At 74.7% G+C, this 109,299-nt stretch carries 89 protein-coding genes, 1 pseudogene and 1 riboswitch; of the genes and pseudogenes, 65 read left to right on the top strand and 25 right to left on the bottom strand.

Annotated features, from left to right (window positions below; translation table 11 throughout):
* Nucleotides 1–312: 312 nt before the first annotated feature.
* The 4 genes from IE271_RS25820 to nusB all read left to right on the top strand — a co-directional run bounded on the left by IE271_RS25820 (nucleotide 313) and on the right by nusB (nucleotide 3,546).
* Complete coding sequence (locus IE271_RS25820) at nucleotides 313–1,263, top strand: Pro-rich N-terminal domain-containing protein (protein ID WP_190192827.1); 951 nt, start codon at nucleotides 313–315, stop codon at nucleotides 1,261–1,263.
* Nucleotides 1,264–1,387: 124 nt separating this feature from the next.
* A complete protein-coding gene (locus IE271_RS25825; protein WP_190192828.1) occupies nucleotides 1,388–2,497 on the top strand; it encodes an aminopeptidase P family protein in 1,110 nt (369 codons plus the stop codon).
* A 45-nt stretch (nucleotides 2,498–2,542) separates the two neighbouring features.
* Nucleotides 2,543–3,109, top strand: a complete 567-nt coding sequence (gene efp / locus IE271_RS25830; RefSeq protein WP_190192829.1) for an elongation factor P — start codon at nucleotides 2,543–2,545, stop codon at nucleotides 3,107–3,109.
* Nucleotides 3,110–3,111: 2 nt separating this feature from the next.
* Nucleotides 3,112–3,546: a transcription antitermination factor NusB gene (gene nusB / locus IE271_RS25835; RefSeq protein ID WP_190192830.1), complete on the top strand. Its 435-nt coding sequence runs from the start codon at nucleotides 3,112–3,114 to the stop codon at nucleotides 3,544–3,546.
* Between the two features lie 258 nt (nucleotides 3,547–3,804).
* Here nusB and bldD read toward each other — a convergent pair whose 3' ends face one another.
* A complete protein-coding gene (gene bldD, locus IE271_RS25840; RefSeq protein WP_190192831.1) occupies nucleotides 3,805–4,305 on the bottom strand; it encodes a transcriptional regulator BldD in 501 nt (166 codons plus the stop codon).
* 253 nt (nucleotides 4,306–4,558) lie between these two features.
* Between bldD and pyrR the strand changes: the two genes are divergently transcribed.
* From pyrR to IE271_RS25910, 14 genes are all read left to right on the top strand, one after another.
* On the top strand, nucleotides 4,559–5,125 hold the full coding sequence (pyrR, locus tag IE271_RS25845; protein ID WP_190192832.1) for a bifunctional pyr operon transcriptional regulator/uracil phosphoribosyltransferase PyrR: 567 nt from the start codon (nucleotides 4,559–4,561) through the stop codon (nucleotides 5,123–5,125).
* Between the two features lie 127 nt (nucleotides 5,126–5,252).
* Complete coding sequence (locus tag IE271_RS25850; RefSeq protein WP_190192833.1) at nucleotides 5,253–6,284, top strand: aspartate carbamoyltransferase catalytic subunit; 1,032 nt, start codon at nucleotides 5,253–5,255, stop codon at nucleotides 6,282–6,284.
* A 5-nt stretch (nucleotides 6,285–6,289) separates the two neighbouring features.
* Complete coding sequence (locus IE271_RS25855; RefSeq protein WP_190192834.1) at nucleotides 6,290–7,576, top strand: dihydroorotase; 1,287 nt, start codon at nucleotides 6,290–6,292, stop codon at nucleotides 7,574–7,576.
* The gene (locus IE271_RS25860; protein ID WP_190192835.1) at nucleotides 7,573–8,136 is read left to right on the top strand and encodes a PH-like domain-containing protein; all 564 of its coding nucleotides are present in this window, start codon (nucleotides 7,573–7,575) and stop codon (nucleotides 8,134–8,136) included. The genes IE271_RS25855 and IE271_RS25860 overlap by 4 nt, the downstream gene beginning before the upstream one ends.
* The gene (gene carA / locus IE271_RS25865) at nucleotides 8,133–9,275 is read left to right on the top strand and encodes a glutamine-hydrolyzing carbamoyl-phosphate synthase small subunit (RefSeq protein ID WP_190192836.1); all 1,143 of its coding nucleotides are present in this window, start codon (nucleotides 8,133–8,135) and stop codon (nucleotides 9,273–9,275) included. Before IE271_RS25860 ends, carA begins: the two co-directional genes overlap by 4 nt.
* A complete protein-coding gene (carB, locus tag IE271_RS25870) occupies nucleotides 9,268–12,576 on the top strand; it encodes a carbamoyl-phosphate synthase large subunit (RefSeq protein ID WP_190192837.1) in 3,309 nt (1,102 codons plus the stop codon). Before carA ends, carB begins: the two co-directional genes overlap by 8 nt.
* Before the next feature lie 62 nt (nucleotides 12,577–12,638).
* The gene (locus IE271_RS25875) at nucleotides 12,639–13,754 is read left to right on the top strand and encodes a quinone-dependent dihydroorotate dehydrogenase (RefSeq protein WP_190192838.1); all 1,116 of its coding nucleotides are present in this window, start codon (nucleotides 12,639–12,641) and stop codon (nucleotides 13,752–13,754) included.
* A complete protein-coding gene (gene pyrF, locus IE271_RS25880) occupies nucleotides 13,751–14,593 on the top strand; it encodes an orotidine-5'-phosphate decarboxylase (protein WP_190192839.1) in 843 nt (280 codons plus the stop codon). The genes IE271_RS25875 and pyrF overlap by 4 nt, the downstream gene beginning before the upstream one ends.
* Before the next feature lie 288 nt (nucleotides 14,594–14,881).
* Nucleotides 14,882–15,205: an integration host factor gene (locus IE271_RS25885; protein WP_016638838.1), complete on the top strand. Its 324-nt coding sequence runs from the start codon at nucleotides 14,882–14,884 to the stop codon at nucleotides 15,203–15,205.
* 59 nt (nucleotides 15,206–15,264) lie between these two features.
* On the top strand, nucleotides 15,265–15,858 hold the full coding sequence (gene gmk / locus IE271_RS25890) for a guanylate kinase (protein ID WP_190192840.1): 594 nt from the start codon (nucleotides 15,265–15,267) through the stop codon (nucleotides 15,856–15,858).
* 40 nt (nucleotides 15,859–15,898) lie between these two features.
* Complete coding sequence (gene rpoZ, locus IE271_RS25895) at nucleotides 15,899–16,171, top strand: DNA-directed RNA polymerase subunit omega (RefSeq protein ID WP_030610454.1); 273 nt, start codon at nucleotides 15,899–15,901, stop codon at nucleotides 16,169–16,171.
* Nucleotides 16,172–16,338: 167 nt separating this feature from the next.
* The gene (coaBC, locus tag IE271_RS25900) at nucleotides 16,339–17,541 is read left to right on the top strand and encodes a bifunctional phosphopantothenoylcysteine decarboxylase/phosphopantothenate--cysteine ligase CoaBC (RefSeq protein ID WP_190192841.1); all 1,203 of its coding nucleotides are present in this window, start codon (nucleotides 16,339–16,341) and stop codon (nucleotides 17,539–17,541) included.
* A 251-nt stretch (nucleotides 17,542–17,792) separates the two neighbouring features.
* Complete coding sequence (metK, locus tag IE271_RS25905) at nucleotides 17,793–19,001, top strand: methionine adenosyltransferase (RefSeq protein ID WP_190192842.1); 1,209 nt, start codon at nucleotides 17,793–17,795, stop codon at nucleotides 18,999–19,001.
* Between the two features lie 108 nt (nucleotides 19,002–19,109).
* The gene (locus IE271_RS25910) at nucleotides 19,110–21,257 is read left to right on the top strand and encodes a primosomal protein N' (RefSeq protein ID WP_190192843.1); all 2,148 of its coding nucleotides are present in this window, start codon (nucleotides 19,110–19,112) and stop codon (nucleotides 21,255–21,257) included.
* 143 nt (nucleotides 21,258–21,400) lie between these two features.
* Here the strand turns inward: IE271_RS25910 and IE271_RS25915 are convergent, their stop codons facing one another.
* Nucleotides 21,401–21,940, bottom strand: coding sequence for a hypothetical protein (locus tag IE271_RS25915; RefSeq protein WP_190192844.1), 540 nt, complete (start codon nucleotides 21,938–21,940; stop codon nucleotides 21,401–21,403).
* A 322-nt stretch (nucleotides 21,941–22,262) separates the two neighbouring features.
* Here IE271_RS25915 and fmt point away from each other — a divergent pair, with 322 nt between their 5' ends.
* The 10 genes from fmt (at nucleotide 22,263) to IE271_RS25965 (ending at nucleotide 34,458) form a co-directional block, all read left to right on the top strand.
* Nucleotides 22,263–23,201, top strand: a complete 939-nt coding sequence (gene fmt, locus IE271_RS25920) for a methionyl-tRNA formyltransferase (RefSeq protein WP_190192845.1) — start codon at nucleotides 22,263–22,265, stop codon at nucleotides 23,199–23,201.
* A gap of 131 nt (nucleotides 23,202–23,332) precedes the next feature.
* Nucleotides 23,333–24,763, top strand: coding sequence for an RsmB/NOP family class I SAM-dependent RNA methyltransferase (locus IE271_RS25925; protein WP_190192846.1), 1,431 nt, complete (start codon nucleotides 23,333–23,335; stop codon nucleotides 24,761–24,763).
* A 362-nt stretch (nucleotides 24,764–25,125) separates the two neighbouring features.
* Nucleotides 25,126–25,812, top strand: coding sequence for a ribulose-phosphate 3-epimerase (gene rpe / locus IE271_RS25930; RefSeq protein WP_190192847.1), 687 nt, complete (start codon nucleotides 25,126–25,128; stop codon nucleotides 25,810–25,812).
* A 78-nt stretch (nucleotides 25,813–25,890) separates the two neighbouring features.
* Nucleotides 25,891–26,934 carry a sugar-binding transcriptional regulator gene (locus IE271_RS25935; protein WP_190192848.1) on the top strand — a complete coding sequence of 348 codons (1,044 nt, stop codon included), beginning with the start codon at nucleotides 25,891–25,893 and terminating at the stop codon, nucleotides 26,932–26,934.
* A gap of 377 nt (nucleotides 26,935–27,311) precedes the next feature.
* Complete coding sequence (locus tag IE271_RS25940; RefSeq protein WP_190192849.1) at nucleotides 27,312–27,665, top strand: barstar family protein; 354 nt, start codon at nucleotides 27,312–27,314, stop codon at nucleotides 27,663–27,665.
* A gap of 108 nt (nucleotides 27,666–27,773) precedes the next feature.
* The gene (locus IE271_RS25945) at nucleotides 27,774–29,216 is read left to right on the top strand and encodes a GuaB1 family IMP dehydrogenase-related protein (RefSeq protein ID WP_190192850.1); all 1,443 of its coding nucleotides are present in this window, start codon (nucleotides 27,774–27,776) and stop codon (nucleotides 29,214–29,216) included.
* A 481-nt stretch (nucleotides 29,217–29,697) separates the two neighbouring features.
* Nucleotides 29,698–30,150, top strand: coding sequence for an Lrp/AsnC family transcriptional regulator (locus IE271_RS25950; RefSeq protein WP_190192851.1), 453 nt, complete (start codon nucleotides 29,698–29,700; stop codon nucleotides 30,148–30,150).
* A 228-nt stretch (nucleotides 30,151–30,378) separates the two neighbouring features.
* Complete coding sequence (locus IE271_RS25955) at nucleotides 30,379–31,611, top strand: MFS transporter (RefSeq protein WP_190192852.1); 1,233 nt, start codon at nucleotides 30,379–30,381, stop codon at nucleotides 31,609–31,611.
* A 304-nt stretch (nucleotides 31,612–31,915) separates the two neighbouring features.
* Entirely contained in the window at nucleotides 31,916–32,704 is a 789-nt protein-coding gene (locus tag IE271_RS25960) for a carbon-nitrogen hydrolase family protein (protein ID WP_190192853.1), read from the top strand.
* Nucleotides 32,705–32,760: 56 nt separating this feature from the next.
* Entirely contained in the window at nucleotides 32,761–34,458 is a 1,698-nt protein-coding gene (locus IE271_RS25965) for a flavin monoamine oxidase family protein (protein ID WP_190192854.1), read from the top strand.
* A gap of 117 nt (nucleotides 34,459–34,575) precedes the next feature.
* Here IE271_RS25965 and IE271_RS25970 read toward each other — a convergent pair whose 3' ends face one another.
* On the bottom strand, nucleotides 34,576–35,289 hold the full coding sequence (locus IE271_RS25970; RefSeq protein ID WP_190192855.1) for a DUF5995 family protein: 714 nt from the start codon (nucleotides 35,287–35,289) through the stop codon (nucleotides 34,576–34,578).
* A gap of 269 nt (nucleotides 35,290–35,558) precedes the next feature.
* On the opposite strand from IE271_RS25970, the gene IE271_RS25975 reads away from it, so the two are divergent.
* Nucleotides 35,559–36,686, top strand: a complete 1,128-nt coding sequence (locus tag IE271_RS25975; RefSeq protein WP_190192856.1) for a glycoside hydrolase family 6 protein — start codon at nucleotides 35,559–35,561, stop codon at nucleotides 36,684–36,686.
* A gap of 42 nt (nucleotides 36,687–36,728) precedes the next feature.
* On the opposite strand, the gene IE271_RS25980 is transcribed toward IE271_RS25975, so the two are convergent.
* Entirely contained in the window at nucleotides 36,729–38,144 is a 1,416-nt protein-coding gene (locus tag IE271_RS25980; RefSeq protein WP_190192857.1) for a uracil-xanthine permease family protein, read from the bottom strand.
* Between the two features lie 239 nt (nucleotides 38,145–38,383).
* Here IE271_RS25980 and IE271_RS25985 point away from each other — a divergent pair, with 239 nt between their 5' ends.
* Entirely contained in the window at nucleotides 38,384–38,836 is a 453-nt protein-coding gene (locus IE271_RS25985) for an acyl-CoA thioesterase (RefSeq protein WP_190192858.1), read from the top strand.
* Here the strand turns inward: IE271_RS25985 and IE271_RS25990 are convergent.
* Nucleotides 38,802–40,016, bottom strand: coding sequence for an MFS transporter (locus tag IE271_RS25990; protein ID WP_190192859.1), 1,215 nt, complete (start codon nucleotides 40,014–40,016; stop codon nucleotides 38,802–38,804). The two genes, IE271_RS25985 and IE271_RS25990, sit on opposite strands and share 35 nt — an antisense overlap.
* A 136-nt stretch (nucleotides 40,017–40,152) precedes the next feature.
* On the opposite strand from IE271_RS25990, the gene IE271_RS25995 reads away from it, so the two are divergent.
* The 10 genes from IE271_RS25995 (at nucleotide 40,153) to IE271_RS26040 (ending at nucleotide 49,489) form a co-directional block, all read left to right on the top strand.
* Nucleotides 40,153–41,376 (top strand): ROK family transcriptional regulator, encoded by a 1,224-nt coding sequence (locus tag IE271_RS25995; RefSeq protein ID WP_190192860.1) that lies wholly within the window; start codon nucleotides 40,153–40,155, stop codon nucleotides 41,374–41,376.
* 352 nt (nucleotides 41,377–41,728) lie between these two features.
* A riboswitch (FMN riboswitch) is annotated at nucleotides 41,729–41,859 on the top strand.
* Between the two features lie 149 nt (nucleotides 41,860–42,008).
* Nucleotides 42,009–42,611, top strand: coding sequence for a riboflavin synthase (locus IE271_RS26000; RefSeq protein WP_190192861.1), 603 nt, complete (start codon nucleotides 42,009–42,011; stop codon nucleotides 42,609–42,611).
* Nucleotides 42,608–43,252, top strand: a complete 645-nt coding sequence (locus IE271_RS26005) for a nicotinamide mononucleotide transporter family protein (protein WP_190192862.1) — start codon at nucleotides 42,608–42,610, stop codon at nucleotides 43,250–43,252. Before IE271_RS26000 ends, IE271_RS26005 begins: the two co-directional genes overlap by 4 nt.
* A complete protein-coding gene (locus IE271_RS26010; protein ID WP_190192863.1) occupies nucleotides 43,249–44,547 on the top strand; it encodes a bifunctional 3,4-dihydroxy-2-butanone-4-phosphate synthase/GTP cyclohydrolase II in 1,299 nt (432 codons plus the stop codon). Before IE271_RS26005 ends, IE271_RS26010 begins: the two co-directional genes overlap by 4 nt.
* A gap of 69 nt (nucleotides 44,548–44,616) precedes the next feature.
* Entirely contained in the window at nucleotides 44,617–45,123 is a 507-nt protein-coding gene (ribH, locus tag IE271_RS26015) for a 6,7-dimethyl-8-ribityllumazine synthase (protein ID WP_190192864.1), read from the top strand.
* A gap of 13 nt (nucleotides 45,124–45,136) precedes the next feature.
* Entirely contained in the window at nucleotides 45,137–45,409 is a 273-nt protein-coding gene (locus tag IE271_RS26020) for a phosphoribosyl-ATP diphosphatase (protein ID WP_190192865.1), read from the top strand.
* 69 nt (nucleotides 45,410–45,478) lie between these two features.
* A complete protein-coding gene (gene hisG, locus IE271_RS26025) occupies nucleotides 45,479–46,327 on the top strand; it encodes an ATP phosphoribosyltransferase (protein WP_190192866.1) in 849 nt (282 codons plus the stop codon).
* Nucleotides 46,328–46,347: 20 nt separating this feature from the next.
* On the top strand, nucleotides 46,348–46,803 hold the full coding sequence (locus IE271_RS26030; protein WP_190192867.1) for a PH domain-containing protein: 456 nt from the start codon (nucleotides 46,348–46,350) through the stop codon (nucleotides 46,801–46,803).
* Nucleotides 46,804–47,033: 230 nt separating this feature from the next.
* Entirely contained in the window at nucleotides 47,034–48,383 is a 1,350-nt protein-coding gene (locus IE271_RS26035; RefSeq protein WP_190192868.1) for a hemolysin family protein, read from the top strand.
* Complete coding sequence (locus IE271_RS26040; protein WP_229919567.1) at nucleotides 48,380–49,489, top strand: hemolysin family protein; 1,110 nt, start codon at nucleotides 48,380–48,382, stop codon at nucleotides 49,487–49,489. Before IE271_RS26035 ends, IE271_RS26040 begins: the two co-directional genes overlap by 4 nt.
* Nucleotides 49,490–49,572: 83 nt before the next feature.
* On the opposite strand, the gene IE271_RS26045 is transcribed toward IE271_RS26040, so the two are convergent.
* A complete protein-coding gene (locus IE271_RS26045; protein ID WP_190192869.1) occupies nucleotides 49,573–51,429 on the bottom strand; it encodes an AAA family ATPase in 1,857 nt (618 codons plus the stop codon).
* A 449-nt stretch (nucleotides 51,430–51,878) separates the two neighbouring features.
* A complete protein-coding gene (locus tag IE271_RS26050; RefSeq protein ID WP_190192870.1) occupies nucleotides 51,879–52,517 on the bottom strand; it encodes a uridine kinase family protein in 639 nt (212 codons plus the stop codon).
* 343 nt (nucleotides 52,518–52,860) lie between these two features.
* Here IE271_RS26050 and IE271_RS26055 point away from each other — a divergent pair, with 343 nt between their 5' ends.
* The gene (locus tag IE271_RS26055; protein ID WP_190192871.1) at nucleotides 52,861–54,228 is read left to right on the top strand and encodes a C39 family peptidase; all 1,368 of its coding nucleotides are present in this window, start codon (nucleotides 52,861–52,863) and stop codon (nucleotides 54,226–54,228) included.
* A gap of 55 nt (nucleotides 54,229–54,283) precedes the next feature.
* On the opposite strand, the gene IE271_RS26060 is transcribed toward IE271_RS26055, so the two are convergent.
* Complete coding sequence (locus IE271_RS26060; RefSeq protein ID WP_190192872.1) at nucleotides 54,284–55,822, bottom strand: M1 family metallopeptidase; 1,539 nt, start codon at nucleotides 55,820–55,822, stop codon at nucleotides 54,284–54,286.
* A 181-nt stretch (nucleotides 55,823–56,003) separates the two neighbouring features.
* Between IE271_RS26060 and IE271_RS26065 the strand changes: the two genes are divergently transcribed.
* The gene (locus IE271_RS26065) at nucleotides 56,004–56,150 is read left to right on the top strand and encodes an SCO1431 family membrane protein (RefSeq protein WP_190192873.1); all 147 of its coding nucleotides are present in this window, start codon (nucleotides 56,004–56,006) and stop codon (nucleotides 56,148–56,150) included.
* 143 nt (nucleotides 56,151–56,293) lie between these two features.
* Entirely contained in the window at nucleotides 56,294–56,998 is a 705-nt protein-coding gene (locus IE271_RS26070; protein ID WP_190192874.1) for a TetR/AcrR family transcriptional regulator, read from the top strand.
* 194 nt (nucleotides 56,999–57,192) lie between these two features.
* Here IE271_RS26070 and IE271_RS26075 read toward each other — a convergent pair whose 3' ends face one another.
* Nucleotides 57,193–58,446, bottom strand: coding sequence for a glycoside hydrolase family 18 protein (locus IE271_RS26075; RefSeq protein WP_190192875.1), 1,254 nt, complete (start codon nucleotides 58,444–58,446; stop codon nucleotides 57,193–57,195).
* 334 nt (nucleotides 58,447–58,780) lie between these two features.
* On the opposite strand from IE271_RS26075, the gene IE271_RS26080 reads away from it, so the two are divergent.
* Complete coding sequence (locus tag IE271_RS26080) at nucleotides 58,781–59,956, top strand: acyl-CoA dehydrogenase family protein (RefSeq protein WP_190192876.1); 1,176 nt, start codon at nucleotides 58,781–58,783, stop codon at nucleotides 59,954–59,956.
* Between the two features lie 605 nt (nucleotides 59,957–60,561).
* Here IE271_RS26080 and IE271_RS26085 read toward each other — a convergent pair.
* Entirely contained in the window at nucleotides 60,562–61,002 is a 441-nt protein-coding gene (locus IE271_RS26085; RefSeq protein ID WP_190192877.1) for a hypothetical protein, read from the bottom strand.
* Between the two features lie 266 nt (nucleotides 61,003–61,268).
* Between IE271_RS26085 and IE271_RS26090 the strand changes: the two genes are divergently transcribed.
* The 4 genes from IE271_RS26090 (at nucleotide 61,269) to fxsA (ending at nucleotide 65,753) form a co-directional block, all read left to right on the top strand.
* A complete protein-coding gene (locus tag IE271_RS26090; RefSeq protein WP_005485572.1) occupies nucleotides 61,269–61,709 on the top strand; it encodes an Lrp/AsnC family transcriptional regulator in 441 nt (146 codons plus the stop codon).
* A gap of 235 nt (nucleotides 61,710–61,944) precedes the next feature.
* Nucleotides 61,945–63,561 carry an amidohydrolase gene (locus IE271_RS26095; RefSeq protein WP_190192878.1) on the top strand — a complete coding sequence of 539 codons (1,617 nt, stop codon included), beginning with the start codon at nucleotides 61,945–61,947 and terminating at the stop codon, nucleotides 63,559–63,561.
* A 585-nt stretch (nucleotides 63,562–64,146) separates the two neighbouring features.
* Nucleotides 64,147–65,109, top strand: coding sequence for a polyprenol monophosphomannose synthase (locus tag IE271_RS26100; protein WP_229919569.1), 963 nt, complete (start codon nucleotides 64,147–64,149; stop codon nucleotides 65,107–65,109).
* A 47-nt stretch (nucleotides 65,110–65,156) separates the two neighbouring features.
* Entirely contained in the window at nucleotides 65,157–65,753 is a 597-nt protein-coding gene (gene fxsA / locus IE271_RS26105; RefSeq protein ID WP_190192879.1) for an FxsA family membrane protein, read from the top strand.
* Between the two features lie 362 nt (nucleotides 65,754–66,115).
* Here the strand turns inward: fxsA and IE271_RS26110 are convergent, their stop codons facing one another.
* From IE271_RS26110 to yczE, 4 genes are all read right to left on the bottom strand, one after another.
* A complete protein-coding gene (locus IE271_RS26110) occupies nucleotides 66,116–66,490 on the bottom strand; it encodes an RNA polymerase-binding protein RbpA (RefSeq protein WP_189292218.1) in 375 nt (124 codons plus the stop codon).
* Nucleotides 66,491–66,745: 255 nt separating this feature from the next.
* Nucleotides 66,746–68,131, bottom strand: coding sequence for an MFS transporter (locus IE271_RS26115; protein WP_190192880.1), 1,386 nt, complete (start codon nucleotides 68,129–68,131; stop codon nucleotides 66,746–66,748).
* Nucleotides 68,132–68,171: 40 nt separating this feature from the next.
* Complete coding sequence (locus IE271_RS26120; protein WP_373308837.1) at nucleotides 68,172–68,933, bottom strand: glycerophosphodiester phosphodiesterase family protein; 762 nt, start codon at nucleotides 68,931–68,933, stop codon at nucleotides 68,172–68,174.
* A gap of 8 nt (nucleotides 68,934–68,941) precedes the next feature.
* Complete coding sequence (gene yczE, locus IE271_RS26125; protein ID WP_190192908.1) at nucleotides 68,942–69,583, bottom strand: membrane protein YczE; 642 nt, start codon at nucleotides 69,581–69,583, stop codon at nucleotides 68,942–68,944.
* 236 nt (nucleotides 69,584–69,819) lie between these two features.
* On the opposite strand from yczE, the gene IE271_RS26130 reads away from it, so the two are divergent.
* Nucleotides 69,820–71,319: an SCO1417 family PLP biosynthesis transcription factor gene (locus IE271_RS26130; protein WP_190192882.1), complete on the top strand. Its 1,500-nt coding sequence runs from the start codon at nucleotides 69,820–69,822 to the stop codon at nucleotides 71,317–71,319.
* A gap of 352 nt (nucleotides 71,320–71,671) precedes the next feature.
* Here the strand turns inward: IE271_RS26130 and IE271_RS26135 are convergent, their stop codons facing one another.
* Nucleotides 71,672–73,453 carry a hypothetical protein gene (locus tag IE271_RS26135; protein WP_190192883.1) on the bottom strand — a complete coding sequence of 594 codons (1,782 nt, stop codon included), beginning with the start codon at nucleotides 73,451–73,453 and terminating at the stop codon, nucleotides 71,672–71,674.
* Between the two features lie 57 nt (nucleotides 73,454–73,510).
* The gene (locus tag IE271_RS26140) at nucleotides 73,511–73,705 is read right to left on the bottom strand and encodes a hypothetical protein (RefSeq protein ID WP_190192884.1); all 195 of its coding nucleotides are present in this window, start codon (nucleotides 73,703–73,705) and stop codon (nucleotides 73,511–73,513) included.
* 295 nt (nucleotides 73,706–74,000) lie between these two features.
* Between IE271_RS26140 and IE271_RS26145 the strand changes: the two genes are divergently transcribed.
* The 4 genes and pseudogenes from IE271_RS26145 to IE271_RS26160 form a co-directional block, all read left to right on the top strand.
* The gene (locus tag IE271_RS26145) at nucleotides 74,001–74,393 is read left to right on the top strand and encodes an ankyrin repeat domain-containing protein (RefSeq protein ID WP_190192885.1); all 393 of its coding nucleotides are present in this window, start codon (nucleotides 74,001–74,003) and stop codon (nucleotides 74,391–74,393) included.
* Between the two features lie 301 nt (nucleotides 74,394–74,694).
* Nucleotides 74,695–76,113: a HEAT repeat domain-containing protein gene (locus IE271_RS26150; protein WP_190192886.1), complete on the top strand. Its 1,419-nt coding sequence runs from the start codon at nucleotides 74,695–74,697 to the stop codon at nucleotides 76,111–76,113.
* A gap of 395 nt (nucleotides 76,114–76,508) precedes the next feature.
* Entirely contained in the window at nucleotides 76,509–77,633 is a 1,125-nt protein-coding gene (locus IE271_RS26155) for a glycosyltransferase family 4 protein (RefSeq protein ID WP_190192887.1), read from the top strand.
* 52 nt (nucleotides 77,634–77,685) lie between these two features.
* Nucleotides 77,686–78,000 (top strand): annotated as a pseudogene (locus tag IE271_RS26160) (glycosyltransferase); the annotation flags it as partial.
* Between the two features lie 375 nt (nucleotides 78,001–78,375).
* On the opposite strand, the gene IE271_RS26165 reads toward IE271_RS26160, so the two are convergent.
* The 3 genes from IE271_RS26165 to IE271_RS26175 form a co-directional block, all read right to left on the bottom strand.
* The gene (locus tag IE271_RS26165) at nucleotides 78,376–79,245 is read right to left on the bottom strand and encodes a 5-oxoprolinase subunit C family protein (protein WP_190192888.1); all 870 of its coding nucleotides are present in this window, start codon (nucleotides 79,243–79,245) and stop codon (nucleotides 78,376–78,378) included.
* Between the two features lie 484 nt (nucleotides 79,246–79,729).
* On the bottom strand, nucleotides 79,730–80,545 hold the full coding sequence (locus tag IE271_RS26170) for a putative hydro-lyase (protein ID WP_190192909.1): 816 nt from the start codon (nucleotides 80,543–80,545) through the stop codon (nucleotides 79,730–79,732).
* A gap of 59 nt (nucleotides 80,546–80,604) precedes the next feature.
* Nucleotides 80,605–81,924: an MFS transporter gene (locus tag IE271_RS26175; protein ID WP_190192889.1), complete on the bottom strand. Its 1,320-nt coding sequence runs from the start codon at nucleotides 81,922–81,924 to the stop codon at nucleotides 80,605–80,607.
* Between the two features lie 301 nt (nucleotides 81,925–82,225).
* Here IE271_RS26175 and IE271_RS26180 point away from each other — a divergent pair, with 301 nt between their 5' ends.
* The 4 genes from IE271_RS26180 (at nucleotide 82,226) to IE271_RS26195 (ending at nucleotide 90,383) form a co-directional block, all read left to right on the top strand.
* The gene (locus IE271_RS26180; protein ID WP_190192890.1) at nucleotides 82,226–82,930 is read left to right on the top strand and encodes a GntR family transcriptional regulator; all 705 of its coding nucleotides are present in this window, start codon (nucleotides 82,226–82,228) and stop codon (nucleotides 82,928–82,930) included.
* Between the two features lie 153 nt (nucleotides 82,931–83,083).
* Nucleotides 83,084–84,610 carry a hypothetical protein gene (locus IE271_RS26185; protein WP_190192891.1) on the top strand — a complete coding sequence of 509 codons (1,527 nt, stop codon included), beginning with the start codon at nucleotides 83,084–83,086 and terminating at the stop codon, nucleotides 84,608–84,610.
* Between the two features lie 133 nt (nucleotides 84,611–84,743).
* Nucleotides 84,744–85,634, top strand: coding sequence for a hypothetical protein (locus IE271_RS26190; protein WP_190192892.1), 891 nt, complete (start codon nucleotides 84,744–84,746; stop codon nucleotides 85,632–85,634).
* A gap of 93 nt (nucleotides 85,635–85,727) precedes the next feature.
* Nucleotides 85,728–90,383, top strand: coding sequence for a hypothetical protein (locus tag IE271_RS26195; protein ID WP_190192893.1), 4,656 nt, complete (start codon nucleotides 85,728–85,730; stop codon nucleotides 90,381–90,383).
* A gap of 181 nt (nucleotides 90,384–90,564) precedes the next feature.
* On the opposite strand, the gene IE271_RS26200 is transcribed toward IE271_RS26195, so the two are convergent.
* The gene (locus IE271_RS26200; RefSeq protein ID WP_190192894.1) at nucleotides 90,565–91,071 is read right to left on the bottom strand and encodes a hypothetical protein; all 507 of its coding nucleotides are present in this window, start codon (nucleotides 91,069–91,071) and stop codon (nucleotides 90,565–90,567) included.
* Nucleotides 91,072–91,487: 416 nt separating this feature from the next.
* Between IE271_RS26200 and IE271_RS26205 the strand changes: the two genes are divergently transcribed.
* The 4 genes from IE271_RS26205 (at nucleotide 91,488) to IE271_RS26220 (ending at nucleotide 95,984) form a co-directional block, all read left to right on the top strand.
* Nucleotides 91,488–94,367 (top strand): sensor histidine kinase, encoded by a 2,880-nt coding sequence (locus tag IE271_RS26205; protein WP_190192895.1) that lies wholly within the window; start codon nucleotides 91,488–91,490, stop codon nucleotides 94,365–94,367.
* On the top strand, nucleotides 94,364–94,804 hold the full coding sequence (locus tag IE271_RS26210) for a roadblock/LC7 domain-containing protein (protein WP_190192896.1): 441 nt from the start codon (nucleotides 94,364–94,366) through the stop codon (nucleotides 94,802–94,804). Before IE271_RS26205 ends, IE271_RS26210 begins: the two co-directional genes overlap by 4 nt.
* A 9-nt stretch (nucleotides 94,805–94,813) precedes the next feature.
* On the top strand, nucleotides 94,814–95,209 hold the full coding sequence (locus IE271_RS26215) for a DUF742 domain-containing protein (protein WP_190192897.1): 396 nt from the start codon (nucleotides 94,814–94,816) through the stop codon (nucleotides 95,207–95,209).
* Between the two features lie 172 nt (nucleotides 95,210–95,381).
* Nucleotides 95,382–95,984, top strand: coding sequence for a GTP-binding protein (locus IE271_RS26220; RefSeq protein WP_190192898.1), 603 nt, complete (start codon nucleotides 95,382–95,384; stop codon nucleotides 95,982–95,984).
* A gap of 187 nt (nucleotides 95,985–96,171) precedes the next feature.
* Here the strand turns inward: IE271_RS26220 and glpK are convergent, their stop codons facing one another.
* Nucleotides 96,172–97,692 carry a glycerol kinase GlpK gene (gene glpK / locus IE271_RS26225; protein ID WP_190192899.1) on the bottom strand — a complete coding sequence of 507 codons (1,521 nt, stop codon included), beginning with the start codon at nucleotides 97,690–97,692 and terminating at the stop codon, nucleotides 96,172–96,174.
* Nucleotides 97,693–97,708: 16 nt separating this feature from the next.
* The gene (locus IE271_RS26230; protein ID WP_190192900.1) at nucleotides 97,709–98,458 is read right to left on the bottom strand and encodes an MIP/aquaporin family protein; all 750 of its coding nucleotides are present in this window, start codon (nucleotides 98,456–98,458) and stop codon (nucleotides 97,709–97,711) included.
* Between the two features lie 717 nt (nucleotides 98,459–99,175).
* On the opposite strand from IE271_RS26230, the gene IE271_RS26235 reads away from it, so the two are divergent.
* Nucleotides 99,176–99,985, top strand: coding sequence for a M15 family metallopeptidase (locus IE271_RS26235; protein ID WP_190192901.1), 810 nt, complete (start codon nucleotides 99,176–99,178; stop codon nucleotides 99,983–99,985).
* A gap of 62 nt (nucleotides 99,986–100,047) precedes the next feature.
* A complete protein-coding gene (locus tag IE271_RS26240) occupies nucleotides 100,048–100,581 on the top strand; it encodes an NUDIX domain-containing protein (RefSeq protein ID WP_190192902.1) in 534 nt (177 codons plus the stop codon).
* 61 nt (nucleotides 100,582–100,642) lie between these two features.
* On the opposite strand, the gene IE271_RS26245 is transcribed toward IE271_RS26240, so the two are convergent.
* Nucleotides 100,643–103,003 carry a glycoside hydrolase family 31 protein gene (locus IE271_RS26245; RefSeq protein WP_190192903.1) on the bottom strand — a complete coding sequence of 787 codons (2,361 nt, stop codon included), beginning with the start codon at nucleotides 103,001–103,003 and terminating at the stop codon, nucleotides 100,643–100,645.
* A 214-nt stretch (nucleotides 103,004–103,217) separates the two neighbouring features.
* On the opposite strand from IE271_RS26245, the gene IE271_RS26250 reads away from it, so the two are divergent.
* Complete coding sequence (locus tag IE271_RS26250; RefSeq protein ID WP_190192904.1) at nucleotides 103,218–105,185, top strand: acetoacetate--CoA ligase; 1,968 nt, start codon at nucleotides 103,218–103,220, stop codon at nucleotides 105,183–105,185.
* Nucleotides 105,186–105,534: 349 nt separating this feature from the next.
* A complete protein-coding gene (locus IE271_RS26255) occupies nucleotides 105,535–106,428 on the top strand; it encodes a DUF8829 domain-containing protein (protein WP_190192905.1) in 894 nt (297 codons plus the stop codon).
* A 156-nt stretch (nucleotides 106,429–106,584) separates the two neighbouring features.
* On the opposite strand, the gene ptsP is transcribed toward IE271_RS26255, so the two are convergent.
* Together ptsP and IE271_RS26265 are read right to left on the bottom strand one after the other, a co-directional pair.
* Entirely contained in the window at nucleotides 106,585–108,255 is a 1,671-nt protein-coding gene (gene ptsP, locus IE271_RS26260) for a phosphoenolpyruvate--protein phosphotransferase (RefSeq protein WP_190192906.1), read from the bottom strand.
* 81 nt (nucleotides 108,256–108,336) lie between these two features.
* On the bottom strand, nucleotides 108,337–108,786 hold the full coding sequence (locus IE271_RS26265; RefSeq protein WP_190192907.1) for a PTS sugar transporter subunit IIA: 450 nt from the start codon (nucleotides 108,784–108,786) through the stop codon (nucleotides 108,337–108,339).
* Nucleotides 108,787–109,299: the final 513 nt, after the last annotated feature.

Raw genomic sequence — 109,299 nt, forward strand, 5'->3', positions numbered from 1 at the left:
CGGCGACCTGCTCCGCTTCATCGTGCTCGACGGCCTGGCCAGGCCCACCGTCCTGGAGGGCCCCGACCCGGCCGTCCTGCTCGCCGCCTACGGCGAGGTGGGGGAGTAACCCCGGCAAGGCACCGCTTCGCCCGATCCGGGTGTGTCCAGGGGCACTTCGGGCGGTGGTCGGCCGTTCACCAAACGGCGGCCGGCCACGGTACCGTTCGGTCGGGGCCCCTCCCACGCCCGTCAGACCAGTGGGGGAGAGCGGGGTTCGTGTTCGCATCCCGCTGCCAGCGCCCATTGCCTCACGAGACGGAGTGGCACCGGATGCAGCACGCAGTGGGGTCCCCGCTGCCGCCCCCTCGGCCGGGGCACGGACCGGACGCCGGCTGGTCGCCGGCCGCACACCACCCGGGCCCGCAGCACCCGGGTCCGCACCACCAGGGCGGGCACCCCGGCCCCGCGCACCCGCCCACACCGGCGCACCCGCCCGCGGCCCCGCAGCCAGGGTTCGCCGGAGGGCCGGCCGGACCCGCCGCTCCGCCCCCGCCCCCGCCTCCGCCCGGGCACGCGCCCGCCGCCCACCACCCGGCGCCGCAGCACCCGCCGGTGCCGCCCGTGCCCCCCGCGCCGGACAGCACGGGGCACGTGCGGCTGCCGCCCGGCGCTCCGGTCGCCGTGCCGAACCCGCAGCCCGCGGCCGGCGCGCCCGACCCGGCGGCCACGACGCTCGCCGTCCTGCTCATCGGCCCGGCCGGGGCCGGCAAGACCAGCGTGGCGAAGTACTGGGCGGACCACCGCCGCGTCCCCACGGCCCACATCAGCCTCGACGACGTACGGGAGTGGGTCCGCTCCGGCTTCGCCGACCCGCAGACGGGCTGGAACGACAACTCCGAGGCGCAGTATCGTCTCGCCCGCCGCACCTGCGGCTTCGCCGCGCGCAACTTCCTGGCCAACGGCATCTCCTGCATCCTCGACGACGCGGTCTTCCCGGACCGGCCGGTCGTGGGCCTCGGCGGCTGGAAGCGGCACGTGGGACCCGGTCTGCTGCCCGTCGTCCTCCTCCCCGGCCTGGAGATAGTCCTGGAGCGCAACGCCCAGCGCTCCGGAAACCGCCGCCTCACCGACGAGGAGGTCGCCCGCATCCACGGCCGCATGGCCGGCTGGTACGGCTCGGGCCTCCCCATCATCGACAACTCCCACATGGACGTCCCGTCCACCGCCCGGGTCCTGGACGACGTCCTCGCCCGCGCCATCGCGAGCCCGCCGCAGTGGTGAGGACCGCCGGGCGCGGAACCCCGCTCCGGCCGGCTCCGCCCCCACATCCGCCCCGTACGGCGACCACCGCCCGTCCGGACGCGCTGGAGGGGCCGCCCCGCGGGGACGCCCATACGCTCGGGACATGGCAGACGTGTACGCGGCCCGGCGGGAACGGCTGAGGGAACGGTGTGCGGCGGGCGGCAGCGCGGCCGCGCTGGTCTCCCGGCCCGCCAACGTCCGCTATCTCACGGGCGCCGCACCGCGCGACGCCGTTCTGCTGCTGGACGGCGACGGCGAGGACCTGCTGGTGTGCGGCTCCCCGCCCAGCGCGCAGCCCGACGAGGGCCGCCTGGACGAGAACCTGCGGACGCACCTGCTCCCGGGCCGGGCGGGCGACCCCGCGGCCGCCGCCGGCGCCCTGGCCGCGAGCCGGGGCGCCGACTCCCTGGCCGTCGAGGAGCACCACCTCACCGTGGCCCGCCACCGGGCCCTCGGCTCGGTCGCCCCGAGGCTGCGCCTGAGCGACATCGGCGGCGCCGTCGAGCAGCTGCGCGTGGTCAAGGACGAGCAGGAGATCTCCTGCCTGCGCACCGGCGCCGAGATCACCGACCAGGCCCTCGGCGAACTGCTGGAGTCGATCCTCGTCGGCCGCACGGAACGGCACCTCGCCCTGGAGCTGGAGCGCCGCCTGGTCGACCACGGCGCCGACGGCCCCGCCTTCGCGACCTCCGTCGCCACCGGCCCGAACGCCGGGCGCCGCGACCACCGCCCCAGCGACCGCCGGGTCGAGGAGGGCGACTTCCTCTCCGTGCGCCTGGGCGCGGTCTACCACGGCTACCGCTGCGAGATCGGCCGCACCTTCGTGATCGGCAGCTCGCCCGCGGACTGGCAGATCGAGCTGTACGACCTCGTCTTCGCCGCCCAGCGCGCCGGCCGCCAGGCCCTCGTCCCCGGCGCCGCCTGCCGCGACGTGGACCGCGCCGCCCGCCAGGTACTGGACTCGGCCGGGTACGCGCCCGCCCTCCCGCCGCTCACCGGCCACGGGGTGGGGCTCGAAATCGACGAGGAGCCGCAGTTGGCCCCCTCGGCCATGGGTAAACTGGACGCTTGCGTGCCGGTCACCGTCGAACCGGGGGTCCACCTCCCGGGCCGGGGCGGTGTCCGGATCGATGACACGCTCGTCGTACGCCCCGAGGCGGACGGCGGACCCGAGCTACTCACCATCACGACCAAGGAGCTGCTCGCGCTGTAGGCGCGTGCCCCGGGGTCGTACGTCAGTCCAGGAGATTCCGCAACCGTGGCTTCCACGAACGACCTCAAGAACGGCATGGTGCTCAAGCTCGAAGGCGGCCAGCTCTGGTCCGTCGTCGAGTTCCAGCACGTCAAGCCCGGCAAGGGCCCGGCCTTCGTGCGCACCAAGCTCAAGAACGTGCTCTCCGGCAAGGTCGTCGACAAGACCTTCAACGCCGGCGTCAAGGTCGACACGGCCACCGTCGACAAGCGCGACATGCAGTTCTCCTACATGGACGGCGAGTACTTCGTCTTCATGGACATGGAGACCTACGACCAGCTGCACGTGGACAGGAAGGCCGTCGGCGACGCCGCCAACTTCCTGATCGAGGGCTTCACCGCCACGGTCGCCCAGCACGAGGGCGAGGTGCTCTTCGTCGAGCTGCCCGCCGCCGTCGAGCTGACCATCCAGGAGACCGAGCCGGGCGTCCAGGGCGACCGCTCCACCGGCGGCACCAAGCCCGCCACCCTGGAGACCGGCCACCAGATCCAGGTCCCGCTCTTCATCACCACCGGTGAGAAGATCAAGGTCGACACCCGCACGAGCGACTACCTCGGCCGGGTGAACAGCTAACCGTGGCCGCCCGCAACACCGCCCGCAAGCGCGCCTTCCAGATCCTCTTCGAGGGCGACCAGCGCGGCGCGGACGTCCTGACGGTGCTCGCCGACTGGGTCCGGCACGCCCGGACCGACACCCGGCAGCCGCCGGTCAGCGAGTACACGATGCAGCTGGTCGAGGGGTACGCGGAGCACGCGAAGCGCATCGACGAGCTGATCGCCCAGTACTCGGTCGGCTGGACGCTCGACAGGATGCCGGTCGTGGACCGTAACATCCTGCGCCTCGGCGCCTACGAGCTGATCTGGGTCGACGACACCCCGGACGCCGTGGTGCTCGACGAGGCGGTGCAGCTCGCCAAGGAGTTCTCCACGGACGAGTCGCCCTCCTTCGTCAACGGCCTGCTGGGCCGGCTGAAGGAGCTCAAGCCGTCGCTGCGCCGGGACGAGGCGTAGGGCGCTCCTCGCCGAGCGCATCCGTCCGCGCCGTTCCGCCGTTCGGGTGACCCCGTGCGGCGGACCGCGTCCGCGCGGGCCGCAGAAACCGCCCGGAGGGCCCGCAGTGTCACCACCGCTGCGGGCCCTCCGGCGTGTCCGGTCCCGGCGGGTCCCCGCCCGGCCGCGGCGCCACGGGAACCGGTACGAAAAGGCCGCCGGGGTGGCCGGAACCGATCGGTTCCGGCCACCCCGGCGGCACGTTTCTTCTCTGCGCGCTCAGCCTTCTTCGTGAGCCACCGCGCGGCGCGCGTCCGCGTCGAGGACGCCCCAGCTGATCAGCTGCTCGGTGAGGACCGAGGGGGACTGGTCGTAGATGACGGCGAGTGTGCGCAGGTCGTCCTGGCGGATCGACAGCACCTTGCCGTTGTAGTCGCCGCGCTGGGACTGGATCGTCGCCGCGTAGCGCTGCAGGGGACCCGCCTTCTCGGCCGGCACGGTGGACAGCCGCTCCAGGTCCAGGACCAGCTTCGGCGGGGGCTCGGCGGCACCGCCCGGCGTGGTGCCCGGCAGCAGCTCCTGCACCGGTACGCCGTAGAAGTCCGCGAGCTCGGCGAGGCGCTGCACGGTCACGGCACGGTCGCCGCGCTCGTACGAACCGACCACGACCGCCTTCCAGCGTCCCTGGGACTTCTCCTCGACGCCGTGGAGGGAAAGGCCCTGCTGGGTGCGGATCGCCCGGAGCTTGGCCCCGAGCTGTTTGGCGTATTCGCTGGACATATGGCTCCCCGGACACTGTCTCGACGTGCGGCGGCGCCGCGCGGCTGGTGACTCACTGTGAGGTTACGCAGCGTTACTCTGCCCCGTCAAGCCGAATGGTCCGGACCGGCCCTCCCGCGGGACCCGGTCCTCCGGGCCCGCCGGTACCGCCGGGCGGGGGACGGGGCGCCTCGCCGCCCTGGTACGGTGGATGGCGCAAATCCGACGTCCTTTAAAGTCCGTCCCGTGAGGCGGAGAAGGAGGTCCGTTTCGTATGGACACACAGCAGTCCGGTCCCCGGCCCGTGCTGGAGGGACCCGACATCGCGCGGGTGCTGACCCGCATCGCCCACGAGATCGTCGAACGTGCCAAGGGCGCCGACGACGTGGTGCTCCTCGGCATCCCCACCCGAGGCGTCTTCCTCGCCCGGCGGCTCGCCGTGAAGCTGGCCGAGGTCACCGGCCGCACCGTCCCGGTGGGCTCGCTCGACATCACCATGTACCGCGACGACCTGCGGATGCACCCGCCGCGCGCGCTCGCCCGCACCGAGATCCCCGGTGAGGGCATCGACGGCCGCCTGGTCGTCCTCGTCGACGACGTGCTCTTCTCCGGCCGCACCATCCGCGCCGCCCTCGACGCCCTGAACGACATCGGGCGCCCCCGCGCGGTCCAGCTCGCCGTCCTGGTCGACCGGGGCCACCGCGAGCTGCCCATCCGCGCCGACTACGTCGGCAAGAACCTGCCCACGTCGCTGCGGGAGACGGTCAAGGTCCAGCTCTCCGAGGAGGACGGCAGGGACACCGTGCTGCTCGGCGTGAAGCCGGACGCCGCAGACGCCTAGCGTCCGCACGCGGCCGGCCGCACGCGCCCGGCCCCCGGTCCGTACGCCCGTACGCGCGAGCCTGCCCGCCCGCCGGGCCGCTCCGGACCCGCCTGTCGAACCGACTTCCCTACGGAGCCTGAAACAGATGCAGCGCCATCTCATCTCGGCCGCCGATCTCACCCGCGACGACGCGATCCTCCTCCTCGACACCGCCGAGGAGATGGCCCGGGTCGCCGACCGGCCGATCAAGAAGCTGCCGACCCTGCGCGGCCGCACCGTCGTGAACCTCTTCTTCGAGGACTCCACCCGCACCCGGATCTCCTTCGAGGCCGCCGAGAAGCGGCTCTCCGCCGACGTCATCAACTTCTCCGCCAAGGGGTCGAGCGTCTCCAAGGGCGAGTCCCTGAAGGACACCGCCCAGACCCTGGAGGCGATGGGCGTCGACGCCGTCGTCATCCGGCACGGCGCCTCCGGCGCCCCCTACCGGCTCGCGACCTCCGGCTGGATCGACGCCGCGGTGATCAACGCCGGCGACGGCACCCACCAGCACCCCACCCAGGCCCTGCTGGACGCCTTCACCATGCGGCGCCGGCTGGTCGGCCGGGACGCCGGGATCGGCCGCGACCTGGCCGGCCGGCGCGTCACCATCGTCGGCGACGTGCTGCACAGCCGGGTCGCCCGCTCCAACGTGGACCTGCTGCACACCCTCGGCGCCGAGGTCACCCTGGTGGCCCCGCCGACCCTGCTGCCGGTCGGCGTGGAGACCTGGCCCTGCGAGATCGCCTACGACCTGGACGGCACGCTGCCGAAGTCGGACGCGGTGATGATGCTCCGCGTGCAGCGCGAGCGGATGAACGCCGCGTTCTTCCCCACCGAGCGCGAGTACTCCCGGCGCTACGGCCTGGACGGCGAGCGCATGGCGCGGATGCCCGAGCACGCCGTCGTGATGCACCCCGGCCCGATGGTCCGGGGCATGGAGATCACCGCCGAGGTCGCCGACTCCGACCGCTGCACGGTCGTCGAGCAGGTCGCCAACGGCGTCTCGATGCGCATGGCCGTCCTCTACCTGCTGCTCGGCGGCAACGAGCCCGCCGTCACCCACACCCGTCCGCCCGCCGCGCAGCAGTCCGCCGGCGAGCGCTCCGCCCACACCTTCGACACGGCCGAGGAGAAGTAAGACAGATGAGCAGGATCCTGATCCGCGGTGCGCGGGTGCTCGGCGGCGAGGCGCGGGACGTCCTGGTCGACGGCGAGACGATCGCCGAGGTGGGGACCGGTCTGAGCGCGGAGGGCGCCGAGGTCGTCGAGGCGGACGGCAAGGTGCTCCTGCCTGGCCTGGTCGACCTGCACACCCACCTGCGCGAGCCCGGCCGCGAGGACTCCGAGACCGTCCTGACGGGCACGCGGGCGGCCGCGAGCGGCGGCTACACCGCCGTGTTCGCCATGGCCAACACCTTCCCCGTCGCCGACACCGCCGGCGTCGTCGAGCAGGTCTACCGGCTGGGGCGGGAGCACGGCTACTGCGACGTGCAGCCCGTCGGCGCCGTCACCGTCGGCCTGGAGGGGCAGAAGCTCGCCGAGCTGGGCGCCATGCACGAGTCCGCCGCCGGCGTCACGGTCTTCTCCGACGACGGCAAGTGCGTGCACGACGCCGTGATCATGCGGCGCGCGCTGGAGTACGTGAAGGCCTTCGGCGGCGTGGTCGCCCAGCACGCGCAGGAGCCGCGGCTGACCGAGGGCGCCCAGATGAACGAGGGCGTCGTCTCCGCCGAGCTGGGCCTGGGCGGCTGGCCCGCGGTGGCCGAGGAGTCGATCATCGCCCGGGACGTGCTGCTCGCCGAGCACGTCGGCTCGCGCGTGCACGTCTGCCACCTGTCGACCGCCGGCTCCGTGGAGATCGTGCGCTGGGCCAAGTCCCGCGGCATCGACGTCACCGCCGAGGTCACCCCGCACCACCTGCTCCTCACCGACGAGCTGGTGCGCACCTACAACCCGGTCTACAAGGTCAACCCGCCGCTGCGCACCGAGCGCGACGTGCGGGCCCTGCGCGAGGCGCTCGCCGACGGCACGATCGACATCGTCGCCACCGACCACGCCCCGCACCCGCACGAGGACAAGGACTGCGAGTGGGCCGCGGCCGCCATGGGCATGGTCGGCCTGGAGACCGCGCTGTCCGTGGTCCAGCAGACGATGGTCGACACCGGTCTGCTGACCTGGGAGGGCGTCGCCGACCGCATGTCCTTCGCGCCGGCCCGCATCGGCCGCGCCACCGGCCACGGCCGCCCCGTCTCGGCAGGTGAGCCCGCCAACCTCACACTGGTCGATCCGGCTTACCGTGGAGAGGTGGACCCCGCGGGCTTCGCGTCGCGCAGCCGCAACACTCCGTACGAGGGTCGCGAGCTGCCGGGCCGTGTCACGCACACCTGGCTCCGGGGCAAGGCCACACTCGTCGACGGGAAGCTCGCGTGACATCCACCACGTACCTGACCCACGCCGCGCAGGAGTCCGCCGAGGTCACGAACTGGGCCGGCCGCATCGGCTGGCTCGTCGGACTCGCCCTCTTCGTGGTCCTCGTCTACTGGCTGATGCGCGAGGGCTGGAAGTGGCGCGGCACCCTGCAGGGCGACCTGCCGGAGCTGCCCCAGGCCCCCGAGGACCCCGGCCCGGCGAAGCTCACGATGACCGGCCGCTACCACGGCTCCACCACCGCGGGGCAGTGGCTCGACCGCATCGTGGCGCGCGGCCTGGGCACCCGCAGCCGCGTCGAGCTCACGCTGACCGACGCCGGACTGGACGTCGTACGCCCCGGAGCGGCCGACTTCTTCGTCCCCGCGGACGCGCTGCGCGGGGTCCGGCTCGACAAGGGCATCGCCGGCAAGGTGCTCACCGAGGGCGGCCTGCTGGTCGTCACCTGGGAGCACGGCGACAAGCTGATCGACTCCGGCTTCCGCTCCGACCGCGCGGCCGAGCACGCCGCGTGGGCCGACACCCTGAACCAACTGATCAACCAGACGGAAGGCGCACGATGACGACCTCCACCAGGGGAGCCGCCAGGACTCCCGCCGTACTCGTCCTGGAGGACGGCCGCATCTTCCGCGGCCGCGCCTACGGGGCCGTGGGGGAGACCTTCGGCGAGGCCGTGTTCTCCACCGGCATGACCGGCTACCAGGAGACCCTCACCGACCCGTCGTACCACCGGCAGGTCGTCGTGATGACCGCCCCGCACGTCGGCAACACCGGCGTCAACGACGAGGACCCCGAGTCCAAGAGGATCTGGGTCGCCGGCTACGTCGTGCGCGACCCCGCGCGCGTCCCCTCCAGCTGGCGCTCCCGCCGCACGCTGGACGAGGAGCTGGCCGCCCAGGGCGTCGTCGGCATCTCCGGCATCGACACCCGCGCCCTCACCCGCCACCTGCGCGAGCGCGGCGCCATGCGCGTCGGCATCTTCTCCGGCACGGCGCTGCCCGACGAGGACGCCATGCTCACCAAGGTGCGCGAGGCCCCCGAGATGAAGGGCGCCGACCTCGCCGCCGAGGTCGCCACCAAGGAGGCGTACGTCGTCCCCGCGATCGGCGAGAAGAAGTTCACCGTCGCCGCCGTGGACCTCGGCATCAAGGGCATGACCCCGCACCGCATGGCCGAGCGCGGCATCGAGGTGCACGTGCTCCCGGCGACGGCGACCGCCGAGGACGTCTTCGCCGTGAACCCGGACGGGGTGTTCTTCTCCAACGGCCCCGGCGACCCGGCCACCGCCGACGGACCCGTCTCCGTGATGCGGGCGGTGCTGGAGCGGAAGACCCCGCTGTTCGGCATCTGCTTCGGCAACCAGATCCTGGGCCGCGCGCTCGGCTTCGGCACCTACAAGCTGAAGTACGGCCACCGCGGCATCAACCAGCCGGTGCAGGACCGCACGACCGGCAAGGTCGAGGTCACCGCGCACAACCACGGCTTCGCCGTCGACGCGCCCACCGACCGGGTCTCCGAGACCCCCTACGGCCGCGCCGAGGTCTCCCACGTCTGCCTCAACGACGACGTGGTGGAGGGCCTGCAGCTGCTCGACCAGCCGGCCTTCAGCGTCCAGTACCACCCGGAAGCGGCCGCGGGCCCCCACGACGCCGCCTACCTGTTCGACCGCTTCGTCTCCCTGATGGAGGGCCAGCGTGCCTAAGCGCACCGATATCCAGTCCGTCCTGGTCATCGGCTCCGGCCCGATCGTCATCGGCCAGGCCGCGGAGTTCGACTACTCCGGCACCCAGGCGTGCCGCGTCCTGAAGGCCGAGGGCCTCAGGGTGATCCTGGTCAACTCCAACCCGGCGACGATCATGACCGACCCGGAGATCGCCGACGCGACCTACGTGGAGCCGATCACCCCCGAGTTCGTCGAGAAGATCATCGCCAAGGAGCGCCCCGACGCGCTGCTGCCCACCCTGGGCGGCCAGACGGCCCTCAACACGGCGATCTCGCTGCACGAGGCGGGCACCCTCGACACGTACGGCGTCGAGCTGATCGGCGCCAACGTCGAGGCCATCCACAAGGGCGAGGACCGCGACCTCTTCAAGAACGTCGTGGAGGAGGTCCGCAAGAAGATCGGGCACGGCGAGTCCGCCCGCTCGGTCATCTGCCACTCCATGGACGACGTCCTGAAGGGCGTGGAGACGCTCGGCGGCTACCCCGTCGTCGTCCGCCCCTCCTTCACCATGGGCGGCGCCGGCTCCGGCTTCGCGCACGACGAGGAGGAGCTGCGCCGCATCGCGGGGCAGGGCCTCACGCTCTCCCCGACCACCGAGGTGCTCCTGGAGGAGTCCATCCTCGGCTGGAAGGAGTACGAGCTGGAGCTGATGCGCGACAAGAACGACAACGTCGTGGTCGTCTGCTCCATCGAGAACTTCGACCCGATGGGCGTGCACACCGGCGACTCGATCACCGTCGCCCCGGCGATGACGCTCACCGACCGCGAGTACCAGATCCTGCGCGACGTCGGCATCGCGATCATCCGCGAGGTCGGCGTGGACACCGGCGGCTGCAACATCCAGTTCGCGGTGAACCCCGAGGACGGCCGGGTCATCGTCATCGAGATGAACCCGCGCGTCTCGCGCTCCTCGGCGCTGGCCTCCAAGGCGACCGGCTTCCCGATCGCCAAGATCGCCGCCAAGCTGGCCGTCGGCTACACGCTGGACGAGATCCCGAACGACATCACCGAGCAGACCCCGGCCTCCTTCGAGCCGACGCTCGACTACGTGGTCGTCAAGGCCCCGCGCTTCGCCTTCGAGAAGTTCCCCTCCGCCGACTCCACGCTGACCACGACCATGAAGTCGGTCGGCGAGGCCATGGCGATCGGCCGGAACTTCACCGAGGCGCTGCAGAAGGCGCTGCGCTCGCTGGAGAAGAAGGGCAGCCAGTTCACCTTCACCGGCGAGCCCGGCGACAAGGCGGAACTGCTGCGCGAGGCGGTCCGCCCGACCGACGGCCGCATCAACGCCGTCATGCAGGCCATCCGCGCCGGCGCCACCCCGGAGGAGGTCTTCGACGCCACGAAGATCGACCCGTGGTTCGTCGACCAGCTCTTCCTGATCAAGGAGATCGCGGACGAGCTGGCCGCCGCCGACCGGCTGGACCCGGAGCTGCTGGCCGAGGCCAAGCGGCACGGCTTCTCCGACGCCCAGATCGCCGAGATCCGCGGCCTGCGCGAGGACGTCGTCCGCGAGGTGCGCCACGCCCTCGGGGTGCGCCCGGTCTACAAGACGGTCGACACCTGCGCCGCCGAGTTCGCCGCGCGGACGCCGTACTTCTACTCCTCCTACGACGAGGAGTCCGAGGTCGCGCCCCGCACCAAGCCCGCGGTGATCATCCTGGGCTCCGGCCCGAACCGCATCGGCCAGGGCATCGAGTTCGACTACTCCTGCGTCCACGCCTCCTTCGCCCTGAGCGACGCGGGCTACGAGACCGTGATGGTCAACTGCAACCCGGAGACCGTCTCCACCGACTACGACACCTCCGACCGGCTCTACTTCGAGCCGCTCACCCTGGAGGACGTGCTGGAGATCGTCCACGCGGAGTCGGTGGCCGGCCCGGTCGCCGGCGTGGTCGTGCAGCTCGGCGGCCAGACCCCGCTGGGCCTCGCCCAGGCCCTGAAGGACAACGGCGTCCCGGTCGTGGGCACCCCGCCCGAGGCCATCCACGCCGCCGAGGACCGCGGCGCCTTCGGCCGGGTGCTCGCCGAGGCCGGCCTGCCGGCCCCGAAGCACGGCACCGCCACCACCTTCGAGGGCGCCAAGGCCATCGCCGACGAGATCGGCTACCCGGTCCTGGTCCGGCCGTCCTACGTGCTCGGCGGCCGCGGCATGGAGATCGTCTACGACGAGGCGCGCCTGGAGGCGTACATCGCCGAGTCCACCGAGATCAGCCCCTCCCGGCCGGTCCTGGTCGACCGCTTCCTCGACGACGCCATAGAGATCGACGTCGACGCCCTGTACGACGGCGAGGAGCTCTACCTCGGCGGCGTCATGGAGCACATCGAGGAGGCCGGCATCCACTCCGGCGACTCCGCCTGCGCGCTGCCCCCGATCACCCTCGGCGGGCACGACATCAAGCGGCTGCGCGCCTCGACCGAGGCCATCGCCAAGGGCGTGGGCGTGCGCGGACTGATCAACATCCAGTTCGCGCTGGCCGGGGACATCCTCTACGTCCTGGAGGCCAACCCGCGCGCCTCGCGCACCGTGCCCTTCACCTCCAAGGCGACCGCGGTGCCGCTGGCCAAGGCCGCCGCCCGGATCTCGCTGGGCGCGACCGTCGCCGAGCTGCGCGCCGAGGGCCTGCTCCCGGCGCACGGCGACGGCGGCACCCTGCCGCTGGACGCGCCGATCTCCGTCAAGGAGGCCGTCATGCCGTGGTCGCGCTTCCGCGACGTGCACGGCCGCGGCGTCGACACGGTGCTCGGCCCGGAGATGCGCTCCACCGGCGAGGTCATGGGCATCGACGCCGTCTTCGGCACCGCGTACGCCAAGTCGCAGGCCGGCGCGTACGGCCCGCTGCCGACCAAGGGCCGCTGCTTCATCTCGGTCGCCAACCGCGACAAGCGCTCGATGATCTTCCCGGCGCGCGAGCTGGTCGCCCACGGCTTCGAGCTGCTGGCCACCGCCGGCACCGCCGAGGTCCTCAAGCGCAACGGCATCAACGCCACCGTCGTGCGCAAGCAGTCCGAGGGCGAGGGCCCGAACGGCGAGAAGACGATCGTCCAGCTCATCCACGAGGGCGGGGTCGACCTCATCGTCAACACACCGTACGGCACCGGCGGCCGCCTCGACGGCTACGAGATCCGTACCGCGGCCGTCGCCCGGTCCGTGCCGTGCCTGACGACGGTCCAGGCGCTGGCCGCCGCCGTCCAGGGCATCGACGCGCTCACCCACGGCGGCGTCGGGGTCGGCTCCCTGCAGGAACACGCCGAACGCCTGATCGCGGCCCGCGACTAGCAGACAAGGCCCCGAGGGGGACACCGGAAACGGTGTCCCCCTCTTCATGAGGACACTTCGCCATGTACAAGTTCTTCTTCCGTCTGGTCTTCTCCCGGATGGACCCCGAGGCCGCCCACCACCTGGCCTTCGGCTGGATCCGCCGGGCCGCCCGCGTCCCCGTGCTGCGCGTCTTCGTCACCGCCGTGCTCGCGCCCCGGTACAAGGAGCTGCGCACCGAGGCCCTCGGGCTGCGCATGCACGGCCCCTTCGGGCTCGCGGCCGGCTTCGACAAGAACGCGGTGGGCATCGACGGCCTGGCCATGGCCGGCTTCGACCACGTGGAGATCGGCACCGTCACCGGCGAGCCGCAGCCCGGCAACCCGAAGAAGCGGCTCTTCCGCCTGGTGCCCGACCGCGCCCTGATCAACCGCATGGGCTTCAACAACGAGGGCTCGGCCGCCGTCGCCGCGCGCCTGGCCGCCCGTACGCCCGTCTTCAGGACGGTCGTGGGCGTCAACATCGGCAAGACCAAGGTCGTCCCCGAGGAGGAGGCCGCCGCCGACTACGTGAAGTCCGCCGAGCGGCTCGCCCCGCACGCCGACTACCTCGTGGTCAACGTCTCCTCGCCGAACACGCCCGGCCTGCGCAGTCTTCAGGCCGTGGACCACCTGCGGCCCCTGCTGACGGCCGTGCGCGAGGCCGCCGACCGCGCGGTGCCCGCCCGCCGGGTGCCGCTCCTGGTCAAGATCGCCCCCGACCTCGCGGACGAGGACGTCGACGCCGTCGCCGACCTCGCCGTCGAACTCGGCCTGGACGGCGTCATCGCCACCAACACCACCGTCGCCCGCGAGAACCTGGGCCTGGCCTCGGACCCCGCCGTCGTGGCGGAGACCGGCGGCCTGTCCGGCGCCCCGCTCAAGGAGCGCTCCCTGGAGGTGCTGCGCCGCCTCTACGCGCGCGTGGGCGACCGCATCACGCTCGTCGGCGTCGGCGGCGTCGAGACCGCCGAGGACGCCTGGCAGCGCATCCTCGCCGGCGCCACGCTGGTGCAGGGCTACAGCGCCTTCGTCTACGAGGGACCCTTCTGGGCCCGCTCGATCCACAAGGGGCTCGCCGCACGCCTGCGGACCAGCCCGTACGCCACCCTCGCCGACGCCGTCGGCGCCGATGTGAGGAAGACGGAGGAGACGGCATGACCCCGGAGCCCTTCGGCGCCCGGCTGCGCCGGGCCATGGACGAGCGCGGCCCGCTGTGCGTCGGCATCGACCCGCACGCGTCCCTGCTCGCCGAGTGGGGCCTGAACGACGACGTGGCGGGCCTGGAGCGGTTCAGCCGCACCGTCGTGGAGGCCCTGGCGGACCGGGTCGCCGTGCTGAAGCCGCAGAGCGCGTTCTTCGAGCGCTTCGGCTCGCGCGGCGTCGCCGTCCTGGAGAGGACGGTCGCCGAGGCGCGGGCCGCCGGCGCCCTCGTCGTGATGGACGCCAAGCGCGGCGACATCGGCTCGACCATGGCCGCGTACGCCGAGGCCTTCCTGCACAGGGACGCCCCGCTGTTCTCCGACGCGCTGACGGTCTCGCCCTACCTCGGCTACGGATCGCTGAGGCCGGCCGTCGACATGGCGCGCGAGAACGGCGCGGGCCTGTTCGTGCTCGCGCTGACCTCCAACCCCGAGGGCGGCGAGGTCCAGCACGCGGTCCGCGCCGACGGCCGCGGCGTCGGCGCGACGATGCTGGCGCACCTCGCCGAGGAGAACGCCGGTGAGGCCCCCATGGGCTCCTTCGGCGCGGTCGTCGGCGCCACGCTCGGTGACCTCTCCTCGTACGAGCTCGGGATCGGCGGACCGCTCCTCGCGCCGGGCATCGGCGCCCAGGGGGCCACCCCCGCCGATCTCCCCGGGGTCTTCGGCGCCGCCGTGCGCGACGTGGTGCCGAACGTCGGCCGGGCCGTCCTGCGGCTCGGACCCGACCCCGTCGCCCTGCGTGACGGTGCGACACGCTACGCACAGGAGATCGCGGCCGCGGTGACCGCCGGGTAACGGCGTCCGCAGGCCACCCGCCGACGCCGAACGTCCGGATAGTTTCCCGAATCCAGGGTGTTATGTCCTGAATGCCGGGCTCCATAGAGGCTGACCAGGACTTTTCCGCTGTTCTCGCTGACTCTGGCGGCCTCGACCGCTAGTCTCCGACGAGTGGGGGCACCTCCCACGCCCTCAAGGCAGTGGGGGAGGACGGGCAGGTGTGTTGCTCGTGGCTCCCCAGGTGTGGGGCGACTAGGTTCCTCACCGGTCCGTATCCGACAGTTCGACATCCGAGGTGACGTAGGCGTGGCTCTTCCGCCCCTTACCCCTGAACAGCGCGCAGCCGCGCTCGAAAAGGCCGCCGCGGCTCGCCGGGAGCGGGCCGAGGTCAAGAATCGACTCAAGCACTCCGGCGCCTCCCTGCACGAGGTCATCAAGCAGGGCCAGGAGAACGACGTCATCGGCAAGATGAAGGTCTCCGCCCTCCTTGAGTCGCTGCCGGGCGTGGGCAAGGTCCGCGCCAAGCAGATCATGGAGCGGCTCGGCATCTCCGAGAGCCGCCGGGTCCGTGGTCTCGGCTCCAACCAGATCGCCTCCCTCGAGCGCGAGTTCGGCGGTTCCGGCGCCTGACCCCCGGGCACCCGGGGATCGCGTCCCGGGCACACCGGGACTGCTGGAATAATCGCCGCATGGCTGCAACACCCCGGGGGACGACCCCCGTACCCCCGGACGTACGTCCGCGGCTGACCGTGCTCTCCGGCCCCTCCGGGGTCGGCAAGAGCACGGTCGTCGCCCATATGCGCAAGGAACATCCGGACGTCTGGCTCTCGGTGTCGGCGACGACCCGCAAGCCGCGTCCCGGAGAGAAGCACGGCGTCCACTACTTCTTCGTCAGCGACGAGGAGATGGACAAGCTCATCGCCAACGGTGAGCTCCTGGAGTGGGCCGAGTTCGCCGGCAACCGCTACGGCACCCCGCGCGCGGCGGTGCTGGAGCGCCTCGACGCCGGCGAGCCGGTCCTCCTGGAGATCGACCTCCAGGGCGCCCGCCTGGTCCGCGAGTCCATGCCCGAGGCCCAGCTGGTCTTCCTGGCCCCGCCCTCCTGGGAGGAGCTGGTGCGCCGGCTCACCGGGCGCGGCACCGAGCCGCCCGAGGTGATCGAGCGTCGCCTGGAGGCGGCCAAGGTCGAACTCGCCGCGGAGTCGGAGTTCGACACCACCCTGGTCAACACCTCCGTCGAGGACGTGGCGCGCGAGCTGCTAGCCTTGATGGACGTTGTGTGATCGTTTCTTCGATCTCATCCCCTCTTTCGGAAGGTAGAGCGTGTCCTCTTCCATCACCACGCCCGAGGGCATCATCAACCCGCCGATCGACGAGCTCCTCGAGGCCACCGACTCGAAGTACAGCCTCGTGATCTACGCGGCCAAGCGTGCCCGCCAGATCAACGCGTACTACTCGCAGCTCGGCGAGGGCCTCCTCGAGTACGTCGGTCCGCTCGTCGACACGCACGTCCACGAGAAGCCGCTCTCGATCGCCCTGCGCGAGATCAACGCCGGTCTGCTGACCTCCGAGGCCGTCGAGGGCCCGGCGCAGTAACCGCTGCTTTTCCCACCGACAGGCCCGGCAGGGGGCGCCTCCCAGTGAGAGCTGGGGGAGCAGCTGCCGGGCCTGCGGTGTGTCATGGAGGGGCGCGGCGGCGGGGCCGTGCGCGTCCTTCGTCGTCCCAACGTCGTGCCACGGCGTCGAGAAACGGGAGGCCCGGGGTGGGCAAGCCGAAGGTCGTTCTGGGTGTCAGCGGCGGCATCGCCGCCTACAAGGCGTGCGAGCTGCTGCGCCGGCTGACCGAGTCCGGCCACGACGTACGGGTCGTGCCGACCGCGTCCGCGCTGCACTTCGTCGGCGCCGCGACCTGGGCCGCGCTCTCCGGGAAGCCCGTCTCCACCGAGGTGTGGACGGACGTCCACGAGGTGCCGCACGTGCGCATCGGGCAGCAGGCCGACCTGGTGGTCGTGGCCCCCGCCACCACCGACATGCTGGCCAAGGCCGCGCACGGCCTCGCCGACGACCTGCTCACCAACACCCTGCTGACCGCCCGCTGCCCCGTCGTCTTCGCGCCCGCCATGCACACGGAGATGTGGGAGCACCCCGCGACCCAGGAGAACGTCGCGACGCTGCGCCGCCGCGGCGCCGTGGTGATCGAGCCGGCCGTCGGCCGCCTCACCGGCGCCGACAGCGGCAAGGGGCGCCTGCCCGACCCGGCCGAGATCTTCGAGGTCTGCCGCCGGGTGCTGGCCCGCGGCGTCACCGGGCCCGACCTGGCGGGCCGCCACGTCGTCGTCAGCGCCGGCGGCACCCGCGAGCCGCTCGACCCGGTCCGCTTCCTCGGCAACCGCTCCTCCGGCAAGCAGGGGTACGCGCTCGCCCGCGCCGCCGCCGCCCGGGGCGCCCGCGTCACGCTGGTCGCCGCGAACACCTCGCTGCCGGACCCGGCGGGCGTCGACGTGGTGCCGGTCGGCACGGCCGTGCAGCTGCGCGAGGCGGTCCTGAAGGCCGCCGCCGACGCGGACGCCGTGGTGATGGCCGCTGCCGTCGCCGACTTCCGCCCGGAGACCTACGCCACCGGGAAGATCAAGAAGAAGGACGGGCAGGATCCGGAACCGGTCGTCCTCGTCCGCAACCCCGACGTCCTCGCGGAACTCTCCGCGCACCGCGCCCGCGAGGGCCAGGTGGTCGTGGGCTTCGCAGCCGAGACGGACGACGTGCTCGCCAACGGCCGCGAGAAGCTGCGGCGCAAGGGCTGCGACCTCCTCGTCGTCAACGAGGTGGGGGAGAGCAGGACCTTCGGCTCCGAGGAGAACGAGGCGGTCGTGCTGGCCGCCGACGGCGAGGAGACCCCCGTGCCGTACGGCCCCAAGGAGGCGCTGGCCGACACCGTGTGGGACCTCGTGGCGCGCCGGCTGCCCTGACCGCCGCGGAGTGTCCCGTTCCGTGCCGCCGAAGGAACCGGACCCCGTGATTCCGGCGTGGCGGGCCTGGCGGTGGCGCCCGGTCATGACGCAGAATGCCCGTGCCGCAGGTCACAGCCTTCCCGCAGGACGAGACGGGTGGTAAGGCGGTGAAGCGCGACCGATAAACTGTTTCACGGACGACGCCGGGCGCAGCTCCCGTCCCGTCCGCCAATGATCAGCCAGCAGCCGCTGCAACCACAGGGAGCGTTGTGTCCCGTCGCCTGTTCACCTCGGAGTCCGTGACCGAGGGTCACCCCGACAAGATCGCTGACCAGATCAGCGACACCATTCTCGACGCGCTTCTGCGCGAGGACCCGACCTCCCGGGTCGCCGTCGAAACCCTGATCACCACCGGTCTGGTGCACGTGGCGGGTGAGGTCACGACCAAGGCGTACGCGCCGATCGCGCAGCTGGTGCGCGACAAGATCCTGGAGATCGGCTACGACTCCTCGAAGAAGGGCTTCGACGGCGCCTCCTGCGGCGTGTCGGTGTCGATCGGCTCGCAGTCCCCGGACATCGCGCAGGGCGTCGACACCGCCTACGAGCAGCGGGTCGAGGGCGACGAGGACGAGCTGGACAAGCAGGGCGCGGGCGACCAGGGCCTGATGTTCGGCTACGCCACCGACGAGACGCCGAACCTGATGCCGCTGCCGATCCACCTGGCGCACCGGCTGTCCAAGCGCCTGTCCGAGGTGCGCAAGAACGGCACGATCCCCTACCTGCGCCCGGACGGCAAGACGCAGGTCACCATCGAGTACGACGGGGACAAGGCGGTCCGCCTGGACACCGTCGTGGTCTCCTCGCAGCACGCCTCCGACATCGACCTGGACTCGCTGCTGGCGCCCGACATCCGCGAGTTCGTCGTCGAGCCGGAGCTGAAGGCGCTGCTGGAGGACGGCATCAAGCTGGAGACCGAGGGCTACCGCCTGCTGGTCAACCCCACCGGCCGGTTCGAGATCGGCGGTCCGATGGGCGACGCGGGCCTGACCGGCCGCAAGATCATCATCGACACCTACGGCGGCATGTCCCGCCACGGCGGCGGCGCCTTCTCCGGCAAGGACCCGTCCAAGGTGGACCGCTCGGCCGCGTACGCGATGCGCTGGGTCGCCAAGAACGTGGTCGCCGCGGGGCTCGCCTCCCGGTGCGAGGTGCAGGTGGCGTACGCGATCGGCAAGGCCGAGCCGGTCGGCCTGTTCGTGGAGACCTTCGGCACCGCCAAGGTCGACGCCGAGAGGATCGAGAGCGCGATCACCGAGGTCTTCGACCTCCGCCCGGCCGCGATCATCCGCGACCTGGACCTGCTCCGCCCGATCTACGCGCAGACCGCCGCGTACGGCCACTTCGGCCGCGAGCTGCCGGACTTCACCTGGGAGCGCACCGACCGCGTGGACGCCCTGCGCAAGGCGGCGGGCCTGTAGGGCGCGCCGACCGCAGGACCTGCCGTGGCCCGGCCCCCGCGGGGGCCGGGCCACGGCGCGTCCACGGCCGCCGCGGGAGTGTCGGTGCGGTCTGGTAGGAATGCAGGCGTGAGCAGGGAGGACAGGTCGGGCGACGAGGGCGCCGCGGGGGCGGCGCCCGAGCAGCTCGCGCTGATCCGGGAGACCGTCCGGCGGAACAAGGCGCCGAAGGCGAAGCCCCGGACGTGGCGCGGGGCGGCGCTGGCCAAGGAGCTGCCCGTGGCGCGGGTCCTCGTCGACAAGGGCGTCCTGCACCTGGACCGCTACTTCGACTACGCGGTGCCCGAGGAGCTCGACGAGGCCGCGCGGCCCGGCGTGCGGGTCCGGGTGCGGTTCGGCGCCGGCGGGCGCACCGTGCGGGGCGGGCGCCGGGAGGGCGGCTCGCTGATCGACGGGTTCCTCGTGGAGCGCGTCGCCGAGTCCGACTACCAGGGGCCCCTGGCCGCCCTCGCCCAGGTCGTCTCGCCCGAGCCGGTCCTCGACGCCGAGCTGCTCGGACTCGCGCGGGCCGTCGCCGACCGGTACGCGGGCAGCCTCGCGGACATCCTGCAGCTCGCGGTGCCGCCCCGGCACGCGCGGGCCGAGTCGCGCCCGTCACCCCCGCCCCCGCCCCCGCCCCCGGCGCCCGAACCGGGCGGCTGGCAGCGGTACGTACGGGGGCGCGAGTTCCTCGCCTCACTGGCCTCCGGGGGCGCGCCGCGCGCCGTGTGGACCGCGCTGCCCGGGCCGCAGTGGGCCGAGGAGATCGCCCGCGCCGTGCAGGCGACGCTCGCCTCGGGGCGCGGCGCGCTCGTCGTCGTCCCGGCCGGACGCCCCGCCGCGCGCGTGGACGCGGCGCTGACGGCCCTGCTCGGCGAGGGGCGGCACGCGCTGCTGACCGCCGACGCGGGCCCCGAGAAGCGCTACCGCGAGTGGCTGGCCGTCCGGCGCGGCTCCGTACGGGCCGTCGTCGGCACGCGCGCCGCCATGTTCGCCCCCGTGCGCGACCTGGGCCTCGTCGTGGTCTGGGACGACGGCGACGCCGGGCACAGCGACGAGCACGCCCCCTTCCCGCACGTACGGGAGGTGCTCGAACTGCGCGCCACCCGCGACAGGTGCGCCTTCCTGCTGGGCGGCTGGAGCTGCACCGTGGAGGCGGCCCAGCTCGTGGAGAGCGGCTGGGCGCTGCCGCTCGTCGCCGACCGGGAGCGGGTGCGCGGCGCCGCGCCGCTCGTGCGGACCGTCGGCGACGGCGACCTGGCCCGCGACGAGGCCGCGCGGGCCGCCCGGCTGCCCTCCCTCGCCTGGCAGGTGGCCCGCGACGGACTGCGCAGCGGCCCGGTCCTCGTCCAGGTGCCCCGGCGCGGCTACGTCCCCCGGATGGCCTGCGCCCGGTGCCGGGCGCCCGCCCGCTGCCGGCACTGCGCCGGGCCGCTCCAGGCGCAGGACGCCGCGGCGCTGCGCTGCGCGTGGTGCGGGCGCGACGAGGAGTCCTGGCACTGCCCCGAGTGCGGCGGGTTCCGGCTGCGGGCGCAGGTCGTCGGGGCCCGGCGGACCGCCGAGGAGCTGGGCCGCGCGTTCCCGGCCGTCCCGGTGCGCACCTCGGGGCGCGAGCAGATCCTGGACACGGTGCCGCAGACGCCCGCGCTGGTCGTGAGCACGCCCGGCGCGGAGCCCGTCGCCGAGGGCGGCTACGCGGCGGCCCTGCTGCTCGACGGCTGGGCGATGCTCGGCCGGCCCGACCTGCGGGCCGGGGAGGAGGCGCTGCGCCGCTGGATCGGCGCGGCCGCGCTCGTCCGGGAGCAGGGCGCCGGCGGGACCGTGGTGATCGTCGCCGAGCCGACGCTGCGCCCCGTGCAGGCGCTCGTCCGCTGGGACCCGGTGGGGCACGCGGTGCGCGAGCTGGCCGAGCGGGCGGAGCTGGGGTTCCCGCCGGTGTCGCGGATGGCGGCGGTGTCGGGCCCGCCGGAGGCGCTGGCCGCCTTCCTGGCCGGGGCCGGACTGCCCGCCGACGCCGAGGTGCTGGGGCCCGTGCCGCTGCCCGTGGCGGAGGCCGGACGGCCCCGGCGCGCGGGCGACCCGCCGCCGGGGGAGCGCTGGGAGCGGGCGCTGGTCAGGGTGCCGCCGGGCAGCGGCGCCGCGCTGGCGCACGCCCTGAAGACGGCGCAGGCGGCACGGCTGGCCCGGGGCGGGGGCGAGGCCGTCCGCATCAGGATCGACCCGCCCGACATCGGGTGAGGCACCGGAGCCCTCGGGGCGCGGGGGCGCAGGGCGCCGGATTCCGGGAGGCGGGAGTGCGCACCGGGCGCGGACACACATCTGCCTCCCGAGGCGCCGCGCCGTGCGGTGCCGGGAGGCAGACATGCCGTGGGGGTCTCGCGTCAGCCGCTGCGCGGGCCGGGGAAGGCGCTGGGCCGGGCCTCCTCGCGCAGGGTGGAGCTGCCGGCCGTCGGCTGCGTCGGCATCGGCATGGGGCGGGAGGCCGGGACCGTGGGGAGGCCCTGGGCGACGGCGACGGCGCGGGTGCCCGCCGGCTCCGTGGCCCGCTCGGCCTCGGCGGCGGCCTGGGCGGCGGCGCGGCGGGCGCCGTACCGGCGGTGGACCGCCTGCTTGGTGACGCCCAGCGCCGAACCGACCGCGTCCCACGAGAAGCCCAGCGAGCGGTCGAAGTCCACGGCCGCCGTGACCAGGGTCTCGACGCTGTCCCGCAGCTCCTGGGCGAGGCGGACGGTCGGGGCGGGGGCGCGCCCGTAGACGACGAAGCCCGTGGACGGGCCGGAGCGGCGCGGGCGGTAGACGTTGCCCAGCTGGGCGGTCAGCGTGCGCAGCGCGTCCACCTGCCGGCGGACCCGCTCGATGTCCCGCACCAGCAAGTGCAGACTGGCGCGAGCCTGGGCGTCATGGGTTGCTTGGTCGGCCATGGACAAGCCTCTCGAACCGGCGTCGAAGGATCGGGCCGCGGTGGGGCCCGTGGGGGTCAACTCTTTCTTGACCAACGCCTTTCGCGGTGAGTGGTCACGGTTCGGGGGCGTGGGCGTATGCGCGTACGCCCCCGGCGATGGGGTGCGCGCTCGCGGCCCGCCGCGAGCGCCGGCGGCGGCCACGGACCCGCGGCGCGGGGAGGCGAGCCGGCGGCGGGTCCGCGCGAGGCCGGGTCCGGCACCGCCGCACGCCCCGTCGCGTGCCCGCCCCATAGACTGGTGCGCTGCCACGAACTCCTGCCCGAGAGGCCCGAAGCCACCCATGAAGCTCGTCTTCGCCGGTACCCCCGAGGTCGCCGTCCCCGCGCTGGACGCCCTGATCGACTCCGAGCGGCACGAGGTCGCCGCCGTCGTCACCCGGCCCGACGCCCCGGCGGGACGCGGCCGGAGGCTGGTCGCGAGCCCCGTCGCCCAGCGGGCGGAGGAGGCGGGCATCGAGGTGCTGAAGCCGGCCAGGCCGCGCGACGAGGACTTCCTGGAGCGGCTGAGGGAGATCGGCCCGGACTGCTGCCCGGTCGTCGCCTACGGCGCGCTGCTGCCCAGGGTCGCGCTCGACGTCCCGGCGCACGGCTGGGTCAACCTGCACTTCTCGCTGCTGCCCGCGTGGCGGGGCGCCGCCCCCGTGCAGCACGCGGTCATGGCGGGCGACGAGATCACCGGCGCCTCCACCTTCCTCATCGAGGAGGGGCTCGACTCCGGGCCCGTCTACGGCACCGTCACCGAGGCGGTGCGCCCCACGGACACCAGCGGCGACCTGCTCACCCGGCTCGCCCTCGCCGGAGCCGGGCTGCTCGTGGCCACCATGGACGGCATCGAGGACGGCACCCTGAAGGCCGTGCCGCAGCCCGCCGACGGCGTCAGCCTGGCCCCGAAGATCAACGTCGAGGACGTCCGGGTGGACTGGTCGGCACCGGCGCTGCGCGTCGACCGCGTCGTCCGGGGCGCCACGCCCGCGCCCGGCGCCTGGACCCTCTTCCGCGGGGAGCGGCTGAAGCTGGTCCAGGTCGCCCTCGCGCCCGAGCGCGCTGACCTCGGCCTCGCCCCCGGCTCCCTGGCCGTCGGCAAGAACAGCGTCCACGTCGGCACCGGCTCGCACCCCGTGGAACTGCTCTGGGTGCAGGCCCAGGGCAAGAAGCCGATGCGCGCGGCCGACTGGGCGCGGGGCGTGCGCATCGCGGACGGGGAGACGGTCGGGGCGTAGTCGGGGCACGGGCGGACGGGACACGGCGCCGACGCCGTGTCCCCCTGACGTGCCGCTCCCGTGCCGCTCCCGCCCTCCGGCGCGTCGTAGGCTGGATGCACCACCCATCCAGGATCCGGAGCACCTTCTTCGTGAACGAGCAGTCCCGCCGTCCCCGCCGTCAGGGCAAGCCCTACCGACGCCCCAAGAAGGACCCCGTGCGGATCCTCGCCTTCGAGGCGCTGCGGGCCGTCGACGAGCGGGACGCGTACGCCAACCTCGTGCTGCCGCCGCTGCTGCGCAAGGCGCGCGAGAAGGACGGCTTCGACGCGCGGGACGCGGCCCTGGCCACGGAGCTGGTGTACGGGACGCTGCGCCGGCAGGGCACGTACGACGCGGTCGTCGCGGAGTGCGTGGACCGGCCGCTGCGCGAGGTCGACCCGCCGGTCCTGGACGTGCTGAGCCTCGGCGCCCACCAGCTGCTCGGCACCCGCATCCCCCCGCACGCCGCCGTGTCCGCCACCGTCGAGCTGGCGCGGGTGGTGCTCGGCGACGGCCGGGCCAAGTTCGTCAACGCGGTGCTGCGGAAGATCGCCCAGCACGATCTGGACGGCTGGCTGGAGCGGGTGGCGCCGCCGTACGACGAGGACCCCGAGGACCACCTCGCCGTCGTGCACTCCCACCCGCGCTGGGTCGTCTCCGCGCTGTGGGACTCCCTCGGCGGCGGCCGCGCCGGGATCGAGGACCTGCTGGAGGCCGACAACGAGCGGCCCGAGGTCACCCTGGTCGCCCGCCCCGGCCGCACGACCGCCGACGAGCTCCTCGACGGGCTCGGGGAGGACGCCGCGCTGCCGGGCCGCTGGTCGCCGTACGCGGTGCGGCTCAGCGAGGGCGGCGAGCCGGGCGCCCTGGACGCCGTGCGCGAGGGGCGTGCCGGCGTGCAGGACGAGGGCAGCCAGCTCGTCGCGCTGGCCCTCGCCGACGCGCCCCTCGACGGCCCCGACCGGGCGTGGCTCGACGGCTGCGCGGGCCCCGGCGGCAAGGCGGCCCTGCTGGCCGGGCTCGCCGCCGAGCGCGGCGCGGTGCTGCTCGCCTCCGAGAAGCAGCCCCACCGGGCCGGCCTCGTCGCCAGGGCGCTCGACGGCAACCCCGGCCCGTACCAGGTGATCGCGGCCGACGGCACGCGCCCGCCGTGGCGGCCGGGGACCTTCGACCGCGTGCTGATGGACGTGCCGTGCACGGGACTCGGCGCGCTGCGCCGCCGCCCCGAGGCGCGCTGGCGCCGCCGCCCCGAGGACCTGGAGGGCTTCGCGCCGCTGCAGCGCGCCCTGCTGCGCACGGCGCTGGACTCGGTGCGGGTCGGCGGCGTCGTCGGCTACGCCACCTGCTCGCCGCACCTCGCGGAGACCCGCGCGGTCGTCGACGACGTGCTCAAGCAGTACGGCGGCTCGGCCGAACTCCTCGACGCCCGCCCGCTGCTGCCGGACGTGCCGGCGCTCGGCGAGGGGCCCGACGTCCAGCTGTGGCCGCACCTGCACGGCACCGACGCGATGTACCTGGCGCTGATCCGCCGCACCTCCTGACATCGCCGTCCGGGGCCACGGGGACGGGGTCCCGCGCCCGGCGCGGACCCGTTCGGCGGCCGTCCGGGAAGCGGCGGGCTCCGGGGCCGACAGCCGACATCACGTCATACGTCCAGGTCATGACTGTGGTCGGAGGCGCCGCGGAGTCCGTGGCGCTGCTGGATGCGGCGGCCGTGCGATCACGTGAGTACGGCCTCGGGTTCCGCGATCGCGCCGCGCGGACACGGGGCCGGCGCCCGGCCGCGGCCCGGTCCCGTGGCGGCGCACGGGAGCCGGCCGGGACCGGCGGAAGCGCCTCGGAGCAGGGCTCCCGGGCCGGTACCGACGCGTGCGACCGGGCCCGGACATGGCAGGCTTGGGGCATGGCCGTGCAGATCAACCCCAGCATCCTGTCCGCCGACTTCGCCCGTCTCGCCGAGGAGGCGAAGGCGGTCGAGGGAGCCGACTGGCTCCACGTCGACGTCATGGACAACCACTTCGTCCCGAACCTCACGCTCGGTGTGCCGGTCGTGGAGAGCCTGGCGCGCGCGACGGACACGCCGCTGGACTGCCATCTGATGATCGAGGACCCCGACCGGTGGGCACCTCGGTACGTCGAGGCGGGTGCCGGTTCCGTCACCTTCCACGCCGAGGCGGCCGCCGCCCCGGTGCGGCTGGCCCGCGAGATCCGGGCGAAGGGCGCCCGCGCCTCGATGGCGCTCAAGCCCGCGACGCCGATCGAGCCGTACGAGGACCTGCTGCCCGAGCTGGACATGCTGCTGGTCATGACCGTCGAACCGGGCTTCGGCGGCCAGGCGTTCCTCGACATCATGCTGCCCAAGATCCGCCGCACCCGGGAGCTGATCGGCAAGCACGGGCTCGACCTCTGGCTCCAGGTCGACGGCGGGGTTTCGGCCGAGACCATCGAGCGCTGCGCCGACGCGGGGGCCGACGTCTTCGTCGCCGGCTCGGCCGTCTACGGGGCGTCCGACCCGGCCGAGGCGGTACGTGCGCTGCGCAACCGTGCGCAGGCCGCGACGTCCGGCGCGACGTGGGCGTGCGGCCACTGAGCCAAGACGACGTGAACGCCGCCCATCGGGGCTGATCGAATTCGCCGGATCTGCAAGGATGAACGGCGTATCCAGAGTGTGAACAGCAGTGAGGAGATGGCCGTGTCGGGTATGTCGGCGGGCCGGTCAGCCATGCGGATGGGACCCGCTGAGCTGGTGCAGGCGGCGGCCATGGCCCGCCGTTTCTACCTCGAGGGCAAATCCAAGATCCAGATCGCGGAGGAGTTCGGCGTCAGCCGCTTCAAGGTGGCCCGGGTCCTGGAGACCGCCCTCGAACGGGATCTGGTGCGGATCGAGATCCGCGTACCGGCCGAGCTGGACGCCGAGCGCTCCGACGCGCTGCGCGCCCGCTACGGCCTGCGGCACGCCGTCGTGGTCGAGTCGCCGGCCGACGCGGAGGAGTCGCCCGACCCGGAGAACCTCGGCGAGGTGGCCGCCGACCTGCTCGGCGAACTGGTCACCGAGGGCGACGTGCTGGGGCTGGCCTGGGGCCGCTCCACCATCCACATGGCGGCGGCCCTCGACCGGCTGCCGCCGTGCACGGTGGTGCAGCTGACCGGCGTGTACGACGCGGGGACCGCCGAGCGCGGCTCCGTCGAGGCGGTCCGCCGCGCGGCGCAGGTCTCCGGCGGGGACGCGCACCCGATCTACGCGCCGATGCTGCTGCCCGACGCGGCCACGGCGGCCGCGCTGCGCCACCAGACGGGCATCGCCCGCGCCTTCGAGTACTTCGACAAGGTGACCGTGGCCTGCGTGTCCATCGGCTCCTGGGAGGCCGGGATCTCGACGGTGCACGACATGCTCAGCGACGAGGAGCGCGCGCACTACGCGTCGCTCGGCGTGGCGGCGGAGATGTCCGCGCACCTCTTCGACGGGGAGGGGCGCCGGGTCGGGCGCGACCTGGGGGAGCGGTGCATCACCGTCAAGGCGGACCAGTTGCGCCGGGTCCCGGAGGTCGTGGCGATCGCGGGCGGGCAGCGCAAGGCCGCCGCGATCGACGCGGTGCTGCGCTCCGGGCTCGTCACCAGCCTGGTGACGGACACGTCGGCGGCGGACGCCCTGATGGCGGCGGGGGCGGCCCCGCGTCCGGCCCTCGACCGGGCGGACCCGGACGGGCCCTGAAGGGTTCCGCCGGGCAGCGGGACGGCCGTCGCGACGCCGCCCTGCGGCGCCCGACGGTGCCGCGCCGCGTAGTACGGCACGAAGACCTGCGCCACGCCGACGGGTTCGGGTCCACGTGCCGCGGCGGGCCGGCCCGCGCACCCCGGCCACCGCGCCGGGCGGGCGCACGTCCCGCGGTGACCACGACCACGCCGAGGTCCCCGGTGCGCCCGGCACGGTACAACCGTGCCGGGCGCACCGGCCGCACTGCACCGCCCGCACCGGCCGTGCCTGATCCCGCCGGACGACCGCGACGGACGACTGCGCCGGGCCGGAGCGGGGAGACGTACCACGTCACCGGTCACTGATCACTACGAGACGTTCGAGGCGGTACTGAGATGACGGACGACCTGGCGGGCCGGCTCGTGGTCGAGCTGGACCTCGACGGGGTCACGGACAGGGCGGGCCTGATGGAGCGCTGCGCGCGGGCCCTGGAGCTGCCGGACTGGTTCGGCCGCACCTGGGACGCCCTCGCCGACAGCCTCACCGACCTCTCCGTCTGGCCGGCCGCGGCCGCGGAGAAGGGGCTGCTCCTGGTCGTGACGGGCTGGCAGGCGTACGCAGGGGCCCGGCCCGAGGAGTGGCGGACCGCGCAGGAGGTGTTCTCCGAGGCGGTCGACCGCATGCCCGTCCTGTCCGTGATGCTCGCCCTCGGAGGATCGCACCAGGGGCCCGGCGGCATCCCTGGATGATCGTCCCGGCCCGCCGTGCGCACGGGGCGTGGGAGAATGAAGTACGTGCTCTTTCCCCCTGGCTGACCTGTCCGGGGGCCACCTCTGATCGACTGGGATGTGCAGCACGTGCGTTTCCTCAATGACATCCGCCCCCCGTACGACCTGACGTACGACGACGTCTTCATGGTCCCCAGCCGCTCCGCGGTCGGCTCCCGGCAGGGCGTGGACCTCACCTCCCCGGACGGTACGGGCACCACCATCCCGCTGGTCGTCGCCAACATGACCGCCATCGCGGGCCGCCGCATGGCGGAGACCGTCGCCCGCCGGGGCGGGCTCGTCGTCATTCCCCAGGACATCCCGATCGAGGTCGTCACCGACGTCATCGGCTGGGTCAAGGGGCGCCACCACGTGCTGGACACCCCGATCGTGCTGGCCCCGCACCAGACCGTCGCCGACGCGCTGGCGCTGCTGCCCAAGCGGGCGCACAACGCCGGTGTGGTCGTCGACGAGGACGACCGCCCCGTCGGCGTCGTCACCGACCGGGACCTGACCGGCGTCGACCGCTTCACGCAGCTGTCCGAGGTCATGTCCAGGGACCTGCTGCTGCTCGACGCGGACATCGAGCCCGGCGAGGCGTTCGACCGGCTCGACGCCGCCAACCGCCGTTACGCCCCGGCCGTCGACCGGGAGGGCCGTCTCGCGGGCATCCTCACCCGCAAGGGCGCCCTGCGCGCCACCCTCTACACCCCCGCCACCGACGCGAACGGCAAGCTCCGCATCGCCGCCGCCGTCGGCATCAACGGCGACGTGGCGGGCAAGGCCAAGCAGCTCCTCGACGCCGGCGTGGACACGCTCGTCGTGGACACCGCGCACGGCCACCAGGAGTCGATGATCACCGCGATCAAGGCGGTCCGCGCGCTGGACCCGCAGGTCCCGATCGTGGCGGGCAACATCGTCGCCGCCGAGGGCGTGCGCGACCTGATCGAGGCGGGCGCGGACATCATCAAGGTCGGCGTCGGACCCGGCGCCATGTGCACCACCCGCATGATGACGGGCGTGGGCCGGCCGCAGTTCTCGGCCGTGCTGGAGTGCGCCGCCGAGGCGAAGAAGTACGGCAAGCACGTGTGGGCCGACGGCGGTGTCCGCCACCCCCGCGACGTCGCGATGGCGCTGGCCGCGGGCGCGTCCAACGTCATGATCGGCTCCTGGTTCGCGGGTACGTACGAGTCGCCGGGCGACCTCCAGCAGGACGCGAGCGGGCGGCTCTACAAGGAGTCGTTCGGCATGGCCTCCGCGCGCGCCGTCCGCAACCGCACCAGCGAGGAGTCGGCGTACGACCGGGCCCGCAAGGCGCTCTTCGAGGAGGGCATCTCCACCTCGCGGATGTTCCTCGACCCGGAGCGCCCGGGCGTCGAGGACCTGATCGACTCGATCATCGCGGGCGTCCGCTCCTCCTGCACCTACGCGGGCGCGGCCTCCCTGGAGGAGTTCGCCGAGAAGGCGATCGTGGGCGTCCAGAGCGCGGCCGGCTACGCGGAGGGCAAGCCGCTGCACGCCAGCTGGAGCTAGCCCGCACCGCACGGCGGCCGGTCGCGGCGTCGCGGCCGTCGCAGTGGCGGCCGGTCGCGCGTCCACCGCGACGGCGACCGCGGCCGCCGTGCGGCGGGACGGCGGGCGCGGAGCCGGCGGGATGCGGCCGTGGGCCGGTCCCGCCGTCCGACGGGCAGCGACAAGGAGCCGGTGCGTGCCCGACCGCGGCGCACCCCGGGAGTCCCGCACCCCCGTCCGCTCCGCCGTCGCCGTGGGCGCGCGGCCCTGGTGGGGGTGCGGCGGAGCGCGCCTTCCGGGTGCCGCTGTCGCCCGCGGCCGGCTTCGGCCCCTGAGCCCGGACGACGTGCGGCCTCCCGGCGGTGACCCGGGTGGTCCTCGGTGTCCGGACGGCCACCGGGCCCGTGTTCTACTTCAGCTGCGGCCACCGCCGCTCCCGGCCGGCCGGTCGCCGCCGGCGCCGCCCCCACCGATGTCATCGCAGAGAAGTGAACCACCCGCCTTGCTGAACGATCTCGACGAACGCATCGTGCACGCCCTCGCCGAGGACGCCCGCCGCTCCTACGCCGACATCGGCCACCTCGTCGGCCTGTCCGCGCCCGCCGTGAAACGGCGCGTGGACCGGCTGCGCGCCACCGGGGCCATCACGGGGTTCACCGTACGGGTCGACCCGGCGGCGCTCGGCTGGCACACCGAGGGGTTCGTCGAGATCTACTGCCGCGGCAACACCTCGCCCGAGACCATCCAGCGCGGTCTGGAGCGCTACCAGGAGGTCGTCGCCGCCTCCACCGTCACCGGCGACGCCGACGCCGTCGTCCAGGTCCTCGCCTCCGACATGCGGCACTTCGAGCGGGTCCTGGAGCAGATCGCGGGGGAGCCGTTCGTGGAGCGCACCAAGTCGGTGCTGGTGCTCTCGCCGCTGCTGCGGAGGTTTTCGTCGGGGTCCCCCGCGTAATCCGCCGGGGTCCCCGCGCAAGGGGAACCGCCCGGCCGTGCGACGGCGCGCCCGGGGAGGGGGAAGGGGAGGGGGAGCCGCCGGAGGCTCTGTCCGCTGGGCGCGACGGGCGGAACCGTCTACCATCAGCGGCATGAACCGGCGACATTGATCCAGCAGCCGCGCCTCCCGAGGGCCGCCTCGGACGCCGTACCCCCGGCGTCCGAACCGTCCCCGCGGGAAGGCCTCATGACCTGCTCATCCACGCGCGCCGCGCGTGTGCCCGCCGCCGGCGTCCGGCGGCTGACGGCCACGCTGTACGGCTACACGTTCCTGAACGACCTCGTCCTGCTCTACCCGGTGTACGCGCTGCTGTTCGCCGACACCGGTCTCTCCCTCCACCAGATCTCCTCGCTCTTCGCCCTGTGGTCGCTGACCGGCGTCCTCGTCGAGATCCCGTCCGGCGCCTGGGCCGACGCCGTCTCCCGCCGCCTGCTGCTGTGGCTCGGGCCGCTGCTGGGCGCGGCCGGCTTCGCCCTGTGGACGCTGCTCCCCTCCTACGGGGCGTTCGCCGCCGGCTTCGTGCTCTGGGGCGTCCACGGGGCCCTCGGCTCCGGCGCGCTGGAGGCGCTGGTGCACGACGAGCTCGACCGGCTCGGCGCCGCCGGCCGCTACGCGCGCGTCATGGGCCGCGCCCGGGCCGCCGGACTGGCGGGCGTCATGGCGGCCATGGGGCTGGCCGGCCCGGCGCTCGCCCTCGGCGGCTACGGAGCCGTCGGACTGGCCAGCGTCCTGACCTGCCTGCTGACCGCGGCGGTGGCCGCCCGCTTCCCCGAACACCGCACCAGGGATGAGGAGGGAGGAGGGGAAGGGAACGGAGGCGCCGGCTGGGGCGTCGCCCTGCGGTCCGGTCTCGCCGAGGCCCGCGCCGACCGGTCCGTGCGCGGCGCGCTGCTGCTCGTCCCGGCCGTCACCGCCGTGTGGGGCGCGCTGGACGAGTACACGCCGCTGCTGGCGCGCGACACCGGCGTCGCCGACGGCACCGTTCCCTGGCTGCTGCTGCTCGTCTCGGCGGGGACCACGGCCGGCGGTCTGCTCTCCGGCGCGGGGGAGCGGCTCGGCGGCGCCGGGCTCGCCGGGCTGCTCGCGGGATCCGCCCTGGCCCTGGCGGCGGGCGCGGCCGCGGGGACACCGGCCGCCGTCGCGCTGGTGGCCCTCGCCTTCGGCGGCTTCCAGCTGGCGAGCGTGCTGGCCGACGCGCGGCTGCAGCGCCGCATCGAGGGCACGGGCCGCGCCACGCTCACCTCGGTGGCCGGCGTGGGCACCGACCTGGCCACCGTCGCCGTGTACGGGGCGTACGCGGTGACCGCGTCGGCCGTGCCGCACGGCACCGCCTTCGCGTTGTTCGCGGTGCCGTACCTGGTGACGGCGCTGCTGCTGGTGGCCGGACGGCCGGCGGGAAGGGGGCGCCGCGGCGCCTGAGAGGGCACCTCTCCGCGGTCGGCGGGGCGGGGTGCCTGCCGGACGGCCCCGCCCCGCCGACCGGCGGGCGGGGCCGTCCGGCAGGCGACGCGACCAGCGGGCGGCGTGCCCGGAGGACGCGCAACGGATCGCCGTACGACCCCCCGCACACGCAACGAATCGCCTGCTCACACGCAACGGCTGCGCCTTGTCCGGCCGCGACCGACGGCCGTACCGTCTACAGCGGCCGCTCGGCCGCCGCGTCCCGTCCTCTCGGCCGCGGCCTCCCCCTTCGCCTTTTCTCCGTCACCGTCGAGGACCCCGCATGCGCATCGCCCTGCTCCAGAGCTCCGGCCGGCCCGGATCCGTCGCCGGGAACCTCGAGGTGCTCGACGAGGCCGCGGCCCGCGCCGCCGCCGCGGGCGCCGGGCTGCTGGTGACGCCGGAGATGTTCCTGACCGGGTACGCGATCGGCGCGGACGTGCACCGGCTCGCCGAACCCGCCGACGGGGACGCCGCCGACGCCGTCGCCGAGATCGCCGCGCGGCACGGCGTCGCGGTCGCCCACGGCTACCCGGAGCGCACGCAGGACGGGGTGTTCAACGCGGCCCAGCTGATCTCCGCCGACGGAGCCCGGCTCGCCGACTACCGCAAGACGCACCTGTACGGCGCCTTCGAGGCGCGGTGGTTCACCCCGGGCGACCGGAGCGTCGTCCAGGCCGACCTCGGCGGCCTGCGCGTCGGGCTGATGATCTGCTACGACGTGGAGTTCCCGGAGAACGTCCGCGCCCACGCGCTCGCCGGCACGGACCTGCTGCTGGTGCCGACCGCGCAGATGCACCCGTTCCAGTTCGTCGCGGAGTCCGTCGTCCCGGTGCGCGCCTTCGAGAACCAGATGTACGTCGCGTACGCCAACCGCACCGGCGCGGAGGGGGAGTTCGACTTCGTCGGGCTCTCCACCGTGGCCGGTCCCGACGGCACCGCACGCGCCCGGGCGGGGCGCGGCGAGGAACTGCTCCTCGCCGACGTCGACCCCGCCCTGCTGGCCGCCTCGCGCGAGGCCAACCCCTATCTGCGCGACCGCCGCCCCGGCCTGTACGGCTCCCTGGCCTGAGCCCGGCCCGCACCCGCACCTCCCTCTCGCCCCTCCGTGCAAGGAGTCCGCACCCCATGACGTCCACGGTGCCCAACGCCGTCGAGCACACCGACGGGCAGCAGCCGCCGATCACCATGTTCGGCCCGGACTTCCCCTACGCGTACGACGACTACCTCGCGCACCCGGCCGGCCTCGGCCAGGTCCCCGCCACCGAGCACGGCGGCGAGGTCGCCGTGATCGGCGGCGGCCTGTCCGGGATCGTGACCGCGTACGAGCTGATGAAGATGGGCCTGAAGCCCGTCGTGTACGAGGCCGACCGGATCGGCGGCCGGCTGCGCACGGTCGGCTTCGACGGCTGCGACCCCTCGCTCACCGCCGAGATGGGTGCCATGCGCTTCCCGCCGTCCTCCACGGCGCTCCAGCACTACATCGACCTGGTGGGCCTGGAGACCCGGCCGTTCCCCAACCCGCTCTCGCCCGCCACGCCCTCGACCGTCGTCGACCTCAAGGGCGAGACGCACTACGCGCGCACGCTCGACGACCTGCCGCAGGTCTACCGCGACGTGGCCGACGCCTGGGCCGCCTGCCTGGAGGAGGGCGCCGACTTCTCCGCCATGAACCGCGCGCTGCGGACGCGCGACGTGCCGCGCATCCGGGAGATCTGGTCCCGGCTCGTGGAGAGGCTGGACAACCAGACCTTCTACGGCTTCCTCTGCGACTCGCCGGCCTTCCGGTCCTTCCGGCACCGGGAGATCTTCGGGCAGGTCGGCTTCGGCACCGGCGGCTGGGACACCGACTTCCCCAACTCCATCCTGGAGATCCTGCGCGTCGTCTACACCGAGGCCGACGACCACCACCGCGGCATCGTCGGCGGCTCGCAGCAGCTGCCGCTGCGGCTCTGGGAGCGCGAGCCGGAGAAGACCGTGCACTGGCCGTACGGGACGTCGCTCGCCTCGCTGCACGAGGGCGGCGCCCCCCGGCCCGCCGTGACCCGGCTGCACCGCACCGCGGGCGACCGGATCACCGTGACCGACGCGGCCGGCGACATCCGCACGTACCGGGCGGTGGTCTTCACCGCCCAGTCCTGGATGCTCCTGTCGAAGATCGATTGCGACGACTCGCTCTTCCCGATCGACCACTGGACGGCGATCGAGCGCACCCACTACATGGAGTCCAGCAAGCTGTTCGTGCCGGTCGACCGGCCGTTCTGGCGGGACCGGGACGAGGAGACGGGCCGGGACGTCATGTCGATGACGCTGACGGACCGCATGACGCGCGGCACGTACCTGCTGGACGACGGCCCGGACCGGCCCGCCGTCATCTGCCTCTCCTACACCTGGTGCGACGACAGCCTGAAGTGGCTGCCGCTCAGCGCGCACGAGCGCATGGAGGTCATGCTCAAGTCGCTGTCGGAGATCTATCCCAAGGTCGACATCAGGAAGCACATCATCGGCAACCCGGTGACCGTCTCCTGGGAGAACGAGCCCTACTTCATGGGCGCGTTCAAGGCCAACCTGCCCGGCCACTACCGCTACCAGCGGCGCCTGTTCACGCACTTCGTGCAGGACCGGCTGCCCGCCGACCAGCGCGGCGTCTTCCTCGCGGGCGACGACATCTCCTGGACGGCCGGCTGGGCCGAGGGCGCCGTGCAGACCGCACTCAACGCCGTGTGGGGCGTGATGCGCCACTTCGGCGGGGCGACCGACCCGTCCAACCCCGGCCCCGGCGACGTCTACGACGAGATCGCGCCGGTGGAACTGCCGGAGGACTGAGCCCGGCCGGGGCGACGGGGACCGGACCGGCCGGGGCGACCGGTGCCGGGCGGCCGGGTGCGGGTGCGGACCCGGCGCGGTGGTGCGGTGGTGCGGTGGCGCGGCGGCGCCGCCGGGTCAGTCCGGCAGCGGGGTGAGCAGCAGGCGTCCCGCGCAGCCGGCCGCCGCGTCCATGCGGTCGGCGAACTCGCCGGCCAGTCCGGGCAGGTCGCGCAGCGCCCACAGCGCGCGGGCCGCGCACCAGGCGGCGTCGCGGGCCCGCTCCAGGCTCCACGAGCCGGCGAGGTGGATGAGCGGATCGGCGACCTGGAGGAGGTCGGGGCCCGGCATCAGCTCCTCGCGGACGCGCTCCTCCAGCGCGGTGAGGATCTCGCCCACGCGGTCGAACTCGTCCTCCAGGGACGCCGGTTCGCAGCCGAGCGTACGACAGGCGTCCACGACCGCGAGCGCCAGATCGTGCCCGATGTGCGCGTTGATGCCCGCGAGCGCGAACTGCAGCGGACGTACGCCGGGGTGCCGGCGGAACTGGAACAGCGGCCGCCAGCTCGCGGGCGGGCGGCCCCCGGCGGCCACCGCGTCGGCGGCCGCCAGGTAGCGCCCGGCGAAGCGGACGTCGAGCGTGATCGCCGCGTGGGCGTCGGGGAAGCGGCCCGTGTCGACCTGTCGGTCGACCTCCTCGGTGACGGTCAGATACACGCGGTTGAAGACCGCGACGCCGTCCCGCTCGGGCCAGCCGGCGCCCAGCGCGCGCATCCGCGCCAGCACCGCGTCGATCCCGCGGACGGGAGCTGTGACATCCGCGACGTCCCCGGAACCTTCCCACCGCACCATGGGGGCAGCGTCCCAGTCCTACGCTGACCCGCGTGCCGCCGGGCCGGAGGCTTCCCCAGAACGGGGGACCCCGCCCGCCGGAGGAGGGGGAGCGACAGGTGTCAGGCGAACGGGCCCGGGGATCGGCGCCGCGCCGAGAGGACGGCCGGAACGCCGCACGCCGTGCGGAGAGCGGCGGTGCCGCCCGGCCCGCGGATGGCGTCGGGCGTGCGGGCGGTACGGGCGGTGTCCGGCGCGGCCGCCGCGGACGTGGCGACCGGCGCGGGCTCATGGTCGCCGTCGCCTCCGCCGTGGTCGTGGCCGGTACCGCGGCGGGGACACTGTCCGCCGTCGACCGCCCGCACGGCGACGAGGCCCGGCCCGAGGTGACGCGTTCGCCCCTGCTGGAGCCGGCGCCGGCGCCGTCCGCGCCGAAGACGCGGCCCGCCACGGCGTCCGCCGCGCCCTCGCCGTCCGGGACGAAGGCGGCGCCGACGCCCTCCCCGGCCGGGACGAAGGCCACCGGGAGCCCCGGCGCCGCGCCCGCGCCCGCGTCCGGCGCGCTGTACCGCCACGCCGACTCGCAGGTCCTGGACTGGGTGCGGGCCCACCCGGGCGACCCCCGGCGCAGAGTCGTCGAGTCCCGGATCGCCGCCCACCCGGCGGCGGTCTGGTTCACCGACCCCTCGCCCTCGGCCGTCGCCTCGCAGGTCCGCGCGGTCACTTCGGCCGCGGCCGCGCAGGGCCGGGTGCCGACCGTCGTGGCGTACGCCGTCCCGGGGCGGGACTGCGGCGGGGCCTCCGAGGGCGGTGCCGCCGACCTCGGCGCGTACGACGCGTGGATCGACGCGTTCGCCGGCGGCCTGGGCTCCGGCGAGGTGATCGTGATCCTGGAGCCCGACGCGATCGCCCAGTCCGACTGCCTCCCGGACGGCGAGCGCGCCGACCGCTTCGCCTCCCTGGCCCGCGCCGGGCGCGTCCTGAAGGAGGCCGATCCCAGGGCCCGCGTCTACCACGACGCCGGCCACTCCGCCTGGAACTCCCCCGAGCAGCAGGCACGGCTGCTCCGGCAGGCGGGCGCCGCCTCGCCCGCGTCCTCCGACGGGATCTTCAGCAACGTCTCCAACTTCCACCGCACGGAGGCCGAGATCGCCTACGACCGGCGGGTGCTGGACGCGCTCGGCGGACCCGCGGGTCTGGGCGCGGTGATCGACACCAGCCGGAACGGCAGCGGGGCGCCCGCCGACGGCGCGTGGTGCGACCCTGCGGGCCGGAGCCTGGGGCGGGCGCCGACCCTGCGGACCGGCGAGGCCCGGATCGACGCCTACCTGTGGGTCAAGCTGCCGGGGGAGTCGGACGGCTGCCGGGGCGAGCCCGGCACCTTCAGCGCCGACTACGCCTACGACCTGGCGCGCTGACCCGGTCCTGCGCGCCTGCGGGCTTCCCGGCTCCCGGGGTTCTCAGGGCTTCCCGGGTCCCCCCGGCTCCCCGGCCCTCCCGGCGGACGCCGCGTCGTACGAGGAGGTGCCCTCGTCCAGCAGCGGCTCCTGGTTCTTCAGGTGGGCCGGGGCGAGCGCGCGCAGCGCGTGGTAGCCGGTGATGACGACGAGGGTGCCGAGGGCGATACCGCTCAGCGAGAAGGTGTCGGTGAAGGTCAGGGAGACGTTGCCGACGCCGATGATGATGCCCGCGGCGGCCGGCACCAGGTTCAGCGGGTTGCGCAGGTCCACGCCCGCGTTGAGCCAGATCTGCGCGCCGAGCAGGCCGATCATGCCGTACAGGATGACGGTGATGCCGCCGAGGACGCCGCCGGGGATCGCGGCCACGACCGCGCCGAACTTCGGGCACAGGCCGAAGAGGAGGGCGAAGCACGCGGCCGCCCAGTACGCGGCCGTCGAGTAGACGCGGGTCGCGGCCATGACGCCGATGTTCTCGGAGTACGTGGTGGTGGGCGGGCCGCCGACGGCGGTGGAGAGCACCGAGCCGACGCCGTCCGCGGAGATCGCCGTGCCCAGCTTGTCGTCGAGCGGGTCGCCGGTCATCTCGCCGACGGCCTTGACGTGCCCGGCGTTCTCCGCGATCAGCGCGATCACCACGGGCAGCGCCACCAGGACCGCCGACCACTGGAACGACGGTGCGTGGAAGTCCGGCAGCCCGATCCAGTCGGCGCTGCCCACGCCCGACAGGTCCAGGCGCCAGTGGTCGGTGACCTCGCCGCTCGGGTCCGCGGAGTGGATCTTCCCGAAGACCTGGTCGGACAGCCAGGAGAGGACGTAGCCGAAGACGAGGCCGAGGAAGATCGCGACGCGGGACCAGAAGCCGCGCAGGCACACCACGGCCAGACCGGTGAACAGCATCACCAGCAGCGCCGTCCACTGGTCCTGCGGCCAGTAGGTGGAGGCGGTCACCGGCGCGAGGTTGAAGCCGATGAGCATGACGACCGCGCCGGTGACGACCGGCGGCATGGCGGCGTGGATGATCCGCGCCCCGAACCGCTGCACGGCCAGGCCCACCAGGAACAGCGCGGCGCCCACGACGAGGACGGCGCCGGTCACGGTGGCGCTGGTGCCGCCCTGGGCGCGGATGACCGCGGCGACGCCCACGAAGGAGAGGGAGCAGCCCAGGTAGCTGGGCACCCGGCCGCGGGTGGCCAGCAGGAACACCATGGTCGCGACGCCCGACATCATGATCGCGAGATTCGGGTCGAGCCCCATCAGGACCGGCGCCACGAACGACGCGCCGAACATCGCCACGACGTGCTGCGCGCCGAGCCCGATCGTCCGCGGCCAGCTGAGCCGCTCGTCGGGGCGGACCACCGCCCCGGGGGCCGGGTTGCGTCCGTCGCCGTGCAGTTTCCAGCGCACGCCGAGATCCATGTGAGAGTCGCTTTCCTCGTGCTCCGGGCGGGTGCCGCGGCGGGGGTCCCGGAGCCGTGTGTGTCGTGCCAGAAGATCAGCGTCATGGTAAGGCCGGCCGAAAACCGCCACCCGTCGGCGTGGCCCGCCCGGCCCCTTCGGGCGGGAGCCCGCCGCACGTCCCGCTCCGGGCGGGTGCCTAGGATTGAGCGGCAAGTCGTTGCATTAAGCATGCATCCCGTACGTCCAGGAGTAGCGCCGTGACCGCCGAAGCCCCGACCGCCCCCGCCCCGCCGTACGGGCGGCTGGTCCCCGTCACCGTCCACTTCGACGACCTGGACGCCCTCGGACTACTGCACAACGCCCGCTACCCCGTCCTCGTCGAGCGCGCCTGGGGCGCCCTGTGGCAGGAGAGCGGCTTCGGCTTCACCGGCGACTGGGAGGCCGCGGGCGACGCCTGCAACGCGGTCAAGGAGCTGCGGGTGACCTACGACGTGCCGGTCACGACCGCCGGCGAGTACGCGGTGCACCTGTGGCTGGAGCGGCTCGGCACCACCGGCCTGACCTACGGCTTCCGGTTCTGCTCGGCCGACGGGGCCGTGACGTACGCGCACGGCACCCGGGTGCTCGTCCGGCTGGACGCGGCGACACTGCGCCCCGCGCCGTGGAGCGAGCGGTTCAGGGCCTTGGGCCGGGAACTGCTGCGTCCGTAGGGCTGACCGCCGCCTTCCCCTTGCGGGGACCGGTCCGCAGCACCCCGGCGAACGCCACGAGCGCGCTCGCCAGCACCGTCACCAGCGTGAAGGACACCACCAGGCTCGTCGCCTGCGCCAGCGTGCCGATCGCGGACGGGGCGACCAGGCCCGAGGTGTAGGTGATGGTGGCGACGCCCGCGATGGCCTGCGAGGGGTTGGGGCCGCTGCGGCCCGCCGCGGCGAAGGCCAGCGGCACGACCACCGCGATGCCCAGGCCCAGCAGCGCGAAGCCGCACATCGCCACGACCGGGTTCCCGGCCGCCACGACGAGCACTCCGCCGAGCGTGGCCAGGACGCCGCTGACGCGCACGGTGCGCACCGCGCCGAAGCGGTCGATCACCGCGTCGCCCGCGATCCGGGCGAGCGCCATGGTGAGGGTGAAGCCCGTGGTGGAGGCCGCCGCCGCCCCGGCGGAGGTGTCCAGGACGTCGCGCAGGTACACCGCCGACCAGTCCAGGCTCGCGCCCTCGGCGAACACCGCGCAGAACCCGACCGCGCCGATCAGCAGCGCGGACTTCGGCGGCAGCGCGAACCGCGGCGGCGCCTCCTCGTCCTGGGCGGCCCGCAGGTCCAGCACCCACCGGCACGCCGCGAAGCCGGCGACGGTCAGGACGGCCGCCGCGAGCAGGTGGTGCAGGCGCGCGTCCGCACCCAGGTGCGCGGCGAGGGTGCCGGCCGCCGAGCCGGTCAGGGCGCCCACGCTCCACATGCCGTGCAGCCCGGACATGATCGACTTCTGCAGGCGGTTCTCGACCTCGACGCCCAGCGCGTTCATCGCCACGTCCGACATGCCGGCCGTCGCCCCGTACACGAACAGGGCCGCGCAGAGCGTGAGCAGGTTCGGCGCCAGCGACGGCAGCGTGAGCGCGAGCGTCCACAGGGCGAGCAGGCCGCGCAGCGCCGTGCGGGCGCCGAAGCGGTGGCTGATCCGGCCCGCCAGCGGCATCGCCAGGGAGGCGCCGAGGGCCGGGAACGCCAGCGCCAGGCCGAGCTGGCCCGCGCTGACCCCGGCGTGCTCCTGGATCCAGGGCACACGGGTGGCGAAGGAGCCGGTGACGGCGCCGTGCACCGCGAAGACCGTGGCCACGGCGTACCGGGCGCGGCGCACCTCGCTCCGGTCGTACGTCACTTCACTCATTCCCCGTCCCCTCCGGCGCGCTCGTCCTGATGTGCACAGTCCGGCGCGTAAACTATCAGGAACCCTGCCTGATAGATAGCCGCGATCCCGCCGTCCGGCCGCTTCGGGCACGCACCGATCTGGGAGGATCCCCGGCATGCCCGCATCACCCAGCACCGCCCGGGCCATCAACGACCGGCTCGCCCTGAGGCTGCTGCAGCAGGAAGGCCCGCTCACGGCGGGGCAGTTGAAGCAGCTCACCGGATTGTCCCGGCCCACCGTCGCCGACCTCGTGGACCGCCTCGCGGCCGCCGGACTGATCGAGGTGGTGGGCGAGGCCGGGGCCGAGCGGCGCGGGCCCAACGCCCGGCTGTACGGGATCGTCGCGGGCCGCGCGCACCTGGCCGCGCTCGACGTGCGCACCGAGAGCGTGTCCGTGGTCGTCGCCGACCTGCTCGGCCGGGTGCGCGCCGAGGCGTCCGCGCCCGTCGCGGAGGACGCCGGCACCGGACCCGCCGTGGAGCGGGCGGTCGCGCTCGTCGAGCGCGCGGCGAAGGAGGCCGGGGCCGTGCCGCTGCACACCGTCGGCGTCGGCGCGCCCGGCCTGATCGACCCGGCCACCGGCGAACTGCGCGACTCCACCGGCCTGCCCGCCTGGCACCGCCGCCTGGTCGCGGCCCTCCAGGAACGGCTCCCGGCCCGCGTCCTGGTCGAGAACGAGACCAACCTCGCCGCCCTCGCCGAGCACCGCGACGGCGCGGCCCGCGACCGCGACACCTTCGTCCTGGTCTGGCTCGGCCTTGGCATCGGCGCCGCCGTCATGCTCGACGGCGTCCTGCGCCGCGGCGCCTCCGGCGGCGCGGGCGAGCTGGGCTTCCTGCCGGTGCCGTGGACCGGCGGCCTGCCCTCGGCGACGGACTGCGGCGGCGGCTTCCACTCCCTCGCGGGCGCGGCGGCGGTCGAGGAGCTGGCGGTGCGGCACGGCCTGACGGCGCCCGCCGGCGCGGACGTCGAGCTGCGGGCCGCGGCCCTGGTGCGGGAGGCGGTGGCGGGGGCGGACGGCGCGGAGCGCGCGGACGCGGACGGCGGACCGGGGCCCGACGCCGGCGGCTTCCTCGACGCCCTGGCCGACCGGGTGGCGCTCGGGGCCGCCTCGGTCGCCGCCGTGCTGGACCCCGGGTGCGTCGTGCTGGCGGGGGAGACCGGCCGGGCGGGCGGCGCCGCGCTGGCCTCCCGGGTGCGGGAGCGGCTCGCCCGTATGTCGCCGCTGCCCACCGAGGTGCGGGCCGGCAGCCTGGGCGGCGGGGCGGTGCTGCGCGGCGCGCTCCTGACGGCGCGGGACGGCGCCCAGGACGACCTCTTCGCGCCCGCGGAGCGCTGAGCGGGGCCCCGCGGGCCGCCGTCCCCGGTCCGCCGGGGCCCTGCGGGCGGGGCGGACGCGCCGGCGCGGCGGTGCGACGGGGACCCGGCGGCGGGGCAAGGGCCTTCGTCACCGCCGCCGGGCCGTTCGCGGTGGGGCTGCGGCGCCCCGGTCGCGGAGGAAGCTGCGCAGACCATAAATGGACTAGACCACAGGGGTCAAGGGGACGGCGGCGTCAACGGCAGTGGCCCCGAGGGGAGTTGAGCAGCGACCGGGCGGCCGGGCAAGTGGGTGTACGGCACCTGTGAGCCACTCCACAGGCGCGGCCCGCTTCCGAGTCGATCGTGCGTGGCAGACTGGTGGGCGAGAGAAGCAGCGCACTCCGGGGTCGGTGAAATTCCGAACCGGCGGTTACAGTCCGCGACCCGGCCGCATCCAGTGGCCGGTTGACCAGGTGAAATTCCTGGACCGACGGTTAAAGTCCGGATGGGAGGCAGTGCGCGGCGGGCCAGGCATCGAAGCACCCGCCGTACCGGCTCGTCCGAGGGGACGAGTACGTACGGGGTCGTATCCGGTGTCGCGGCGCCCGTTCGAAGTGTCGCTCGTCGACAGCCCCGGAGTCCGTGCCCGAACGAGGCAGGAGGACCCGGGAAGTGTTCACCGGAATCGTCGAAGAGCTGGGTGAGGTCACCGCCGTCGAGAATCTCGGCGACGCCTCCCGTTTCCGGCTGCGCGGCCCCGTCGTCACCGAGGGCGCCCGGCACGGCGACTCCATCGCGGTCAACGGCGTCTGTCTCACCGTCGTCGAGCACGAGGGCGACGAGTTCACCGCCGACGTGATGGCCGAGACGCTGAACCGCTCCAGCCTCGGCGCGCTCGCCGTCGGCTCCCGCGTCAACCTCGAACGGCCCACGGCCGTCGGCGCCCGCCTCGGCGGCCACATCGTGCAGGGCCACGTGGACGGCACCGGCCGCATCGTCGAGCGCGTCCCCTCCGAGCACTGGGAGATCGTGCGGATCTCGCTGCCCCAGGACCTGTCCCGGTACGTGGTCGAGAAGGGCTCCGTCACGGTCGACGGCATCAGCCTCACCGTCGTCGAGGCGGCCGCGGACTCCTTCACCGTCAGCCTCATCCCCACCACGCTCGCCCTGACCACGCTCGGGAACAAGCAGAGCGGCGATCTTGTCAACCTCGAGGTCGACATCATCGCCAAGTACGTCGAGCGGCTGCTCGCGGGGCAGGAGGCAGGCAAGTGAACTGGCTCAATTCCGAGGCGTTCGTCCTTCTCGACCAGCACATCAAGTGGTCGGACATGATCGGCAACGTGATCGGCCTGATCGGTCTGGCCTTCGGCTGGCGGCGCTCCATCTGGAGCTGGCCCGTCCAGTTCCTCTCCGGCGTCGTCCTCTTCGCCGCCTTCGCCACCGCGCACCTGTCCGGCAGCGCCGGCAAGCAGATCGTCGTCATGGTCGTCGCCGGGTACGGCTGGTGGCAGTGGAACCGCGGCAGAGGCCAGGCGCAGGACGGCGGCATCGCCGTCCGCTTCGCCACCTGGCGCGAGCGCGCGTACCTCGTCGCCGGCGCCGTCGCCGGCACCCTCGCGGTCGGCGGCCTGTTCACCGCCTACCCGGCGCTGTCCTGGGACCCCTGGCCGGACGCGTACGTCTTCGTCGGCACGATCGTCGCCATGTACGCGCAGGCGCGCGGCATGGTCGAGTTCTGGTTCGCCTGGCTCCTGGTCGACCTGGTCGGCGTGCCCCTCAACTTCGCCAACGGCTTCGCCTTCTCCGGCTTCGTCTACGTCGTCTACGGCGCGCTCGTCCTGTGGGGCCTGCGCGACTGGTGGCTGCGCTCCCGCCGGAACACGCGGCCTCTCCTGAAAGGAGCCCCGGCATGACCGCGACACCCGTCTGGTACAGCACCGGTCATGAGGAGGACGCCTCCGACTTCGCGCTCGACCCGGTCGAGCGGGCGATCTCCGACATCGCGGCGGGCCGCCCCGTCGTGGTGGTCGACGACGAGGACCGGGAGAACGAGGGCGACCTCGTCCTCGCCGCCGAGAAGGCGACCCCCGAGATCGTCGCCTTCATGATGAGCGAGTGCCGCGGCCTGATCTGCGCCCCCATGGAGGGCGAGGAGCTGGACCGGCTGCGGCTGCCGCAGATGGTGCAGGACAACGAGGAGTCCATGAAGACGGCGTTCACCGTCTCCGTGGACGCGACCGCCGCGCACGGCGTGACCACCGGCATCTCCGCCGCCGACCGCGCCACCACCCTGCGGCTGCTCGCCGGGGGCGCCGCGGGGCCGATCGACTTCGTGCGCCCCGGCCACGTCTTCCCGCTGCGCGCCCGGTCCGGCGGCGTGCTCGCCCGCAACGGCCACACCGAGGCCGCCGTGGACCTGGCCCGCCTCGCGGGCCTGCGCCCGGCCGGCGCGATCGTCGAGATCGCGGGCGAGGACGGCCGGATGCTGCGGCTGCCCGAGCTGGTCCCGTTCGCCCGCAAGCACGGCCTGACGATCATCTCCATCGAGGACCTGATCGCCTACCGCAGGACCGCCGAGCCCACCGTCCGCCGCGAGGCGGAGGTCCACCTGCCCACCGCCTTCGGCGACTTCACCGCGTACGGCTACCGCTCCACGGTCGACGGCGTCGAGCACGTCGCCCTCGTCCACGGCGACCTCGGCGACGGCGAGGACGTCCTGGTCCGCGTCCACTCCGAGTGCCTGACCGGGGACGTCCTCCACTCGCTGCGCTGCGACTGCGGCCCCCAGCTGGAGACCTCCCTGCGCCGCATCCAGGCCGAGGGCCGCGGCGTCGTGGTCTACCTGCGCGGCCACGAGGGCCGGGGCATCGGCCTGATGTCCAAGCTGCGCGCCTACGAACTGCAGGAGCGCGGCCGCGACACGCTCGACGCCAACCTCGAACTGGGACTGCCCGCCGACGCCCGCGACTACGCGGCCGGCGCGCGGATCCTGGAGGACCTCGGCGTGCGCGGCGTACGGGTGATGACCAACAACCCCGACAAGACCGACGCGCTCGCCCGGCACGGCCTGAGGGTCGTCGGCCGCGAGCCGATGCCCGTCCAGGCGGGGGAGCACAACCTCCGGTACCTGCGCACCAAGCGCGACCGGATGGGGCACGACCTGCCGTGGCTGGACGCGTCGGCCGTGTCCGCCTGCGGCAACCAGTAGCGACGGGCGAGCACACCCGAAGAGGCCAGAGGCCCGAAAGGGCCCGGAGAGCAAGGACCGAGGAGACACGTGAGCGGCAAGGGCGCACCCGAACTGACCGTCCGCAACTGCGGCGACCTGCGCGTCGCGGTGATCGCGGCGCAGTGGCACGAGAAGGTGATGGACGGCCTCGTGGACGGCGCCCTGCGCGCCCTGGGCGAGCTGGGCATCGACGAGCCGACCCTGCTGCGGGTCCCCGGCAGCTTCGAGCTGCCGGTCGTCGCCAAGGTCCTCGCGGGCCGCGGCTACGACGCGATCGTCGCGCTCGGCGTGGTCGTCCGCGGCGGCACCCCGCACTTCGACTACGTCTGCCAGGGCGTCACCCAGGGCCTGACCCAGGTCTCCGTGGAGACCGGCGTCCCGGTCGGCTTCGGCGTGCTGACCTGCGACACCGAGGAGCAGGCCCTGGACCGCGCGGGCCTGGAGGGCTCCAGCGAGGACAAGGGGCACGAGGCGGTCACCGCGGCCGTGGCCACCGCGACCACGCTGCGTACCGTCGCCGAGCCCTGGCGCCAGGGCGGCCGCGCGGGCGCGTAGAGTAAGCACCACCATGTCCAAGAAGACGTTCGAGGAGCTCTTCGCCGAGCTCCAGCACAAGGCCGCCGACGGCGACCCCGCCACCTCCCGCACCGCCGAACTCGTGGGCAAGGGCGTCCACGCCATCGGCAAGAAGGTCGTCGAGGAGGCCGCCGAGGTCTGGATGGCCGCCGAGTACGAGGGCAAGGAGGCGGCCGCCGAGGAGATCTCGCAGCTGCTCTACCACGTCCAGGTGATGATGGTGGCGCGCGGCATCTCGCTCGACGACGTCTACGCCCACCTCTAGACCCGCATCCGCATCCCGCGCGGACGCGCGTCCCGCGCCCGCGACCACGACACGAAGGAAGCCGACCTCATGCTGCGCATCGCCGTCCCCAACAAGGGTTCCCTGTCAGGACCTGCGGCGGAGATGCTGCATGAGGCCGGCTACCAGCAGCGCCGGGAGTCCAAGGAACTCGTCATCGTCGACCCCGCCAACGAGGTCGAGTTCTTCTACCTGCGCCCCCGCGACATCGCCATCTACGTCTCGTCCGGGAAGCTGGACATCGGCATCACCGGCCGCGACCTGCTGATCGACTCCGGCGCGAGCGCCGAGGAGATCCTCCCGCTGGGCTTCGCCCGCTCCACCTTCCGCTTCGCCACGAAGCCGGGCACCGCCAACGGCGTCGAGGACCTCGGCGGCACGACGATCGCCACCTCCTACGAGGGCATCGTCGCCAAGCACCTCGCCGACAAGGGCGTCGACGCCTCCGTCGTGCACCTGGACGGCGCCGTCGAGACCGCCATCGAGCTGGGCGTCGCCCAGGTCATCGCGGACGTCGTGGAGACCGGCACCTCGCTGCGCAACGCGGGCCTGCAGGTCATCGGCGAGCCCATCATGCAGTCCGAGGCCGTGGTGATCCGCCGCACCGGCGCCGACGCCGACGAGCCGAAGGTCCAGCAGTTCCTGCGCCGCCTCCAGGGCGTCCTGGTCGCCCGGACCTACGTGATGATGGACTACGACTGCCGCGCCGAGCACCTGGAGCGCGCCGTCGCCCTCACCCCCGGCCTGGAGTCCCCGACGGTCTCCCCGCTGCACAACGAGGGCTGGGTCGCCGTCCGGGCCATGGTCCCCGCCAAGGACGCCCAGCGGATCATGGACGACCTGTACGCCCTCGGCGCGCGGGCCATCCTGACCACGGCCATCCACGCCTGCCGCCTCTGACCCGGATCCGGAGCACCGCCATGTCGGATCTGCCCGCCCTGCCCGTCACCTTCCGGCCGGGCCGCACCCGGGCCGTCCTGCTAACCTCCGGGGTCGCGGTCTTCGTGGCCGTCACGGCGGTCGCGATGATGCTGGAGAAGCTGGGACCGGGCGAGCGCCTCAGCTTCGTCCTCACCGGAGCGCTGCTGTTCGGGGTGCTCGCGCTGCTCTCCCGGCCGAAGGTCGTCGCCGACGAGGACGGCGTCACCGTCGTCAACATCGCCAGCCGCCGCCGGCTGGCCTGGCCGGAGATCGTCCGGGTGAACCTGCGCCAGGGCGACCCGTGGGTCTTCCTCGACCTCAGCGACGGCACCAGCCTGCCCGCGCTAGGCATCCAGCCCGGCATCGCCCGGCAGCAGGCCATCAGCGACGCCCGCGCCCTGCGCGCGCTGACCGAGGCCCGGTCCGCCACCGGGCCCGGTGAAGATCACAGGTGACTCCGAGGCGTTCTGTCTGACGTCCGCACCCGGAACCCGATTAATCTGGGGGCGGAGGCGTGTCACTGCGCCTCCGCCCCTGCGGTCCGCCCGGCACCCGGCGCCCAGGGGCTCCTGCTATTCGAGGAGTGACTCCCTCCGGCAATGGACGGATCGTCCTGCAGTACCTGCGCCGCCCCTGCCCGACATAGCGCGGAACCCCTCCGCGCCGGATCGGTGGCGGCGGCCTCATGACCACCCCCCTGCTGCTCCTCGGAGCGGCCCTCGTGCTGATCCTCGCCAACGGCTTCTTCGTGGCCGCCGAGTTCGGCCTCGTCACCGTCGAGCGCCCCGAGGCCGAGAAGGCCGCCGCCGACGGCGACCGCCGCGCCCGTACGGTCGTGGACGCCCTCAAGGAGCTGTCCTTCCAGCTCTCCGGCACCCAGCTCGGCATCACCATCACCTCCCTCGTCGTCGGCATGCTCGCCGAACCGGCGCTCGCCGAACTGCTCCACGGCCCCCTCACCGCCGCCGGCCTCCCCGGGGGCGTCGTGTCCGGCGTGGCCGTGGTCGTCGGCATGCTGCTGGCCTCCGCCGTGCAGATGGTGGTCGGCGAGCTCGTGCCCAAGAACTGGGCGGTGTCCCGGCCGCTCCAGGTCGCCCGGTTCGTCGCCGGCCCGCAGCACGCCTTCTCCCGGCTCTTCCGGCCGGTGATCGCCGCGCTCAACGCCGTCGCCAACCGGCTCGTACGGGCCCTGGGCGTCGAGCCCGCCGAGGAGCTGGCCTCCGCCCGCACCCCCGGCGAGCTGGTCTCCCTGGCCCGCCACTCGGCCGAGGCCGGCGCCCTGGAGCAGGACACCGCCGACCTCTTCGTACGGACCCTGTCGCTGGCCGACCTGACCGCCCAGCACGTCATGACGCCGCGCGTGAAGGTCAGCGCGCTGCAGTCCTCCGCCACCGCGGAGGACGTCGTCAACCTCACCCGCGCCACCGGCCTGTCCCGCTTCCCCGTCTACCGGGAGCGGATCGACGAGATCGTCGGCATGGTGCACCTCAAGGACGCCCTCGCGGTGCCCGCCCACGACCGGCTGCGCACCCCCGTCGGCCGCATCGCGCAGACCCCCCTGCTGGTCCCCGAGACGCTGCCCGTGCGCCCGCTGCTGGCGCGGCTGCGCAGCGAGCAGCCCATCGCCGTCGTCGTCGACGAGTACGGCGGCACGGCCGGCGTCGTCACCCTGGAGGACATCGTCGAGGAACTCGTCGGTGAGGTCCGCGACGAGCACGACGACGTGCTCGCGGAGGTCCCCGAGCTGGCCGCGGCGCCGCCCGAGGACGGCAGGCCCGCCTGGGACGCCGACGGCGGCTGCCGCGTCGACCTGCTGCGGCGCATCGGCCTCGACGCGCCCGAGGGGCCGTACGAGACCGTCGCCGGACTGGTCGCCGACCTGCTCGGCCGCATCCCGGTCCCCGGCGACCGGGCCGAGCTGCCCGGCTGGCGGCTCACCGTGCGCCAGGTCGGGCACTACCGCGCCGAGCGGGTCCGGCTCGTGCGCACCGCCGGCACCACCGACACCGCCCCCGCCCTGGAGGCCGCCCGATGAGCGTCCTGCAGCTGTTCCTCGCCGCGCTGCTCGTGCTCGCCAACGGCTTCTTCGTCGGCGCCGAGTTCGCGCTCGTCTCCGTGCGCCGCAGCCAGATCGAGCCCCTGGGCACCGCCCGGGCCCGGCAGGTGCTGTACGGCCTGGAGCGGCTGCCGCAGATGATGGCCGCCGCCCAGTTCGGCATCACGGTCTGCTCGCTGACCCTCGGCGCGGTCGCCGAGCCGACCGTGGCGCACCTGCTGGAACCGGTCTTCGAGGCGGTCCACCTGCCCGAGGGCATGATCCACCCGCTCGGCTACGTCATCGCCCTGGCGGTCGTGGTCTTCCTCCACCTCGTCATCGGCGAGATGGTCCCGAAGAACCTCGCCATGGCCGCGCCGGAGCGGACCGCGCTGTGGCTCAGCCCGGGCCTGGTGGCCTTCGCCCGGCTGTGCCGGCCGGTCACCGCGGCGCTCGGCGCCTGCGCCAGGTGGGTGCTGATGCTCTTCCGCGTCGAACCCAAGGACGAGGTGGAGGCCGTCTTCACCAGCGAGCAGCTCAACCGCCTGGTGGAGGACGCGGGTCAGGCCGGGCTCCTGGACCCCGAGGAGCAGGAGCGCCTGGAGGACGCCCTGGAGCTGGGCTCGCGCCCGGTCACGGACGTCCTCCTGGACCGCGCGTCCCTGGTGACCGTGGACCCCTCGGTCACCCCGGGCGGGGTCCTCGCCCTCACCGCGCGCACCGGGTACTCGCGCTTCCCGGTGGTCGCGGAGAACGGCGCCTTCATGGGCTATCTGCACGTGAAGGACGTCCTGGACCTGGAGGAGTCCGAGCGGGCCGTGCCGCAGCAGGTGTGGCGGCCCATGACGACCCTGCGGTCCGACCTCCCGCTGGACGACGCCCTGACCGTGATGCGCCGCGCCGCGACGCACCTCGCGCAGGTCGCCGACGCCTCGGGCCGGGTCCTCGGCCTGGTCGCGCTGGAGGACGTCCTCGAACTCCTGGTCGGTGAGGTCCACGACCCCGCGCACCGCGAGGAGCCGCAGGCCGCGCCCGCCCCGCCGCGCGCCGCCGAGCGGCGGCCGGGGACGCCCGAGGAGGCGCCCGAGGGGGCGCTGGCGGGCTGAGGCCCGCGGGCACCGCACGGAAAGGGGCCGCCCCCGGCGAACCGGCCGGTTCGCCGGGGGCGGCCCGCGTCGCGGGCCGGCCGTCACAGGGCCGGCGGATCCTGCGGCCCCCGCCCCGACAGCACCTCGCCGTACGCCTGCATCAGGTCGGGCAGGCGCAGGGTGGCCAGGTCGTCGCGGGAGGGGATGCCCGGGTAGCCGGAGAGCCGCAGGTCGCGGTAGGCGCAGCTCTTCTCGTACAGCGTGCGCAGGAACCGGCCGTTGCCCAGCTCGTCGATCCAGCCCTGGTCGACGACGTGCCCCGCGATGGAGCGCAGCTCGTCCAGGGCCTCCTCGTCCCACACGTCGCCGTTCTCGGCGGCCAGCACCTCGCCGATCGCGGTCAGCTCCAGCGGACGGTAGGAGGGGAAGTCGACGCGGGTGGTGAAGCGGGACGACAGGCCCGGGTTGGCGGCCAGCAGCCGGTCCATGCCCTCGGGGTAGCCGGCGAGGATCACCACGAGGTGGTCGCGGTTGTCCTCGGCGCGCTTCAGCAGCACCTGCAGGGCCTCGTCGCCGTACGCGTCGCCCTTGCCGTACCCGGAGTTCGACAGCGCGTAGGCCTCGTCGACGAAGAGGACGCCGCCGATCGCGGAGTCGATCAGCTCGTTGGCCTTCACGGCCGTCTGGCCCAGGTACTCGCCCACCAGGTCCGCGCGCTGGGCCTCCACCAGGTGGTCGCCGCCCAGCAGGCCGAGGGCGTAGAAGACCCGGCCGAGGATGCGGGCCACGGTGGTCTTGCCGGTGCCGGACGGGCCGGAGAAGACGAAGTGCCGCTTCGGGGGCTGCACCGGAAGGCCCTGCCCGGCCCGCAGCCGCGCCATGTTCAGCTGCGCCGACAACGCCTTCACCTGGCGTTTCACCGGATCCAGTCCAACCATGCGCTCCAGTTCGGCGAGCGCCTCCTCCAGCAGCGCGGGGTCGGTGGGGCCCGCGGTCGGCGGCCGCACCGGCACCACGGCCTTCTCGCGCACCGCGTCGGGGTCGGGGGACAGCGTGCCCGGCGGCTCGGGGTCGGACAGCTTCAGGTCGCGGCCCTCGGCGCCGAACAGCGGGTCGAGGCCGTCCGGGGCGTCCGCCGCGTCCTGCCCGAACCCCGGCAGCGTGACGGTGGCGAAGTCGGCGGGGTCGTCGTACCCGTCCCCCTCGGCGATCGCGGCGATGCGCGCCGAGGTGTCCATGAACGCGGGGTCGACCCGGTGCACCGCCCGGTACAGGGGCAGCGCCGCGGCGGACCGCCCGGTGCCCTCGTGGGCCCGCGCCAGCCAGTAGCGCAGCTCCTTGCGCTGCGGCTGCTCGCTGCGGCAGCGCATCAGGGACGCCGACAGCAGCGGCTCGGCCTGCCCGTACATCTCCAGGCGCACCCGGGCCATGCCGCCGAACAGGCCGGCCTCGATGCCCAGCACGGGGTCGTCGATCAGCGGGTCGGTGTGCCGGACCAGCTGCTCCCAGTCCTTGACCAGGTAGGCCCGGCAGGCGTGCAGGAACCGCACCTGCGGATCGGCGTCCACCGGCGGCAGCCCCGCCAGGGCCCGGTCCAGCTCCGGTACGTGGCGCCCGTCCAGCCAGTGCGAGGCGTGCGCGAGCAGCAGGTCGCGCGGGCTCTCCAGGACGGGCTGCACCCACCAGCCGAGCCAGTACCAGGAGTTCAGGGTGCGCCGGTGCCGCGCCCGCTGCTCGCCGAAGCGGTCCCGGTGCCGGAACATCCGCAGCAGTGCGGTCGTCGTGTCGATGCGCAGCGCGTGGAGCCCGAGCCAGCCGTCGGCCATGCCCGGATCCATGCGGACGGCGGAGCGGAACTCCTCCTCCGCCTGCGGATAGGCGCCCATCGTGTAGGCGTCCACGCCTCGCAGCCAGGCGAGGTCGGCCGGGGCCTCGGGGCCCCGCGTGCCGAAGTCCATCACGTCCCCCACAAACCGTGCCCCCGTCGAATGCCGGACGGGTCCGTACCCGTCGGCGGCTGAGCCGAACCGCTGTGCCGTAAACGGGACTTGCGTCCGGTGCGAAGAGCAGCCGTCCGAAGGTCGCACCGACAGGCATCGTACCTGCGGGGCTCCCGCCCGCCGAAGGGCGCACCGCGCCCGGTTCGCCGGGGTGGGAGCAGACGGGGCGCACACGGCGTGGTCACCGAGGGTGAGCGGACGGCGGCGCAAAGCGCCCGAACGGGGGAGGTCCGGGCAGAACGAAGCCCCCGGTCACGGGGGAACAACCGGGGGCTTCGCGATTTCGGGCGGCTCGGAAGGGCCGCACATTGAGAACGTAAGTCCTGTACGGCCCCTGGGTCAAGCCGAGTTGGAGCGTTCGCGGGACTCGTGTGACAAGCGTCTTCACAGGTTCAGCACACAGCAGATCACTCGTCACCATGGGTGACGGAGGGGGGCGGAGAAGGGGGCGCACAGGGCCCCGGGAGCACCTCGTATCCCTCCGTGCGCTCCCGCACCAGAAGGTCCGCGAAGGGGCGCGAGGGGTCGCCGGCGAAGTGGCGCCGCTCCGCGCGGACCCACCCGTCCCAGAAGGCACTCTGCTCGCTGCCGTCCCGCCGGCGGCCGCGCGCCCAGGCGGTCCCGGACGGCATCTCCATCCACAGCAGCCGGGCCAGCCGGGGCCGCAGCGCGCGGCGGCCCGCGCCGACGCCCTCGACGAGCACCACGGGCGCGGGCGGCAGCTCGCGGGCCGGCCCGAGGGCCCGCGCGTGCCAGTCGTACGGCCGGTAGCGTGCCGTCCGTCCGGCCCGCAGCGGCTCGACGACCTCCTCCGCCAGCCGTGCGGTCCAGGCGAACAGCTCGTCGTGGGTCGCGATGTCGTCGAGGTGCAGGACGGGCGCGCCGCCGAGGGCCCGCGCGAGGCGCGCGGCGAACGTGGACTTGCCCGAGCCCGCGTGCCCGTCGACCGCGACGAGGCGGACCGGGCCGCAGGAGGGCGGCACCCGGCGCAGCCCGGCGGCGAGGGCGCGCAGGTCGGTCTCCGGAGGGCGGGGCGGTGTGTTCATGGTGCGGAGACCGATCCTACGGGGCCCGGCGCCACCGCCTTCCTCGGTCGGCGTCACCGTCTCCGACCGTCTGCGCCGCCGCCTCCCGTGTCCGCCGCCGTCCCCGCAGGCGGCGTCACCGTCTTCCGTGACCGGTGTCACCGTCCCTCCCCGGTCTCTCCCGTCCCCGTCGTGCCCTTCCGCCCGTCCCGTGCCGGGCCCCGGTCCGTGCCACCGGTCTCGACCAATATTGGTGGTCGCCGCGGGCCCGGAAGTGCTGGCAGAACGGGTAGGCCGCGTTCATAGTTGGCGCACGACCGTGCGTCGGATTCGCCCGTTCCGGACACCTGGGGGTTCCCCTGCCATGACCAGATCCGAGCAGCCGTCCCGCAGAATCGTCCTGGCCGCCGCGGTCTCCGCCGCGGCGGCCGTCGGCGCCCCCGCGGCCGCCGCCGTCCCCTCCCCGCCGTCCCGCCCGGCGCGCGCGAAAGCGCCCTCCGCCACCGTGGACAACCACGCCTGGACCACGGAGGCCGACTGGCGCGGCGGCACCGCCGAGGGCACCCGGGTCGCCCCCGGCGCCCGCCCCGGCGTGACGATCGCCGCGCCGCCGGGCACCACCACCTACCGCGACCCGCACACCGGCACCACCGGGACGTGGGAGTACGCGCGCTGGACCTCGCCCGTCCACCGCCTCTCCGTGCCCGCCACCGAGGTCATCGCCTCCTGGAACGCGCACACCCCGGCCGGCACCTGGATCCAGGTCGAGGTGCGCGGCACCTACTCCGACGGCACCGCGACGCCCTGGTACGTGCTCGGCCGCTGGGCGGCCGGCGACCGGGACGTCAAGCGCACCTCGGTGGACGGCCAGAGCGACGGGAGGAGCACCGTCTGGACGGACACCCTCTCGGTCGACGACCCGGGCTCCGGTCTGCGGCTCGCCTCCTGCCGGCTGCGGCTCACCCTGTACCGGAAGCCGGGGGGCACGGCGTCCCCCACCGTGTGGCGCCTCGGCGTGATGGGCTCCGACGTCCCCGGCCGCTTCACCGTCCCCGCCTCCGCCCCGGCGGGCCCCGCCCGGGAACTGCCCGTGCCGCGCTACTCGCAGGAGATCCACGCCGGCCAGTACCCCGAGTACGACAACGGCGGCGAGGCCTGGTGCAGCCCCACCTCCTCACAGATGATCATCGAGTACTGGGGCCGCAGACCGACCGAGGAGCAGCTGGCCTGGGTCGACCCGTCCTACGCGGACCCGCAGGTGTGCCACGCCGCCCGGTCCACCTACGACCACCAGTACAACGGCTGCGGCAACTGGCCCTTCAACGCCGCGTACGCCGCGACCTACGACGGTCTGCAGGGCGTGGTGACCCGGCTCGGCTCGCTCACCGACCTGGAGACCCTGATCGCGGCGGGCATCCCCGTCATCACGTCCCAGTCGTTCCTCGCCTCCGAGCTGACCGGGGCGGGCTACGGCACCGCGGGCCACCTGATGACCGTCATCGGCTTCACCGCCGGCGGGGACGTCATCGCCAACGACCCCGCCTCGCCGGACAACGCCGCGGTGCGCCGGGTCTACAAGCGGCGCGAGTTCGAGAACATCTGGCTGCGCACCAAGCGCTACAACGCCTCCGGAGCCGTCGCCTCCGGCAGCGGCGGCGTCTGCTACCTGTACTTCCCGGCGCAGCCGACGGCGCGCCAGCGCAAGGCGCTGGCGGCGGTGGGCGTCCGCTGAGACCGGTCACCGGGGCACCGGCCCCGCGGGACGGCCGTTCCGCGGGAGCCGCCGGTCAGCCCCGCACCGGCGCGGTCCTCCAGTCGGGGTGGCCGGGCATCGGCGGCGTCCTCCCGCCGTACAGCCAGGGGCGCAGGAAGTCCGTGAGGTCCCGCCCGGCCACCCTCGACGCGAGCGCGACGTAGTCCCGGGTGCCCGCCGTCCGGCCCCGGTACTCGGTGACCCAGGCGCGCTCGACGCGGGCGAAGGCGTCCGCGCCGATCTCCTCGCGCAGCGCGTACAGCACGAGCGCGGAGCCGTCGTAGCGCATCGACCCGAAGAGCGCCGGCTCGGCCGGCTCGGCGGGCGCGCCCTGGGCCCGGCGCCACCGGTCGTGGTTCCCGTACGCCGTGCGCATCGCGGCCTCGAGTCCGCCGCCGCCGTGCTCCTCGGCGTACAGCCGGTCGTAGAAGCGGGCGTGCCCCTCGCTCAGCCACAGGTCCGACCAGGTCTCCAGGGCGACGCTGTCGCCCGTCCACTGGTGGGTCAGCTCGTGCACGAGGACGCGCTCGGCCGCGACCCGGTCGCCCAGCAGCACGGGCTTCGTCACCAGCGACAGCGTCTGCGTCTCCAGGGCCGCGCGGCGGTCGACGTCGCCGACGAGGACGCCGTAGCGCCGGAAGGGGTACGGGCCGAGCCGCCGCTCCAGCCACGTCAGGTGGGCGGACGTGAGCGCGCGGTACCGCTCCGTCGGCGCCGCGAGCGCGTCCGGCACGACGTCGCGCAGCGGCAGCCCGCCCGGGCCGGTGCGCTCGGCGAACGCGAACCGGCCGACCGCCAGCTGCACGAGCTGCGGCGCCACCGGCTGCTCGGAGTCGTACGTCCAGGTCACACGGCCGTCCGGGTGCTCCGTGCGCGCGGTGAGGCGGCCGTTCGCCGCGGCCCGCAGGCCCGGCGGCGTGGTGACGCGGAACGTGAGCGGCGCGCGCCTGCTCGGGTGGTCGTTCGAGGGGAAGACGAGCCGGGCGCCGTTCGGCTGGGGGTGGAGCACCGTGCCGTCGGGCGTCGGTATCCAGCCGTAGTCCTTGACCGCGTCCCCGCGGTGCCGTGTCTGCGTCGGGTCGGCGGTGTACGCGACCTCCACGGTGAACGGCCTGCCCCGGGCGAGCGGCCCGCGCGGGGTCACCACGAGCTCGTCGCCCTCGCGCACGGCGGTCGCGGCCGTCCCGTCCACGGTCACCGAGCGCAGGGTGTTGCCCGCGAAGTCCAGGTTGAAGCGGGACAGCGGCTGGGTCGCGGTGGCCCGCACGGTCGCGGTCGCCGGGAACGGGGTGCGCGGCGCCCGCCAGTCGAAGTCCAGTGTGTAGTGGGTCACCTCGTACCCGCCGTTGCCGTCGAGCGGGAAGAGGGGGTCGCCGAGCCCGGCGGCGCCCGGTGAGGCGGCGGCCCTGGCGGGCGCGGTGCCGGTGGGCGCGGTGCCGCCGGCGGGTGCCGCCTGGACGGCGGCCCCGGTCAGGGCGGTCGTCGCGACGACCGCCGCCGTCGCCGCCGTGCGCCGTGCCCCGCGGCGGCGGGTCCCCGCCGTACTCGTCCGGATCGTGCGCAGCGTACGCATCGCGAGCCCTTCGGTCGGACGGCTTCCGTCATGGAGTGAGACGTGGAGCACACGGCCGCCGTTCTGCGTGACCAAGCTCTCTACCGCGAAAGGCCGTTCGGGTGGCAAGGTGGTTCCCGACGGTGGGGGGAATCCACTGCACCATGTGCACCTCGTGCACCACGACGACGAGTGAGAAGCCATGACCGCGACCTCTGCCGCCGCAGCAATCGTCCGCGCCCGCACCGGCGGCCCCGACGACGACGGCCCGAACCTGCTGGAGCACGCGGCGGGCTGGACCCTCGTCGTGGTCCTGGCGATGCTCGTCACCCAGCTCGGCCTGATCTGACCGCTGCGGGCACGCGCCGTCCGGCGCGGCCAGGGCCCCGCCGTCCGGGAGCGGCGGCCGTCGAACCGGGTCGAACAGAGGGCGGACACGGGTCTGCCATACTGCCGACGACGACCACTCGGCTGCCGGAGGCCAGGCCCCGATTGAACATCAGTCAACAGCGCGGCGCCGACCGCCCGAGGGCGCGCGGCACCGAGCGCTCGCTGGCGCGTCGCGCTGAACTCATCGCCATCGGACGGACGTTGTTCGCCGACACGTCCTACGACGCGCTCTCGATGGACGACATCGCGAGACAGGCGCACGTCGCCAAGGGACTGATCTACTACTACTTCAAGTCCAAGCGCGGCTACTACCTGGCGATCATCGAGGACGCGGTCGCGGACCTGCTGTCCCGCGCGGCCGGCGGCCTCGACCTGCCGCCCGAGGAGCGGGTGCACCGCACGGTCGACGGCTACCTGCGCTACGCGGAGCACCATCAGGCCGCGTACCGGACGATCGTCAGCGGCGGCGTCGGCTTCGACGCCGAGGTGCAGGCCATCCGCGACGGGGTGCGCGAGGCCATGATCGAGGCCATAGCCGAGGGCGCGTGGGGGACCGCGCGCCCGGACGCAGCCGCGGACGGGTCCGCCGGCGGCGGGCGGTCCCGCCTCGCGCCGCTGCCGCGGGTGGCGCTCCTCGGCTGGCTGTGCAGCGTGGAGGGGATCACCCTCGACTGGATCGGCCGGCCGGGCCTGACCCGCGACGTGATGTGCGAGCTGCTGGTCAAGATGCTGGGCGGCGCCCTGCGCGCGATCGAGGAGCTGGACCCCGCCTTCCCGGCGCCGCCGGCCGCACGGCGCGGCGCATAGCCGGACCCGGACGGTCGCGGGCGGAGAGACGGGCCTGGACGTCGCGGGCGCATGACCGGCCCCGGCCCCGGACCCGTCGCGGGAGGGGAGCCGGACAGCCGCGGGCGGAGAGCCGGGCCGCCGGACCGTGACGAGGGGCGGGGACCGCCGTCCGTCCCCGCCCCTCGCCGTTCGCGCGTACGCCCGTCCGTCGGCTAGTCGATCGCCTTGATCAGCTCGCCGTCCGCGGTGTCACCGCTCAGCTCCCAGAAGAACGTGCCGCCCAGGCCCTGCTCGTCCTTGTAGTCCATCTTCCCGGCGATGGTCGACGGGGTGTCGTAGCTCCACCAGTCCGCGCCGCAGTGCGCGTAGGCGGTGCCGCCGACGGTGCCCGTCGCCGGGCACTTCTCCTTGAGCACCTTGTAGTCGTCGATGCCCGGCTCGTAGGTGCCGGCCGCGGGACCGGTGGCCGTGCCGCCGGGCGCGTCCTGCGTCACGCCGGTCCAGCCGCGTCCGTAGAAGCCGATCCCGAGCAGCAGCTTCTCGGCGGGGACGCCCGTGCCCTTGAGCCTCGCGATCGTCGCCGAGGTGTCGTAGCCGGCCTTCGGGACGCCGTCGTAGGAGGTCAGCGGCGAGTGCGGGGCGGTGGGACCGGCCGCGTCCCAGGCGCCGAAGAAGTCGTACGTCATCGGGTTGTACCAGTCGACGTACTGCGCGGCCCCCGTGTAGTCGGCCGCGTCGAGCTTGCCGCCGTCGGTGGCGTCCGCGGGGATGGCCGAGGTGACCAGCGCGTCGCCGCCGAACTCCGCGCGCAGCGCCGCCAGCAGCTCGCGGTAGGCGTCCCGGCCGCTGGTGTCGCAGGTCAGCCCGCAGGCGTTGGGGTACTCCCAGTCGATGTCGATGCCGTCGAAGACGCCGGCCCACTTCGAGTTCTCGACCAGGTCGTGGCAGGACCGGGCGAAGCCGGCGGGGTCCTTCGCGGCCTCGGCGAAGCCGCCCGACCAGGTCCAGCCGCCGAAGGACCACAGGACCTTCAGGTCCGGGTGGCGCTCCTTCAGCTTCAGCAGCTGGTTGAAGGTGCCGCGCAGCGGCGCGTCCCAGGCGTCGGCGGCGCCGTCCACGGACTCCTCCGCCGTGTACGCGCGCTCGGTCGCCGCGTAGGAGTCGCCCATCGCGCACTTGCCGCCGGTGACGTTGCCGAAGGAGTAGTTGATGTGCGTGAGCCGGTCCGCGGAGCCCGAGGTCTCGATGTTCTTGACGTAGTACTCGCGGTCGTAGGTGCCCCACTCGGTGAAGTAGCCGACCACCTTGGAGCCGGCGGCGGCCCGCCCGGCGGGGGCGGACCGCGCGGTCGTCGTGGGGGACTCCGCGGCGGCGGTGCCGGCGAGCAGTCCCGCGCCGAGGACGGCGCAGCACGCGGCCGACAGGAGCGCCCGCACACGGGTGCGGGGGAGGTGCGGTCGGAGCATCGGGTGTCTCCTCGTGGGGGGGAGAGGGGAGCGTGGGGGAGCGCCGGGACGCGCGGGACACCTCTTGGCGTGAACGCGTCGAGACGATGGAGGCACCTTAAAAGGACTAGACCATTAGGTCAATGGTTCGAGCCGCTCCCGATGTGGTGAAATGAACGCTCGTTAACCGGTGACGCGCCGCTCCGAATCGGGCATACTCACAGCGCCACAGCCGCTGATCTGCGACTTCCGTGACCCGGGAGAAGATCGTCGGCCCGGATGGCAGGACCCGGCGTCGCGTCCCCAACCTCGGTCGCGGCTGCCGCAGTGCCCGTAAAGGGAGAGGAGCGTCGCCATGCCCGACCACGCCCCGCAGCCGGTGGACCGTCAACTGCCCACGGACGAGGGCCGGGATCTGATCTCGCTCGTCCGCGACATCGCGCAGCGCGAGATCGCGCCGCGGGCGGCCGAGGAGGAGGACGCGGGCCGCTTCCCGCGCGAGGTCTTCACCCTGCTCTCCGAGACCGGACTGCTCGGTCTGCCCTACGACTCCGAGTACGGCGGCGGCGACCAGCCCTACGAGGTCTACCTCCAGGTCCTGGAGGAGCTCGCGGCGGCGCGCCTCACCGTCGGCCTCGGCGTGAGCGTCCACACCCTGGCCTGCCACGCCCTCGCGGACTTCGGGACCAAGGAGCAGAAGGTCGAGCACCTGCCCGCCATGCTCGGCGGCGGCCTCCTCGGGGCCTACTGCCTCTCCGAGCCCGCCTCCGGTTCCGACGCCGCGTCCCTGCGCACCAAGGCCGTGCGCGAGGACGACGGGAGCTGGTCGCTCACGGGCACCAAGGCCTGGATCACGCACGGGGGAGTGGCGGACTTCTGCACCGTGCTCGCGCGCAGCGGCGGCGAGGGGCCGCGCGGCATCACGGCGTTCCTGGTACCGGGCGACGCCGAGGGGCTGAGCGCCGCTGCGCCCGAGAAGAAGATGGGGATGAAGGGCTCGCCCACCGCACAAGTGCACTTCGACGGGGTGCGCGTGCCGGACGGCCGACGCCTCGGCGAGGAGGGGCAGGGCTTCGCGATCGCGCTGTCCGCGCTCGACTCCGGGCGGCTCGGCATCGCCGCCTGCGCCATCGGCCTGGCCCAGGCGGCGCTCGACGAGGCCGTCGCCTACGCCACCGGGCGCTCCCAGTTCGGCCGGCCGATCTCCGACTTCCAGGGCCTGCGCTTCATGCTGGCGGACATGGCGACGCAGATCGAGGCGGGCCGGGCGCTGTACCTCGCCGCCGCCCGGCTGCGCGACGCGGGACGGCGGTTCTCCCGGCAGGCCGCCATGGCCAAACTGCTGTGCACCGACACCGCGATGAAGGTCACCACCGACGCCGTCCAGGTGCTCGGCGGCTACGGCTACACGGCGGACTTCCCGGTCGAGCGGTACATGCGCGAGGCCAAGGTGCTGCAGATCGTCGAGGGCACCAACCAGATCCAGCGCATGGTCATCGCGCGTCACCTCGTGGGTCCCGAGTCGCGCTGACCCGGCCGGGGCCGTACAGCGCCGAGGGCGCCGCGAGCCGGGCCCACTCCGGGTCGTGCCGCCCGGGCAGGGTCCGGCCCCGGTCCGCCCAACTGCGCAGCAGGTCGCGGTAGATGGGCGGGTCCTGGATCTGCTGCGGACGGGAGGCCGGTTCTCCGGGCGGCGGCACCAGGCTCCGCCGCCGCCGTCCCGTACCCGCGGGATAGGTGGAGGTCATGCCCGGCCAAACGGCCGCCCGGGCGCACAGGTCACCGGGGCGCCCAATCGGCCGTGCGTTCACGACGGGCTCCGTACGGGGAATCCGGCCGGGTGACCCGTACGGCCGAGTCCCGGACGCCGTCAACGCGCCACCGCGGCGGCACCCGGACGGACGGAAGGAGCCGCGGGTGCGCGAGGCGCGCCGCGCGAGGCGGCGTGGGACGGAAGCCGACGGGGCGGGGCCGACGCGCCGTCGCGCGGTACCGGACGTCCGGCCGGGCGGTGTCGCGGGATCCGCGCCCCGGAGAGCCGGGCGGAACCGGTGGGACGGGAGGGGGCGCCACGGGCGCCGGGACGCCGTGGTGCGCAGGGAACCCGGCAGGTCCTGAGGGGCGGTGGCGCCCGTCTCAGGCGGCCTGGCGGCGCACGGCCGGCATCCGCCGCAGGGGGCGCGAGCCGGGACCGCCGACGTGGGAGAAGGGCTGCGTCCGCCAGTCGAGCCCCTGAGGGAGCGTCAGCAGCAGGGCGGTGTCCTGCTCCTGGACCTGGAGCGACTCGTCGGCGGGGCGGGCCTCCCCCGCCGTACGGCCCGTGCCGGCGCAGACCGTGAGCCCGAACGGGTTCCACGGCGAGGCGCACAGCGCGTGCTCGGGAAGCACCTCCTCGTCCGCCAGGAGCGCGATGGGCTGCGCGCAGTCCGGGCAGATCACGCGGTACATCTCGAAGGTGTCGTACGGGTCCGGCTCGTCGTCGGCGCCGTCGACGTCCGGTTCGACGTACTCCGGCACGGACGTGAGGACCGGCTGCTGGCGCTTGGGCGTGCGGCCGGAGCGCTTGGAATTCTGCATTGGGATTCTCCCCCTCGGGTGGGCCGACAAGGCACTGCGGCCTCGACCACACCAAGCACTTCCCTCCCGGTCTCGGCACTAATCACGGGAACATCACGGAACCCGGCGGCGTACTGTGGCGTTCGTCACAGGTTCCGGACGGGTGCCCGGCGCGGCCGGTTTGTCCCCCGGGCGCCCCGCACTCTTCAGCCGGTCGCCGTACGAACCAGGCATGACCTGCGCCGCAGAGTATCCGCGGGGATCAAGCGCACTGTAGGTTCTGCGCCATGGAGGAGCTGGACCGACAGATCGTGCAGCTGCTCGTCGCGGACGGGCGGATGAGCTACACCGACCTGGGCAAGGCCACGGGCCTGTCCACCTCGGCCGTGCACCAGCGGGTGCGCCGCCTCGAACAGCGCGGCGTCATCCGCGGATACGCCGCCGTGGTGGACCCGGAGGCCGTCGGGCTGCCGCTGACCGCCTTCATCTCGGTCAAACCCTTCGACCCCAGCGCCCCGGACGACATCGCCGAACGGCTGGCCGGCGTACCGGAGATCGAGGCCTGCCACAGCGTCGCCGGCGACGAGAACTACATCCTCAAGGTCCGCGTCGCCACCCCGCACGAGCTGGAGGAGCTCCTCGCGCGCCTGCGCTCCCTCGCGGGCGTCTCGACCCGCACGACCGTCGTGCTCTCCACGCCGTACGAGGCCCGGCCGCCCCGGATCTGACCCCGGCGGACGGGCGGGTGGTCCGGACGGTCCCGGACGCGCCGGGCGGGCGGTTCCGGACACGCCCAGCGAGCCGCGGTGCCGTGCCGGTCCGGCCCCGGGAGCGCGTCCCGCCCGGTCCCGGGGACACGGATGCCCGGGCCGGCCGCGCGCACGTGCGCGCGGCCGGCCGCGGTGGCGCGCCCACGGCGACCCGGGCGCCGCGCCGCCGGGCCGAGGGGCGAGACTGTTCCCCATGAGTGAGAGCACCGCCACCCCCCGCACCGTGCTGCTGCGCGGCGGGGAGGTCCACAGCCCCGCCGACCCCTTCGCCACCGCGATGGTCGTGGAACGGGGACAGGTCGCCTGGGTCGGTTCCGAAGGGGCGGCCGACGCCTTCGCCGACGGCGTCGACGACGTCGTGGACCTCGACGGGGCGCTCGTCACCCCGGCGTTCACCGACGCCCACGTGCACACCACCTCCACCGGTCTGGCCCTCACCGGCCTCGACCTGTCCGCCGCGCCCTCGCTGGCGGCGGCCCTCGCCGCCCTCCGCGACTTCGCCGCCGCCCGCCCCGCCGACCGGGTCCTGCTCGGCCACGGCTGGGACGCCGCCCGCTGGCCCGAGGGCCGGCCGCCGACCCGCGCCGAACTCGACGAGGCCGCGGGGCGCAGGCCCCTGTACCTGTCGCGCATCGACGTCCACTCCGCGGTCGTCACCACCGCCCTGCTCGACCTCGTCCCGGGCGTCACGGACCTCGCCGGGTACGCGGACGGGCCGCTGACCCGCGACGCCCACCACGCCGTGCGCACCGCCGCGTACGGGGCGGTCACGCCCGCCCAGCGGACCGAGGCGCAGCGCGCGGCCCTGCGCCACGCCGCCTCGCTCGGCATCGGCTCCGTCCACGAGTGCGGCGGCCCCGACATCTCCTCCGAGGACGACTTCACCGGCCTGCTGCGGCTGGCCGCCGAGGAGCCGGACCTGCCGCGCGTCGTCGGCTACTGGGCCGAGCGGGACGTCGACAAGGCCCGCGCCCTGGGCGCCGTCGGCGCCGCGGGCGACCTCTTCGTCGACGGCGCCCTCGGCTCGCACACCGCCTGCCTGCACGAGCCCTACGCCGACGCGGACCACGCCGGCACCGCCTACCTGGACGCCGCCGCGGTCGCCGAGCACGTGGCCGCCTGCACCGAGGCCGGACTCCAGGCCGGGTTCCACGCCATCGGTGACGCCGCCGTGACCGCCGTGGTCGACGGCGTGCGGGCCGCCGCCGAGAAGGTCGGCCCGGCCCGCGTCCGCGCCGCCCGGCACCGCGTCGAGCACGCCGAGATGCTCACCCCCGAGACCGTCGCGGGCTTCGCCGAGTTCGGGCTCACCGCCTCCGTGCAGCCCGCCTTCGACGCGCTGTGGGGCGGCGAGGACGGCATGTACGCCCGGCGCCTGGGCGCCGAACGCGCCCGTACGCTCAACCCGTTCGCGGCGCTGCTGCGGGCCGGCGTGCCGCTCGCCCTCGGCTCCGACGCCCCCGTGACCCCGCTCGACCCGTGGGGCACCGTCCGGGCCGCCGCCTTCCACCGCACCCCCGGGCACCGGGTGTCGGTGCGCGCCGCGTTCACCGCCCACACGCGCGGCGGCTGGCGGGCGACCGGCCGGGACGACGCCGGCGTGCTGGTGCCGGGCGCGCCCGCGGACTACGCCGTGTGGCGCACCGACCGGCTCGTCGTGCAGGCCCCCGACGACCGGGTCGCGCGCTGGTCGACTGACCCCCGCTCCGGCACGCCCGGCCTGCCCGACCTCACCCCCGGCAACGCCCTGCCCGTCTGCCTGCGCACGGTCGTGGGCGGCCGCACGGTGTTCGTACGGCCGCAGGAGTGATCCTCCCGGGACGGCGGGGCGGCGCCCGCCGTCCCCCGCCGTGTCGCGTGCCCCGTGCCCCCACCGCTCTGACCAGGAACGCCTCGAAGAAGCCGCAGGCCGGAAGGGTGTTGACAGAACGCCGCGGGCGGCCGGTAGGTTCGGCGGGTCCACCACCGGACGTCCGATCGGGGAACCTCCCGGACAGTCGCCGCGGCCCCGCTGGGTCAGGGGCGGCGCGCCGCACCGGCACACCGCCACTGGGAGCCAGGCCCAGCGCCCGTGCCGCGGGACGGGCGAACGTTCCGGCCGGTCGGCTGGTGTGACCCGGGAGGGGCCCGGACGCTCAGTAGACAACGGCTCGAGGCCGACCCGCAGCCGGCGGGTCCCTGGGCCGGCCCGAAGGGCGCCGGGCCCCGATCCCGCAGGCCCCGCGGCGCTCCGCGCCCCGCGCGGCGGCCGGCGGGTCCCTTGGTGGACCGGCGCATCCCGTGGATCCCGTCACGCTCTTCCGCCATCTGGCGCGCGGACGTCGCCGCCTCACCGGCGCGGGCCGCCGTGCTCGCTAAGGTGGTGCCCCTCGCACGGAAGTCTTAAGGGGAAGCTGTGAACGACGGCGGTGGGCGGCAGTTCGGTCCGCTCGGCACGACCTTGGTGATCATCCCGACCTACAACGAGGCGGAGAACATCAAGTCCATCGTCGGCCGGGTACGGGACTCCGTGCCCGAGGCCCACGTCCTGGTCGCCGACGACAACAGCCCCGACGGCACGGGCAAGCTCGCCGACGAGCTGGCCGCCGCGGACGACCATGTGAAGGTGCTGCACCGCAAGGGCAAGGAGGGGCTCGGCGCCGCCTACCTCGCCGGTTTCCGCTGGGGCCTGGAGCACGGGTACGGCGTCCTGGTCGAGATGGACGCCGACGGCTCCCACCAGCCGGAGGAGCTGCCGCGGCTGCTGACCGCGCTGAAGGGCGCCGACCTCGTCCTGGGCTCCCGCTGGGTGCCGGGCGGGCGTGTCGTGAACTGGCCCAAGTCCCGCGAGTTCCTCTCCCGGGGCGGCAGCACGTACTCCAGACTCCTGCTGGACGTGCCGCTCAGAGACGTCACCGGCGGCTACCGGGCCTTCCGCCGCGAGACCCTGGAGGGCCTCGGCCTCGCCGACGTCGCCTCGCAGGGCTACTGCTTCCAGGTCGACCTGGCGCGGCGCGCGGTCCGGGCCGGCTACCACGTGGTCGAGGTGCCGATCACCTTCGTGGAGCGCGCGCTGGGCGACTCCAAGATGAGCCGTGACATCGTCGTCGAGGCGCTGTGGCGCGTGACCTCGTGGGGCGTGGGGGAGCGGGTCGGCCGCATCGTGGGCGGCCTCGGCTCGCCCTCCGGGACCTCCGCGCCCACCGGTACTTCCCCGGCGTCCCCGCCCGAGCCGTCCCCGGCCGCGCCGTCCCCCTCCGGGGCCGCCGGCGGGAAGGCCGGTGAGGCGGGGAAGACCGGGACGGACGCCCCGGTCGCGGCCGGGGAGAGCGGGCGGGCCGGCACGGCCCCCGCGGGCGACGGCGGCCGGGACGAGTGATCACCCCGCTTATCCCGTCCTGAGCCCCCGCCAGGCACACTGGGAGCATGACGACAAGCGCTTCGACCCCGACGTACCCCGCGCGGCCGCGGCGCTCGCGGCTGCGCACCCTGCTGCCGCTCGGCCTCGCGGTCTGGCTGGTGCTGGAGATCTGGCTGCTGACCCTGGTGGCGAACGCGGCGGGCGGTCTCGGCGTCCTCCTGCTGCTGGTCGCCGGGTTCGTGGCCGGCGCGGCGGTCGTCAAGCGGGCGGGACGCCGCGCGTTCCGCAACCTCAACGAGACGCTGCGGCAGCAGCAGGGCGGCGTGCCGCCGCGGCAGGCCCGGGGCGGCAGCGAGGGCAACGGCCTGACGATGCTGGGCGGGCTGCTGCTGATCATGCCCGGCCTGGTCTCGGACGCCGTGGGCCTGCTGCTGCTCGTGCCCCCGGTGCAGAGGGCCGTGAGCCGGTACGCGGAGCGGACGTTCGAGCGCAAGATACGGGAGACCGTGCCGGGCGGCTTCGCCGACGCCTTCCAGCAGGCCCGGATGCACCGCCCGGACGGCAAGGTCGTCCAGGGCGAGGTGGTCCGCGAGGACGGTTCCGGGGCGTCCCGCCGCGACGGCGACGGGGAGCCGGGGCAGTACCCGCCCCTGACGCGCTGACGGCACCCGGCCGCGGCTGCCGCGGCCGGACGGGGACGCTCACAGGAGACCTCCGAGGCGCGCGGCGGGGCCGGTGGCGGCCCGGCCGTACGCCGTGGCGCGGGGGCCGGACGCACGGCGGCCCGGAGCCGTGCCGCACACGCCGTGCCGCACACGCCGTGCCGCACACGCCGTGCCGCACACGCCGTGCCGCACACGCCGGGCGGCGCCGGGCCGCGACGCCGCCGTCCGGGCGGGCCGGGGCCTCGGCCGGGCGCTCCGCTCGCAGGACACGACGAAAACCGCGGGTGCCGCACACCTTGCGTGTGCGGCACCCGCGGTTCTTCTCTTCTTGCCCTATGCCGTCCGGCCCCGGGGCGGGGTCAGGCGGACTTGCGGCTGTCCCGCGGATGGACCGCGATGTTCATCGCGCCGGAGCGGAGAACAGCCAGGCGCTCCTCGAGGACCTCTTCGAGCTCCTCACGGGTGCGCCGCTCCATCAGCATGTCCCAGTGCGTACGCGCGGGCTTGGCCTTCTTCTCTTCCGGGCCTTCGCCGTCCACGAGGAGTGCGGGGGCCCCGCAGACCTTGCACTCCCACTCCGGCGGGATCTCCGCCTCGACCGAGAAGGGCATCTCGAAGCGGTGCCCCTTCTCGCATGCGTACTCCACGGCCTGGCGTGGGGCCAAGTCGATGCCGCGGTCCGTCTCGTAGCTGGTCACCACGAGGCGCGTGCCGCGAAGAGCTCGCTCACTCATGAATCGTGCCTCCCGGGCTTGTCGCCCACAGGACAGGTGTCGCTGTCGTCGTCATCCGGTCAACGTCCGGTCGGCGGTAAAGATTCCCGTTGTGGGTCATGCGTCGCCGTCGTAGCCGCCCCTTGTTGTACCCACCGACGCCCGGTTTGTCACATCTGGCGGCAGATGTCACCCAGCGTTTCGTCGCCTTTGACGCGCAGTAACGGTCCGTCTGGTAGGCCAACGGCGTACACTACCGCCCTTTGCCTTCCGGTGTTAAATCCTTTCAGGCACCGGATTCCCCGCGTCGCGCACCGCCTGCCGTACGGGTACCCGCAGGAGCAGGACGAATCCGACCACGAAGAACGCCACGAGCGAGACGATCGCGTCGCGGTAGCTCCCGGTCAGCTGGTAGGTCAGCCCGAACAGCAGGGGGCCGAGCCAGCTCATCCCCCGGTCGCTCATCTCGTACGCGGAGAAGTATTCGGCCTCCTTGCCGCTCGGCACGAGGTGCGAGAACAGGGAGCGGGACAGCGCCTGGCTGCCGCCGAGGACCAGGCCGATCCCGGCGGCGAGGACGAAGAACCACACGGGGGAGCCCGCGGGCAGGAAGTAGCCGGCCCCGATCGTCGCGGTCCAGGCCACCAGCGAGCCGAGGATCGTGCGCTTCGCGCCGTACGCCCGTGCCAGCCGGCCCATGGCGAGCGCGCCCGCCACGGCCAGCACCTGCACGAGCAGCACGGCGACGATGAGGGTCGACTGGTCCAGGCCCAGCTCCTGTGAGCCGTACACGGAGGCCTGGGAGATGACGGTCTGGACGCCGTCGTTGTAGACGAGGTAGGCCAGCAGGAAGGCGAGCGTCAACGGTCTGCTCCGCATGTCGCGCAATGTGGTGACCAACTGGCGCCAGCCGTGCACGGACGGCCCGGACCCGTCGGGTGCCCCGGGCGCGCCGGGCGTCCCGGCGGCCCCCTTCGCCCGGCGGTCGCGCAGCCGGCGCAGCGGGACGAGGGTGAAGACGCCCCACCACAGGCCCGCCGAGGCCAGGCAGACGCGGACCGCCTCCGACTCGGTGAGCCCGAAGGAGTCGTGGGCCGTGTACAGGACCAGGTCGACGATCAGGACCAGGGAGCCCGCCGCGTAGCCGAAGGCCCAGCCGCGCGAGGAGACCGCGTCGCGCTCCTCGGGCGGGGCGATCCGCGGCAGGTAGGAGTTGTAGAGGGCCATCGCCACGGCGAACGAGGCGTTGGCGACGACCAGCAGCAGGCCGCCCAGCAGATAGCGGTCGCCGTCCAGGAAGAACATGCCCGCGGTGGCCGCCGCGCCCAGGTAGGCGGCGGCCGCGAGCAGCGGCTTCCCGCGGCCCGTCCGGTCGGCCCGCGCCCCCGCCAGGGGCATCACGACGATCGCCAGGATCACGGAGGCGGACACCGAGTAGGCGAAGAAGGACCCGGCCCTGACCGGGACGCCGAGCGGGTGGACGAACCCGTCCGCGTCGGCGGCCGACTCGGCCACCGAGGTCAGATAGGGCCCCAGGAACACGGTGAGCACGCTCGTCGAGTAGACGGAGCAGGCCCAGTCGTAGAAGTACCAGCCGCGCTGCTCGCGCCGCCGGGCCGCCGCCCCGTCCGCCGTCTCCCCCTGCACGGTGTCCGTCTCCACCCGCGCCTCGCCTCCCCGTGGAACCGCCTGCGCGGGCGGGTCAGACCCAGGTGCCCCGGTCCTCCATGACCTTGCGCAGTGTGTCGATGTGATCGGTCATGATGCCATCGACGCCGAGGTCCAGGAGCCGGTGCATGCGGTCGGGCTCGTTGACCGTCCACACGTGGACCTGCAGCCCGCGCGCGTGGGCGGTGCGCACGAAGCGGCGGTCGACCACGGGGACGCCCGACTGCGACTCCGGGACCTGCGCGCAGACCGCCGAGCCGCGCAGCGGGACCGGCACGCCGTACGAGCGCAGCCGCAGCCCCAGGACCCCCCTCATGCCGTACGAGGTGGCCAGGCGGGGACCGGCCAGGCGCCGGGCGCGGGCGACCCGGGCCTCGGAGAAGGAGCCGACGCAGATCCGGTCCCAGGCGCCGGCGCGGCCGATCAGGTCCAGCAGCGGCGTGAGCGCCGGCTCGGCCTTGACGTCGACGTTCCAGCGGACGCCGGGGAAGGTCTCCAGGAGTTCCTCGAAGAGGGGGACCGGTTCGGCGCCGGCCACCCGCGCCTGCCGTACGTCGTCCCAGGCGAGGTCGGCGATCCGCCCCGCGCCGTCGGTGACCCGGTCCAGCGTCGCGTCGTGGAAGGCGACGAGCCGGCCGTCCGCCGTGGCGTGCACGTCGGTCTCGATGTACCGGTAGCCGGCGTCGACCGCGCGCCGGAACTGGGTCACGGTGTTCTCCAGGCCGTCCGCCGCCCCGCCCCGGTGGGCGAAGGCGATCGGGCCGGGATGGTCGAGGTAGGGGTGGCGTGGGTGCATCCGCGAGGTCACCGGCGCAGTATGGACCGCCGCGGTGCACCGGAGGCGACGGCGGTGCCGCCCGGGGGTGCCGCGGGGGCGGCGAACACGCGCAGGAACAGCTGCGCGAGCGGGCCGATCGCCAGGGCGTACAGGACCGTGCCCGCGCCGACCGTGCCGCCGAGGGCGAAGCCGGTCGCCACGACCGCCAGCTCGATGCCCGTGCGCACCAGGCGGACCGAGCGGCCGGTGCGCCGGTGCAGCCCGGTCATCAGGCCGTCGCGCGGTCCCGGGCCGAACGCGGCGGCGATGTAGAGACCGGTCGCCGCGCCGTTGAGCACGACGCCCGCGAGCAGCAGCGGGACGCGGACGGCGAGCGCGCGGGCGTCCGGGACCAGGGCGAGGGTGGCGTCCATCGCGAGGCCGACCACGAAGACGTTGGAGACGGTGCCGAGCCCGGGGCGCTGGCGCAGCGGGATCCACAGCAGCAGGACCGCCGCGCCGACCGCGATCGACACGACGCCGATGCTCAGGCCGGTGCGCTCGGCGAGCCCCTGGTGCAGCACGCCCCACGGTTCCAGGCCGAGCCCGGCCTCGACGAGCAGCGCCGCGCTCGCGCCGTACAGGGCCAGTCCGGCGTACAGCCGGACGAGGCGGTGGACGAGGGGCAGGGCCGGCCGTACGGACGCCGGCTGTGCGGACGGCGGTACAGGAGTCGGCTGCGCGGACGCCGGCTGTACGGATGCCGGTCGTGCGGGCGCCGGCCGCGCCGGAGCGGGCTGCGCGGATGGCTCGGACCGCGTGGACAAAGGAACCCCCGGTGGTGGCAGTGGCCTGACCCGTGACACTCTGTGGCTCGGAAACGAACCCGATCCATGGCCAATCCGGGGAAGGTGGACTGGAAATCATGGCGCAGTGGACGTCCGCGGTGGGGGCCGCGCAGCTGGCCCGGCTCCTCCGCTCCCAGCAGGAGCGCCCGGCCGGGCCCGGCACCCGGCGCCCGCCCGCCTACCGGGCCCTCGCCGACGGCGTCCGCCTGCTGGTGCTGGAGGGCCGGGTCCCGGTGGCCGCGCGGCTGCCCGCCGAGCGCGAGCTGGCCCTCGCCCTGTCCGTCAGCCGCACCACCGTCGCGGCGGCGTACGAGGCGCTGCGCACCGAGGGCTTCCTGGAGTCCCGCCGGGGAGCGGGCAGCTGGACCGCGGTGCCCGCCGGGAACCCGCTGCCCGCGCGCGGCCTGGAACCGCTGCCGCCGGAGGCGCTCGGCTCCATGATCGACCTGGGGACCGCCGCCCTGCCCGCGCCCGAGCCGTGGCTCACCCGCGCCGTCCGGGGCGCCCTGGAGGAGCTGCCGCCGTACGCGCACACGCACGGCGACTACCCGGCCGGGCTGCCCGCGCTGCGCCAGATGATCGCCGACCGCTACACCGCGCGCGGCGTCCCGACCATGCCCGAGCAGATCATGGTGACGACCGGGGCCATGGGCGCCATCGACGCCATCTGCCACCTCTTCGCCGGGCGCGGCGAGCGCATCGCCGTGGAGTCGCCGTCGTACGCCAACATCCTCCAGCTGATGCGGGAGGCCGGGGCGCGCCTCGTACCGGTGGCCATGGCGGACGGGCTCGCCGGGTGGGACATGGACCGCTGGCGGCAGGTGCTGCGGGAGGCGGCGCCGCGCCTCGCGTACGTGGTCGCCGACTTCCACAACCCGACCGGCGCGCTGGCCGACGAGGACCGGCGGCGGCGCCTGGTCGACGCGGCCCGCTCCGCCGGCACCGTGCTCGTCGTCGACGAGACGATGAGCGAGCTGCACCTGGACGAGGACGTCGAGCTGCCCCGCCGGGTCTGCGCCTTCGACCCCGCCGGCTCGACGGTGATCACGGTCGGCTCCGCCAGCAAGGCGTTCTGGGCGGGGATGCGGATCGGCTGGGTCCGGGCCGCGCCCGACGTGATCCGCAGCCTGGTGGCCGCCCGCGCCTACGCCGACCTCGGCACCCCCGTCCTGGAACAGCTCGCGGTGAACTGGTTGCTGACCACCGGCGGCTGGGAGGAGGCCGTGGGCATGCGGCGGGACCAGGCCCGGGAGAACCGGGACGCGCTGGTGGCCGCCGTCCGCCGGGAGCTGCCCGGCTGGGAGTTCGACGTGCCGCGCGGCGGGCTGACGCTGTGGGTGCGCACCGGCGGGCTGTCCGGCTCGCGGCTGGCCGAGGCGGGCGAGCGGGTCGGCGTACGCGTCCCGTCCGGACCCCGCTTCGGCGTGGACGGCGCCTTCGAGGGGTACGTCCGGCTGCCGTTCACGGTCGGCGGCGCGCTCGCCGACGAGGCCGCGGCCCGGCTGGCCGCGGCGGCCCGCCTGGTGGAGAGCGGGGCGGGCGCGGGATCCGAGTCGCCGCGCACGTTCGTGGCCTGAGAGGCGCGAGGGGCCGCTGCGGCGCGCGGACCGGACGGGCGGCCGGGGCGCCGCGCGGCTCGGGAGCGCCGCGTCCGGCGGTCGCGTCCCCGCGGGCGCCGGTCCTTCGCGGGCGCCGGTCCTTCGCGGGTCCGGCGCCGTCCTCCGCGCCAGGGGCGCGGTCCGGCGCCGGCGGCCGCCGTCCGGACCGGGCCGTTCCCGTGCGCGCGCCCCCGGCCGGCGCGGCGTCCGCGGGCTCCGCGCCGCGGCCCGGGACCGTCCCGTCCGCCGATGTCCCGTACGCCGGCGCCGGGCCCGTCGGCGCCGTGTCCGCCGGTCCGTCCGGCGTCCGTCCAGCGGTCCGTCCGGCGGTTCAGCCCTCCGTGACGGCCGCTTCGACGGCCATGGGGCCGGTCGCCGTCGTGACGGCCGCCTCGACGGCCATGGGGCCGGTCGCCGTCGTGGTGGCCGCCGGGGTGAGGGCCGGTTTCGTGAGGACGGCGGCGACCGGGGCCGAGTCCGCGGGCACCGCCTGCGGGGGAGCGGTGTCCAGGGGGACGGCGCCGGCGGACCCGGTGTCCGGGGAAGCCGTGTCCGGCGCGCCCGCGTCCGGCACGGAGGCGCCCTCCACGGCCGCGTCCGCCGGGGTGGTGAGCGGCGGCAGCAGGGCCAGGACCGCCCGCCGGTGGACCTCGCTCGTCGCGTCGTCGTACGGGTCCGGGGTCGCCGGGACCTGCAGCCGGTGGACGGGGCCCGTGCCCAGCCGGGCGTAGCCGCGGCCCAGCGGCATCCGGGGCGTCGGCGTGGTGGGCGGGTGCGTGCCGAGCACGGCCGCGAGCCGCTCCGGCGAGGCGGGGCCGAGGACGACGCGCGCGCGGGTGTGGGCGGTCACCACGTCGCCGAGGGACTCCAGGCCGTCGAACTGCTCGGCCACCACGACCGTCACCCGGGCGGCGCGGCCGTGCCGCAGCGGCGTCCGGAGCAGCGACCACGGGTCCCGGCGGCCGTCCGCCGCGGCCAGGTGGGCGAGCACGCTCGGGCGGTCGACCAGGATCCACAGCGGGCGGCCGACGTCCTCGGGCGTCCGGCGGCCCTCCTGGCGGGCGCGGTGCGCGGCGGCCAGCCGGCGCTCGGTCTCGTGGGCGGCCCACTCCAGGCTCGCGAGCGAGCCCGGCACCCCGGACTCGACGGCCAGCACCCCGGCCCGCCCGGTCAGGAACGCGTACTCGCCGGTGCCGCCCCCCTCGACGACCAGGACGTCGCCGTGCCGCAGCGCCTGCAGCGCCACGGAGCGCAGCAGCGTCGTGGTCCCGCTGCCGGGCTCGCCGACGGCCAGCAGGTGCGGCTCGGTGGAGCGGGGACCGGTGCGCCAGACGACCGGCGGCACGTCGCGCTTCTCCTCCCCGAACCCCAGGGGGAGCGTGCGCTGCACCCCGCCGGCGTCGGTGAAGCCGAGGACCGTCTCGCCGGGCGACGTCACGAAGCGCTGGGCGGCGATGTCCACGGGGAGCGGCGGCAGGACGGAGAGGGTGAGCAGGTTCCCCTCCTCGTCCCAGTCGAAGCGGTACTCGCGGCCGCGGCCCGACTTGGCGTGCAGCAGCTGCTCGATCCGGGCCCGGGACCGCGCCTCCCCGTCCGTGAAGTAGGCCGGGTAGCGGATCGTCAGCCGCTCGACGCGGCCGTCGCCGTCGAACGCGTACGAGGTGAACGCCTTCTCCCACTCGCCGCCGTGCGCGTACAGGGGCGCCGGGTCCTCGGGGACCGAGAAGTAGGGCACCAGCGCCTCGTAGAGCGACGCCAGGCGCTGGGCCTGGGCCTCGTCGGGGCCGGCGGGGGCCGGCGAGGTGCGGTCCCTGCCCTGCCAGGCCGCCGCCGCCATCAGCGCGACGGCGGCCAGCAGCGGCCCGTACGGCATGAGCACCACGACCAGGAACACGGAGGCCACCAGGAAGAGCAGCGGCCCGCGCCGGTCCTTGGGGGTCTCCGCCCATCTGCGGCGGCCGGCCCCCGCCAGCCGGCGCAGTCCGCGCGTGACGGTGATCAGCGGGTGGAGCACGTCGGTGGCGCTGTCGGCCGCCGACCGTGCCAGCTCCCGGCTCCGGGCGATCCGGGCGCTGCCGTTGCTCAGGATGCGGGGAAGGGGGCGCCGGGCCACTGCTGTCTCCTGGGGTGCGTTCGTGCGTGCGGAGGGGCGGGGCGGGACGTCAGGGCGTCAGAACTTGATCCCGCCGAGGAGGCTCGCCAGGCTCGCGCCGCCCGCCTTGATGCTCGGGGCGATGGCGGTGCCCGCGAGGTAGAAGCCGAAGAGGGCGCACACCAGCGCGTGCGAGGCCTTCAGGCCGTCCTTGCGGAAGTAGAGGAAGACGATGATGCCGAGCAGGACGACACCTGAGATCGAGAGGATCATGAGCTTTCTCCTGGTCGTGGGGGACAGTCACCATGAGTACTTCCAGGATCACAGCATGTATCCATACGACAAAAGGTGCAAATGGATGAAATCTTCCTACTTTCCCCCGGGTGGCGGTGCCCGCTGGGCCGACCGGGCGGGCGCGCGGCACGGGCACGCCGCCCCGTGGTGATCATTGCCGCGCCCGGGGACGGTCATGTGCCCGCGGAGCCAGTACGCTGGCGAATCACCCGTACGGCCGCACCGTCCGCCGCCGTACGTTCCCATCGCAAGGCAGTGAGAGGCGGTCCGGACGATGAGTGAAGCCCCCGACCCCGAGGTCGTGGAGCTGGCGACCAAGATCTTCGACCTGGCGCGCCGGGGTGAGACCGAGACCCTGGTCGCGTACGTCGACGCGGGTGTTCCGGCCAACCTCACCAACGACCGCGGCGACACCCTCGTGATGCTCGCCGCCTACCACGGGCACGCCGACGCGGTCCGCGCCCTGCTGGAGCGCGGCGCCGAGGCCGACCGCGCCAACGACCGGGGCCAGACTCCGCTGGCCGGAGCGGTCTTCAAGGGCGAGGACGAGGTGGTCCGGGTCCTGGTCGCGGCCGGCGCCGACCCGTCCGCGGGCACGCCCTCGGCCGTCGACACGGCCCGCATGTTCGGCAAGGAGGAGCTGCTGAAGCTCTTCGAAGGCCGCTGAGAGGGCCGGTCCGACCAGGCACGACGATGATTTTGGGGGAAGCGGTGCGGGGGCGCCGGAAATGCGGTCGCGGCAGCGAGAACCGCTGGGTCATCATGACGTCGTGATTCACGGACACGGGGGGTGGGCAGGAGTTGCCGCACCGCGCGGGCCGTGAGCCGGTCCGCACGGGCCACCGACGAGAGGCAGAGGAAGATGGTCTACAGCAAGCACGAGACGACGGGCGCCCCGACGTGTTGCCGCGCGGCCAGGTAGTGCACGATCCCCGGTTGCGTCGACGCTTGATGTGAGGCTGTTTCCCATGTTCGATCCGGTCATAGCGCCCAGCGGTACGCTGCTCGGCCTGCTCCAGCGGGGGCGTGGCGACGGCACGCTGCACGCGCTCACCGCCCCGCGGGCGGAGGCGCTCGCGGCCCTGAACCACTGTGTGCTGCGTGATCCCCGCCACGACTGGCAGCTGGAGAACCGCTCCCTCTACTACGCCCGTCTCCACCTCGAACTGAACGGTGGGCTCGACGAGATCGAGCAGCACCTCTTCTCCGGCGAGGACGTCCTGGACACGGACGAGTCCCGCACCGGGCTCGCGCTCGCCGTCCTCGGGCACCTCGCCTCGTACGGCCGCCGCGACGCCCTCGACCTGCTGCGGCGGTACGCCGCCACCGGCTCCAACTGGGCCTGGGCCCTGGACGAGCTCGCGCTGCGCGACGACGACGCGGGCCTGCGCTCCCTCGCCCTGCCCGTCCTCGCCCGGTTCCCGGCCGGCCCCGAGGGCGACGCCGAGCTGGCCGCCGCCGTGCGCGACGCCTTCGAGCCCCGGCCCTGGCGGCTGTGGGCCGACGATCCCCGGCCGGAGGTCGGCGCCCGGGTGCGGGCCGCCGGCGAGACCGGCTCCTTCGACCGGTGGCAGCGGCAGCTGAGCCCTTCCGGACCCCGGCCCGGCTGGAGCGTGCGGGCCGTCCTGGACTGGGCGCAGCAGGGCGTCGAACGGGGGGCCCAGCTCCACGTCCCCGCCGCCCGCTGTCTCACCGCCGTCGCCGGCCCCGAGGACCGCGCAGAGATCGTCGAGGCCGCCCGCACCGGCGACGAGGGGGCGCGCTGCACCGCGTTGCGCTACCTCGCCGACCACCACGATCCCGACGTGCTCGACCTGATCGAGGCCGCGACGGCCTCCGGCCCGCGGCCCGTCGTCGACGCCGCCGTGGCCGCCTTCGAACGCATGCGCAGCGTCGCCGCCGTGGAGCGGGCGCGCCGCTGGGCGCACCGGCCCGACGCCCTCGGCGGCGCCGCCGGACGGGTGCTCGCCTGCCGGGGCGGCGCCCAGGACGGCGACCTGGTCCTCGCCGCCCTGCGCGAGGCCGTCCGGGGGGACGGGCCCGACGCGCCCACCCTGTGGACCCTCGTCGACGGGGCCGGACGGCTCGGCATCGTCTGCGCCGCCCCCGTCCTGCGCCACATCTACCGCGAGACCACCTCCTCGCACCTGCGCGGCCGCGCGGCCCGCGCCCTCGCCGCCACCGACCCCTCCTTCCCGACGGGCTTCGCCGTCGAGTGCCTGTGGGACTGCGAGGAGTCCACCCGCGAGGTGGCCGCCCGGCACGCCGAGATCGGCGACGCCCGCGTCGTCGAGCAGCTCCGCCGTCTCGCCGCCGACCCGGCCGAGGAGGCCGAGGTCCAGACGGCGGTGCGCAGCAGGATCGGCCCGGACGCCACGGCGGTGTGAGAGGCGGTGCCCCCGGCATCCGGGGACACCGCCGTACGGGGAGGCCGTACGGGGAGGCCGTACGGGAGGCCGCGCGCGGCCGGGCCGCCGGCCGGACGCGCCCGCCGGGTGCCGCTGCGCGGAGCGCTGCCGGCCGCCGTCGCGACCACCCGTCACGACGGCCGGCGTGCCGGTCACCGCCGTGCCGGCCGCCGCGTGCGGGGGCGGGGCGGAAAGGGGCGCCCCGGGCCGTCGCCCGGGCGTACCGGGGGCGACGCCCGCGCGTGGCCGGGGCGTACCGGGCGTGATGCCGGACCGTGACCCCGCGGCCCGGCGGAGGCAACGCTCACACGGCGTTCCCCGGACGGAAAGATCCAAGTTGTCGCGTTCACGTCCGGCGCGAGGACAACACCCGTATGCGTGTCGTCATCGTGACCGAGTCCTTTCCCCCCGATGTGAACGGCGTGGCACACTGCGCGCTCCAGACCGCCCGGCACCTCGCCGAGCGCGGTCACACCCCTCTCGTCGTCGCCCCCTCCACCACCGCCGCGCACGCGTCCGACGCCGCGGCCCCGTGCCCCGTCGTCCGCGTCCCCTCCCTGCCGCTCCCCGGCTACCCGCAGGTCCGCGTGGCCCTCCCCAGCCGACGCGTGGCCGCCGCGCTGACCGCGCACCGCGCCGACCTCGTCCACCTGGCCGGCCCCTTCGTCCTCGGCGTGCGCGGCATGGCCGCCGCCGCCCGCCTGGGCATCCCCGCCGTCGCCGTCTACCAGACCGACCTCGCCGGGTACGCCCGTACGTACATGGGCGCGGGCGAGGCCGCCGCCTGGCGGCGCATCCGCTCCGTGCACACCGCCGCCGACCGCACGCTCGCCCCCTCCGGCGCGGCCCTGCGCGACCTGGAGGAGCACGGCGTGCCCCGGGTGCGGCTGTGGCCGCGCGGCGTGGACACCGTCCGCTTCCGGCCCGGGCTGCGGGACGGGGCGCTGCGCCGCGCACTCGCCCCGAACGGCGAGACGATCGTCGGCTACGTCGGCCGGCTCGCCCCCGAGAAGCAGGTCGGGCTGCTGTCCGGCGTCTGCGGCCTGGACGGCGTGCGCGTCGTCGTCGTGGGCGACGGGCCGAGCCGCCCCGGCCTGGAGCGGGCGCTGCCGGGCGCCGTCTTCCTCGGCCGCCGCACCGGCGACGACCTCGCCCGGGTCTTCGCCTCGCTGGACGTCTTCGCGCACACCGGCCCGTTCGAGACCTTCTGCCAGACCGTGCAGGAGGCCATGGCCAGCGGCGTCCCCGTGGTCGCGCCCGCCGCGGGCGGCCCGCTGGACCTGGTGGACCACGGCCGCACGGGACTCCTGGTGCCGCCGTGCGACGCGGACGCCGTACGGGACGCCGTGCGGTCGCTGGCCGCCGATCCGGCGCTGCGGGCGCGGTACGGCGCCGAGGGGCGCCGCACCGTCGAGGGCCGCACCTGGGCGGCCGTCGGGGACCTGCTCATCGGGCACTACACCGACGTCCTGACCGAGCGCGTGGCGGTGGCGGCGTGAGCGGCCCGCTGCGGACCGTCCGCCTCACTTCGTCGCGCCTGTTTCCGCGGGCATGCGCACGGCCCTGCGCGAGCTGGGCAAGGGCTGCCTGGCGGCCTGGCACGAGCCCGTCCTGATCGTGCCCGGGGAGCACCACGGCGACCGCCGGACCGCGCAGGGGCGCGTGATCACCCTGCCCGGGCCGCTGCTGCCCGGGACCGGCGCCCTCAACCTCCGGACGGCGCACGCCTACGCGCGCGTGGTGTGCACCACCGGGTTCGCGGAACGGGCGTTCGCGCGCATCGGCGCCCGCAACGTCGTACGGGCGCCCCTGGGCGTCGACCTGCGGGACCGCCACCCCGGGGCGCACGATGCGGACCTGCGGGCGTCGGCCTCGGTGGCCTCGGCGCCGGCGGCCCTGCCGGACCGGGCCCCGCCGGCACGGCGTCTCCCGCCGGACTCCCCGGACTCCCCGGACCCTTCGAGCTTCGCGGACTCTCCGGACTCTTCGAACCTCCCGGACTCTCAGAGCTCCCCGAACCCCTCGGTTTCCTCGGCTTCCTCGGTTTCTTCGGTTTCCTCGGCGGCCCCGGTCCTCCCGGTCCCCTCCGCCTCCCCGGGGCCCCTGTCACCTGCGGCAGGCCGGCCGGACGCGGCCTGAGGCCGCGTTCCCGAGGCGTACGGGGGTACGGGGTCCCCGCTCCGGAGGGGGACCGGAGGGGGAAGCGCGCCGGAGCCCGCTTCCGGTGGCCGTGCCGGCGGCTCAGCGGCGGCGCACCGGCACGAACCGCACCGGTGTGCCCGGCCGGGCCTGGGCGGCGGCGGGCAGGTCCGCGGAGTCGGTCACGGCGATCACCGGATAGCCCCCGGTGGTCGGGTGGTCGGCGAGGAACACCACCGGTCCGCCGTCCGGCGGGACCTGCACCGCCCCGAGGACCACGCCCTCGCTGGGGAGTTCACCGGTGCGGGCCCGCTCCAGGGGCGGGCCCTCCGTGCGCAGGCCGATCCGGTTGCTCGTGGCGGACACGCGGTAGACGCGGGTGGTGAGGGTGCGCACGGCCGCCTCCGTGAACCAGTCGTCGCGCGGGCCGGGCGTCACCCGCAGGACCAGCTCCGCCGGCGGCGCGGGCTGCGGGGCCACGTCCACGCGCGCGGGCGGCGCGGACGGACGGCCGAGCGGCAGCACGGTCCCGTCCGCGAGGGGCGGCGGGCCGAGCCCCGACAGCAGGTCCGTGGAGCGGCTGCCGAGCACCGCCTCGACCACGACGCCCCCGGAGACCGCGACGTAACCGCGTACGCCCGAGACGGCCGGCCCGACCGACAGCAGGGCGCCCGCGGGCACCCGCACCGGTGCGCCCCAGGGGGCCGGGCGGCCGTCCACGCGGACGGCGCACGGGGCGCCGCCGACGGCGACGGCGACCGCCGACCGGGGCCGCAGGTCGCACCCGCCGAGGGTGGTCTCCAGGACGGCCGCCCCGGGCGCATTGCCGACCAGTCGGTTGACCAGGGCGGCGGCCGGGGCGTCCAGGGCGCCGGAGCGCGGCACGCCCAGGTGGGCGTGGCCGGGCCGGCCGAGGTCCTGGACGGTGGTCAGCGCCCCGGCCCTGACGACGGTGAGCGCGCGGTCCGTCATGCGCGCCCGGCGGGGACGGATCGTGCCCGGACGTCCGGCGACGGCGGCGCGGCCGGCCGGCTCCCGCGGTCCCGCGGCACCATCGCGTACGCCGTGGCGACCGGCCTCCGGAGGCCGGGGCAGCGGCCGCCGCCGGGGCCGGGGTCGAGGTGGATCGGGGTCATGACAGCAGTCTCCGCCCGTGCGGCGCCGAGCGGTACCGCCCGTCGGGCCACGTGATACCGCCCGTCGCGCTGCCCCCGCGGTACCGCCCGCCGGACCGTGCCGGCAGCGCCGCCTGCCGGGCCCGACCGCGGTACCGCCCGCCGGGCCACGCGGTACCGCCCGTCGCGCCGGGCCCGTGGTGGTGACCGTCGGCCGTGCCCGCGGTCCTGCCTCCTGGGCGTGCCCGCGGGCACGGCAACCATGGGCACGGCACCGCGGGCACGCCCAGGAGGCCGTGCCCGCGATGCCCGTCCGGCGGGCCGCGCACCCGGTGCCGTCCTCAGGCCACGCGGTACTGCTCGTCGCGGGCGTCGGTGACGAACATCTGCCCCGGCGCGTGGGTGATCGCGAACGGCGGCCGGGAGGCCATCACCGCCGCCTGCGGGGTCACGCCGCAGGCCCAGAACACCGGGATGTCGTCCCGCTCCAGGTCCACCGGGTCGCCGAAGTCGGGCCGGGAGAGGTCCTCGATGCCGAGGACGCCGGGGTCCCCGCAGTGCAGCGGGCTCCCGTGCACCGAGGGCATCAGGGAGGACTCCCGGATCGCCGCCCCCAGGTGCTGCGGGGGCACCGGCCGCATGGACACCACCACCGGGCCGCGCACCCGGCCCGCGGGACGGCACCGGCGGCTCGTCACGTACATGGAGACGTTGCGGCCCTGCTCGATGTGGCGCAGCGGGACGCCCGCCCCGGCCAGCGCCCACTCGAAGGTGAAGCTGCAGCCGATCAGGAACGACACCAGATCGCCGCGCCAGCGGTCCAGCACGTCCGTCGGCTCCTCCACCAGCTCGCCGTGCTCCCAGACCCGGTAGCGCGGCAGGTCGGTGCGCAGGTCGGCGCCGTCCGCGAGCACGGTGGTCCAGGAACCGGCGTCCGTGACGTCCAGGACCGGGCACGGCTTCGGGTTGCGCTGGCAGAACAGCAGCATGTCGTACGCCCAGTCCGCGGGTACCGAGATCAGGTTCGCCTGCGTGTGGCCCGCGGCGCAGCCGGCGGTCGGGCCCGAGAGCCCGGCGCGGAAGCGGGAGCGGGCCTGTGCGGCGGTCCACGCGTGCGCGCGGTCGTCCAAGGGGTTCTCCAAGGGGTGCGGGCGCAGGCCCGGGACGGGGTTCCGGGCGAGGTCCGAGGTGAGGTCCCGGGTGCTGTTCACTGAGGTCACTGGAGCTCCTTCCCACGGGTCTCCGGCAGCCCGAGCAGGGCCAGCGCCGCGAGACCGTATCCGATCGCGCCGAAGACGAGCGCGCCGCCGACGCCCCAGCCGTCGGCCAGGAAGCCGACGGTGGTGGGGAAGACCGCGCCCACGGCACGGCCGGTGTTGTACGTGAAGCCCTGCCCGGTGCCGCGCACGGCCGTCGGGTACAGCTCGCTGAGGAACGAGCCGAAGCCGCTGAAGATCGCCGACATGCAGAAGCCCAGCGGGAAGCCGAGGACCAGCAGCAGGGTATTGGCCCCGGCGGGGATGTTCGTGTACGCGACGATGCACGCCGCCGACAGGACCGCGAAGAGCAGGATGGTGCGCTTGCGGCCCAGCCGGTCGGTGAGGTGGCCGCCGGTCAGGTAGCCGACGAAGGCCCCGGAGATCAGGAAGGCGAGATAGGAGCCGGTGCCGACGACCGACAGGCCGCGCTCCGTCTTGAGGTACGTGGGCACCCAGGTGTTCAGCGTGTAGTAGCCGCCCTGGACGCCCGTGGAGAGCAGGATCGCGAAGAGGGTGGTGCGCAGCAGGCCGGGCCCGTCCTCGGTGCTCCGCCCGAAGATCGCCGCGAACGACCCCCTCCGTGCGCTCCGCTCGCGCCGGGCGGCCGCCTCCGGGGCGTCCTCCACGTGACGGCGCAGCCAGACGACGAGCACCGCGGGCAGGGCACCGCTCCAGAACATCACCCGCCAGGCGAGGTCCTCGTCCAGGAACTGGAACACCAGCGTGGAGACGACCACCGCGAGCGCCCAGCCGACCGCCCAGGAGCTCTGGACGACGCCCAGGGTGCGGCCCCGGTTGCGGGCGCTCGCGTACTCGGCCACCAGGACGGCGCCGACCGCCCACTCGCCGCCGAAGCCGAGCCCCTGGAGGGCCCGGAACACCAGCAGCGTCTCGTAGTTGGGCGCGAAGCCGCACGCCACGGTGAACACGGCGTACGTCAGAACGGTGATCATCAGCGCTCTGACCCGGCCGATCCGGTCCGCGACCACGCCCGCGACGGCGCCGCCGACGGCCGAGACGACCAGCGTGACGGTGGTGATCAGGCCGGTCCGGCCGCTGTCCAGACCGAAGGACGCGGCCACCGCGACCATGCTCAGGGGCAGGACGAGGTAGTCGTACGAGTCCAGGGCGTAGCCGCCGAAGGCGCCCGCGAAGGCGCGGCGGCCGCGTGGACCCAGCTCCCGCAGCCAGCCGAGCGCGCCGTCGCCGGCCGAGGGACCGGCGGCCTCGACGGGCTTCCCGGCGGCAGGGGTCCGGGGACGTGGGGTCGTACTCATGGGCACCTCGCAGATGAGGGACGGGAGGGTGCGTGAGGTCGAGCCGTGCCGTGCAGTGCAGTGCCATGTGGTGCCGAGCCGGTGCGGTGCCCGGGCCGAGCCCGGACCGTGGGTGCCGTGCCGAGGGGTGCTGAGCCGTGCCGCGCCGTGTCGAGTGGTGCCGGGCCGTGCTGTGCCGTGCGGGAATCGTCGGCGTCACCGCGCCGCATGGGCGGGTCCGTTCCCAGCAAGGTAGGGGATCGTTGAACGATCCCTCAATACCCATGTTGTTTCGTTCTGGTGTCTGCGCTTGAATTCGGGCGTGGCCGAACTGAACGGACTTGCGGACGACCGGGCGCTGCTGGGCCGCACCAGCACCGCCGAGCGTGTCTCGGACATCCTGCGGAGCCGGATAGCGGAAGGGTTCTTCCGCCCCGGCCAGCGGCTGTCGGAGGACAGCATCGGGAGCGCCCTCGGCGTCTCCCGCAACACGCTGCGCGAGGCCTTCCGGCTGCTCACGCACGAGCGGCTGCTCGTGCACGAGCTCAACCGCGGGGTCTTCGTCCGGGTCCTGACCGTGGAGGACGTCGAGGACATCTACCGCACCCGGAGCCTGGTCCAGTGCGCGGTCGTACGGGGCCTCGGCGAGCCCCCGTACGCCGTGGAGCGGGTGGCCGCCGCCGTCGCGCACGGCCTGCGCTCCGCCGAGCAGGGCGACTGGAAGGGCGTGTCGACCGCCAACATCCACTTCCACCAGGAGCTCGTGGCGCTCGCCGGCAGCGAGCGCACGGACGAGCTGATGCGCAGCGTCTTCGCCGAACTCCGGCTCGCCTTCCACGTCGTGGCCGACCCGCGCCTGCTGCACGAGCCGTACCTGGCCCGCAACCGGCGGATCCTGACCGCGCTCCAGGAGGGCCGCCGCGACGAGGCCGAGCGCCTCCTCGCCGGCTACCTCGACGACTCCCGCGACGGCCTCGTCGAGGTGTACGGACGCCGGATGGCGAAGGCGGAGCAGCAGACGGACTGACGGCGCGCCGGCGGGCAGGACAGGCCCGGCCCGGGGCGAGCGGGCCTGCCAGGTCCGGGCCGGGCGGCTCGCGGGCCCGGGCGGGCGGCCGTGCCCGGCCAGGGCGTCTGCGCCGTTTCGACCGGTGTCAGACCGAGGACCTAGTCTGTGCACGTGACTTCGCCTGCATCGACGGACAGCGTTCCGCCCCAGCTCAGCGCGGGGCCGCGGCCCGCGCCGGGCCCGGCCGCCGACGAGGGTCTGGCGCGGCGCCTGCGCGCGCTCGCGTGCACCGCGCCGCTGCACGACCTGGACGCCCGCAAGGCGAACCTCGCGGGCGAGTACTCGGTGTACGGCATGGCCGAGGTCGCCCTCGCCGCGATCGACCTCGTCACGCTGAACATGGACTTCGACACGGGCGCCGACCACGAGCAGATAGTGGCCCGGCTGATCCCGCGCATCGCCGCGCAGGCTCCCCGGCGGCCGGTGGCGGAGCACGAGCGGGTGGCCCGCTGGGTCCTGGAGAACCTGATCAACGTCGGCAGCGTCGACCGCGGCTTCCGCGCGGTGTACGGCACGTTCGCGCCCGACGGCTCCTACGTGCGCCGCGACTACGACTTCAAGCTGATCGAGGAGGTCCCCGGCTACGGCGGGAGCGTCTACCTGCGCACCACCGACGAGGCGGTCAACGTCCTGGTCGGCGCCCTGGACACCGACGTCACCAGCGCGCAGATCGCCGCCGAGGTGAAGCTGGACATCCTCATCAGCAGAGGCCGCCTCGCCGACGCGCAGCTCGCCGCCGAGCAGGCCCGCTACCGGACGGTGCAGTACTCGGAGTCCCTGCGCAGGGCCCTGGACGCCACCCGGCGCAACGTACGGGCGGTGGACTGGCTCCAGGCGATCCCCGACATGATCGCCGAGGCGCTCGACCACGTCGCCGACCGCTACCGCCACGAGAACGCGATCCTCACCAACATCCGCAAGGCCCGCGACGAGACAGAGGACCCCGGCCACAAGCGCCGCGCCGCCGAGCTGGTCGACATCGTCAAGGACTGCATCCGCCGCCACACGCAGCTGCAGTCCCGGCTCCTGGAGGCCGGCCCGCTGTTCCGCGCGGAGCAGGACCGCCAGGTCTTCGCGACCCCCATGACCACGTCCGGCACGGACCTGTACGCCCACCTCCTCGCGCCGGTGCTGCCACTCCCGGTGGAGCAGGCGCTGCGCGTCACGGACGCGTTCTTCGCCCGGGGCACGGGCCTGCGCACCCCCGGTTCCGTCCGCGTGGGCGACCTCGTCGACCTGCTGCTGACCCCGCCGGCGGAGCGCGAGCACCTCGGGGCCGAGATGCCCGAGCCGGACCTGATCGCCACCCCCGACGACAGCCGCTTCAGCGAGGAGCAGCTGGCCGCCGCCACGGAGCTGCTCGACCTTCCGGCCGACGCGCCCCGAAGACTGTCCGGACTGCTCGCCGAGGCCCGCCGCCGCGACCCCGACCTGCCGTACCTGGTCGCCCTGCTGGCCGTGCACGCGGCCAGTCCGCCGGTCGGCACGGCCTACCGCCAGGGCGAGGAGAAGCTGCTGTTCGCCGTGGACGACGGCACCGAGCTGGACGACCCGGAGTTCGGCGGCGCCGACCTCATCGTGGGCACGGCCCTGCTGGACGCCGCGGGCATGGCGGCGGACAGGACGGAGGCCGCGTGAACGCGCAGCACCGGGCGGACGCACGGCGGCGGCGCCGTGGGGACGCGCGGCACCGTGCGGGCATGTGCCCCGGCCCGCCCTCCGGCCCCACCCCGACCCCCCTCATCCCGTACCCCCGCAAGGAGCTGTTCCCGTGACCGAGTACGTCGACCGGTCCGAGCCGGACGTCGTCCCCGCGGCGCCGTCGGCGCCCGTGCCGGCCGCCGTGACCCCGGCCGACGCCGCCGACGCGGCCCGGCTCGTCGCCTTCGGGCTCCAGCCCAAGCTGCAGCCGGCCCGCGACCAGGAGTACGCCGACCTGCTGCGCCGCTACCGCGAGGACCCGCCGTTCGCCCGGCTCGCCGACGCGGTGGCCACCGGCCTCGGCCTGGTGGTCCTGGAGGTGTCCCCGCGCGCGGGGATGGCCGTCACCGCCGCCGAGGACTCGGTCTTCGCCGTCCGCATGGGCGACTACGCCCGCCGCGCCGCGACCGACTCCGGCGACCGCTTCCTGCACGGCCTCGCGCACCTCGCCGTCGCCGCGATGGCCTTCCCGCGCCCCGAGGACCTCGCCGACGACGCCTACATCGGCCGTGTCACCGTCAACGGCGTCGACTCCTTCGTCCGCCAGGCCTGCCGCCGCCTGGAGGAGCGGGCCGCCGAGCAGGGCGAGAACACCGACCCGGCCAGCGACGCCCCGGGCCTGGAGGCCGCCTGGCGGATCTGGCACCGGCGCAGCTCCGCCGGCGCCACCAAGGACGCGCGCAGACTCCCCGGCTCGACCACCGGCATCGTGGGCAAGGCGGTCGCCTTCCTCACCGACTCCGGGTTCCTCCAGCGCACCGGCGACGACGCGGGAGGGACGTACCGCACCACCGCCCGCTACCAGCTCCAGGTGCGCGACATGGCCGGCAGCGCCGCCCTGGCCGAGCTGACCGAGCTGGGCATCGTGCCCGTCACCGACGGCACCGCCGCCCTGCTGCCCGCCGAGGACACCGACGACCTCGACCTGGTGGCCGACGCCGGACTGCCCTTCCACTCCTGAGCCCGGACGCCGGCGGCCGCCGCCCCGCCCCGTCCGGCTCCCCGGCCCCAGCCCCCCGCCCCCGACCGACGATTTCGACGACGAGAGTCCGCCATGTACGAGCTGTCCCGCATCCGCCTCTACTCCATCGGGCCCGCCGGTGCGCGCTACGCCGACACCGTGCTGGACCTGCGGGGCGTGGGCGACCTCGTGCCCGACCCCGCCCCCACCCAGGCGGAGTTCTTCGAGGAGGAGCCGTCCGGGCCGCCGCGCCGGCCGGCCCCCGCGGGCGTGCTCTTCCTGGAGAACGGCGGCGGCAAGTCCGTCCTGCTCAAGCTGATCTTCTCGGTGATGCTGCCGGGCCACCGCAACACCCTCGGCGGCGCCAGCTCCGGCGTGCTGCGCAAGTTCCTGCTCGCCGACGACTGCGGGCACGTCGCCCTGGAGTGGCAGCACACGCAGACCGGCGAGTGCGTCGTGGTCGGCAAGGTGAGCGAGTGGCGCGGGCGGCAGGTCTCCAACGACCCGCGGAAGTTCGCCGAGGCCTGGTACTCCTTCCGGCCAGGACCCGGCCTGAGCCTGGACAACCTGCCGGTCGCCGAGTCCACGGCCGTACGGCCCCCCGCCGAGGGCGCCTCGGGCGCGCGCGGCCGGCGCCGCACGATGAAGGGCTTCCGGGACGCGCTCACCGAGGCGGGCAAGGCGTACCCGCACCTGGAGGTGCACTGGGAGGAGATCCACGACCGCTGGAACGAGCACCTCGGCGACCTCGGCCTCGACCCCGAGCTCTTCCGCTACCAGCGGGAGATGAACGCCGACGAGGGCGAGGCGGCCGGCCTCTTCGCGGTCAAGAAGGACTCCGACTTCACCGACCTGCTGCTGCGCGCGGTCACCGACACCCGGGACACCGACGGGCTCGCCGACCTCGTCGGCGGCTTCGGCAACAAGCTCGGCCGCCGCGCCGAGCTGATCGCCGAGCGGGACTTCACGGCGGGCTCCGTCGACCTGCTGGGCCGCATCGTCGACGCGGCCGGCACCCGCTCCCGCGCGCGGGACGTCCACGCCGGAGCCGAGCGCCGCACCAGGACCCTGGCCCGGCGGCTGTCCGCCCGCGCCGTCCAGGAGCGCACCCGCGCCGCCGACCTGGCCCAGCAGGTCACCGCCGCGGCGCACACGGTCACCCGGGCCGAGGAGGCCCGTTCCACGAGCGCCCTGATCGCGGCCGAACTGGCCTACCGGCACGCCTCCCTGGCGCTCGCCGCCGCCGAGAAGTCCGCCGCCGCGCAGAAGCGCGAACTCGCCGACGCGCGGACCCTGCACTCCGCGTGGCAGGCCGCCGAGGCCGTCCTGCGCCACCGCGCCGCCGCCGACCGCTCCGCGCGCGTGGCCGCCGCCATCCGCGAGGCCGAGCGGGACGCGGCACCGGCGCTCGCCGCGCGGGCCAGGGCCGCCGTCGATCTCGTACGCGCCCTGCACGCCGCCGCCGAGCGCGCGGAAGGCCTCGCCAACGAGGAGGAGGAGCGTTCGGCCGCCCTCCAGGAGACCGGTGAGAGCGCCCACCGCGACGCGACGACCGCCGCCACCGAGGCCCAGCGCGCCCGCAGCGAGGCCGGGCACCTGCGGCAGCGGCTCGCCGAGGTCGAGCAGGAGACCGCCGAGGCCGTCCGCGCCGGCTGGCTCGACGACACGGCGCCCGACGCCGACCCGGCCCGCGCCGCGCTCGCCGCGAGCGACGCCGAGAAGTCCGCCGTCGCCGCCTGGGACGCCGCGCGCGAGGCGTCCGCCCGGGCCGCCGAGCACGCCCGCGCCACTGCGTCCGCCGAGTCCCGCGCCGAGCTGACCGCCGCCCGCGCGGCGGACGCGGCCGCCGCCGCCGAGCGCGCCCACGACGCCGAGCGGCGGGCGGCGGACGCCCTGGCCGCCGAGGAGCGTCTGGCGGAGCTGCTGAGCCTGCCGAGCAGTGCCGGACAGCGGTCCGGCCTGCCGCGGCCCCGGCCGTCGGACGCGGAGGCACCGCACGACGGCGAGGACGCGGACGGGGGCGCCCTCGGCGCCGAGGAGCTGGACCGCTACGCCGACGAGCTGCGCGAACTGCTCGACGACGCCGTCTCCTCCGCCGAGCGCCAGCTGTTCGAGCTGCGCACCGCCGCCGCGGACGACTCCCGCATCCTGGGCGCGCTCGGCGACGGCGGCCTGCTGCCGCCCGGCCCCGACGTGCTGGCCACCGTCGAGTACCTCGGCGAGCACGGCATCCCCGCCCTGCCGGGCTGGCGCTACCTCGCCCAGGCCGTCGACCCCGCCGACCACGCGCGCGTGCTCGCCGCCCGCCCCGAGCTGGTCGACGGCGTGATCATCACCGATCCCGACACCCACGCCCGGGCGCGCGAGGCGCTCTCCGAGGCCGCGCTGCTGCCCCGCTCCGCCGTCGCCGTCGGCACCGCCGCCGCGCTGCTGGCCCCGACCCCGGCCCCGCAGGCGGACGACGGCGGGGTGTTCCTCGTCCCGCCGAACCCGGCCATGCACGACGAGCACGCCGCCGACGAGGAGCGGCAGGCGCTGCGCACCCGCGCCGCCGAGCGCGACGAGGAGATCCGCACGCTCGCCGCCCGGCTGGGCAAGGACCGCGAACTGGCGGCGCGCCTCGCCTCCTGGCGCTCCGGCTGCCCCGCGGGCCGCCTCGCCGAGCTCGCCGCCGCCGCGCACGAGGCCCGCGCCTTCGCCGAGGAGGCCGAGGCCGAGCTGGCCGAGGCCCGCACGCAGCGGGCGGAGGCCGAGGAGGCCGCCGCGGAGGCGGCGCACGTGCGCGACGAGCGGCAGGACGCGGCCCAGCGGGCCCGGCGCGCCGCCGACGCCCTCGCGGGCCTCGCCTTCCGGCTGCGCGAGCGGGCCGGCTGGCAGGCCAAGCTGCGCGAGCTCGCCGACGAGGCGGCGGAGTCCGAGGCCCGCGCCCAGGTCTGCCTGGAACGCGCCCGTGCCGCCGACGAGGACCGGCGCGCCGCCCAGCGTGCCGCCGACGACGCCCGCCGCACGGCCCGCGCGCTGCGCGCCGAGCGCGCGGAGATCGCCGGCGCCCCCGACGACGTACCGGAGGAGCCGGAGGGCGGCGCCTCCGGCGCGGGGCCCCGGGCCTCGCTGCCCGCGCTCCGTGAGGCATACCGGGCCGCCTCCCAGGTCTACGAGAAGGTCGGCGTGGGCGCCGACCTGCGCGCCGAGCAGGCCCGCGCGGAGAGCGACGAGAGCGCGGCCCTCGCCGAACTGGAGCGGCTGAGCAACAAGGTGCGCACGCGCGCCGCCCAGCTCCTGGAGTCGCCCGACGGCTCAGACGGGCCCTCCCGGCAGGCCGCCGCCGCCCGCGCGGAGGAGCTGGTGCAGCTCCTCGAGACGCGCATGTCGAGTGCGAGCGAGCAGCTCGGCCGGCTGCGCGGCGAGGCCGAGCGGCACGCGCCCGAGGACGGCGAGGCCCACACCGAGCTGCCCGGGGAGCTGGTGCCCGCCGACGCCGAGCACGCCCAGGTGCTGCTGCGCACGGCCACCGCCGAACTCGCGGCCCGTACGGAGGAGCTGGCGCGGGCCCGGGAGGCGCACGCCGGACTGCTCGACGCCCACCGCGCCGCCGAGGACGCGGCCGGCGGCTTCGACGAGACGGCCGCCCTCCTGCGCGACCTGCTGCGCGAGCCCGCGGCGGACGACGAGGAGGCGCCCGAGCCGTACCCGGGCACGCTGGAGGAGGCGCGCCGGAGCGCCGGCGAGGCCCGCCGCTCGCTGCGCGGCTGCGCCGCCGACCTGTCCGCCGCCGAGGCGGCCGTGCGCGAGGCGAGCGACGTCCTCGTCCGGCACGCCAACTCCACGCGCTACGAGCAGGTCCGCACCCCCGCCCGTCAGCAGATCCGCGAACTGCCCGCCTCCGCGCTGCCCGAGCACGCGCAGAAGTGGGCGGACGCCTTCGCCCCCCGGCTGCGCGTCCTCACCGACGAGCTGGCGCAGCTGGAGCGCAACCGCGACTCGATCGTCGACCGGCTGCGCGGCCTCGTGGAGTCCTCCCTGGCCACCCTGCGCTCCGCGCAGCGGCTGTCCCGGCTGCCGGAGGGGCTCGGCGAGTGGTCCGGGCAGGAGTTCCTGCGCATCCGCTTCGAGGAGCCCGACCAGGCCACCCTCACCGAACGGCTCGGCGAGGTCGTCGACGAGGCGACCCGCGCGGCCGTGCGCAAGAACTCCGACCTGCGCCGCGACGGCATGTCGCTGCTGCTGCGCGGCGTCGCCGCCGCCCTCCAGCCCAGGGGCGTCGCCGTGGAGATCCTCAAGCCGGACGCCGTGCTGCGCGCCGAGCGCGTCCCGGTCGGGCAGATGGGCGACGTGTTCTCCGGCGGGCAGCTGCTCACCGCCGCCATCGCGCTCTACTGCACGATGGCCGCGCTGCGCTCCAACGACCGGGGCCGCGACCGGCACCGGCACGCGGGCACACTGTTCCTGGACAACCCCATCGGCCGCGCCAACGCCACGTACCTGCTGGAGCTCCAGCGGGCGGTGTCGGACGCCCTGGGCGTCCAGCTGCTCTACACCACCGGTCTGTTCGACACGACCGCGCTCGCCGAGTTCCCGCTGGTCATCCGTCTGCGCAACGACGCCGACCTGCGGGCGGGCCTGAAGTACATCAGCGTGGAGGAGCACCTGCGGCCGGGCCTGCCGCAGCAGGCGCCGGCCGGTGAGGCGGTGCACAGCGAGATCACGGCGACGCGGATGTACAAGCGCCCGGCGGCGCAGGGGAGTTGACCCGGGCGGTCCGGCCGCTCCGTCCCGTCCGGGACGGAGCCGCCGGACCTCTTCCGCGCCCCCGCGCGCTGACGGTCCCGTCAGGACGACGCGGCGAAGCGGGCTGTCCGGACGACGCGGCGAAGCAGGTCGTCAGGACGCCCCGGCGGAACCGGGCACCGGCCGGTCCGCCTCCGTCCGCCTACGGGTGCGACAGCTGCCCGGTGCCGCCCCGGCGCCGTATCCGCGCCTGGGCGCGCTCGGCGGCGCGGGCGCGCCTGCGGGCGACGCGCCGCTCGCGGCGCAGGGCGCGGGCCGTGCTGCTGGGTTCGGACACCACGCCGTTGCGCTGGTTCCACACTTGACGCGTCACCCAGACGTCGAGCACGCCCCACGTCGCCACCACCGTGCTCACGACGCTGCTCACGACCATGGGGAACGCCAGCCACGAACCGGCCATCGTGCACAGGAACGCCACCACCGCCTGGATCAGCGTGACGGCGATGATGAGGACGGCCCGCACGGCCGACGTCCGCACCGGGTCGGGCAGCCGCCGTCTGCGCGCGGGCTCCTCTATCCACAACGGGCGGTAGTACGCGCGCTCCTCCTGCTCGGCCGCGCCGTCCCCGGCCGTGTCCGCGTCCCGCCGTGCCACCAGGGCCGTCGTGCCTTCCGCCTCGGACGTCCCCCGCCGCTCAGCCGTGCCCATCAACTCGTCACTCCCCACCGCCGGCAGACAGTTCGCTCCGGTGTCACGAGACCCCGGCCGTACCTCTGGACTGCCCGGCTTGCGCTGCTTTACGCCACCTGAGCGCGGCGCCGGGACCCGGTGCCCGGGTCCTCCCCCTCTTCCCGCATACAAGGACGCACGGCACGCCGGGAAGATTCCCGCCGGACGAAAATTCCGGCCGGTTCCCCGCCCCCGTCACGCGACGGGCCCGCCGGGCCCGGGGGGAGGGGGAGGCGATCTCCCGCCATGCCCGGACAACTGCGGATGTCTCGTGCGCCTTTGCCGCCGGGCCCGTGGACAGACCTTCGAGATACCTGTGGGTCGGTAGTAGGCTCACGCCGTTTATTGACGCACATGTGTGCTCCCGGGCCTGCGGGGGCGAGCTGGGGGAGGCCATGCGCTTTCGCGGGAAGTCCATCCGCAGGAAGATCGTGGCGCTGCTGCTCGTGCCGCTGGTGTCCCTGACGGCCATCTGGGCCTTCGCCACCGTGCTCACCGGACGCGAGGTCCAGGAGCTCTACTCCGTCACGTACGTGGTGAAGAAGGTGGGGCACCCCGCCGAGGACGTCGTCCGCGTCCTGCAGGACGAACGCCGCCAGTCCCTCGTCTACCTCGCCGACCCGCGGGCCTCCGACGCCCTCGCCGACCTGCGGCGCACCCGGGCCGCCACGGACGAGGCCGTGGCCGCGATCCGCGCCGGCGCGCGGAACCCCGAGGTCCGCGACCAGCTGGGCGAGGGCACCGGGGACCGCCTCACCGCGCTGCTCGACGCCCTGGACGGCATGCCGTCCCTGCGCCGCAGCGTCGAGGGGACCGCCGTCACCCGCTCCCAGGCCCTGGAGCTCTACAACCAGCTCGTCGACCCCTGCTTCGTGCTGCTGTCCAACCTCAACGTCCTGGAGGACGTGGAGATGGCCAAGCAGGGCCGCATCCTCGTCAACGTCTCGCGCGCCCGCGAACTGCTCTCGCGCGAGGACGCGCTCCTCGGCTCGGCCCTCGTCACCGGCCGCCTCACCGACCAGGAGCAGCGCGACGTCTCCGACCTCGTCGCCCAGCGCACGCTCCTGTACGACATCAGCCTGCCCCTGCTCCCGTCCGACGAGGGCGTACGGTACGAGAACTACTGGAAGAACGCCTCCTCCGGGCCCCTGCGCGCGGCCGAACAGGACGTCGCCACCACCGATTCCGGCGCACCCGGCTCCGTGACCGCGCGGGGCTGGGACGAGAGCGCGGGCACCGTCCTGAAGGACCTCGCCGAGCTCGACGCGCAGGCGTCGGACCGCTACCAGGACCGGGTGCGCCCGGTGGCGATCGGCGTGATCGCCACGGCGGGCGTCGCGGGCGTCCTCGGCCTGGTCGCCGTGCTGGTCGCCCTCTTCATCTCCGTCCGCATCGGCCGCGGCCTCATCCGCGCCCTCGAGCAGCTGCGCCTGGAGGCCCACGACGCCTCCGAGGTGCGGCTGCCCGCCGTGATGCGCCGGCTGTCCGCCGGCGAGCGGGTCGACGTGGAGACCGAGGCGCCGCGCCTGGAGTACGACAGGAACGAGATCGGCGAGGTCGGCCGGGCCCTCAACTCGCTGCAGCGCGCGGCCGTCGAGGCCGCCGTCGGACAGGCCGAGCTGCGCGCCGGCGTCTCCGAGGTGTTCGTCAACCTCGCCCGCCGCAGCCAGGTCCTGCTGCACAAGCAGCTCGCCCTGCTCGACACCATGGAGCGCAGGACCGAGGACACCGACGAACTGGCCGACCTGTTCCGCCTCGACCACCTGACCACCCGGATGCGGCGCCACGCGGAGGGCCTCGTCATCCTCTCCGGCGCGGCCCCCTCCCGGCAGTGGCGCAGGCCGGTGCAGCTGATGGACGTGGTCCGCGCGGCCGTCGCCGAGGTCGAGGACTACGAGCGCATCGAGGTGCGGCGGCTGCCCCGGGTGGCCGTCGCGGGGCCCTCGGTCGCCGACCTCACCCACCTCGTGGCCGAACTCCTGGAGAACGCCACGGTGTTCTCGCCCCCGCACACCGCCGTCCAGGTGGTCGGCGAGCGCGTCGCCAACGGCTTCACCCTGGAGATCCACGACCGCGGCCTGGGCATGGCCGCCGACGCGATGCTCGACGCCAACCTGCGGCTCGCCGAGACCTCCGAGTTCGAGCTGTCGGACACCGACCGGCTCGGGCTGTTCGTGGTCAGCCGGCTCGCCCGGCGGCAGAACGTACGCGTCTCCCTGCAGCCCTCCCCGTACGGCGGGACGACCGCCGTGGTCTTCGTCCCCGAGGCGCTGCTCACCGACGACGAACCGGACACCAACGGCGCGGGCTTCCGCCTCGACCGCGTCCTGCCCGGCAAGGACGGCGGCGACCACCGCAGGCCCGCCCCGCCGGTCTCCGCCCCCGTCGAGCTGCCCGGACCGCCGGCCTCGATCCTGGACGGGCCGGTCGTACCGGGGCCGCGGACCGGCCCGGACGCGCTCGACGGCCTCCCGGGCGCGCCCGGCGACGGGGACGGCGGACGCGGCGTCCTGCGCCCGCGCCGCCCGGCCGGCGGCGTCCCGGCCGAGCAGCACGGGCAGGCGGACGCCGCGGGGGAGGAGCGGACCCGGCCCGGCGGCACCGCCCGGCAGGACGGCCTCGCCCCGCTGCCGCGCCGCAGGACCCCCAAGCTCGTCAGCTCCAACGGCCGCCCCGTCAACCGGACCCGCCCGCGCAGAAACGTTGCGGAGGAACCCGAGGCCGTACGCGGACGGTCCCTGGAGCCCGAGGAGCCCCGGAGGACCGAAGCCCCCCGAGGGACCGGGACCGACGGCCCCCGGGGCACCGGCGGATCCGAAGGGCCCGACGGGCCCGGGGCCGCGGCCGGCGAGCGCGCCGACGGCCGACCGCAGGGCGGACGGCCCGCCCCCGGCCCGGCGGCCGGCGGCACGGGCGGCCCCGCCGGGAGCCTGCCGCGGCGCCTGCGGGACGATGAAGCGCGGCGCACCGCCGACGCGCCCGGCCCGGACGGTTCCGCCGCCCCGGCGCGGGACGGCGCGCCGGCGCCCGGCGGGCTGCCCCGCCGGGTGCGGCAGGCGAACCTGGCACCGCAGCTGAAGGACGACCGGCGCAACCGGCACGAGGCCGCCCGCACCGCCGGGGCCGACGTCACCGAGCGCGACGCCGACGAGGTACGCAGCCGTATGGCATCGCTCCAGCGTGGCTGGCAGCGGGGCCGTGAGGAGAACGCGGCCGGCGACGACGCCCGGCGGCACGGCACAGCACAACGAACCACAGAGGGGGACGGTCGATGACCGCACCGAAGGCGACCGACCACATCGCGTCCGACGCGGGCTCGGGGGAGCTGAACTGGCTCCTCGACGACCTGGTGGAGCGCGTCGGCAGCATCCGCAAGGCACTCGTGCTCTCCGGGGACGGGCTGCCCACCGGGTTCTCCAAGGACCTCTCCCGCGAGGACAGCGAGCACCTGGCCGCCGTGGCGTCCGGGTTCCACAGCCTCGCCAAGGGCGTCGGCCGCCACTTCGACGCGGGCGGCGTGCGCCAGACGGTCGTCGAGCTGGACGACGCCTTCCTGTTCGTCACGGCCGCCGGCGACGGCAGCTGCCTCGCCGTCCTGTCCGACGCCGACTCCGACGTCGGCCAGGTCGCCTACGAGATGACGCTCCTGGTGAAGCGGGTGGGCGTGCACCTGGGAGCGGCGCCGCGCACCGACCTGCCCGCGGGCGGGTAGTGGCGTGACATGAGCGGAGACCGTCAGGGAACCCCCCACTGGTTCGACGACGAGGCCGGGCCCGTGGTCCGCCCGTACGCCATGACGCGCGGCCGCACCAGCACGGCCGGGCAGCACCGCCTGGACCTCATCGCCGTGGTCGTGGCCCAGCCGCACGCGGCCGGGGCCGAGGCGGACCACGCGCTGTCCCCGGAGCACCTGGACATCGTCGGACTGTGCCGCGACACCCCCCGGTCGGTCGCCGAGCTCGCCGCGGAACTCGACCTTCCCGTCGGGGTGGTCCGCGTCCTCATAGGCGACCTGGCGGAGGAGGACATGGTGCGCGTGAAGCGTCCGGTGCCCCCGGCCGAGCTGCCGGACGAGAGCGTCCTGCGCGACGTGATCGACGGTCTCAGGGCGCTGTGACCGGCGGCCGGGCCACGACGGTCTCCCGCCGGCCCCGGACCGCGGCTCTGCGCGGTCCGGGACCGGCGACGCGGCGGACGCCGGTCCCGGCGCCCCGCCCGTCACCGAGTCACCGGGCGGCGGCGGACAGGTCCACCGGCGCGCGACACCAGCGAGTCAGGAGAAGAAAGCGATGATCTTCGGGCGTTCCGAGCGCGGCAGGGCTCCCGTCGAGCCCGTCACGCTCAAGATCCTCGTGGCCGGCGGCTTCGGCGTGGGCAAGACGACGTTCGTCGGCGCGGTCAGCGAGATCAAGCCCCTGCGCACGGAGGAACTCCTCACCGAGGCGGGCCGTCCGGTCGACGACCTGAGCGGCGTCGAGGGCAAGCACACCACCACCGTCGCCATGGACTTCGGCCGCATCTCGGTCCGCGAGGACCTGGTGCTGTACCTCTTCGGCACGCCCGGGCAGGAGCGGTTCTGGTTCATGTGGGACGAGCTGTCCACCGGCGCGCTGGGCGCCGTCGTCCTGGTCGACACGCGCCGCCTGGAGGACAGCTTCGCGGGCGTCGACTACTTCGAGCGGCGCGGCATCCCCTTCGTCGTCGGCGTCAACTGCTTCGACGGCGCGGACCGCTACCCGCCCGAGGACGTCCGCCAGGCCCTCGACCTCGACCCCGGGACGCCCGTGGTGCTGTGCGACGCCCGGGACCGCGCCTCGGTCAAGGACGTCCTGGTCACCGTGGTCGAGCACGCGATGCGCCGGAGCGCGGGCCACCGGGCCCCGGTCGCCTGACGCCCGGTGCCCGGCCGGCGGGCACGCGCGTCGCGACGGCCCTCCGCGCGCGGGTGCTGCGATGACCCTCCACGCGCGCGTGTGCCATGACGGGTCCCGCGTGCGTGTGCCATGACGGGTCCCGCGTGCGTGTGCCATGACGGGTCCCGCGCGTGTGCGCCACGGCATCCGGTCCGGCCGGCGCCGGTCAGCCCGCGCCGTCCTCGTGCCAGCCGAAGCTCCGCTCCACCGCCCTGCGCCAGTTGCGGTACTCGCGGTCGCGCACGGAGGCGTCCATGGCCGGCGTCCACTCGACGTCCTTGCGCCAGTGGGACCTCAGCTCGTCGAGGTCGTTCCACACGCCCGTGGCCAGGCCCGCCGCGTACGCCGCGCCCAGGCAGGTCGTCTCGGAGACCTTCGGCCGCACCACGGGGACGTCCAGCACGTCCGCCTGGTGCTGCATCAGCAGGTTGTTGCCCGTCATGCCGCCGTCGACCTTCAGGGACGTGATGCGCACCCCGGAGTCCTGGTACATGGCGTCCACGACCTCGCGCGTCTGCCAGCTCGTCGCCTCCAGGACGGCGCGCGCCAGGTGCGCCTTGGTGACGTACCGGGTCAGCCCGGTGATCACCCCGCGTGCGTCGGAGCGCCAGTAGGGCGCGAACAGGCCGGAGAACGCGGGCACGATGTACGCCCCGCCGTTGTCCGGCACGCTCGCCGCCAGCGTCTCGATCTCGTCGGCGGTGCGGATGATGCCCAGCTGGTCGCGGAACCACTGCACCAGCGCGCCGGTGATCGCGATCGACCCCTCCAGGCAGTACACCGGCGCCTCGGTGCCGATCTTGTAGCCCATGGTGGTGAGCAGCCCGCTCTTGGACGGAACGGGCCGGCCGCCGGTGTTGAGCAGCAGGAAGCTGCCCGTCCCGTAGGTGTTCTTGGCCGAGCCCACCTCGTAGCAGGCCTGCCCGAACACCGCCGCGTGCTGGTCGCCGAGGGCCGAGGCGACCGGCACCCCGGCGAGCTGGCCCACGGCCGTCCCGTACACCTCGGAGGAGGAGGCGATCTCCGGCAGGACCGACTCGGGGACGTTCATCGCGGACAGGATCGTGGGGTCCCACTGGAGGGTCGAGAGGTTCATCAGCATCGTGCGCCCGGCGTTGGTCACGTCGGTGACGTGCCGGCCGCCCTCCACGCCGCCGGTGAGGTTCCAGATGAGCCAGGAGTCGACGGTCCCGAAGGCGATCTCGCCCCGCTCGGCACGGGCCCGCAGGCCGGGCACGTTGTCGAGCAGCCAGGCCGCCTTCGGGCCGGAGAAGTAGCTGGCCAGCGGCAGGCCCGTCTGCTCGCGGAAGCGGTCCTGCCCGTCCGTGCCGCCCAGTTCGGCGCAGAGCGCGGAGGTACGGGTGTCCTGCCAGACGATCGCGTTGTGCACGGGCTTGCCGGTGGCGCGGTCCCACAGGACCGTCGTCTCGCGCTGGTTGGTGATCCCCAGGGCGGCGAGCTGGTCGGCCCGCAGCCCCGCCTTCGCGAGCGCCCCGGCCACCACGGCCTGCACCTTGGACCAGATCTCCGTGGCGTCGTGCTCCACCCAGCCGGGCTTGGGGAAGATCTGCCGGTGCTCGCGCTGGTCCACGGAGACGATCGCGCCGTCCCGGTCGAAGACGATGCAGCGGCTGGACGTGGTGCCCTGGTCGATGGCCGCGACGTACTGCCGGGCGTGGTCGGTCATGACGTCGTCCCCTTCGTCAGAAGGCTGCGTTGTAGATGAGGCCGGCGAGGACCGCGCCGATCAGCGGTCCGACCACGGGGATCCAGGCGTAGCCCCAGTCGGAGGTGCCCTTGTGCGGGATCGGCAGGAACGTGTGCACGATCCGCGGGCCGAGGTCGCGGGCCGGGTTGATCGCGTAGCCCGTGGGACCGCCCAGGGAGAGGCCGATGCCGACGACCAGCAGGGAGACGATCAGCACCAGGGTCCCGGACTCGCCGAGGCCCTTGGTGAGACCAAAGGCGAGGATCGGCAGCACCAGGGACATCGTGGCGACGATCTCGGTGAGCAGATTGGCGACCGGGTTCCGGATCTCGGGGATCGTGGAGAAGATCCCGAGGGTCGGCACCGGCTCGTCCTCCGTGCCCTCCGTGGTGCCCACCCGGCGCTCGTTGGCCCGGAACTGCGCCAGGTACGTCAGGTAGGCGAGGACGGCGCCGATCATGGCCCCGACGAGCTGGCCGAGCACGTAGACCCAGACCTTGCCCCACCTGCCGGTGTCGACGGCGATGCCGACCGTGACGGCCGGGTTGAGCTGCCCGCCCGACAGCGGGGCCGCCGTGTACGCGCCGGCCAGCACGCCGAGGCCCCAGCCGAACGCGATGACGACCCAGCCCGCCGCCCGCGCCTTCGAGTACCTGAGGGTGACGGCGGCGCAGACCCCGGCACCGAACAGGATCAGGATCGCCGTGCCGATGACCTCGCCGACGAAGATGTCTCCGTTGCTCATGGCGGCTCCCAGTTCCTCCGGAGCGGTTCCGCCCCGGTCCACCGGTGCAAGGTGCGTGCGCCTTTCCGTGGCCGCGTCCGCCGGGACGGGACCCGTCCCGCGGTCCCGCGCCCGTCCGGCGTCCGTGGACGAGCGTGCCGTCGCGGCCGGGCCGCCCGTGGGGGAGAGGGCCTTCGCACGGCCGGGGCCCGTGGGGCGCCGTGTCCGGACGTGCCGGGAGGGCGGTGACGCCGACCGACACCCGGCAGTGTTCACCGGCGGTCTGGGAGCGTCAAGGATGCGAACGGCAACGGCCGAGCCGTGCGTCGGCGGCCCTCCGGACGGTGCGAAACAGCCCGCTCGTACCGGTTCAGGCGGTTCGTCCGCGGCGGACTCCGCGGGGCGGAGAACCACAGGAGCCCCAGGGGCGTCCGTAGGGAACACGGGGACGGCCGGGACCCGCGGGGGTGGTTCCGGCCGTTCCCGCCGCGCGTCCGCCTCCGGAGCAGCGGCCGCCGCCGGGCCGCGGCTGTCCCAGGAACCGCGGCCGCCGCCGGAACCACGATTGTTTCCGAACCGCGGCTGTTTCCGGAGCACGGCCGCCTCCGGGCCGCGGCCGTCGCCCGTGCCGTCCCGGCGCGCACGGCCGCCCGCGGGCCGTTCCGTGTCCCCCGAAGGGGCGCCGGCCGCACACGGCCGCTTCCCGACAGGGACCCGCACCTGGTAGATGCAAGGTGCATGACACGACTTCCCGCCGCGGTGCGCGGCCTCGTCACCGCGTTCGCCGCCCTGCTGGCCGTCACCACCGCCTCCGCGCCCGCCCGGGCGACACCCGGCCCGAAGGCCCCCGCGGACTTCGTCGCCCTGCGGTCGGTGGACCGCACGATCATCGAGGAGATCCGCTACGCCACCGCGCACAACTTCGTCGGCGAGCGGATCACCGGCTACCGGCAGCCGCTGTGCATCCTCACCCGGCCCGCCGCCGAGGCGCTCCGCGCGGCCCAGAGCAGACTGCGGAGCACGGGCTACGGCCTGAAGGTCTACGACTGCTACCGGCCGCAGCGCGCCGTCGACCACTTCGTCCGCTGGGCGAAGGACCCGGACGACCAGGCCATGAAGACCGAGTTCTACCCGGACGTCGACAAGTCCCGGCTGTTCGAGGACGGTTACATCGCCGAGAGGTCCGGCCACAGCCGCGGCTCCACCGTGGACCTCACCCTGGTGAGGCTCCCGGCCGCCCCCACCCGCCCGTACGTCCCCGGGGAGCCCCTGGTGCCCTGCTACGCCCCCGAGGGCGAGCGCTTTCCCGACAACTCCGTGGACATGGGCACCGGTTACGACTGCTTCGACACCCTGTCGCACACCCTGGACCCGCGCGTCCAGGGCGAGCAGCGCGCCGACCGGCTGCTCCTGAAGGACACCCTGGAGGGCCTCGGCTTCGTCAACCTCGCCGAGGAGTGGTGGCACTTCACGTACCGGCCCGAACCGTACCCGGACACCTACTTCGACTTCCCCGTGTCACGGGCGTCCCTGACCCGCGCCTCCTGAGGCGAACCGTTCCGACGCTCCCGGCGCACGGGGCCTGCGGGTGATCGGCTACAGTCCGCGGCGTGTCACCGACCGAGAACCCATCCGTCGACTCCGCACCCGGCAGTCACTGTTCGAGCTGCGGAGCACCCTACGGGGACGCCGTCTCCGGCTGGCCCCGCACCTGCCCCTCCTGCGGCACGGTGGCCTACCGCAACCCGCTGCCCGTGGCGGTGGCCCTCCAGCCCGTGTACGACACGGAGGGCACCGCCCTGGTGGTCGTCACCCGGGCCATCGCCCCCCGGCGCGGCGGCGTCGCCCTGCCCGGCGGCTTCATCGACCACCAGGAGGACTGGCGCGCCGCCGTCGTCCGGGAGCTGAAGGAGGAGACGGGCATCGACGCGGCGGGCCGCGACGTACGGCTCGCCACCGCGATGAGCTCCTCCGACGGGCACCTGCTGCTCTTCGGCCTGCTCCCGGAGCGCCCGGCCGCCGACCTGCCGGAGTCCGCGGCCACGGACGAGACCGAGGGGTGGCACCTGCTCCGCAGGCCCGCCGAACTCGCCTTCCCGCTGCACACGGCGGCGGCCCGGGCCTGGTTCGAGGGCCGCTACTGACAGGCGCCCGCAGGACGCCCGGGAGCCACCACGGCGGCGCCCGGGCGTCCTGCGGGCGCGGTCACGGGGCGCCCGGACCGCGCACGCGCACCGGGCGGGACGGCTCCTCGGGGCCGTTCTCGCCGTGCCGCTCGACGACGACCCGGCCGCCCCGGAGGCGGGTCACGTACCGCTCGGTCACCGGTCCCTTCCCGTCGTCCGCCGCGGTCACCACGAGCCCGCCGCCGGTGCGCCCGCGCGCGGGCGCCCACGCCTCCAGTTCGAGGCCGCCGTCCTCGCCCCGCACGGGCAGCACGGCACCCGCGCGCGCGAGCACCGGTATGCGCGACGGAGGAGCGTCGACCAGCACCCGGCCCGGACCCTCGTACGCCTCCCCGGTCACCGTGTCGTACCAGCGCCCCTGGGGCAGCCGCACCGCACGCCGGTCCGTGCCGGGCGCGAGGACGGGCGCCACCAGGAGGCACTCGCCGAGCAGGAAGGCGTCCTCGCAGTCGCGCAGCGCCCGGTCCTCGGGAGCGGCCCACCACACGGGCCGCACGACGGGCACCCCCGTCCGCCGCGCCAGGTGCGCCAGCGTCACGAAGTGCGGCAGCAGGCGCCGGCGTCCGGCGAGCGCCGCGCGCGCGTGCTCCAGCGCCTCGCCGCCCACGCCCCAGGGGTCGCCGTGCCCGGCCCGCGGTCCCGCCTGCGTGCGCAGCAGCGGGAAGTACGCGCTCATCTGCAGCCGGCGCACGAACAGCTCGGCCGACCCGGAGGCGGAGCCGGCGTCCTGCGGGCCCACGTCGCAGCCCGCGTACGGCACGCCGCACAGCCCGAGCCCGATCACCCGCGACAGCGCGGCGCGCAGCCCCGGCCAGCCCTCCGGCACGTCCCCCGAGCAGACCCCGCCGTAGCGCTGCGTCCCGGCCCACCCGGACCGGGAGAGGACGAACGGCTCCTCCGGGCGCACCGGTCCGGGCAGTCCCTCGTGGGCCGCCCGCGCCATGCACAGGGCGTACACGTTGTGCGCCTCGCGATGGCCGCCCCCGCGGCCCTCCAGGGCGTACCGGGCGGGCCACGGCGGACCGGAGGCCGCGCGGCCCCGCGGCGCGTCCACGGTGAGCCGGAAGCCCGCGAACCCCTCCGCGAGCAGCTCCTCATGGCGCTCGCCCCACCACGCACGCACGCGTGCGTGCGTGAAGTCCGGGCGCACCGGTTCGCCCGGCCGCCCGGGGACCCGCGCCGCCCGCCCCGCCGTCTCCCGCGCGAGGCCACCGGCCCCGCCGCCGTCGTGCACGGCGTCCCCCGGCTCCGCCCGGACCACGGACCCGACCTCCGCCACCAGCCGCGTCCCGTCCCGCCGCAGCTCCTCCGCGAGCACCGGCAGCTTCGGGAAGCGGTCCTGGTCCACGGTGAACGGCCGGTGCTCCCCGGGGCGGCCCGCGTCCAGGTGGACCGCGTCGAGCGGGATCCCGCGCGCGCGGTGGTCCGCCACGGCCCGCCGCACCTCCCGCTCGTCGCCGGGGCCCGCGTACCGGTGGCCGAGCGCCCACGCGGGAGGCTGTGCCGCCGCCCCCGTCAGCGCCGCCCAGGCGTGCAGCACCCGCCCCGGGGTGCCCACCATCACCCAGCAGCGCAGGGGCCCGCCGTCCATGCGCAGCTCCCCGCCCCCGTCCCGGTCGTGCCCGGACCCGGCGCCCTCCCGGCCCTCGCGCAGCCGCAGCGTGCCGTCCCAGGTGTTGTCGTGGAACACCAGGTGGGCGCCGGCGTCCGACACCACCAGCTGCACCGGCACGGTGACGTGCGGCCCGTCCGCGCCGGGGCCGCGGCCGGCGCCGGGCCCGCCGTTCCACAGCCGGTACGTCCCGTCGCGCAGCCGCGGCCCGGCGTCCTGGCCGCCGAGCCCGAAGAACCGGGCGTCGGGGGCCACCTCGAAGCGCTGCATCCAGCGCCCCGGGCCCCCGCCGACCGGCTCCCACCACCGCGGCGGCAGGTCGCGCCGCAGGGTCAGCCCGCCCGGGGTGCGCACCTCCACGGCGCCGTGCCGCGAGACGACGACCGTCACGCGCTCGGCCACGACCCGCCAGGCGCCGTCCTTGTCCGGCTCCAGGACGGCCCGCGGATCCGCCTCGGGTGCCCGGCCGCCCGGCAGCGCGTACGACGGCCCGGGCCCGGCGCCGTCCCAGGCCCAGAAGACGGCGCCGTTCACGGCGACGGTGACGCGCAGCTCCGACCTGGCGAACCGGACGACCCCGCCGCCGGGTCCGGGCTCCGCGTCCCGCACGAGCCCGGGCACCCGCGCCCGCTCGGCACCGCGCTGCGCCGGGAGGGCGGCCTCGAGACGCCTCCTGCGCCACGCGGCCCACGCGGTGCGCACCCCCTGCGCGGCCTCCGCCGCCGAGCCGACCGCCTTCACCGAACGCACCAGGTCACGACCTTCCATGCTGCTCACCCTGCCATCGACGGACCCGCGCGCGGGAGGCGTTCAACTGCCGTTCACCGGTGGCCGGCCCGCATCTTCACCAGCAGGGTCGTACGGAGTAGACCCTGGTGCGGAAGTCGATCACATGGCATCGTCCGTGACAGCCGCACGGCGCGCACACCCGCAGGCCGTGCGCGCCCCACGCAGACGACGCGCACAGTCCGGGAGCCGCCCCATGACCTCCGCGAACCCCACGCCCCTCTGGCAGCCCGACCGGGACCGCATCGAACGGGCGCAGGTCACCCGCTTCCAGGCCTGGGCGGCCGAGCACCACGGCGCCCCGGCCGAGGGCGGCTACGCGGCGCTGCACCGCTGGTCCGTGGACGAGCTGGAGACGTTCTGGAGAGCCGTCACCGAGTGGTTCGACGTCCGGTTCTCGACCCCCTTCGAGCGCGTGCTGGCCGACCGCTCGATGCCCGGGGCCCGCTGGTTCCCCGGGGCGACCCTCAACTACGCCGAGCACGCCCTGCGCGCCGCCGACGCGCGCGCCCAGGAACCCGCCCTCCTGTACGTCGACGAGACCCACGAGCAGACCGCCGTGAGCTGGGCCGAGCTGCGCCGCCAGGTCGGCTCCCTGGCCGCCGGGCTGCGCGCGCTCGGCGTCCGCCCCGGGGACCGCGTCAGCGGCTACCTCCCGAACGTCCCGCAGGCCGCCGTCGCCCTGCTCGCCACGGCCGCCGTGGGCGGCGTGTGGACCTCCTGCGCCCCCGACTTCGGCGCCCGCAGCGTCCTGGACCGCTTCCAGCAGGTCGAGCCGGTCGTCCTGTTCGCCGTCGACGGCTACCGCTACGGCGGCAAGGAGCACGACCGCCGCGACACGGTCGCCGAACTGCGCCGCGAACTGCCCTCCCTGCGCGCCGTCGTGCACATCCCGCTCCTGGGCACCGAGGCACCCTCCGGGACGCTGGAGTGGTCCGCGCTCACCGAGGCCGACACGGAGCCCGAGTTCGAGCAGGTCCCCTTCGACCACCCCCTGTGGGTGCTGTACTCCTCCGGCACCACCGGGCTGCCCAAGGCCATCGTGCAGTCCCAGGGCGGCATCCTCGTGGAGCACCTCAAGCAGCTCGGCCTGCACTGCGACCTGGGCCCCGAGGACCGCTTCTTCTGGTACACCTCCACCGGCTGGATGATGTGGAACTTCCTCGTCTCCGGCCTGCTCACGGGCGCCACGGTCGTCCTGTACGACGGCAGCCCGGGCTTTCCCGACACGGGCGCCCAGTGGCGCGTGGCCGAACGCACCGGGGCCACCCTGTTCGGCACCTCGGCCGCCTACGTCATGGCCTGCCGCAAGGCCGGCGTGCACCCGTCGCGCGACCACGACCTCTCCCGGGTGGAGTGCGTCGCCACCACCGGCTCGCCCCTGCCGCCGGACGGCTTCACCTGGCTGCACGACGAGGTCCGCGACGACCTGTGGATCGCCTCCGTCAGCGGCGGCACCGACGTGTGCTCCTGCTTCGCGGGAGCCGTACCCACCCTCCCCGTGTACGTCGGCGAGCTGCAGGCCCCGGGCCTCGGCACCGACCTGCAGTCGTGGGACCCGGACGGCGAGCCCCTGACCGACGAGGTCGGCGAGCTCGTCGTCACCAACCCCATGCCCTCCATGCCCGTCCGCTTCTGGAACGACCCGGACGGCAGCCGCTACCGCGGCAGCTACTTCGACGCCTACCCCGGCGTCTGGCGGCACGGCGACTGGACCACCGTCACCTCCCGCGGCTCGGTGATCATCCACGGCCGCTCCGACTCCACGCTCAACCGCCAGGGCGTCCGCATGGGCTCGGCCGACATCTACGAGGCCGTCGAACGCCTCCCCGAGATCGCGGAGTCGCTCGTCATCGGCGTCGAGCAGCCCGACGGCGGCTACTGGATGCCCCTCTTCGTGCACCTCGCCCCGGGTGCCACGCTCGACGAGGCCCTCCTGGACCGCATCAGGCGCACCATCCGCGAGGAGCTCTCACCGCGCCACGTCCCCGACGAGGTGATCGAGGTCCCGGGGGTCCCGCACACCCTCACCGGCAAGCGCATCGAGGTACCCGTCAAGCGCCTCCTCCAGGGCGCACCGCTGGAGAAGGCCGTCAACCTCGGCTCCGTGGACAGCGTCGACCTCCTGCGCTTCTACGAGGACCTGGCCCGCAAGCGCGCCTGACCGGCGGGGCACGGCGACTCGGCGGGGCGGTGGTACGAGGGAGCGGCGGCACAGTGAAGCGGTGACGTGGCGGAGCCAGCGGTTCGGCGGGATCAGCGGTTCGGTGGGGCCCGGCGGTTCGGTGGTCCGGAGGGGGACGGTCCGGTCCGGCCGCGCGGCGGGAACCCACCGACCGTCGCCGCCGCCGCGGTCGCGAACTCCGCCGAGCGGCGCGGAGCCGACGCCCCCACCGCCCCGACCTGCGGATGCCGACGTCGTTCCGCTCGCGTCCCCCTAGACCGGCGGTCACTGTCAGTGCCTCCGGTTACGGTGAGTGAGCATTGATCGAACCGTGCACAGGGGGACACACATGGCGCTCACCGACCACCGGACCGCCCGGCGCATCCTGCGCCGCGAGATCGCCGGCACGATCGGCCTGCTGACCGACGAGCAGGACTTCACGGCGATGCGGCGCTACCGCACCTTCGCCTTCGACGACCACGACAGCTACCTCCGCCAGGTCGAGGCCCTCCTGAGGACACGGGCCCTGCAGGGCGGCCACACCACCGTCGCCCTCTTCGACCCCGAGGAGTACGCGGAGTACTGCGCCGACGCCGGCCTGGACCCCGACGCCCCGGCCAGCCGCACCCGCTTCACCGCCGAACTCGCCGCGACGGGTCCCACCGTCCCGTACGACGGCCGGCCCCTCGGCGAGCTCGTCCCCGACCTCGTGGACGAGGCCCTGCGCCGGGCCACCTGGGAGTACGCGACCACGACCCTGGCCCGCACCGGCGACTGCGCCTCGTGCGGCGAGGACATCGGCCGCGCCGCCTTCGCCCGCGCCTCCGCCCTGCTGGTCCGTGTCCTCGACACCGCGGGCCCCGGCGAGCGCCACCTCGTCTGCAGCGTCCCGGCGGCACCGGAGACCCTCGTCGCCGCCCTCAGGGCCGACGACGGTCCCGACGGCACCCGCCGCGTCGACGAGGGCGAGGCACTGGAGTTCACCACCGTCCTGGCCCTCGGCCTCGCCACCCGGAGCGCCGGCGGCATCGTCATGCGCACCGGCGCCCCCGGCGGCACCGACCGCGTCTACGGCTGGCGCATCCGCGGGTACGGCCTGGAGCCCCTGACCGCGGGAGAGGTCTTCGACGCCTACTGCACCGACGCGGAGACGGGCGACCTCGTCCCGCCGGAGTCGGGCGTCGACTACTGCGCACCGCCCGACCTGGGAGAGGAGGACGGCCCGACCGGACACGCCCACTGAACCCACCGGCGGCACCGGCGGCACCGGCGGCACCAGCGACACCGGCGGCACCAGCGGGACCAGCGACACCGGCGGCGCCGAACGCGCCGGGGGCGCCCCACCCGCGAAGGATGGAGCGCCCCCGGCGAAGAGACGCCGCCCGGCGGCGGCAGCCGGCTACTCGCCGGACAGCACCGCCTGAGCCGCGTCGCGCGCCTCCTCGGCGCTGTCCGCGGCCCGCGCCGCCGCGGCGGCACGCTCGCACTGCGCCAGTGTGTACTTGGCCAGCGTCGCCCGCACGTACGGGATCGACGCCGCGCCCATGGACAGGGAGGTGACACCCAGACCCGTCAGCACACACGCCAGCAGCGGGTCCGACGCGGCCTCGCCGCAGACACCGCAGCTCTTGCCCTCGGCCCTCGCCGCCTCTGCGGACAGCGCCACCAGGTCGAGCAGCGCGGGCTGCCACGGGTCCTGCAGCCGGGACACGGCGCCCACCTGCCGGTCGGCGGCGAAGGTGTACTGCGCGAGGTCGTTGGTCCCCAGCGACAGGAACTCGACCTCCCGCAGGATCGACCGCGCCCGCAGCGCGGCCGACGGGATCTCGACCATGGCGCCGAACTTCGCCTGCAGACCCGCCTCGCGGCAGGCGTCGGCGAACGCCTTGGCGTCGGCGCGGTCCGCGACCATCGGCGCCATGACCTCCAGATGGACCGGCAGTCCCTCCGTGGCCCTGGCGAGCGCCGTCAGCTGCCTGCGCAGCACCTCGGGGTGGTCGAGCAGCGTACGGAGACCGCGCACACCGAGCGCCGGGTTCGGCTCGTCGCCGGGGGTCAGGAAGTCGAGCGGCTTGTCCGCGCCCGCGTCGAGCACCCGCACCACGACGCGGCCCTCGGGGAACGCCTCCAGGACCTGCCGGTACGCCTCGACCTGCTTCTCCTCGGACGGCGCGTTCCTGCTGTCGTCCAGGAAGAGGAACTCGGTGCGGAACAGGCCGACGCCCTCGGCGCCCGCCTCGACCGCCGCCGGCACGTCCGCGGGACCGCCCACGTTGGCCAGCAGCGGCACCTTGTGGCCGTCCGACGTGGCACCGGGGCCGGTCGACGCGGCCAGCGCGGCCTTGCGCTCGGCGGCCGCCGACTCCAGCGCCGCCCGCTTCTCCGCGCTCGGGTCCACGAAGATCTCACCGCTGCTGCCGTCCACGGCGATCACGGTGCCCTCGGCGAGCTCGCCCGCGCCGGGCAGCGCCACGACGGCCGGCACGCCGAGCGCCCGCGCGAGGATCGCGCTGTGGCTGGTCGGCCCGCCCTCCTCGGTCACGAACCCGAGCACCAGGGCGGGGTCGAGCAGCGCGGTGTCGGCGGGCGCGAGGTCGCGCGCGATGAGCACGTAGGGCTGGTCGCTGTCCGGGACGCCGGGCATCGGAACGCCGAGCAGCCGGGCGACGATGCGGTTCCGCACGTCGTCGAGGTCGGCGACACGGCCGGCGAGGTACTCGCCGGCGCCGGCCAGCAGCGCCCGGTAGGCGGCGAAGGCGTCGTAGACCGCGCGCTCCGCCGTGCTGCCGACCGCGATCCGCCGCTCCACGTCGGCCATGAGCTCCGGGTCCTGGGCCATCAGCGCCTGGGCCTCGAGGACCGCCTGGGCCTCACCGCCCGCCAGGTTGCCGCGGGCGTTGAGGTCGGCCGCCACCGCTTCCACGGCCTGGCGGGCGCGCCCCTGTTCGCGCTCCGCCTCCTCCGCCGGTATCTGCTTGGCGGGCGGCTCCAGGACCGCCGTCCCCATGTGCCTGACCTCGCCGATGGCCACACCGTGGCTCACGCCGACGCCTCGCAGCGTTGTCTCCATGTCACCCGTCTCCGATAGTGCGGCGGGCACCGCCGCCGCGATGGTTGTCCTGCTCGCCGCTCCGCGGGGGCGGCGTCGGCGTCACTGCCAGACGAACAGCGTGTCGCCGGTCTTCACGTCACCGTCGGCGTTGACGTCGGTGAGGGAGTCCGCGGTCGCCTCCAGCGCCACGACGGGGCACACCGGCGACTTGCCGGCGGCCTCGACGGCGGCAGGGTTCCAGCGCACGACGGCCTGACCGCGCTGCACGGTGTCGCCCTTGTTGACGAGGAGCTCGAAGCCCTCGCCGTTGAGCTGCACGGTGTCGATGCCGAGGTGGGTGAGCACGCCGTGCCCCTCGTCGTCCACGACGACGAAGGCGTGCGGGTGCAGAGAGACGACGACGCCGGTGACCGGGGCGATCGCCTCCGAGGGCTCACGGACGGGGTCGATGGCGGTACCGGGACCGACCATCGCTCCGGAGAAGACGGGGTCGGGCACGGCGGCGAGGCCGATGGCGCGTCCGGCGAGGGGGGACGTCACAGTGGTCATGGGGAGCCTCCCAGGGGCGGAGATTCTTCGAGGGCCGTCACTGCTTGTCCCGGACGGCACGCTGTTGAGCAGCGTAAGTCATGGAAAGTGGCGGTTCCGTGCAGGTGATGCCGGTTCGCGGCCGTAGAGCACAGCACAAGCGATTTGCGCCTCCTCCAGACCCCGTGTACAGTCGTACTCCTGCCTGAGGCCGAGCGACGCGACCAAGCGTCCTGACCTGGCAGCATCCAACGCATCAGATCCTATCTCGGGGTCACCTTCCGCATGCCTGCGGGGCGGTGGTCGGAGACACGGAGAAACGCTGATAAAGTTGGAACCGCCGAAAGGGAAACGCGAGAGCGAATACCTGGAAAGCGCCGAGGAAATCGGATCGGAAAGATCTGATAGAGTCGGAGACGCAAGACCGAAGGGAAAGCGCCCGGAGGAAAGCCCGAGAGGGTGAGTACGAAGGAAGCGTCCGTTCCTTGAGAACTCAACAGTGTGCCAAAAGTCAACGCCAGATATGTTGATACC

Origin of the sequence: Streptomyces minutiscleroticus (assembly GCF_014650875.1) — a bacterium.
Lineage (GTDB): Bacteria > Actinomycetota > Actinomycetes > Streptomycetales > Streptomycetaceae > Streptomyces > Streptomyces minutiscleroticus.

Coding starts and splice junctions, on each gene's coding strand:
- carA (WP_190192836.1), top strand. CDS start 8,133: ATGACGACCTCCACCAGGGGAGCCGCCAGGACTCCCGCCGTACTCGTC.
- IE271_RS26085 (WP_190192877.1), bottom strand. CDS start 61,002: ATGCAGAATTCCAAGCGCTCCGGCCGCACGCCCAAGCGCCAGCAGCCG.
- IE271_RS26210 (WP_190192896.1), top strand. CDS start 94,364: ATGACCGCACCGAAGGCGACCGACCACATCGCGTCCGACGCGGGCTCG.
- IE271_RS26140 (WP_190192884.1), bottom strand. CDS start 73,705: ATGATCCTCTCGATCTCAGGTGTCGTCCTGCTCGGCATCATCGTCTTC.
- IE271_RS25965 (WP_190192854.1), top strand. CDS start 32,761: ATGACGTCCACGGTGCCCAACGCCGTCGAGCACACCGACGGGCAGCAG.
- IE271_RS25875 (WP_190192838.1), top strand. CDS start 12,639: ATGTACAAGTTCTTCTTCCGTCTGGTCTTCTCCCGGATGGACCCCGAG.
- fmt (WP_190192845.1), top strand. CDS start 22,263: ATGAAGCTCGTCTTCGCCGGTACCCCCGAGGTCGCCGTCCCCGCGCTG.
- IE271_RS25980 (WP_190192857.1), bottom strand. CDS start 38,144: ATGGATCTCGGCGTGCGCTGGAAACTGCACGGCGACGGACGCAACCCG.
- glpK (WP_190192899.1), bottom strand. CDS start 97,692: ATGACCGACCACGCCCGGCAGTACGTCGCGGCCATCGACCAGGGCACC.
- IE271_RS26050 (WP_190192870.1), bottom strand. CDS start 52,517: ATGAACACACCGCCCCGCCCTCCGGAGACCGACCTGCGCGCCCTCGCC.
- IE271_RS25955 (WP_190192852.1), top strand. CDS start 30,379: ATGACCTGCTCATCCACGCGCGCCGCGCGTGTGCCCGCCGCCGGCGTC.
- IE271_RS26200 (WP_190192894.1), bottom strand. CDS start 91,071: ATGGGCACGGCTGAGCGGCGGGGGACGTCCGAGGCGGAAGGCACGACG.
- IE271_RS25990 (WP_190192859.1), bottom strand. CDS start 40,016: ATGAGTGAAGTGACGTACGACCGGAGCGAGGTGCGCCGCGCCCGGTAC.
- IE271_RS25970 (WP_190192855.1), bottom strand. CDS start 35,289: ATGGTGCGGTGGGAAGGTTCCGGGGACGTCGCGGATGTCACAGCTCCC.
- hisG (WP_190192866.1), top strand. CDS start 45,479: ATGCTGCGCATCGCCGTCCCCAACAAGGGTTCCCTGTCAGGACCTGCG.
- IE271_RS26035 (WP_190192868.1), top strand. CDS start 47,034: ATGACCACCCCCCTGCTGCTCCTCGGAGCGGCCCTCGTGCTGATCCTC.
- pyrR (WP_190192832.1), top strand. CDS start 4,559: ATGGACACACAGCAGTCCGGTCCCCGGCCCGTGCTGGAGGGACCCGAC.
- IE271_RS26020 (WP_190192865.1), top strand. CDS start 45,137: ATGTCCAAGAAGACGTTCGAGGAGCTCTTCGCCGAGCTCCAGCACAAG.
- pyrF (WP_190192839.1), top strand. CDS start 13,751: ATGACCCCGGAGCCCTTCGGCGCCCGGCTGCGCCGGGCCATGGACGAG.
- IE271_RS26055 (WP_190192871.1), top strand. CDS start 52,861: ATGACCAGATCCGAGCAGCCGTCCCGCAGAATCGTCCTGGCCGCCGCG.
- IE271_RS26120 (WP_373308837.1), bottom strand. CDS start 68,933: ATGCACCCACGCCACCCCTACCTCGACCATCCCGGCCCGATCGCCTTC.
- fxsA (WP_190192879.1), top strand. CDS start 65,157: ATGACGACAAGCGCTTCGACCCCGACGTACCCCGCGCGGCCGCGGCGC.
- IE271_RS25820 (WP_190192827.1), top strand. CDS start 313: ATGCAGCACGCAGTGGGGTCCCCGCTGCCGCCCCCTCGGCCGGGGCAC.
- IE271_RS26250 (WP_190192904.1), top strand. CDS start 103,218: ATGACCTCCGCGAACCCCACGCCCCTCTGGCAGCCCGACCGGGACCGC.
- IE271_RS25915 (WP_190192844.1), bottom strand. CDS start 21,940: ATGGCCGACCAAGCAACCCATGACGCCCAGGCTCGCGCCAGTCTGCAC.
- IE271_RS26235 (WP_190192901.1), top strand. CDS start 99,176: ATGACACGACTTCCCGCCGCGGTGCGCGGCCTCGTCACCGCGTTCGCC.
- IE271_RS25850 (WP_190192833.1), top strand. CDS start 5,253: ATGCAGCGCCATCTCATCTCGGCCGCCGATCTCACCCGCGACGACGCG.
- IE271_RS26255 (WP_190192905.1), top strand. CDS start 105,535: ATGGCGCTCACCGACCACCGGACCGCCCGGCGCATCCTGCGCCGCGAG.
- IE271_RS26155 (WP_190192887.1), top strand. CDS start 76,509: ATGCGTGTCGTCATCGTGACCGAGTCCTTTCCCCCCGATGTGAACGGC.
- IE271_RS26090 (WP_005485572.1), top strand. CDS start 61,269: ATGGAGGAGCTGGACCGACAGATCGTGCAGCTGCTCGTCGCGGACGGG.
- ptsP (WP_190192906.1), bottom strand. CDS start 108,255: ATGGAGACAACGCTGCGAGGCGTCGGCGTGAGCCACGGTGTGGCCATC.
- bldD (WP_190192831.1), bottom strand. CDS start 4,305: ATGTCCAGCGAATACGCCAAACAGCTCGGGGCCAAGCTCCGGGCGATC.
- IE271_RS25940 (WP_190192849.1), top strand. CDS start 27,312: ATGACGGACGACCTGGCGGGCCGGCTCGTGGTCGAGCTGGACCTCGAC.
- IE271_RS26010 (WP_190192863.1), top strand. CDS start 43,249: ATGACCGCGACACCCGTCTGGTACAGCACCGGTCATGAGGAGGACGCC.
- IE271_RS25825 (WP_190192828.1), top strand. CDS start 1,388: ATGGCAGACGTGTACGCGGCCCGGCGGGAACGGCTGAGGGAACGGTGT.
- IE271_RS26095 (WP_190192878.1), top strand. CDS start 61,945: ATGAGTGAGAGCACCGCCACCCCCCGCACCGTGCTGCTGCGCGGCGGG.
- IE271_RS26080 (WP_190192876.1), top strand. CDS start 58,781: ATGCCCGACCACGCCCCGCAGCCGGTGGACCGTCAACTGCCCACGGAC.
- IE271_RS26175 (WP_190192889.1), bottom strand. CDS start 81,924: ATGAGTACGACCCCACGTCCCCGGACCCCTGCCGCCGGGAAGCCCGTC.
- IE271_RS25975 (WP_190192856.1), top strand. CDS start 35,559: ATGGTCGCCGTCGCCTCCGCCGTGGTCGTGGCCGGTACCGCGGCGGGG.
- IE271_RS26165 (WP_190192888.1), bottom strand. CDS start 79,245: ATGACGGACCGCGCGCTCACCGTCGTCAGGGCCGGGGCGCTGACCACC.
- IE271_RS26220 (WP_190192898.1), top strand. CDS start 95,382: ATGATCTTCGGGCGTTCCGAGCGCGGCAGGGCTCCCGTCGAGCCCGTC.
- IE271_RS26065 (WP_190192873.1), top strand. CDS start 56,004: ATGACCGCGACCTCTGCCGCCGCAGCAATCGTCCGCGCCCGCACCGGC.
- IE271_RS26215 (WP_190192897.1), top strand. CDS start 94,814: ATGAGCGGAGACCGTCAGGGAACCCCCCACTGGTTCGACGACGAGGCC.
- IE271_RS26150 (WP_190192886.1), top strand. CDS start 74,695: ATGTTCGATCCGGTCATAGCGCCCAGCGGTACGCTGCTCGGCCTGCTC.
- IE271_RS26040 (WP_229919567.1), top strand. CDS start 48,380: ATGAGCGTCCTGCAGCTGTTCCTCGCCGCGCTGCTCGTGCTCGCCAAC.
- IE271_RS25855 (WP_190192834.1), top strand. CDS start 6,290: ATGAGCAGGATCCTGATCCGCGGTGCGCGGGTGCTCGGCGGCGAGGCG.
- IE271_RS25995 (WP_190192860.1), top strand. CDS start 40,153: ATGCCCGCATCACCCAGCACCGCCCGGGCCATCAACGACCGGCTCGCC.
- rpe (WP_190192847.1), top strand. CDS start 25,126: ATGGCCGTGCAGATCAACCCCAGCATCCTGTCCGCCGACTTCGCCCGT.
- IE271_RS26110 (WP_189292218.1), bottom strand. CDS start 66,490: ATGAGTGAGCGAGCTCTTCGCGGCACGCGCCTCGTGGTGACCAGCTAC.
- IE271_RS26075 (WP_190192875.1), bottom strand. CDS start 58,446: ATGCTCCGACCGCACCTCCCCCGCACCCGTGTGCGGGCGCTCCTGTCG.
- IE271_RS26030 (WP_190192867.1), top strand. CDS start 46,348: ATGTCGGATCTGCCCGCCCTGCCCGTCACCTTCCGGCCGGGCCGCACC.
- IE271_RS26230 (WP_190192900.1), bottom strand. CDS start 98,458: ATGAGCAACGGAGACATCTTCGTCGGCGAGGTCATCGGCACGGCGATC.
- IE271_RS26245 (WP_190192903.1), bottom strand. CDS start 103,003: ATGGAAGGTCGTGACCTGGTGCGTTCGGTGAAGGCGGTCGGCTCGGCG.
- IE271_RS26060 (WP_190192872.1), bottom strand. CDS start 55,822: ATGCGTACGCTGCGCACGATCCGGACGAGTACGGCGGGGACCCGCCGC.
- IE271_RS26205 (WP_190192895.1), top strand. CDS start 91,488: ATGCGCTTTCGCGGGAAGTCCATCCGCAGGAAGATCGTGGCGCTGCTG.
- IE271_RS26145 (WP_190192885.1), top strand. CDS start 74,001: ATGAGTGAAGCCCCCGACCCCGAGGTCGTGGAGCTGGCGACCAAGATC.
- IE271_RS25960 (WP_190192853.1), top strand. CDS start 31,916: ATGCGCATCGCCCTGCTCCAGAGCTCCGGCCGGCCCGGATCCGTCGCC.
- gmk (WP_190192840.1), top strand. CDS start 15,265: ATGGCTGCAACACCCCGGGGGACGACCCCCGTACCCCCGGACGTACGT.
- IE271_RS26195 (WP_190192893.1), top strand. CDS start 85,728: ATGTACGAGCTGTCCCGCATCCGCCTCTACTCCATCGGGCCCGCCGGT.
- IE271_RS26265 (WP_190192907.1), bottom strand. CDS start 108,786: ATGACCACTGTGACGTCCCCCCTCGCCGGACGCGCCATCGGCCTCGCC.
- IE271_RS26130 (WP_190192882.1), top strand. CDS start 69,820: ATGGCGCAGTGGACGTCCGCGGTGGGGGCCGCGCAGCTGGCCCGGCTC.
- IE271_RS26045 (WP_190192869.1), bottom strand. CDS start 51,429: ATGGACTTCGGCACGCGGGGCCCCGAGGCCCCGGCCGACCTCGCCTGG.